Source organism: Nostoc sp. NMS8, from assembly GCF_017115045.1.
Classification (GTDB): Bacteria; Cyanobacteriota; Cyanobacteriia; order Cyanobacteriales; family Nostocaceae; genus Nostoc.
On record NZ_JABXKK010000082.1, the window covers coordinates 1 to 102781 of the forward strand.

Below are 102781 nucleotides of genomic sequence, written 5' to 3' on the forward strand. Positions count from 1 at the left end.
TGACCCCTCACCCCTAAAACATTGGTTTGGCGTTGCTTTCCCGCCCTGAAATAAATTTCGGGCTAATAGCTCAAGTCCGTTGAAACGGACAAAAATCAGAGTAATGAGAAATCATGGGTGTAAATCTCCTATTACAGCAGTTTTCGATCAAACCCGTCACAAAAATAAATCATAAAACAAAGCCCAGTATTGCTTTTATTTGTGGCACGTTTGATTGCAATTCGCTGTAATTCGTCAACAGTCTCATCGAATTCGCGGCTATACAAACACTCGTCTGCCTCAGCTGACTAAGGAAAATAAACCCACAGAGGTGGGTTTGCCCTTTTAACTGCGGTAAGCTATGACGGCATAAAACGGATCTCCTCCAGCAGCACCCAACCACTGTAAGAAATTTGGTAATGTTGATTTATGAGCTATCACTTCTGCCGTTGTGAAGCCGGGGATTGAGGCGAAGTACTCTTTGACTAATTCCACTCGAACGGTTTCTGAAGCCTCCCGCCAAGCCTGAATCGCCTTTTCAAAAAACATCCGGTTAGAAAAGCTGGTAATTGCGACACCACCGGGTTTCAAGATGCGGTAAATTTCGGAAAATACGGCTTCTGGATATTGCACATACTGCACAGATACGCAGTTGAGAACAGCATCAAAATCTTTATCTGGTAATGGTAGCTGCGGATTGTCGTTAAGATTTTGCACAAAGTAATGATTTAAGCGGGGATTACGTGCCAGTTCTTCGGCGTTGAGTCCATGTCCCTCTATATGGGAAAACGGCATCTCTTCTGGCAGATGAGATACCCAGCTGCTCATCATATCAAAAATGCGAGTGTTGGGTTTCAGGCGATCGCGATATAAATCCGTTAGCTGTTGAATAAATCCTTCATCGACATGGGTGACGAAGCGGGGATAGGCATAGAACAGCTTATCGTCTGTATCGTCTAATTTCAGGCGTTGATTCGGTTTTAACTGCATAAATCTCTGTTTTGGAGAACTTTTCGGAAAATTACAGCAATCTCAGGTATTTTTAAAAAATCACTATGTAAGATATTTTAATAACAGCAGGATATTTAATAATTCAAAATTCAAAATTTAAAATTCAAAACATTCAGACGTTCGCGTAGCGTCTCGTCGAGAATAGAAGCGCTTTGCGCGGGTTCCCCGCGTTGTGGCAACTGACGCTCCTCCGTCGCTAACGCTAACGGGGGATTTAAACTCCTACTAAGACTGATACTACATATAAATGTAGGGGTCTTAAACCCTTGATTTGACGATAACCGAGTCTAAATAGCAGCATTCAATTTTATCAATTCAATGTTCTATAAACTACACTTCTTGCAGTATCTTTGGCGACAAATCTGCCTAGTCAGATTATTACCCTATTTGAGTTTGTCCGCTTGGATACTGCCCTTATTATTATTTACTTCTGGTAACAATAGTCTTATGGCACATGATGAAGCACTTTACGCATCGCGTGCCCGTCTGATGTTTGACTCTGGTAATTGGATGACTCCTTGGGAAAATGCACATCATAAAACCCCTGGCCCTTATTGGTTAATTGCCAGTTTCTACAAGCTGTTTGGGATGAGTGATACTAGTGCGCGTATTCCTAGTATGATCGCTGGCATTTTTAGCTTATGGCTGGTGTATGAAATTAGCAGAATTATGCTAGGCAAAAAAATAGCTTGGTTAGCTGCTGCAATTTTAAGTGTGGAATTTCTCTGGTTACAATACTGTCGTTTAAGCACACCTGATGTACCAATGATTTTCTTGGTACTTTTAGCTATTTATTCTTTAATAAAAACGGAATTATACCCTAAATATCGATATCTTTGGAGTTTTATCGCTGGCTTTAGTTTAGGTTTAGGCTTCTTAGTCAGAAGCTTTATGATTTTTTTACCAATTATAGCTTTATTCCCTTATTTAATTTGGGAACATCACCGTCATCGTCATCTTGCTAACCCAATTTTATATCTAGGCTTTTTAGTAGGTTTAATCCCTACCTTTGTTTGGCTGTGGTTAAGCTGGCTACACTACGGCAATAATAGTTTTGAGGAGTTACTTAAATTTGTTGTACAGCTAGGTTCTGATGACTCTTATAATCACGGGCCACTGTTTTATGTATGGAATATTCTTTTCAAAGCATTTCCCTGGGCTTTTTTTGGAATTTTAGGTTTCTTTTTGACTCTCCATCGTCCGATTAATCGTTACCAGTTAATATTAGTTGGTTTTCCACTTACGCTATTTGTAGAACTTAGTCTTTTTAACACTCGTTACCCTCACTATGGTCTTTGTCTTTATCCTTTTATAGCTTTGTTTGCATCTGTAGGATTAAGCTGGTTAGGCAACATTTACCAGACAGAGATTTATTCAGAATTTCCTCTTCAAAAAAGCAAAAATAAGATATTAAAGCTTTTTGCAAAGAATAATCTTCCTCGAAATCTCAGCTATGGCTTTGGTGGATTCGGTGTTTTACTTGTAATAGCAAGTACTATTATTCTAACTTGGGGTAGTTCTGATATCCACAAGTATGCAGCTATTGGCTTGGCTATGGGGTTGGGTTGGTTAATTTTACCTGTAGTCTGGATTAGTCGTTACCACTTTGGTAAAAAGTTTCTCACCGCACGTTATTGGATTGCAGGATGGTTAATTCCCTGTTGGTTGGCTTTGGCGACGATGGGTAGCATTGGGATGTTAAGTGACTATAACCCTGTTTTGAAAACTTTTTTACAACAAAGTGCGATCGCCTCTATTGTCCAATCTCATCCTACCTACTATGTGCAAATAGACCAGAAAACCCAAGTACTGTTTGAGTTCTATCTTCCTATTCCTGCCAAACAAGTAGCCTCTATTTCCCAAATACCAGCTTTGAGCTATGCTTGGATATATACTGAGCAGTCCCCTAAATTGTCTCGGCCTCACCGCATTATCAGTACAGTTAAAGAGTATCAGTTAATTCAATTTCTTTCCTAAGATAGATGCAATGCATCTATTGCTAAAAAAGACTAATTTAGTTATAATAGTACGTACACTAAGTATTTTACTAAATGGTTTCTACATCTAATCACTCCCCAACTTTAGAGTCGTGGCAGCATAATCTGGCACCATACAACTTGGGCTATAGAATCAAATTAGTCTCACAACTGCTCAGTCGCAAGTTTACTGAGAGGTTAGAACCGTTTGGATTGACGCCATTTCATTGGCTGGTATTGTGCTGTCTTTGGCAAGAAGATGGTTTACCTACTTCTAGTATTGGGGATAAACTCAAACAAGTGGGAGGCACTTTAACAGGCGTACTAGATCGGATGGAAGAACGCGGTTTGGTGCGTCGAGAACGCGACACCCACGATCGCCGCATCTGGCGAATCTGGCTCACGGATGCAGGTAAGGAACTAGAAGCTGTGTTACCGCCAATCGCCGCAGCTGTGCGTGATGAAGCGATGGAAGGTATTTCTTTTGCTGACCGGGAACTGTTTTCTCAAATGTTGAATCGGGCGATCGCTAACCTCTCCTAAAGATGATCCCACAATCACCCGGTCGGGTGAGGCAGTGTAAACATTTATTTTGAGATAATATTACGCATACTAAGGAAATAAGTTTTTTTCAGGAAATAGTACGCATTCTAAATAAACGATTATCAATCAAATTATCGAACGAGAAGGGAGTTAAGAATCATGGGTACTAATACTTTGAACGGACGCAACGGACACAAAACCCCAATTTTAGAAAAAGAAGTGATTCCTGATTCAGAGATTTTAGAAACTGTTACCGCAGAGACATCTGCAACAGCAGAAGCACCTGTTGTAACTCCTGAGATCGAAAAAGAAGTTCCAGCGAAGCGCAAAAGACCGACTGGTTTAATTTTGGCAGGATTAGGCGTGGGTGCGATCGCCGCAGGTGCTTTTGGTTATCACTACTGGCAATATGCCTCCACCCATCAAGAAACAGATAACGCCACCGTTGCGGGAAACATTCACCAAATTAGTAGCCGCATTCCTGGAACTGTAAGTCAGGTGCTAGTGAATGATAACCAACTCGTGCAACCGGGACAATTGTTAGTGGAGTTAGATCCACGGGACTATCAAAGTCAGGTACAACAAGCACAAGCCGCCCTAGAAAATGCTCGTGGTCAGGCAGAAGCGGCTCAAGCAAATATTGCTTTAACTTCACAAACCACTACTGGTAAGACAACTCAAGCGCAAGGTGATGTCAGTGGTGCAGTAGCAGCAATTTCCACAGCCCAAGCAGCAGTACAAGAAGCCCAAGCAGGAATACCAGCAGCACAAGCTGAAGTCAGACTAGCCCAAGCGGGGATTCCTGCCGCCCAAGCGCAGGTAGCGCAAGCAAATGCGAATTTGGAAAATGCCCAAGCAGATTACAATCGTTACAACCAGTTGTATCAATCAGGTGCGATCGCTCGTCAGCAATTGGATACAGCCAAGGCCGCTTATAATGTAGCGACGGCACAGAAAAACGCTGCAATTCAAGGAGTAGAACAAGCCCAAGCTAAATTAGCCTCCGCGAAAGTTGGTGTTGCCAAAGCCCAGTCTCAATTAGCGCAGGCGCAAGAGAATGTTACTAACGCCCAAGCTAAATTGGCAGCATCCAAGGGAGGATTGCAACAAGCTACCGCAGGCGGACAAGATACAACAGTGAAACGTAGTCAATACGAAGCGGCAAAAGCGGCGATCGCGCAATCAGAGGCATCGCTTAAAGATGCACAGTTGCAACTATCCTACGCCAATGTTACCGCCCCCAGTGCCGGACGCATCGGTAGGAAAAACGTGGAAGTTGGCAACCGAATTGCGGCGGGAACACCATTAATGGCGATCGTGGATAACAACTATTGGGTAGTTGCGAACTTCAAAGAAACTCAATTAGAAAAGATGCGTCCAGGAGAGGCAGTAGAAATTAAGCTCGATAGTTTCCCTCATCACACCTTTATTGGTCGTGTTGACAGTATTTCGCCAGCTTCCGGCGCTCAGTTTGCTTTATTACCACCGGATAATGCTACGGGTAACTTTACTAAAGTTGTCCAACGTATTCCAGTAAAAGTAGTTTTCGACCAAAAGAGTATTCAAGGGTATGAATCACGGATTACTCCGGGGATGTCTGCGGAAGTTGCTGTAGAAGTCAAGTAATACCAAATTATACAGAGATGAGCTAGACTGTGGTACAAAGTTAGGCGATCGCCTCGGATGAAAGATAAGACGCGATGAATCGCCGTCAAGACAAAAGACTGATTATTGTAGATACGGCGATTTATCGCGTCTTTGAGATTTATGATTTTCATCAAAAAATCTTAACCGAACGGTAATGAGCGATCGCTCATTACAGCAGTTTTCATCTATCTAAGCTCCGAGGGTCAGTTTCCAACCCTCGGAATTTTTGTAAGTATACAAAAAATGAATGTATCAAAAATATCAATCTTTGACAAACAACTCTGATAGTATGATAAGTTTTAATAAATTCTTGCTGATATTGATAATTTTCAACCTGGCTTTGGGCAAAAGACCTTGTAAGTATCTAAATACTCAGGGAATTTGCACAGTGGTTAGGGTGACATGAACAACAGAGCAAACCAAAGGCATGAAGAACATCATGTAATACAATATTTCTCTATATTCAAGCGAGTGTTGATTTTCGTTGCAGAGATGTTTATGTCAAGTAGCCTTGCTGCTAGAGGGGTAATACTGCGGTTGTTGCAAAATTTCCAGCCTTCCAGATTTTACTGGTTAAGACTCAGACACTCATTTGTGAAAACTCAAGCTGTTCCTCTACCTGATAATGAAGCAGAAAGACTCAAAGCCCTGGCGGACTACAACATCCTAGATACTCTACCCGAACAAGCATTTGATGATATAACTGCTCTTGCTGCCTACATTTGTAAGACTCCAATTGCTCTAATTAGCTTAGTTGATGCCGATCGCCAATGGTTTAAATCTAAGGTTGGACTACAAGGTAGTGAAACACCCAGAGATTGGGCTTTTTGCTCCCATGCCATTCTTGAACCAAAGGATATATTGGTGATTCCCAACGCCATTAAGGATGATCGCTTTAATAACAATCCCTTAGTCAAAGGTAATCCCAAAATTCGTTTCTATGCTGGCGCCCCTCTAATTACACCCGATGGTCTTCCCATTGGGACTTTGTGTGTTTTGGATACCACTCCTCATCATCTAAGTTACCAGCAGTTAGATGCACTGCGCCGCCTAAGTCGTCAAGCGATCGCTCAAATGGAACTCATTCAGGAAGTTCGCAACCGCAAACAAGCGTCCCTGACTGATGAATTAACCGGTCTGCATAACCGACGTGGTTTCTTCCTGATGGCTGAACAAGAGTTAAAAATTGCTCACCGGATGAAAGCATTGTGCTGGGTTATCTTCATTGATTTAGATGGACTCAAACAGATTAACGACAACCTTGGTCACGATATGGGAGATACCTTAATTATTGATGCGGGTCGATTACTCAAGCAAAGTTTTCGCAGTTCTGATATTGTTGCTCGCTTGGGTGGAGATGAGTTCATTGTTTTCATCTCCAGCTACTTTAAGGACGCTGATAGTATCCAAGAGTATCTGCAAGCAAATATCGCCAACTTTAATCAACAACAAAACCGTAATTATGAACTTTCGATGAGTATGGGGATAGAGTGTTACTTACCAGAAAGTGATATGTCACTAGAAGAAGTGATTGCCAGGTCTGACAAATTAATGTACGCTCAGAAGCGTCTGAAGCGGCAATCTTTTACATAATTTATTTCTTGGAAGTCCCTTAGAACTAGACACTAAAGTAAAAAATTAATTTTTAAGCAGATTCTTTCCCCAATCCACAGTCCCCCATCCCCAATCCCCAGATTAAGATGGAATTTTAAGGCTTAATGACAAAAGGCGATCGCTCATGACTACTGAAAATAATCCAGCAGCGATATTGCAACCTACAGCCGTTGTGGATTGGGAACCCCCCATGCCACCTACAGATTTAATATTTGATGATGGTGAACCCTTGGAATCTAATCGCCACCGGATTGCTATGAATGTCCTCATTCGGTCATTGCAGCAGGCTTGGACTGATCGCAATGATTATTTTACTGGGGGAAATATGTTTATTTACTATAGCAGTACCCAAGTTCGTAACCGTGACTTTCGGGGGCCAGATTTTTTTGCCGTGTTGAATGTTGAGGGTAATAACTCCAGACAAGGTTGGGTAGTGTGGGAAGAAAATGGGCGTTATCCTGACGTAATTGTGGAATTAATGTCATCATCAACCGCAGCAATAGACAAAAGTATTAAGAAAAATCTTTACGAACAAACTTTTCATACCTCAGATTATTTTGTCTATGACCCCTTTGATCTTAATTCTTTGCAGGGATGGCATTTAGACGATAATCAACAATACCAGCCTTTGACTTCAAATGAGCGCAATTGGCTATGGTGTAGACGTTTAAATTTCTGGTTGGGAACTTGGGAAGGAACCATAGACAGAGAAACGGCGATCTGGTTGCGATTTTATGATGTCGCAGGCAATTTAGTTTTGTTACCAGAAGAAGCTGCAAAAGCACGAGAGGAAGAAGCGAAAGCACGGGAGGAAGAAACAAAAGCAAGAGCCGAACGTTTAGCGGCTAAATTAAGAGAATTAGGTGAGAATCCAGATTTGTTGTGAGTAATTTTGTAATTCCGATGAAAAGTACTGTAAATCCTTAGCTGGAAGCGACCTAACTAATCTTCATGTCCGGTTTTTTCTTGGCAACTCGATCTGAAATCAAAGCCTTGACATTCTGTAGCTTTCAGGAATTGCCTAACTGCACCACCAGGCTGACAACTCACTAAAGTTGAACCCACCACAGCCAGTGTAACTACAGTGGCTAGTCCCAGCACAGTCGTTTGTTTTCTCGGTTTGATTGTACTGACTAAAGTATCTATCTTGGTGGCAGTACCAACAACTTCAATTGCTTCTTGAAGTGTTTTTAAAGCAACAGATGCCTTGGCATAGCGACGTTTTCGGTTGCGTTCTACCATTCTCATTAACCACGACCGAAAATGCGGACTGATTTGAGGAACTAATTTTTGGACATTAAAGCGATAGTTATCATCAATTAAATTCCCAATGTCAACAGAACGGGTATTGGTAAGTAAGCAAATCAGGGTTGCTCCTAAACTATATAAATCTGATGCCTCAGTCAGGGCATGACCAAACTGTTCCTCTGGTGGCATAAAACCTGGCGTTCCAGCTACAAAACTGCTCAGGGCTATTTTTGCATCCTGCATTCTCGCTAAACCAAAATCAACTAGGTAAGCATTGAGTTGTTCATCAACCAAAATATTCTCTGGCTTAATATCCCGATGAATAATTGGAGGAACTTGCTTTTGTAAATCAACCAAAATTTCTAAGATTGACAGAGCAATTTGCTTGATTTCTTCAGGATGAAAGCTGCGTTTTAAACCCAGAGATGGCGCATTTTTATATTCCTGTACCAGATAAAAAAAACCTGGAATTTCAAAGGAATCTATATAACGAGGGATGCGGGAATGATTCAGTTTTTGCAGAATTTCAATTTCGCGCTGATATACTTTCACTCCTGACAAATCAGCACTCGCACGAGTAAAACAAAACTCTTTAATCACCACCTGTTGATTAGAGTTGAGGACATTAGCTAGGTAAGTAATACGTCCCGCTTCACTATTGCGTCCTAGCTCGGTGATGACTTGATAGCCTTGTTTAGAAAAATCTGGATGGTGATTTAAGGGAATTACCCTTTTTTGTCCATTCTGCACACCAAGCTCCATTATACACACCACATGAGTTTGATTTTTTCAAGGTGTAATTAAAAAACTTAGATCCGTTCACCCAGATTGTTAGCCCCATTTTTCTCCTGTTTGGGCTAAGGCACATTGGCAGAAAGGCAAAATTATCATCACCTTTGCGCTAGCCAATCAACAATCTGGGCATTGACAACATCTGGAACCTCATCGTGGGGACAATGACCGGCATTGGGAATGGGAACAATTTTAATTTCTTTGCCATTCTCACGCGCCTTTTCGTAAATCTTTGCCCCAGTAATTGGTGTCCAGGGATCGTCAGCACCCCAAATTACTAGTAAAGGACGTTCTACTTTGGGCAAAAGTTCCTCTGGATTGGGGCCAGGCGGGGCTGTGAGAATGGAGGCAAAGACTTGTTGCGCTCCTGGATCACAAGAGGGAGTATAAAGTAAATCAACTAATTCATCAGTGACGGCTTGGCGATCGCGGTAAACTTGGTAGAGGGTACGACGAATTTGGGCTTTTTGGCGGATACGGTTATAGACAAATTTACCTGTAATTGGCGATCGCACAAACCGATTAAAAGCTGCCATCACCATCCGTAGCGGCGGGTTCAATTCGTGGGGACGATGACTCAACCCACCCGCAGAGTTAATTAAAATACCACCAGCAGCAATTTCTGGATATTCTACCAATACAATCAAGCTCAAAAGTGCGCCGATAGAGTTGCCAATAAACACAGCAGGTTCGTGTATGTGTGCTGTGCAAAAATCTTTCAGCAGTTCCACCCAAACTTCTACACTGTAATCAATAAGTGCTTTATCAGAACCACCAAAACCTAAAAGGTCTATAGCAAACACCTGGTAGCCAGCATTAGCTAAAACTGGGATATTTTTACGCCAGTGTCCAATAGAAGCGCCAAAGCCGTGAACCAGTACCAAAGGGCGTCCTGTACCCATGACAGTATACTGAATTTTGTAACCTTGCCAAGTCCAAATGAATTTTTCAAAGGCGTCTTGAGTTGCAAGCTGCTGTGTCGTTACAGTCATTATGAAGATTAATAAAGTGTTTCTTTAATATAGTAATGTTCTCTGACCGAAATCTGAGTGGTGAGTTGTGAGTACTGAGTGCTGAGTAAAAAAAAGCAATAATCACACTCATAACTCAACACTCCTAACTCCTAACTCAGCACTCATTAGATGTTAGTTCCATCTAGCCCAAGGGATTAATAAGTCGAGGGATACCAAATAGCCCTGTGACTTTTTAGACGAATGGTAGTGTGGGATGAAATACATAATTCAAAGTAACTTTGCTCATTTGAGCAAATTTGTTCTTACTGCAACCTCTGTAGCAATATTTTCGCCAATATCTTCTGCCTATGCAGCTTTAGGGTTCTCTACCACCGTCGCCCAAATAACAGATAATTCCACAGAACAACAACTTTTAGCCCATAAAGAAGTAGAAACAAGGAATCGCCCCACTATCCAACGGCAAACTGTGACGACAGTAAGCCGTAACGTTTCGGTAAAAGCGAAAAAAACAGGTTTTAGCCTTGCCATTTGGCAACCATCTGGTAACTTTTCAGAAGTGATTGCTCGCATTTCTGTCAAGAGTAAAAGTAGTAAGGGCTATTTAAAAGAGCAGTTTTTGGGTGATTACAAATACAAGATTAAGCAAAAAGCAAAATTTGTTAAGGGGTTAAAAGCTAGCGATCGCATCGTCGTGCGATTGTATGATGTTCAAAACCGCTTTATTGGCTACAGCGAATTTGAATCTTTGTCGGCAAATACCACAGTTAACTTGATTTTGTCAGCCAAACCTACAGAATACCCAGTAGTTCGTACTGTTTATGGTGTTGATGCTGACCAAAACGGCACTATTGACGCTGGTACTACCACTTACGACTACTTCACCCAAGTCAGAAATCAACGTGTTATTTTCCTGAGTAGTTCCCAAACCTTCCAAGGTAGTCAGTTCCAAATAGAAGATTTATCAAAAATTGCAGCCGCTAGTGTTTATCCCGTCTCTTTCACGGAGGGCGAGTATGCTTTAGTGCGTCAGTCGTTTGTGAATATTTTTAGTTCCGACTTGGCAAAGGTTTTGCAAGCTACTCCTGGCAGCTTGGTGCAGGTGATTGAAGTCAGGGATAACTCTAGCTACGACATCAGCCAAATGCTGATAAATTATCGCCAAGTCAGACTGTCTCGCCCTGTGAAGGTTGCGTTTTCTGATGTTTCCATAGACTACTGGGCTAAAGATTTTATTGCCGAATTGGCCTCAATGGAAATTATCGAAGGTTTTCCTAATGGAACTTTCCGCCCTGATGCACCAGTAACTCGTGCCCAATTTGCGGCAATGCTGCGAAAAGCTTTTGCCAAGGGGAAAATTCGCCAAGCAGTAGCATTTAAAGATGTCTCAACTAAATCTTGGGCTTACAATGCCATCAACGAAGTTTATCAGATGGGCTTTTTAAACACTGTTATTGGCAAAGATTTTAACCCCAGCCAAAGCCTTTCTCGCCTTGACGTTTTGGTAGCATTAGCGCGGGGATTAAATTATCAAACTAGTGCTTCCACAGATACAATCTTATCTGTTTACAGCGATGCAACTACTATTCCTCATGAATATCGCAGTCTGATTGCAGCTTTGACACAACGCGGTATAGTCGTCAATTATCCCAATGTGAAGATGCTAAATGCTGAACGGGTAGCAACCAGGTCTGAAGTGTCTGCTTTACTATATCAAGCCCTGTCTAGTACTGGACAGGTAACAAATATTTCTTCGCAATACGTCGTTGGACAACAAATTGCAGACTGAAACTTCGACAGATAAATTAATCCAATATTGTGGGGTGGGCATCCTGCCATTGGTGTCAACTTAACGCGAAACCGCTTGTCCGCCGGGAATTGAAATTCCCGTACAATAGCTAAAGTCATCTGAAGATGACTAAATATCGCCAAAAATCTCCAGTCTACTTCAGTAGACTTTAGCTATTAGCGCGAAAATTTATTTCCGGGCGGGCATGGAAGCCAACATTTAAGCTATTTCCAGCTTAAGCTGACACGATTGATAATGAAGAGAGGCGTTATCTTCACAAAACTTATGTTTTTAACTTGGTTAGACAGTAACTCTTGGCTGCTGGAAATTGGTGGTAAACGAATATTAATTGACCCTTGGCTGGTTGGTTCGTTAATTTTCAGTAATTTGGATTGGTTATTTAAAGGTTCGCGATCGCAAAATCGCCCAATTCCAGATAATATTGATTTGATCTTGCTGTCTCAGGGTTTAGAAGACCATGCACACCCACCAACCCTTAAGCTACTCGACCACAGCATCAAAGTTGTAGCTTCTCCCAATGCTGCCAAGGTAGTACAGCAGTTAGGTTACACCCAAGTTACAGTATTGGCTCATGGTGAAACTTTCACTTTAGATAATCAAGTTGAAATCAAGGCTTTCCCCGGCTCTCCCATTGGCCCGACTCTGGTAGAAAATAGTTATCTCCTTAAAGATTTTGAGAGTGGTTTAACTGTATACTACGAACCTCACGGGTATCATTCTCCGCAACTTCAGCAAGTTGCACCTATCGATGTAGTGATTACACCGTTTGTTGACATGACGCTTCCTTTGCTTGGGCCGATTATTAAAGGACAAAATAGTGCTTTAGAAGTAGTAAAATCATTACGGCCTCAAGTAATAATACCCACAGCAGCAGGTGGGGATGTGTCCTTTGAAGGATTGCTGATGAAATTGATTCAAACTAAAGGAAATGCTGAGGAATTTCGCTCGTCACTTGAGAAAAATAATCTGGCGACGCAAGTACTTGAACCGAAACCAGGCGATCGCTTTGAACTACCATTAGAAAAACGAGCATTAGCAATCTAAGTTAGCTCAATTCTACCAGGCGATTAGAAATCGCGGTTATACAAACTTAGTCCACCTCCGTGGACTAAGAGAAAATCAAGGTTTTTTAACCCACGGAGGTGAGTTTTGCCTGTGTAGCCGCGACTTCTAGTTGCCAGGCTCTTTATGAATTATCTTGCATATATACTTTTCTAATCGGAAAAGGAATTTGAATTCCTACTTGCTGATAGCGTTTATGTAATTTTTTCACAAATAGATGCTTACCCATACGCTGATCAAAGTATTCACTGACACGCATATAAAGCGTAAAATCTATACTAAAATCGTTAAAAGTATGAAATCTGATATATGGTTCATTTTCTTTTAATTCTGGTGCAATTTCTTGCATGACTTCAATGGCTACTTCTACAGTCACTTTTTCAACTTGTTCCAAATCGCTATCATAACTGACACCCACATCCATTGTTAAAGTAATTTCTTTTGCGGGTAAATGATAATTTGTGAAAATTGCGGAAGATAATTTCGAGTTGGGAACAATGACTATATTATTGGAAATTTCTTTAATTGTCGTATTACGCCAAGAAATATCTATGACATATCCCTCATGCCCAGCATCTAATTTTACATAGTCACCAGTTCTAACTTGCTTAGAAATAATTAAGTAAAAACCAGAAAACAAATTGGCGAGTGTGTCTTGAAGTGCCAAACCAACTGCTAAACCACCAATACCTAAAGTCGTAATTATCGGTGTAATTTCAATACCCACCGTTTGTAATATGATTAATGTCCCCAAAACTAAAATAGTAGCCTTAGCCAGGTTAGAAATTAGTGAAGTGGGAACCCCTTCTGCTCTCTGAATAAATAAATTAAGAAAACCAGCAGTCAATTTGGCTAAGACTAGGGTTACTGAATACAGCAATGCGATCGTCAAAACTTTTTGCAGTACGATCGCAATATCCGGTTTCAGAGGTGCGCTCATAACTGCCCAAAAAAAGCCGCCAATGACAAACCAAAGAAAAGTCATGCGGTGCAGAGACTAAAATATGATATTACCCCCGGCAATTCGTTTATTATTAACGAATGATTCTAGTTTTTTGAAGATAACTTTTTCACCAATTATTCCAGCTAGTAAGCCAGCTAGAATAAACACTATCGGCGGAATCCATTCCATCATATCAATTTTAAATTTGTAATTTTAGATTTAGTAAAAGAGTATTTTCGCTGTGATTATGACTAAATTTTACCTGGTTGTCAGACTAGCTGCTTGAGATTTTCTTTCCTTATGGATTTGCCAATTATTTACCACCCAGATTACGTTGCTCCCCTACCTGAAGGACATCGTTTTCCGATGCCTAAGTTCCGACAACTCTACGAATTGCTGTTAGCTGATGGTGTCGCGAATCAAGAACAATTTCACACCCCTGAACGTCCACCGTCAGAATTGATAGAGTTAGTCCATACCTCAAGCTACGTTCAAGCTTATTGTGAAGGAACCATAGATGCCAAAGCACAGCGACGCATTGGTTTGCCTTGGAGTCTAGCATTAGCGAATCGTACCTGTGTAGCGGTAGGTGGTACAATACTGACTGCGAAACTAGCACTAAGTCAAGGTTTAGCTTGTAATACGGCTGGTGGAACTCATCATGCCTTTCCTAGTTATGGATCTGGTTTTTGTATTTTCAACGATTTAGCGATCGCCTGTCGCGTTTTACAAAAATTTGGACTCGTCCAAAAAATTCTGATTGTAGATTTGGATGTCCATCAAGGGGACGGCACAGCTTTTATCTTCCAAGACGACGACAGCGTTTTTACTTTTTCCATGCACTGCGAAGTCAATTTCCCCGGTACAAAACAAAATAGCGATTTGGATGTTCCTTTGCCGATAGGAATGGAGGATGACGCCTATTTACAAACTTTGGCAAATTACTTATCAGATTTATTGTCTAAAGTCAAGCCAGACTTAGTATTTTATGATGCTGGTGTTGACCCTCATATAGGCGATCGCTTGGGAAAATTAGCCTTAACCGATGCTGGCATTTTTCGGCGGGAAATGCAGGTTTTGAGTACCTGTATGAATAGCGGTTATCCCGTCGCCTGCGTCATTGGGGGCGGTTATGCTGATGATATGAAATCTTTAGTTTGGCGGCATTCCTTACTACATCGCGCCGCTAGTGAAGTTTATCAGCAGTATAAACTTTGATACAGCCTCTATTCTTTGGAAGCCCCTTAGATGAGAAAATTGGGAAAAGCAATAACAGTAATAATATTAAGTACATTGTTAGGAATTCCGTTAACTATTTTATCGCTGTGGTATCAGAATCCTCCAGGTTGTGAACAACTCTGTTCAAGTGAACCATGTCCTCCAAATGCGTGTATGGGTGGTGATTCTTTAACAGCTAGGTTCCCATTCCCAATAGTGCATGACGGCGAGGTTGGTAGCTCACCTACAGGTGGCTGGGGGAGAATCGGGGTTGAAGATTTTTTCAGCATAAATTTTGGGGCATTTTTATTAGATGCCTTGTTTTACGGTGTCATAATAATCATGCTTTTTGCGATTACAAAAAGTATTTTTAAATCCGTAAAACGTTCAATAAGGTTGGGCTAATACGGACAAGGTAAATAGTGGATGAACGGCAAACTCAGAGTCTACCAACTAGCAAAAGAATTAAATTTAGATAGTAAGAAGCTATTATTAATTTGTGAAAAGCTCAAAATTGTAGTCAAAAGTCATACCAGTACAATCTCAGAAACCGAAGTTGAACGTATTCGTCTAGCGGTAAATAAACTAACAGCAAAATCCTCGAAAACTACTAAAATAACCTCTGAAGATTGGGGCTATACGTTTATAGCTTCAGCAATTGATAGCTTTATCCGCCATCTTGAAGGTGAAACCGCTCTGAAATCATATCCCGAATTTCGGGAGCGGCGCGATCGCGCCAATGAGTTAATGTATGAGTGTGTCGGTAAAAAGCCTTCTCTATTTTATGTGCGTCGCAAAGGCGCGGGGAAAGAGGCAAGAGAAGAAATTTGGGATTTGACAATAGCAACAGACTCCGATGATTTTCCGTTACCCGCAAGACTTGAAAAGCTCAGAAAAACATTAGGATTTAGAGCGGCTGTACCAAAAGATGGACGCGGCGGTTTAAAAATACTTTCGGCTCAATTATTACAACCCTCACGGGGACACGCCGACAGCTATGCTATACCTTGTCGCTTGCGTTTGCTGCCTAATCATCAGCATCATCTTGACATTCCGCCAGCGACATTGAAACGCATTGCAACTGCACCCGTTTGTGGCGAAAATGTACCCACAGAAGATCAGCTTAAAGCTTGGAAAGCGTTTTTGCAAATTGAAGAAAAAATTGCGAAAGCGCGTCAGTTTTGTGTGCGTTACGTAAGTCATAACTATAACTTCAAAAGACGAATCAGTTTTGAAATTGATGTACCTTCAGCCACCCTTGACGGCTTTTATCAGAATTCCCTCGACGTGGACAATTTTTGGGAACGAGCAAGACGCACCAAAAACGAAGATTTGAAGCTTTTTGAAACTGCTCCCGTCGGCAAAAACTGGATTAGCGGTCGTCAATTAGGGACTGTTGAGGAAGTTGACCCCAACCGTTGTATTATCAGCCTCAGATTAGAACGCGATTTAGCTGAATTTATGGCAACAGAGCGTTATAAATTACCAGATACAGGATTTTTATGTTTCGAGGCAGTGGGTGATATTCAGCAGATTCAGCGTAAGAAAAAAGCTTTAGATGATTTGAATAATGGTTACACTCAAAATCCATACTTAGGTAACTTTTTATTCGATGCTTCTCAGGCTAGACAAATTAAAACAACCGTTGAACTTCAACCACAAGATTTATTATTATCTTCTGCTAATCCTGGTCAGAAAGCAGCAGTAGAAAAGGTACTTGCTGCCAAGGATCTTGTTCTCATTCAAGGGCCACCGGGTACTGGTAAAACTACCGTAATTGCTGAGATTTGCTATCAAATTGCCCTTCGCGGTGGACGCACTTTAATTGCTTCTCAAGCCAATTTAGCAGTAGATAATGCCCTAAGCCGATTAGTTCATAACCCTGTAATTCGCGCTGTACGTAAAGGAAGAGCCGAGAAAGTTGGGGAAGAAGGACAGCCATTTTTAGAAGACCAAGTGATCGGTAGATGGCTAGAAAATACAGCTTATGACTGTGAAAATAATATTACACAACGACTTGAAAATATCCAAACTTTCAGTCAATTACTGGCATCATCAGAAAGATTCACGGCTTACTTACAAGCGGAAGAAGAATTTAATCAGCAACAGAATAAATTTTATAAAAATAAGATCAAATTAGAGACTAACTTTAAAAATCAAGAAAAATCTTATAACGAAACTGTAGAAAAGCATAACGAGGTTGAATTACTAATCTTAAGACTAGAAAATATATTAAGTACTGCACCAAATATCAATTGGGAAGCTTCAAAAGTTACAGATTTTTTGCCACTTCTTAAGCCCTATATAGAAGGTAACAATTTAGTAGAAGAATTTTTAGTAAATGTTCGTCAAACCATTAAGTATACTGATGAACTTGGCTTTGTGCGTCCGACGCTTGGTGCTTTTGGTTTAGCGGCTTGGTTACGTGAAACAGTAGCCACAGAAATTTCTAAATTTAAAACTGCTTTGACTTATGCTCAAAATGCATGTAAAGCTATATCAGAAGTTGCAGTTTCAGTTCAGGTTGTCAAACAAAATTTCGCATCATTAAATCAACTTCAACCAGATTATCAGCAATATCTTAATAAGCTACAAAACCTACAGCAAACAATCCAGATATGGGAAAATCGCAAACGGGAAATCGATTATATTATCTCAGCCGTTAAGGAATGGAAATCTACAGCACCTTCTCATCTGTATCAAACTTTAAAAGATTGTCACCAATCAGGTTTACCACTAACAGAGAATTTAGTGGATTTGCCTTTAGGTTTGTTGATGTTTGCTAATACATTAAAATTGCCAATAGTACCGAAGATATACAAAATTAGCCTTCCAGAATGGGAAGTATTAGCAAAGGCGATCGCTTATGAAATAGACGGAGGTTTTGCTGACAGGAAAGGTAAACAGCATAATTTTAGTTATTTTTTACAACAAAATTTTAGTCAGATTCCAATGGTGCTATCGAAGAGCGATCGCACCCAATGGCAAGAAACCTATCAGCAGTTTAATAATTATCAGCTACTCAACCCTAAACAGCGAAAATTATTAGTTGAAAATACTCAAGCTTTTTTAAATAGAATTCAAAAAACTTATGGTACATCGTGGGAATGGAATAAGATTGACTCTACTCTCACCCGAATTACCCAAGAATTGCTAGATGTCATCCTTGCAAATGCGCGTCAATGCGTTTTAAAAGTCAAAACTGAAACAGATCAACAGCTTCAGCATCTACAACGACTATTAAATGAACTTCAGAAAAATGAAGTTAGCCAACAGCAAATATCTATTACTCAATCTGAGGTAGAAAAATCACAGCAGGATGCTAATTTGCAACTTGGACAAGTAATAAATATCTTGCAAGAACTTAGTCAACAAAATATACCTGCTCAATTACGCATTATCGTTGAAAAATATCTTGCAACACAATCAAATATTTGGGAGCAACCACAAGAATTTTCAAATCAAGTAAATTATTGGCAAACTTCCATCAGTCACCTTGAAACCTTAATTTCATTGTTAGAACCTTTTGCTGTACTGGAGATAATTAAACATTCTCTAAATGAGCATTTATCAAAGTTACAACAAGAAAATGAATGCTCCTTACAGCAGCTTCAAAAATTAAAAATTAGCCTACGTGAAATAGAACAAACATTACAACCACAGCCATCAGAATATTTAATAATAGAAAGAAATTGGTGGTTAACTGAATGGCAACGAATACCGGATAAATTTAAGCCTGAAAATTATTTTGATGACTTGTTTAATATAGAGTTATTACACAGCATCAATATTAAGTTTGAATCTTGGCAACAACAAATCCAAAAAGATGAAACTTATCTCAATAAATATCAGAATTTTGTACAAGATTGGATCGGGAAATTAAGACAGCCAAATGAACGCGATCGCGACGATTTAAGACGTATATATTTAGATAATGCCAACGTCGTCGGTATCACCTGTGTGCAAGCTGCAAATAGAGGCTTTTCTGAAGAATTCAAATCCTTTGATGTCGTCATCATTGATGAAGTTAGCAAATGTACTCCACCAGAGTTACTAATCCCCGCATTGAAAGGTAAAAAATTAGTCATGGTAGGCGATCATCGGCAATTACCACCCATGCTTGATACTAGCACTTTAGAAGAAGTTGCCCAAACAATTGGCAATACAAGAGACGAACTCCAATTCTTAGAAGAATCACTGTTTAAAAGTCAGTTTGAATCTGCTGATGAAAGCATTAAACAAATGCTAACTACCCAGTATCGAATGCACCCATCTATTATGGGAGCAATCAATCAGTTTTATGACGGTAAATTAGAATCTGGTATTTTGGAGCCAGATACAAAACGCGCACATCATCTAGCAGGCGAAATTGTCCAAAACTCTCAGCATCTTATCTGGGTAAAAACGCCTATCGAAAATCAGTTTTTAGAGCAACGAAACGGAACTTCTTACTTTAATACTCCAGAAATCGATGCGATTGAATGTCTGTGTCAACAGTTCGAGAATACTTGGGCTTCTAAAGTTGCTAATGGTGAACCAAAAAAAGAAATTGCCGTAATTACATTTTATGGCGCTCAATTAAGAAAAATTGATGAACGTCTGCAATCTGAACTTTTCCCTTCATTAGAAATTCGTACAGGGACAGTAGACAGATTTCAAGGGATGGAAAGACCTGTTGTAATTGTGAGTATGGTTCGTAATAATAGCAAAGGAGATGTAGGATTTGCGAAGAAACCAGAACGGGTAAATGTTGCATTTTCTCGCGCCCAAGAACTCTTGATAATTGTAGGTTGTCATAATTTATTTACCCATCAATCAGGTAAAGTTGGAAGTATGTATTCTGAAGTTTCAAATATTGTCAGTCTTCATGGAGGTTTGGTTGATGTTTTTCGCCTCTTCAGTTAAACCTACGTGAATTCGATTGCTCATATAATATCTACCCAATTTGCTTAATCAAAAAACCTCTCCCTGGTTTTACTACGCAAAACCAGGGAGAGGTTCGTCGAACTCACGTTAAACCTATTGATGACAACCTCTAGAATTTTCTAGAATAAATTGAGGTGAACTACTAGCTAAGTTGCCTGTATAAATAGATAGTTACTATTTTATGTACTATCTATTACATTGGTATTAATGAGATGCAGTCCCTCATCTAGCGTTACTTCTTGCTAAGATTCAATTTTCTGTTACCCTTACCAGCAATTCCATTTCCCCTTTAACCAAGAAATATTTAGATCCGATCTTTTCTGGAAAAGAGATTGTGGCATGTGTAGTAACAAAGCACATATCACTTGATGCTTAATTTAGCTCAAGGGGGTCTAATGATTGATCGCTTTGTAAATCTAATTTTTATCGATTCTTTCGCCCTAGCAATTAACTTAACGTTTGGTAAGTTGCTTCACACTAAAATCTGCAACTATTCATGGGATGGAATGGTAAGTGATGAGCTTTCAACACCAGAAAGCGGAGTTAGTTCTTCGCCATCCTTAGAGGAAGATATCACCACTCATATTTCATAAAGCCTACTTAGAGACTATTTATAAAGTAAATCCTAAGTAAGGTGTGTTAGGGCTTTGCTATTACGCACGGTGTTACATGACGGTGCGTTAGCACTTTGATGAAATTTTTGTAACAAATTATCTAAGAACATACGCCTAATAGACCGTACAATAATTTTGTTTTTACTTTATAAATAACCTCTTGAGCTAATGTACTTTTAATTTGCATAACTAGGGCGGGCAAGATGCCCAGTTTTAATTCCAGGTAATATGCAAGTTAAACGTCCAACAGCTTACTATTGGTGTCGAATTACTTGAGTTAACGTTTTGCATGATTTGTAAAGATATTAAAACTTAATCTTACTACATCAAAAAAGTCTGAGAATTGAATTATCTTAAGAATTCTCAGTAAATTTGGAAGAATTTCACGAATTATCTGTGCATGTTCGCTCGTTTCTTTTTCTCTCTATACCTAGTTAAAAATTTTTATTATGGCAGAACCTAACAATACTTTTGCTACCGCGACAGATATCGATCCAAGCTCAAACTTTTACCTTGAGCAGAATGTCATCCTCACCGATTCAGTCAGTGCAAGTGACACTGATGATTACTACAGGTTCTATACTCTCTACGGGCCATCGACCCTGTACGCCCCTCTTAACGGTTTATCAGCCGATGCCGACCTTTACCTCTACGACCAAAACCAGAACCTAGTTGCCAGTAGTACCCTCGGCGGCAACCTGAGCGAAACTATTAACGCGTCGCTACAGGGCAATCAGTACTACTACGTGAAGGTACACTCCTATTCAGGAGTCCCCACAAACTATAACCTCTATTTATACAACGATTATTCTGGCCCAACCTTAGCAACAGCAAGAGATATCGGCACTAGTTGGGGTCAAAGCAGCAGTAAATATTTGGCTTATAACAAGATTAACTGGCAAGACTATCTCGACTATCGTGATAACGTTGATGTCGTGAAGTTTACAATGGAAGCTCCTGGCACTATCAGTCTGCGGATGAAAGACTTCACGTATACTGGTGGGCTACAGGCCAAGATGCAGCTCCTTGACTCCAACGGCAACGTACTACAGACTGTTTCTGGTACAGTGGGCGATGGTCTCAATGTCGATCGCTACTCTGCCCCTGCTGGTGTCTACTACGTAAAGTACACCCAGATTTCTGGCTCCGACCCCTACACCATCCGCATCGTCACTGATTACGCAGGTGATGTTACTGGCACAGCACGAGACTTAGGCAATGTCAGTGGCAGCAGTCGTCGTTTATACGACATGGTAGGAGGCCCATTTGGATTGCCAACCTATGAAGATGGTAACGATCTCTACAAATTCACCCTGGATAAAACCTCACCAATCGATTTACGGTTAGACATCGATACCTCTGCTTTCCCAACTCCAACCTTTGATGCCAATTTACGCCTCGCCCGTGACACAAACAACGACGGGTTTATTTCTGCAGGAGAAGTCTTCCTTTCATCGTCGAATCCAGGAGACGATCAGCTCTCAACCACCTTAGGGGCTGGTACTTATTACATCCAAGTAGTGCCAAACGGAGCTTATACCAGCTATCAGCTTGATCTCGATTCCGACTTCGATGCTGTTAAGAGCGATCCACAGGCGTACAATAATATGTCACAGGCGCGATCACTCGGTGCTTTAATTGGAGAAACGCCCTTTAATTTGGGTGATGGGTTTGGCATCAGTGCGGGTGATTTCTCTGATTACTTCAAGTTCACCATGACCACTGCGGGAAAACTCTCGGCTTCAGCATTTAATAACCCCTACTACTCTAGAACTACCCAGAATCCCACCCTGTCAATTGTCCAAGACTTGAACAATAACCAGCGGCTCGACCCTGGTGAAACGATTACGTCCTTTAGTGTTGGTTCGCTGACCGCTAACCTGGCAGCAGGAACCTACTTTCTGCATACAAATGGTACCGGTGAACAGGCTGCCTACGACCTCCGATTAGTCTCAGACTACGCCGGAAATACCTTAAGCACAGCTCGCCCCCTAGCAGCGATCGCGGGAGCAACGCCAGCCAATCAAATTTTCCAGGATTACATCGAACAATTCTTCGATGCCTCCAGCGATGTTAATGACTTTTATCGCTTTGATTTGTCAAATACTTACGAAGTCACGTTGAACACCACGGGCGTTGCTGGTGAAGACTTATCGCTTTCACTGATCAAGGATGTCAATAATAATAATGCGATCGATGCAGGTGATATTTTAGCCACATCAAACGTCTTGAACTCGCCTACAGAAAGTCTCTCGCGGGTACTGGGGGCTGGACGATATTTTGTCCGCGTCCAGGGGGTTAATGGTTCCACAAACTATACCCTGACCTCAAAGTTCGTCAGTCCGAGTGAAGATCCTGATGACACGATCGCTAAAGTTCAAAATAGGGCAGGGAATATCAAGACACTAGGTCAGTTCGCTGACTTTTCCTTGAGTCCACAAACTGATGTCGATCTGGTCAAATTTACCGTCTCTGCTGGGCAGCAAGTTGGGTTCGATGTGGATTCTCGCAATGGATCAAACCTCAACACCTACCTAAGGGTCTTCAATTCCAGCGGCACACAACTTGCGGCCAACAATGATGGAGCCGCGCCAGGTGAAACCTCTAGCCAGTTTTCTTACTTGGCTTATACATTTACTCAGGCGGGCACATACTACGTCGGCGTGTCGTCAAACCCAAATTCTAATTACAACGCGGTGACAGGTCTTGGTGATGTAGCTGGCTCAGGGGCTACGGGAGACTATCGTTTGACGCTGAACGATCTCGGACTAGTATTGACCGGCGATGGTGGGAATAATGCGATCGCTGGCGGTAACGGCAACGATAACCTCAATGGGGCTGGGGGCAATGACACGCTCACTGGCGGTGCTGGCAATGACATACTAATTGGTGGCACTGGCAATGACCTACTGGTTGGTGGTGCTGGTAATGATGTGTTAACCGGAGGTGATGGGGCAGATACCTATCGATTTACAGCTGCTAGCGATCGCCTAGATACAATTAATGGCTTCAGTGGCTCTGGTGGCGACAAAATTCAGATATCTGCCGTAGGCTTTGCTGGCGGATTGGTTGCAGGCACTTTAAGCACAAACCGTTTTCGTTCCGGTGCAGGCATTACGACAGCAAACACGACAACTCAGAGGTTCATTTACAATACGACAAATGGAGCTTTGTTCTTTGATGCCGATGGCAGCTTAGGGGGATCTGCACCATTACAGATTGCCACCTTGTCCGGCAATCCTACCCTGAACAATACCAATATCGTGGTTATCTAAATGCCAACTCTGTTTGTAATCTTCAAGTAGCCATTACCAAATGAAATTTAAGTTTTGAGTCACTGTGTACTATTGACAGTACAAACCTATTTGATTAGTGAAAATTAAAAAGCTTAGATTCCCGACATTTTAAAGATGTCGGGAAATTTATTATTGCTAGGCAATATTAATCTAGAATTGCTGATGGCGATCCAAAAAAAGAAATCGCCGCAGTATGTACTCCGAAGTTTCAAACATCGTGCGTCTACATGGAGGTTTCGTTAATGTTTCTCGCCTCTTCCGCTAAACCTATTGATGACAATCTCAAAAATTTTGTAGACGAAATAGAAGCCCAAAGTCCTAGTTTATCAGTTTTAGCAGCGCGTGAATTACGTTATAGTTTGCGTCAAACTCCTATAGAAGTAAATATCAAGGAACCCCGCCAGTTTAACGTACTTGAAGAATTTATTATCCGCGCTGCCATTGAATTTCAGCCTCCACCAACCGAAGATGAATTAGCCTCTGTACTGGGACTGGATTCTGTATTTATCAAAACTACTACTGCAACTCTTCGCTCATTGCAAACTTTATCAGCAACATCGCCACTAACAGTTACTCCTGAAGGGCGTTCATTTTATGAAAAAGGTTCTGTACCACAGCCGCCCTATCCTATACAAATTAATGCTATTACAGACCCTTTAAGCGACAAAATAACTTTTCAATCTGAATCCTTAAATGAGACAGTGATAAAATTGCCTGACTTAGCAGACTTTATCACTATTGATCGTACAATTGCTGATATTGCTTCCTTACCGCTTGAGGAAATCCAAAAAAGTATTCAAGCTTCAGGTTTAGCCTTTCATATACCAGAAGAGGGAAAAATCGTCACTTCCTGTAAGGTACTAGCTTCAACTCAAAAAATTTGGAGAAAGATATCGCTTTTCGTTATATTTGATGCTCTGGAAGATAAATTGAGGATTCAAATAAGAAATGGAAAGCAAATTTTAGAGTCAGCATCAAATTGGTTAGAAGTTCTACATGATGAAGGCAAAATATCCTTGCAAACATTATGCAAATTGTCAATAGAAACCATCATTTTGGAACGTGAAGCCATCCTCAAACAGAAAAATACTGAAATAGAAACTAGACTCGAAAATATTCGCCAAAAGTCCTTAAAAGCTGGCGAGGGAGTAGATAATTCTAAAGTGTTGGGTGAAGCCGTGCAGGTACGCGATGGAAAAATTTCTCAAGTTTTTCTAGAAGTTTTAAATTCAGCTAAAAGTCAGGTTTTAATTTATTCGCCGTGGGTGAATCAGGCAGTTATCAATGAAAAGTTTTTAACTCTATTGCAGAAATTAGCTAATCGTGGAGTTTGGATTTTAATTGGACATGGAATTGCGCGACAAATAGAAAATGAAGATAAACCAATTACACCAGAAATAGAGAAAAAACTTCGAGCAATCAAAACACCTGATGGTTTACCATCTGTGCAGATTTTCTGGTTGGGAGATTCCCATGTTAAAGAAGTAATAGTCGATCGCAAAATACATCTTTGTGGCTCTCATAACTGGCTATCTTATCGCGGCGATTACCTACCAAGAGGTGAGTCAGTTTATAAGGTTACAATTCCCCACCAAGTCCAGGAAGCTTATGAATTTCTGGCTAATCGCTTCCAAAATCATGCTCAAATTTTATGGCAAAATGCTCTAGAAAATCATGATTTTAAACTAGCTATAGAGTCTTTGTGCATTTGGGGTGCGCTAGGTATGGAAGATATTGCACTCAAAAAGATACAGCAAAACAATTGGCTAGAACTTCTGTCTGTGTGGTTAAATATAGCACTTCAGGGGCTAAAGTCTAAGAATATACAATCTGATTCGGAAATTTTTAAAACGGCACTTTCGTTGTTAAATCAGGTTTCAATTGAAGAGGCTTTTATTGAGTTATTACAGCAAGGATGGCGTAAAGTTATCAGCGCGATCGCAACTCACAATCCTCAAACTGCTTTAAACTTACTTAATGATGAAGTCTGGGTGCAGTTTTTACGTCTCAATATTGTTCAAAAGAGTGATTCACCTGCTAATTTTATATCCAAAAATACATAACTCAAATACGTGTTAAGTAGTCAAGTTGTGCAAGTATTTGTCAAAAAAGCATCTATGCTATCTTTACGAACATTTCTCAAACTCTAATAATTTCGTAAATTTAAGATAGCATAAACATACTATTATCAGCATTATATCTGCTGTATTATGTAATACTAGCACCCTAATGGTACGCAGGCAAAATGAATATATATTGAGATCATAGATATTTTTTTAAATAAGTAGCATGAGGTGTCTAATAAAAACTTATAGAAGGATGTGTGTTTGCTTGACCCCAACTGTCTGAAAAACTGAACTTTTTAAAATCATATATATGTCTATTTGTACAGCGTACAAATCATGATTAAGATAGTTTTCATACTTAAGTAATAATAATTTTACTGAAAATAGACCAGAAATCTATAATTCCGATTTCCCATGAGTTCGCAATTAAATGATTCTTAACCTTTGATTATCTAAAAGATAGATCCAGATGTGCGTCTAATTCGATACAATTTATAGGCAGAGAGAGCCGAGGAGAACAAAGTGGTCTTATTAAAAGGCTTTGAGATTGAGATGTACACTGGCACGCCTCAAGGTGAAATCGTCGGTCTCTCCGACAAAATTGTTGCCGCTTTGGGTGAATTTATGCGGGAGCCAGATAGCCGCAACGTCGAATACATAACCCAACCATCCCAGAATTACGAGAATTTATTGTGTGCCTTGCTACGTCCCCGGCGAGTGTTGCGAAACTACCTCAATCGCTTGGGCGATTACACCCTGATACCGGGGAGTACTTTATCTTTGGGTGGGAGCGATCGCTTTCTCCGCTCCGATCCAGCAAACCCCTATCATGACTACATTGAGAACACCTATGGCACGAAAGTAGTCACCGCTAGCGTCCACATAAATATAGGCATCAGCGATCCAGAAGTCTTAATGCGGGCGTGTCGAGCGATCCGCATGGAAGCACCTCTATTTCTCGCCCTCAGCGCCTCATCTCCCTTCTTAGATGGCAAAACTACAGGCTATCACTCCACCCGTTGGGGCCTCTTTCCCCAAACGCCTAGCCATGTGCCTTTATTTGCCAGCCATGCCGATCATATCCAGTGGGTGGAGGATCAACTCGTTGCCGGAACGATGCAAAACGTGCGGCATTTGTGGGCATCAGTTCGACCAAATGGCGATCGCCGTCCTTATGACTTGAATCGCCTAGAACTGCGAATTTGCGATTTAGTCACAGATCCCATTGCCTTGCTAGCCATTACTGCCTTATTAGAAGCGCGTTTATTGCAAATAATCGAAAATCCCAGCATCGATCCTTTAACTCAAAGTACCTTCTCTCCTGAAGAACTCGTCACCCTGACTGCTGAGAACGAAGCGGCGGCGGCGGCTGGTAGTCTTGATGCTCATTTGAGGCATTGGCAAGATGGCAGAAGCATTGTAGCAAGAGATTGGATTGCTCAAATGTACCAAGAGGTTTGGGCGATCGCTAAACAACAAGGCTTTAGCTGTTTCCTTTCCCCTCTGCAAAAAATCCTCCGCGAAGGCAATGAAGCTCAACAGTGGTTGCAATTACACACAGTCGGTTTTGACAGCCAACGCGTTATCACTCAGGCGATTATTGCCACCCAACACCGTGAAATCGAACTCGAAAACAAATTGTGTTCGTCCTTGCTTGCTTAACTCAAAAGGTATTGGGAATGGGGCATTGGGCATTGGGCATTGGTCAATAATCAATAAATAGCTCTTCTTCCCCTGCTCCCTTCCTACTCCCCTTTTCAAACAAAAAGACACAAATACTTAGTGTTTCTACACAAAACTTAATATTCACCGATTTTAGGCAAATATCCTCTCAGGCATTGCTCTGGGAGAGTTTACGATTCGTTTTAAAAAACTAATCGATGCGGGATACTTGATTATTATTAACAAAACCTATGAATCACCTCTGCCTTTTGGTAGATTTAACATTGACAGTAGATTGTTTTATACAATACGCAAATTATACGGACAATGCCCCAGGTAGTTTTAGTGAACCCACAAATCCCTCCTAATACAGGTAATATTGCCCGTACTTGTGCAGCCACAGGTACAGAGTTACATTTGGTGGGGCCTTTGGGGTTTGAAATTAGCGATCGCTACCTCAAAAGAGCAGGCTTAGACTACTGGCCTTATGTCAAACTGCACTATCACGAATCGCTAGAAGCCTTTAAAAAGGTACATCAGGAGCGTGGAGGCAGATGGTTAGGTTATACGGTTGGTGGAAATTGTAATTATGTAAGCTTTCAATTTCAACCTGATGATTGGCTGCTGTTTGGTAGTGAAACCACGGGCTTACCACCAGCAATTCTGTCAGATTGCGATGCTACTCTCTATATTCCCATGAGCCAACCGGGGGTTCGCAGTTTGAATCTGTCAGTAAGTGTGGCAATTGGATTATTTGAAACCCGTCGTCAGTTAGGCTATTTACAATAGTTGTTTACCTTTATGTTCATAAGTATATTTACTTAGAGAGTCTACAAGAATCTATTAACAGATTTATTTGTGGCGGCAAAAATTTTCGTGGTGACAGCAACAACATGTAAAACAATATACCGAAAATTGGATTTATCCCCGAAATGTAGTGGAAGATACTTACAAGCATAGGAAGGTTATTATAAGAAATTTGTATATAAAACTTGGGATATTGCCAAATTTGAATGATAGATTTTGATGAATTTGAAACATTTTAAACAAGGAACAAGATCCCTAGAACCTATTCATGTACTAGATTTGAGCTATTATTGCTCAGTAAGGTACAGAAAACAGTCCAAAACTAGCCGATAGTTAATACGGTTGTTTTTTAGGGAATAATCAACGTAAAGTCTCGTGTTGAGAAGACGGATGACGTAGAAATATCTTGAAGATATCTACAGCAGGGGGCATGACTTTTCCAGAAGTCGACCGCAACTGAATTCTCCGCAGCGACTATGGACTTGGCAAATGGTTTGTCCAGTCCCCGCGATTGACGCAAGACAAGCGCGGACAATGGTAAAAAGTAAAATGTCCTAAGTGGTGTTAGGAGTGGTTCGGACAAGTAAACACAGCAAATCTTAAGTTTTGCTAATACATGTAAACTTGTCTAAATCAGAGAAGCAGGTTAATCTTGCGTAAGCATCTCTGGTGAATGCGATCTCGATCTATCGTTCGTTGTGATCTAAATCATTGACTAGTATCCAACTGAAAAATCGAGGTCAGTAAAGCGCTAGTAGATCATAGGAGGTCGTCTTTGAAACGAGCATTAAAAAAGAGAGTAAAAGCTGTGTTGAACAATAACCCCAACAGCGATGATGCCCCGGTAGAACTGCTAAATGTGATGAATCCAAAAGTTAACCGCCGGGTGCGGACAAAAGCCGCCATGATTGGCTTGGCAATCTCTATGGGAGCAACCAGCCTTTTGGTGACTCGACAAAGCGATCAAGCCCAAGCAGCGGTTCCAGTAGGCAGCCAAAAGGCAACCTCAGCGATTCCTGCTGTTCCTGACACTGAGGTGAAATTCGCCTCCACAAAGCTGGAGTCCCAAGCAGTCTCATCAGCGAGCGTGCCGGAAAATCCTGTGATCGTGGAACCAACGGCAGTTTCACAAGTGCCTGGGCTTGAAGCTAAATGGCAAGTCGCGGCAAGTGGAATGTCTTTGCAAGTTCCGGCATCAAACACGTTTTCTCAAGCAACAGCAGTTTATAAAAATTCTACCTACCTGAAGCCCCAAGTGGCCCAGGGATTGAACAATACCTTAGCCGAGACTAGTTTCCCAACAGTCAATAATCTGTCTGACTATAGTGCTGATGATGTTGGTGGTACAAACGCATCACTAACTGCCCAGCCCCAAACAGTGGCAACGTCAACCGCGGCCAACAGTGAAATAAATGCACAACTTAAGGCGCAACAAGAGTTCGCACTAAATCGCTTACAAGAAAAATCAAACCGTTTAAGAAAGAGTCTGGCACAGTTGCAGTCTGGGGAAACCAAAAATTTATCACAAACTGATATAGAATTGGCACAGCCGACAACTGTAGTTGAGAATAGTGTATTAGCCCAGCCGAACACTTCTGATGATGCCAGCCAAGCGAACCTGATATCGAAGTTAAAACAGAAGACACAGGCAAGCGCATTTGTACCAGTACCAGCTACACCAACAGTTATTGCCTCCGCGACCCATACAGCCTACGAAGTAAAGCCTGGAGATACACTAGCAGCGATCGCCAGCAGACACAATACTTCAGTATCAGAACTAGTTAAGGCAAATAACCTAAATAATCCAAATGAACTGCAAATTAGTCAAAAACTAGTTATTCCTGCTGTTCAAGTTGAAACGACTGTAGCGAATAAGCCAACTTTTGTAGAGTCCAGTAAAACTCCACAAGTAGCCAGCTACCCTTTGAATATTGGTAGTGCTAACTCATATTTACCTAGTTCACCATCACCAGCTATTGCCGACAACACTCGCATTGCCGTCCCTACACCGGTAACTGTCCAGGTTCAGGCAAATAGTGCGACCGACTTAGAAACAACTTCCCCCACAGCTAGGTCTTATGGCGTCGGTGGTGACACTCCAGTGCCAACAGCTTTTGCCGAAATGCAACAGCCGAAAACACCAGCAAATAGGGTAGCAAGGGCAAGCAATAACAATAATGACCGCTTGCGGGGCTTACAAGCGGAAATTCAGAGGTTACAGCAGAAATATCGCGCTCAACAGTCTGGGAACTTAGTTGTGCCAGAAGTAGCAACTGAAGCTAATAATGCTGCGTTGCTCACTCCTGTTGCTACGCCTAATAATTTCACTGTACCCAACCCTGTATCTAGACCAAATAGTGTAGCGATACCAATTCCAGTTCCTACGCCTATTAGTAGATCCAACTATAGCGTTCAGCCAATTAACCCCCAATTCCGTACTAGTGTACGCCCTAGCGAACCAGTAAACCCAGAGTTCGTGCCTAATCTAGGGTCTGCTAGTCAATGGACTCCCTCTCGCACTCAGTCTGCCACAAGGGTTATAACGCCTTCGGGAAGAGTCAATGCCTCTGACTCCTTAGGAAAGATGCGGGGAACAACAGTTTCTCCACAAACAATGCCGCCTTTGGCAGCAGTGGATCAATATCTGCCCAGACCCATTGACGAACTTACACCTCCTCCATCTACTTCGACCTTGGCTTATATTTGGCCAACGAAGGGTACTCTCACTTCTGGCTTTGGTATGCGCTGGGGAAGACCCCACAAGGGAATTGATATTGCTAACTCCACTGGCACGCCAGTTGTTGCCTCTGCTGACGGTACGATAGAGAAGGCTGGCTGGAACAATGGTGGCTATGGCAACCTCGTCGAAATCCACCATCCTGATGGCAGTTCGACCCGCTATGCCCATAACAGCAAGATTCTGGTGCAACCGGGTCAGCAGGTACATCAAGGAGAAATAATTGCTTTAATGGGTACTACTGGTCACAGCACTGGTACACACTGCCATTTTGAAGTTCATCCAGCAGGCAAAGGCGCTGTTAACCCAATAGCTTTCCTACCGCAACGCCTGTAATTATTGGCTGTCTGTAACTAAATTATTGCCTTGTTCGTTGAGGGAGTTTACCTCCCTCTTTTGCTTTTTATGTCCTCAACAGGGATGAATATTCTAATAAAATTGTAAAAGGGTCTAGTCTTAAGCAAATTTGTATGCTATATTAATAGGTAATTTGGAAAAACATGGCTCAGTAGCTCAGTTGGTTAGAGCACGGGACTCATAAGCCTGGGGTCGTTGGTTCAACTCCGACCTGAGCCACTTTAAAAGTAAGACTGCATAAATGCACATTCATGTCAATCCATCTGGGCTTTGTCTGGAGAGCGATGTCTACGACGGGCTGCACCTACGCATTCTAAATACAAAGCTGAATCAACAGCTTGAGTTTGCGCGGAATGCGATCGCCAGCAGACTAGCGCAGTTAATTTTTCAACACTGATGCAGTCCATACCACTATTACTCAGGTTTTACCCCTTATATAAATAAACACATTGCCGCTATCAAGAATGCGACATCTAATTTATGAAATACTTTAATAGTAGACTTTTTTAGAGAAGAAAATAAACGACCATTAAAATATGAATTTTTTGGTTTTGTGACCTCAATTTGTGAAAACATTGAAAATCTCTATTCGCTTTTGAATAATCATATAAATTAATAAAAACCTTGTGTAGCAAGCTTTTTGCAGGATAAAATTAACGACATTAATTTGTTAAACTACGACATCTAATTTATGAATGTACAACAACCCTATTGAGCATCGGCTGTTTCCACATCTGACCCGTGTTTGTCAGGGCGTGATTTTCGATTCGGTCGAAATGGTTAAAAACTTGATGGCAAATGCCAAGACCCAAACTGGTCTGAAGGTGTTTACAACTATCTTGACTCAGGTATATAAAACAGGTCGCAAAGTCACAGGGGATTTCAAGCAAACGATGAAAATTGTGTTTGATGATTATTTGCCCCAATGGAATTATACTGCCAAGCCACAGGTGTGATAATTCTAAATCTTATTTAATCCATATTCCTTAGTATTGCTACATTATTAAATGAGGCTTTTTAACTGGTGTACTTCAATCCTACTATCTCCCCAAATGACAGAGACGCGAAATTTCGCGTCTCTACGTACCTAGTCCATTACTTGTTTACCTTCCCCAGGCAAATCCAAAATTGGCGCGATCGCCTCCGGTAAAGTCGCAGCAATCGCACCTTAAAGCTAAAAACCTATACTTCTAGTTCAACACCGAGCGATCGCTAAATCGATAATCTCAAAGTACACGTAGTAAGCTAGGAATGCTTTCAATTGCTGACAAATCCCGAATTTCTGCCAAAGCTTGCCGAAAATTACCTTCTCGCACATCATGGGTAACAACTACAATCTCTGCAAGTTCCCCTTGAAAGCCAGTTTGGACAATTGACTCTAAGCTAACGCCATAGTTACCAAAGCAAGTCCCCAATTTCCCGATAACTCCAGGTTGGTCATTGGTGAGGAAACGGGCGTAAAACCGAGTTATCAATTCTGCCATCGGTGCAATTTGACAGTATTCTTGATGTCCACAAGTTAATAAGGGATTTGCAACTGCTGTATTGGTTTTTAGGACAGCAACTAAATTTAAAATATCTGATGTTACAGCACTTGCGGTTGCACCAGCACCAGCACCAGGTCCAAAAAACATTACTTGCCCGATTGGTTCTCCTTCGACAAGAATGGCATTGTAAACGCCGTTGATGCTAGCCAAAGGATGGGTTTTGGGCACTAACGTCGGATGAACTCTGACGGACAGAGGAGATGAGACAGTATCACGTTTAGCGATCGCTAACAATTTAATCACAAATCCCAATTTTTCGGCGTAGGCAATATCTGTCTTACTGACTTGCCGAATTCCTTCAGTATAAACATCTTGTAAGTTTATCCGTCCACCAAAGCCTAATGATGCAAGGATAGCAATTTTATCGCCTGCGTCTAAACCATCGACATCGGCTGTGGGGTCAGCCTCAGCATAACCCAATCGCTGGGCATCAGCTAAGACATCGTTAAAGTTACTGCCTTCTGTTTGCATCCGTGTCAGGATGTAGTTCGTTGTACCGTTAACGATACCGGTTATTGTGTGAATGCGGTTAACGCTTAAAGACTGCTTCAGGGGTTGAATCACCGGAATTCCACCACCCACAGCAGCTTCTAGCATGACGTAGACGCCGGCTTGATTGGCAGTTGTGAAAATTTCTGCCCCAAAACGGGCGATCGCTGCTTTATTGGCGGTGACTACATGCTTACCATTACTTAAAGCTTTGAGAATTAGCGATCGCGCTGGCTCTAGTCCGCCCATCACCTCGACAACTATATCTACCGCTGGATCGTTGACAATAGAATCTAAATCTGTAGTTAATACTTCCGTAGACAATTCTACTGCACGGGGTCTATCTAGCGATCGCACTCCCACCCGATAAATTTCTATCTCTTGCAACAATGGGTGACGCCCAGCGCTATCTTGCAACAGCTGCACTGTTCCCGTTCCCACGGTGCCTAATCCCAGTATTCCTAGTTTCACACCCACAAATTTTGCACCCAATTTATTTTTTAGTGCTGTTAGCGGATAGCTAAGGTTTAGCCCGTGCTGAGTGCTGAGTAGTAACAAGTATTATTTATTACTGTACTCTTCAGAACTGAGAACTCTTGCCTCAGCTATTTACAATATTCATAACAAAACAATTGTAGGTAGAGCGTTTGCCCTACCTACTGATTATCCTGCTTCCTTTGTCATTTGTCCTTTGTTCTTCGTCCTTTGTCTAAAACTAATGACTAATGACTAATGACTAAATTAGTAAGTTTCTACGTGCCAGCGATGGGCTTTTTTGAGTTGCTTCTGGTAATCACTCCAGGTTACGCCTTCTTTAGCAGCAGCAGTTGTTAAGGCTGCATCAATACCTTCTTCCATACCCCGCAAACCGCAGATGTAGGTGTGGGTTTTTTCATTTTTAATCAATTGCCACAATTCATCAGCATGTTCTGCTACGCGGTCTTGGATGTACATTCTACCGCCTTGGGGATTTTTTTGTTCGCGGCTGATGGCAGCAGTCAGACGGAAGTTATCAGGATATTTTTGTTGAATTTCTTCCAGTTCTTCCTTATATAAAAGGTTTGGAGTTGTTGGAACGCCAAATATTAGCCAAGAGAATCCTTTAAATTGGTATTCTGGGTTAGCTGCTCTTTCCGCATCTTTAAACTGACGCCACAGATAAGCCCGCATCGGCGCAATACCCGTTCCAGTTGCCAACATGATGACATTAGCTTCGGGATCTTCGGGTAATAACATTTCCTTACCCACAGGCCCGGTAATTTTTACCTCTTCCCCTGGCTTGAGGAAACACAGGTGCGTAGAGCAAACCCCATAGACTGTTTCGCTGGTTTCTGGGTGCTTGTACTCCAATTGGCGGACGCATAGTGATACTGTCTTATCATCCACATCATCGCCATGACGAGTTGAGGCAATGGAATAGAGTCTAAGTTTTTCTGGTTTGCCGTTCTTGTCTAATCCTGGTGGGATAATCCCAATACTTTGACCTTCTATATACTTCAAATCCCCGGCGGAAATGTCAAATTTAAGGTGTTGAACAATACCAATACCATCTTCTTTGACTAGCGGTTCATTAGATACTACCTTGCCAATAAACGGAGCATTGGGACGGTAAGTGTTAACAGGAACGTCACCGTGGTCTTTTTTGGCTTTCGCTTGAGTCATGGTGTTGCCTTTCTTGTCCTTGTTCTTGAGCTGTTCTTCAGCTGATGGTTTAGCGAAACCTTTGGCTTCACTATAAGTATTTACAGGTGTGGCTTTACCATTCCCTTCACTGTTAGCAGTTTCCCCAGATGTCGCTAACTCGCTGACTTCGCTTGTAGCATTCCCAAATGAGGCTTTACCATTAACTGGTTCTAAAGCAGTTACAGGCTGGATGCTAACAATTGTGCCGCCTAGACGAGTGATACGTCGCATTTCTTGATTCATCCGGTTGTAAGGCACTCTGATGAACACACTGCCACTTTTCCGAATTGGGTAGTTAGTTTGATCGGTTTCTTCACTCTGACGCAAACCCACTACTTCATAAAGGAAGATGCGGCTACCTAATTCTGTGTTGGCAGCACCCTCAACAGCACCTTGATTGTACATTCGCTCTACCACTCCGATAATTTACTTAACCGTTTTTCAAAAAAAAAACTATTCCCCTACCTTGCCAGCTTTAGTTTACCGGATTTTCGTTTCACAAAACTGGAGAAAGAGGGAAAAACGGCATCATTAAATTAATGCCTTGCTAAGTACACTCACCAAAGACATGCAGGCATAGCAAAAAACACACCTGTTCACCTTCTAAAGTAAAGGATAAGTCTTGGGGAGAATGTTAATAATGAGTCAATTTAATCTTTTTTTCGTTAACTACCACCCCCATTAGGGAGATAGCTTTTTACCTTACTACTCAAGAAGTAACTTACAATAGTAGATATTGTTGGAGGGGTGCTTTAATTAGAAAAAGCTACCGCTCTGTTTACTTACCTCCAAAAGTTGCCGTTGTGCTTGCCTATTTCAAGAGTTGAAATCGAAAAACCCAAATCCCGGAAGGTTTTCTCCCGATTTATTTTACTTCTCTAAATCTACTATTCTACCAGGATATTATTTAGCTATAATTCATAACCCTTCTATGGATAATTACATGGATAGGACAAATCTCACTACAGATATAACTATGATTTAAGCAACTATAATTAGTTTCACTTGATGTGAAAAATATGTCAACCTCTATCAGTACTTTGCCATAACACTGACACTTATATTTGAGCATAGCCATAAATTTACAGGCAATAAATTGACTAATGCAAGTTGTTGACTCATTCGTTAGATAGATTTTGGCTGTGAATAGCTCAAGCATTGTCAAGCCGGAATTACAATTTAGGAAGATCAAAAAACTCGCTGCGAGAGTAAATTCTACCTTATCTACTTGATTAGATAGAGTAACAAGTAGCAGAATGACAGCGCTGCAACACTTACGGCGATGGCGATCCCCATTTTTAAATTAACAACTAAATCAACAAAATCATTGATAAATCACGTTAATTCTTCTTGAAGGCAAATCTTGTATGGGATACCCCCTTCTGTTAAAATCAAATGTACCACTAGGATTAAATACTTACCGGCACCAACATTCAGGCTAGTCCGGCGAGTAGCAACTTATTATGTTGTCTACGCGTTTGGTGTCTTATAGATGTGCTAGGTAGCAAGAACGCAGGATAAACCAAAAGAGGTAAACTCCTGGCTTCGGAATCTGCTGTGTGAAAAATTATTGACACAACTTTAGTATTTTAGAGGAGATTTATGACAAGTAAGCCGGAACGCGTGGTACTGATTGGAGTAGCCGGAGACTCTGGATGCGGTAAGTCTACGTTTTTGCGTCGTTTGATTGATTTGTTTGGTGAAGATTTAATGACAGTCATCTGCTTGGATGATTATCACTCCCTGGATCGTAAACAGCGCAAAGAAACAGGGATAACGGCACTAGACCCCAGGGCGAACAATTTTGACTTGATGTATGAGCAAATTAAAGCGCTCAAAAGTGGTCAAGCTATTGATAAGCCGATTTACAACCACGAAACCGGCTTGATTGACCCGGCAGAGCGGGTAGAGCCGAATCACATTATAGTTGTTGAAGGACTGCATCCTTTATATGATGAGCGGGTGCGATCGCTAATCGACTTCAGTGTTTATTTTGACATTAGTGATGAAGTCAAAATTGCCTGGAAAATCCAGCGAGATATGGCTGAACGCGGTCATCGCTACGAAGATGTTTTAGCGCAAATCAATTCCCGCAAACCTGACTTTGAAAAGTTTATTGAGCCACAAAGAGAATTTGCCGATGTAGTTCTCCAAGTATTACCCACAAACTTGATCAAAAACGACACCGAGCGTAGAGTCTTAAGGGTACGTATGCTCCAGCGGGAAGGTAAGGAAGGCTTCGATCCAACCTATCTATTTGATGAAGGGTCAACAATTAATTGGACTCCTTGTGGACGCAAGCTGACCTGTTCTTACCCTGGTATGCAGTTGTACTACGGTTCAGATGTTTACTACGGCCGCTATGTCTCAGTACTAGAGGTTGATGGTCAATTTGACAACTTAGAAGAAGTAATTTACATCGAAACCCATCTCAGCAATACATCCACCAAATATCAGGGTGAATTGACTCACTTGTTACTCCAGCACCGTGAGTATCCAGGTTCCAATAATGGTACTGGTTTCTTCCAAGTGCTTACAGGTTTGAAGATGCGTGCTGCCTATGAGCGTTTGACAGCTACAGAAGCAAAGTTAGCGGTTCAGGTTTAAAGCAGCAGTGTTTGTGTCAAAGTTTGTGGGGACGCTTCCGGGTGTCCCCCTTTTTTTTGTGTTATTAAATACATTTTTCCTAAAAAATAATCATCATATATTTATATTATTTACGGATATTTACCTTATGGTTAGCGGTTTTTATCAATATCAAAAAGATACTAACGACTGAAGTATAAATATTGTTATGATTTCATAAATTAGTAGTTGAACTAAATACTCATAATTTAGTCAACGAAAAAACTCTCGATGGAGGAATTTCCTTTGTCTCGTCGATATTTATTTACCTCCGAGTCAGTCACCGAAGGTCATCCAGATAAAATTTGCGATCAGATTTCTGATACTATTCTGGATGCTCTATTGACACAAGACCCCAGCAGCCGTGTTGCTGCTGAAGTAGTAGTTAACACTGGTTTGGTGCTAATCACTGGTGAAATAACCACCAAAGCCAATGTGAATTTCGTCAATCTCGCCCGCAAAAAAATTGCCGAAATTGGCTATACCAATGCCGATAATGGCTTTTCTGCCAATAGCACCAGTATTCTGGTAGCTTTAGACGAACAATCACCTGATATTGCTCAAGGCGTTAACACCGCCCACGAAACCCGCGAGCAAGATAGTGATGAACAATTTGACAAAATTGGTGCGGGCGATCAAGGTATAATGTTCGGTTTCGCTAGCAACGAAACACCAGAACTGACACCATTGCCCATCAGTCTCGCACACCGCATTGCCCGTCGATTGGCAGCAGTCCGCAAAACGGGTGAATTGCCATACCTGCGTCCTGACGGCAAAACCCAAGTAACTGTAGCTTACGAAGATGGACGCCCAGTAGGTATTGATACTATTCTGATTTCTACCCAACATGCAGCTACTATTGGGGAAATCACAGATGAGGCGGCTGTACAAGCCAAAATTAAACAAGACCTCTGGTCAGCAGTGGTCGAACCTGTTTTTGGCGATATTGACATTAAGCCTAACGATCAGACACGTTTTTTAGTCAACCCCACTGGCAAATTTGTCGTTGGTGGCCCTCAGGGAGATTCTGGTCTGACAGGACGGAAAATAATCGTTGATACCTACGGTGGTTATTCACGACATGGTGGTGGCGCTTTTTCTGGTAAAGACCCCACGAAGGTAGACCGTTCTGCTGCTTATGCGGCTCGCTATGTGGCAAAAAATATTGTCGCCGCCGGATTGGCAGACAAAGTTGAAATCCAGCTATCCTATGCGATTGGCGTAGCACGACCAACAAGTATCCTAGTGGATACCTTTGGTACTGGCAAAGTGGATGAAGAAACCTTACTGGAATTAATCGACAAGCACTTTGAACTCCGTCCAGCGGGGATTATCCATACTTTCAACTTACGCAACTTACCAAGTGAACGAGGCGGACGTTTTTATCAGGACGTCGCGGCTTACGGTCATTTTGGGCGGGCTGATTTAGACTTGCCTTGGGAACAGACCGATAAGGCCGAATTGTTGAAGCAAGCAGTAAAGGATTCACTTTCGGCAGTAGTTGCTCAAGCTGTGACTTAGACTTATACGCTACTGCAAAAACTTAGTTTATCTACGTGAGGGTATTGGCAACTTGACAAGTTACCGATGCCCTCATTTTTTTACTAGCCGACTGCATTAGCGTAGGCACAGTGCGTCGTAGACAACTACATGGCGCTTTAAAGCTCTAATTTTTCTTTAACTACTGTCTCATCTCTAAAGCCAACCAGTACGGCTGTTCCATCTTTCACAAAAAGCGGACGCTTAAGCAGCATTGCATCAAGAGCGAATGCATCAATCCACTGTCGATCAGTCCAAGTCTTTTTTTGTTCTCCTAAAGCGCGGTAGGATTGACCGGAGGTATTTCGCATGGCAGCAGAACCCAGAGACTTTACCCAGTTTTGGATCTGGTCACGGGTAGGTGAAGTATCTTTGGTGTTGATGAACTCATAGTCAATACTGTTAGCTTGGAGCCACGTCAAAGCTTTTTTGCAGGTGCCACAGTTGGGGATGCCGTAGACTTCAAGAGACATAAACAGTTAAGCAACGATTTCTATATATTACATAACTGGTGTAACTTCTGTGACTAATGCTCTATCTTTGGATTTCTATTATAAATATTTATTACCGATGGCGATCGCATACTAAGTTTTCATACTTTCGTCGCCACTACACGCACTAACTTAATCACAAAAAGAAACCCTCTCTGCTTTTGTCATAGTAAAGTGATTACAAGACAGAGGGGTTTCATTTATCTTAATATTTCTGTAGAGGCAGGTTTTAAGGATAATTCTGGCAAAAACTAGTTTATTTGATTTAAGACCCGCCAAGACTGAATGTTGTGTTGATTTTAACCTGTCAACTTAGTTGAGCCTATTTCCAATCGGGAATCTCGGCATCTTCACCACCAATCCCGATTCCAGTATTAAATACTTCTGCGTCGGTCAGGTTGAGATCGTTCATTGATGCTTGATACACATTAGAATCGTGAATTGTAGCGCGAGTAAAATTTACTCCGTTGAGATTGACTTGCTTCAAATTCACATTAGTTACATAAGCAGATGTTAGGTTAGCACCTGCCAAGTTTGCACCAGTTAAGTCAGCACCTTCGAGGTTAGCTCCTACAAGGTTTGCTCCTTGCAGTTTCGAGCCTCTCAAGTCAGCACCAATTAAATGAGCGCCACTGAGGTTAGCTCCTGATAGATCGCACTTAACACATTCCCCAGTTGAAAGCAGCTTTTGTAAATCCTGTGGATTCTCGGCTCTAACCGAGCTAGCGAAAAATAGGGGTGTTGCTAAGGCCATGGCCGCTAATAGCTGGAGTTTCATAATTTTTCCCCCTTAATAATCAAGTTGCGTCCGTTCTGTCCCTCACAACTCTATTATCTCACTAAACTTCGTGAGGTCAATCTATCTTGTGACAATCTATCTCCTGACAGGTTTGTTGCGATCTGAAACAGGAATATAAAGTAATGTCACAAACACCATTAATTCTGATTTATGGCGATTTTACCTGATAATTCCTCAAAAAAAGCCAGTATTAAATCACTATTAAATCTTTTGAAAAGCTGGATTTACTCACCATAGCTGGTTTTATAAGTATTTATACTTTATCAATTGATGGTTGAGCTTAATTCCTCAGAAATTCTCGCATATACTGATTAACCAATTCAGGCTGTTCTTGCTGCACCCAATGGCCACAATTAGGAATGTACTTGATTTGAAAATCCCTGACATAAGCTGCGGTGTTGTAAGTTAGTTCCTTGCCGAGTGCAGTGTCATTTTCTCCCCAAATCATCAGCGTTGGCACTTCCAGAATGCCCCAATTTGGATTTAGCATTCTCTGCTGAAAAATATTGCGGTAATAGTTCAGCATTGCTGTCAGGGCACCGCGTTTTGCCGCAGCATTTTTATATGCGTCAATATCGGCTTGCGTGAAAGCACTCTTGTTAACTGCTGTACCTTTAAAAGCTGTTTCAATAGCTTGGTAGTCGGAAGATTGTAAAAGTAATTCTGGTATCCACGGTAGTTGAAAGAGGAAGATGTAATTGCTACGTAGCAACTGTTGGGGAGTGCGTAACCCTTGAGCAAATTTCGCAGGATGAGGCAGGTTAAGGATAATTAATCGCTCTACCATTTCGGGGTGAGTGTATGCAAAATTCCAAGCGATCGCACCTCCCCAATCATGTCCAGCTAAAACACATTTTTGGTATCCTAAGCCTTTAATTACTCCTGCTACATCTTTGATAAATTCATCCATTACATAAGCTGATTGCTCATTTGGTTTATCACTATCGTTGTAGCCACGCAAATCAATGGCAACTACTTTAAAATCTTGAGCAAATTCAAGTATTTGATGCCGCCAAGAGTACCAAAATTCAGGAAACCCATGCAGCATCAACATCAAGGGGCCTTCACCTTGGGTAACGTAGTGTAGCTTCACCCCATTAGTAGTTATATATTCGTGTTTCCAAGAAGTTTCTATTAGAAACATAATCAATCCCAATTCAGCATTATAAAACACTAAATAATATATTACTTAATAAGTTTAATATGATTTTTAGGAACCTCACATCTATTAAAAGACAGTATTACAATAGTGATTTATTACAAAATAATTAAACAATTTGCCCTGGGATAGATGTGAATCGCGGGTAAATTTTGGTAAAAGTAGATATAATTATTCTCCAACTACCATGACACAACAGTTGACAAACCATGCTTCATTGTGGGTTGAGCGACTGGGACGATTTGGCTATGTTTCCAAGGGAGTAGTTTACGGTATAGTTGGACTACTGGCAGCACAGGCGGCTTTTGGCAGGGGTGGTAAAACAACTGATACCCAAGGCGCTCTGCAAACAATTGTCAACCAGCCATTTGGAAAATTTTTGCTGGCTTTAGTTGCAACTGGCTTGATTGGATACGTAATCTGGCGTTTTGTGCAGGCAATTAAAGACCCAGAAAATAAAGGTAACGATGCCAAAGGTTTAGCAGTGCGAATTGGTTACGCAGTTAATGGCTTGATTTATGCAAGTTTAGCCTTAAGTGCTGTGCAAATCGTTATGGGTACAGGCAGTGGTAAAAATAGTAGTGATTCTACTGAAGATTCGACAGCACGGTTGCTTTCTCAACCCTTTGGTGAGTGGTTAGTTGGAACTGTGGGGGTGTTTGTAATTGCTCTAGGTTTCTATCAGTTTTATCAAGCTTTTAGTGGGAAATTTCGTAAAGAACTCAATTTAACAGAATTAAGCAACACACAAGCCCAATGGGTAATGAGGATTTCCAGATTTGGTTTAGCGGCACGGGGTATAGTATTTTGTATTATCGGTTGGTTTTTAATTGAAGCTGCAAAACAATCGAATGCCGCTACCGCCGAAGGTTTGGATGAAGTATTACAGACGCTAGCGCAACAGCCTAACGGAGCATGGCTTTTGGGTATTGTGGCACTAGGTTTGGTTGCCTATGCCATTTACACAATAATACAGGCGCGGTATCGTCGGGTAGTGAATGTTTAGATGGTGCAGTGCCGAGAATTTTAATTTATAGAAATGGCAATAATAGAAACCCGTGGTATCTGGCTGACCACTACTGATAGTAAAGTTCTCAGGTCAAAGGAACGCATTGCTGAGGCGATGGATTTCTTGGCCGAGACAGGATTTAATGTGGTGTTTCCCGTTGTTTGGAACAAGGCAGTAACTTTGTATCCCAGTCAGACAATGCAGCAGACTTTTGGAGTTGAAATTGACCCGATGTTTGTAGGCCGAGACCCTTTAGAAGAAGTGATAATTGAGGCGCGGCGAGTTGGGTTGAAAGTTATTCCTTGGTTTGAATACGGTTTTGCCAGTTCCTACAATTTAAATGGTGGTGTACTTTTACAGAAAAAACCGGAATGGGCGGCGCGTGATTATAACGGCAATTTATTGAAGAAAAACGGCTTTGAGTGGTTGAATGCACTCGACCCACAGGTGCAGGAATTTTTATTGAACTTGGTGCTGGAAGTTGCGAATAATTATGATGTGGATGGTGTTCAAGGTGACGATCGCTTCCCGGCATTACCTTCTGAAGGTGGGTATGATGAGGGAACTATCAGTCGTTATCGCCAGAAATTTAATTGCAATCCACCACAGAACCCCAAGGATAGGCAATGGTTACAGTGGCGTGCAGATATTCTGACTGAATTTTTGGCGCGTCTCTATCGGGAGGTGAAAGCGGTGAATTCTAATTTGCTGGTAGCGATCGCACCTAATATCTATGATTGGGCATTCCAGGAATATCTGCAAGACTCACCCACCTGGCTGAATCGAGGAATAGTTGATATGATTCAGCCGCAGATTTATCGCCGTGACTTTGGGAGTTACCGTGCGATCGCTGATAAACTGGTAAACCAGCAGTTCACAGATGCGACACTGCCCAGGTTAGCACCGGGAATACTGATGAAACTTGGTAGTTATTGTATTAGTCCAGAATATCTGGTGCAAGCAATTGAATACAATCGCCAACTTGGTATTCAAGGAGAGGTATTCTTTTTTTACGAAGGTTTGCGCGAAAATAACAATACCCTAGCTAAAGTTTTGCGAAATGGCCCCTATGCTAAGTCTGCATCATTTCCTACTCTGTCAGATTTGAGTGCGGGTGGTGTGATTAACAAGAGGACATCTTCAATTTGGCAAAGGTTATTAAAAAAGATTTTTTAAGGGAAAATGCGCGTGGAATCTCAATTCTCGGTGGAACAGGTAATTAAAACTTTAAAAGAGGATTTACCAACACTTTTTGAAAAAGATATTTCATATCAGATTTATACAGATGATATCTACTTTAAAGACCCGGTAAATACATTTAAATATAAATTTAACTATCGTATTATCTTTTGGACTTTGCGATTTCACGCTCGGCTATTTTTTACCGAAATTTGCTTTGATGTGCATGAAGTATCTCAGTCATCCGAAGACACGATTTTAGCTAAGTGGACAGTGCGGGGAGTGTTGCGCGTTCCTTGGAAAGCAAGGTTGCTTTTTAATGGCTATTCAACATATAAACTCAACCAAGATAATTTGATATACGAGCATATTGACACATGGGATCGCAAACCAGGGGAGATTTTACGGCAGTTTTGGCAAAGAGGAGGGGAGAGATAATTAGCTGTTAGATATTCATTCTTGAGACTAAGAATAATTAAGATTGAAATAGGTTGTTAAATTTAGTTTAAATAAGCTCTTACTCTTAACTGAAAGAATGATAAGCGAGGCAAACTTATTTATTTGTTGATTTTGTTAAACCAATAATGTTTTCCCACCAATTGATTGATGATATAAAGTCATTAGCTGGCTAGCATTTAAAGTTTCTACGGCATAAGCTTTTCCTGTTAAGTCGCTGAATTCTACTTCAAAAACTTCAGGTTCATATTCTTCTACAATCGTTCCTACTTGACCGCGATGCAATCCCAATTCTGGTAAGTCTTCGGTTAGGGCAACTACATCTAATAATTTCATTAGTATTACCTCATTGCTTAGATTATATAACAGCTAACTAGGCGGGGGAAGCCTTCATTATTACGCACTATCCAAACACTTTGAATAATTGCTTGTTTATCTGAGCGATTCAGGGGAAAATCAATGATATATTTTTGACCGTATTGATTACTTTTACCAGGGATAGCATCATAATTTACTACTGCTTGTAAAAGTATGGCTTGTAATTCTTCTGCATCATCTAAATTTAAGTCTAGTGCAGATTTAAATACACGGGCTTTGTGTTTTCCCTCTGGATGTTCTGGGTTGAGACAGTAACCCGCAATTTTATCTATTTCAACGATAGCGCATTCAGGGTTAGGAAGTTTCATAATACGTTTGCTATAACCTTTGACTTATCCATACTGCAATTCAACAGTTAAATAAAAATCAAATAGTCTCAAACTAGGGATAAAATTTAGAGATAAGATGGTTTAGTTTTATATAATCCACCCTACTTTGAAAAGACTAAGATTTCACCGCTGGATACTGTTTCAAAACCTGCTTTAAATATTGCCCAGTATAAGACCTGGGATTTTTTGCAACTTCCTCTGGTGTACCCACAGCAATCAATTCTCCGCCTTTGTCGCCACCTTCTGGCCCCAAATCTATCACCCAGTCAGAACAACGAATTACATCTAAATTGTGTTCAATTACTAAAATTGAATTTCCTTTATCCACCAATCTTTGCAACACATCTAACAATTTGTGGACATCGTAAAAAGATAACCCTGTTGTCGGTTCATCTATTAAATAAAGTGTCTTCCCTGTGGCGCGTCGAGATAGTTCGGTTGCTAATTTTACCCGTTGCGCTTCACCACCTGATAAGGTAGTCGCAGGTTGTCCTAGTTGGACATAACCCAAGCCGACATCAAATAAAGTTTGCAAACGCGCGATAGCTTTGGGAATATTCTGGAAAAAGTCTAAGCTTTCCTCAACTGTCATTCTCAGAACATCAGAGATTGACTTATCTTTATACTTCACCTGCAAAGTCTCGCGGTTATACCTTGCACCTTTACAAATTTCGCATTGTACGTAAACATCCGGGAGAAAGTTCATTTCAATCACATTCACACCCTGTCCGCTACAAGCTTCGCAACGTCCACCTTTAACGTTAAAAGAAAATTGTCCAGGTTTATAACCCCTAGCTTTGGCTTCGACTGTTTGAGAAAATACATCTCGAATGGCATCGAAAATTCCTGTGTAAGTTGCAGGGTTAGAACGTGGTGTGCGTCCAATGGGTGATTGATCGATCACGATCGCTTTATCAATCGCGTTTAATCCCTGAATTTTATCCAAATGTCTGGGTAAGGGAACTTTCTTAGTTAAATGGTGTTGCAGAGATGGATATAGTAATTCGTTAATTAGGGTAGATTTGCCAGAACCAGACACACCAGTAATGGAGACGAGTTTACCTAATGGAATGTCTACATCTATATTTTGTAAATTGTTACGATGAGCATTTTGAATTCCCAAACTGCGCCCATTTCCTTCTCGGCGTGCTGCTGGCGTGGTAATTACTCGTCTTCCTGATAAATATGCACCCGTCAAGGAATCCTCTGCTGCTAATAATGCCTGAAAATCACCTTGGGCGATTATATTTCCGCCGTGAATTCCAGCACCGGGGCCAATATCAACTATGTAGTTAGCTGCGCGAATTGTTTCTTCATCGTGTTCAACGACAATTAACGTATTACCCAAATCTCGCAATTTAGTTAAAGTTTTCAGCAACCTACCATTATCTCGTTGATGCAAACCAATACTCGGTTCATCTAAAACGTAGAGAACTCCTGTTAAACCAGAACCAATTTGCGTGGCTAGACGAATTCGTTGGGCTTCGCCACCAGAAAGCGTCATGGCGGGACGGTCAAGGGTGAGATAATCTAAACCTACATCCAACAAAAATTGTAATCTTGCTTTGATTTCTCGCAGAACTAAATCAGCAATTTGTAACTGGCGATCGCTCAACTTAAATTGCTCAATTCTCTCCCGACAATCCCGAATTGATACGGTAGTCAATTCTAAAATTCCATATTGTCCCAACTTCACCGCCAAGGCTTCCGGTTTTAACCGTTTTCCCAGACAAACTTCACACGGTTGATCGATTAAATACTGCTCTAATTTTTGCTTAACTAATTCCGAACCACCCTCATATTGCCGTTGCAAAATTGGAATAGCACCTTTAAAACTCTGCTTTCTTTGTGCAACTGCTGCTCGTTCATCTTTCTCTCCAAACAAAATAATTTGCTGCTGTTCTTCTGTCAGCTTGCTCCAATTTGTCTGTAACTCAAATCCATAAATTTGTCCTACACTATAGAGTAATTCCAAATAATAAGAATTATCTTTTTCTGACCAAGGTGCGATCGCAGCATAAACTGGCGCTTCCCAGTCGGGTACGATCAAGTCTGGCGCAAATCTCCTTAAAGTCCCAATTCCATGACAGTGTGGACAAGCACCATAAGGCGAGTTAAAGGAGAACAATCGCGGTGATAATTCCTCCATTACCGCGCCATGTTCTGGACAGGCAAAATTTTCCGAAAATACTAATTCTTCTTCTTTTTCTTGTCCGTCGTCACCAAGCAGACTCACCAGAATGGCCGCAATCCCACCCGATTGCTTGAGACACGTAGACAGGGAATCAACCAAACGCTCCTGGATATCAGCCTTTTTCACCAAGCGGTCAATTACCACTTCGATGGTGTGGGTAAAGTTTTTATCCAATTCAATGGAATCTGACAGTTCGCGGATCTCGCCATTGATCCGCACGCGGACAAAACCTTGGGATGCCAGACTTGACAAAAGCTTACGGTGTGTGCCTTTCTTCCCTCGAACAACGGGTGCAAGGATTTGGAAGCGGGTGCGATCTGGTAATTCCATGATGCGATCGCACATCTCATCGATTGTCTGGGGTGCAATACAGCGATCGCATATTGGACAATGGGGTTCGCCAGCCCGACCAAACAACAGCCGCAAATAGTCGTAAATCTCTGTCACCGTACCGACAGTGGAACGGGGGTTATGAGACGTTGATTTTTGGTCAATGGAAATTGCTGGACTTAAGCCTTCAATGGCTTCCACATCCGGCTTATCCAGTTGTCCTAAAAATTGCCGGGCGTAGGCGCTGAGGGATTCGACATAGCGACGTTGCCCTTCAGCGAAAATCGTATCAAAGGCTAGGGAAGACTTACCAGAACCAGAAACGCCAGTGAATACGATTAGGCGATCGCGTGGCAATTCCAAGTCAATATTTTTCAGATTATGCTGCCTAGCACCCCGAATCCGAATGGTATTCTGGCTGTTGTGGCTGGGGTTGGGGAGATGTCCATTCAAGGATGCTGCTAGCTGTTGGTCTGACATATTGGGCGGCGAAGAAGGAGTTTCTTATGAAACAGTCCTTAATAATACTATCTTTAATTGGTTTATTGTAGAACAATAGTACTGTTTTAGTTAGTTATCGTTCCAGATTCATGCCGCAGACATACTTAAGAGTCTGCTAATTTGGAAACATCTCGATTCAATATCCTTCTGAGGGTGAATCTATGGTATCGGAAATCCAACCGCAGACGGAACGCGATCGCTTTAACCATTACCGAGATGAACTTTTTGATGTCCATTTAACGCGTCACGGAAGTTCCTACTCTCAAGGTAAACAAGCTAGTTCACTTAAGAACCGCTATGTTATATGCTTGAATAAATCACGTTAACTCTATAATAATAGATATCTTAAGTAACTTTGACAACGGAACTAGAAGGCTTTGTAATAAATAAATATGCCTTAGCACTACACACTACCACACCTGAATTAGGTTTGGCAATTAGTGATTTTGCTGGTGAAACTCGCTCCCAAATTTGGAATTTGGGGCGTGATTTATCCAGCTTAGTACATCAATATTTGATTGAATTTGTCAAACCGCAAACTTGGGCAGATTTGTCTTTTATTGCAGTTGCAAAAGGCCCTGGTGGTTTTACAGGCACTCGGATTGGTGTTGTTACTGCTCGGACTTTAGGGCAACAGTTAAATATTCCTGTATTTGCAATTTCAACTTTGGCTGCGGTAGCTTGGTCAGAAGCAGGCAAAAGTCCAAATTCAAAAACTATTGCTGTGGAGATGCCAGCACAACGAGGTCAAATTTTTGCTGGTATTTATGAGTTTGAGCCAGATGTTTCTAAGCTAAAAGTGTGTTTACCAGATAAAGTGTTTACGCCAGAAGCATGGCAGGAAACTTTAGCGAATTGGCACACTAATTATCAGTTGATTCAAGCTCAATCTGGATTAGCAGAGACGGTGACAAGTATTTTGCAATTAGCTAATCTCGATTGGCAAGAGGGTAAATTTCCTAATTGGTCAGAGGCTTTGCCATATTATGGGCAGCATCCAGTACAAGATGCCTAATGAATGCTTCAAACTAGTTATCTAATGACTAATTTATTCACTAAACTACAAGAAGCGATCACCTCACAGTGCATAAATCCCAAATTAAAATAGCCACAACCAAACTGGGAGAGTAACCAGCAATCCTATAGCCCCAGCAGCTAAGGCTGTAACTGCCAGATCGCGATCGAGATTGAATGTCTCAGCAATTACCAGTGTGGCGAAAGCTGGAGGCATAGCCATTTGTAGCACGATGATCTTTGCGATCGGCCCAGTTAATCCAAATAGTGGTAAAAAACTGCCCAATATCAAGGGAACTAGCAGCATTTTGATTCCCAAGCTCATCCCTGCTTGTGGTAGGCTACGCCAAGATTTGAGCAGCGCCAGTCGCATTCCAATTAACATCAAAGATAAAGCTACACTACTCCAAGCAAATTTCTCTAACCAGAATTCCGCGACAGTGGGAATTGTCACCTGTCGAAACAGCAAGCCAAATCCGAAACCCCACAGGGCAGGATTAATTAAGATAGCCCTAACAATCTGCCAATGATTCTGGGCACCACCGCCAAAACGCGCTGCTAGCAACACACCAAAGGCATAAGTTCCAGGGAAGGAACCTAACAAATCGTAAAATAGCGCCCAAGCAAAGTATTCCTTGCCTACTATTGCTAAGGTAATGGGAAAACCAAGATAACCTGTATTACCCAACATTGCCGCTAATATCAAGCTAGCCTGAGTTGGTGCTTGGTAGACAGTATTTTTAAAATATGCTTGTCCTTTAATCCCCAACCAAGCTAAAGATGCTCCGAGTAAAATGGCTAGGTAAGCGAAGGCAGGTGCAATCCAAACTTGCCCTGACAAGCTAGATTGACGCAAAAACGATACTATGCTTATAGGTACTCCCACCCAAAATAGGAACTGTCCCAAATGTGTAGGAACTGTCACAGGTAGTTTGCGTCCCAGAATAAAACCTACCAGGACTAATCCTCCCAGCTTGACGTATAGTTCTAAAAGGTTTGTCAAGATTGCGCCTAAAAACCACAGATGTAAAATGCTACCTGTTACGTCTACTTTTGTCCAGTGCAAAATCTGTTATGGCTATCCCACAAAAACAGGAGTTTACCTTTGAATAAGGCAGGGTTTTCTGGAGAACCGCAAAACTCATCAAATGACCTTGGTGATGATATTCCAGTGGCAGTACGCGATACCCCTGATGCAACACCGAAAATTTGGTTGCAACCCCGAATTGTGCTGATTGGGGGAGTAACAGGATTTATCCTGCTGGTTTTAATTAGCAGTTTTTTGTTTTTTGTCACTGCACCCAAAAAAACCGCCGATTCTCAAGCTTTACCAGCTACTTTTGCTCCTACAATTCCAACTCCCGCACCATCTAATAATTCCAGCGATACTGTGTTAGGGCACTTTCCCTACCCAGAAGCGCCTGAGTCAGAACTAGTAACCATCTCCGCAAATAGGGGCATTAAAATGCGAAAAGGTGCTGCCCAAAAATTTGAGGAGATGGTAGCAGCAGCGCGGAGTGCAGGAGTAATTTTAGTACCAATTTCTGGTTTTCGCTCAGTCAAAGATCAGGAGCAGTTGTTTTTTGGTGTCGGTGCCCAACGAAATCAAACGCCAGCAGAACGAGCTGCCCTCAGCGCTCCTCCTGGTCATAGCGAACATCACACAGGTTATGCTGTGGATATTGGAGATGGAGCAGTGCCAGCAACTAATCTCCAAACCAACTTTGACAATACCAAGGCTTATCGGTGGATGCAAGCAAATGCCGCGCGTTTCAGCTTTGAAATGTCTTTTCCCAAAGATAATATTCAAGGTGTGAGTTATGAGCCTTGGCACTGGCGTTTTGTAGGCGATCGCAATAGCTTAGAAATGTTCTACAAAGCCAGAAATTTGAAACCCGCTAAGATATCCCCATAGAAGTTATGCGATTTTAGATTTTAGATTTTAGATTTTTCCTTCAATCCAAAATTCAAAATCTAAAATTGGCTGAGTCAGAAGTAATTGGTTTTACTTACTTCCTCTGCTCTAATGGAGGCTGAAGCACTACTTCCCTAAGCGCTGGACAGTAATATTCAGGAATTTTTTTAGCGATCGCAATCCCCTGCCTCCTAATCTCCAGTACCATGTCCTGAACTCTGAGTTTTCGCTTCTGATGGAGCAGACTGAGTTTTTTGATACTTACCTGGATACTTATGTTGAAAATAAGCTTCCAGCACTTGTAAAACCATCGGCCCACAAATAGTACCGCCATGCTCGCCGGAGTTTTCCCCAAAAGCCACAACCACAATTTCCGGCTTATTAGTGGGGGCATAAGCGCCAAACCAAGTATGATTTGGGCGACCAACACCGGCTTCAGCAGTGCCACTCTTTCCAGATGCCGGGGGAATTGTGGGCACATTCAAGCTCTTACCAGTACCCTCACTTACCACCCTCCGCAGTCCGTCGCGCAGAACTTTGATGGTTTCCGATTTCATATCTAAGGATTCTCGCCAGCTTTTTGCTTCTTCATTATCTTTAAGCAAATGCGGCTTAACTCGATACCCACCATTCGCAGGGACAGCAAACATAATCGCCGATTGTAGGGGTGTCACTTGCAAAGCGCCTTGACCAATTGACATATTAATCGTGTCGCCAACAGTCCAAGGTGTCTTCAAAACTTTCTGCTTCCATATTTCATCTGGAACCAAACCTTTTGATTCTTCGCCCTGAAATTCAATGCCAGTTTTTTGACCAAACCCGTATTTGCGGCTCCATTCGATTAAAGTTGGGCCACCGACTTTTCTACCAACTTGATAGAAGAAAGTATCACTACTCATAGCGATCGCTCTGGGAAATCCCAATGGACCGAATCCGGCGTGGTTCCACTCACCAAATGTCACTCCACCAACAGTCAGGGAACCAAAGGTCTGTAATATTGAGTCTGGAGAAAATTCACCTGATTCCAATCCAGCTGTCGTAGTCACAATTTTGAACGTACTGGCGGGAGGAAAGGCACTCAGGGCACGATTTACCAAAGGATGATCTTTACCTTGCACGCTTTCCCAATCTTTCTGGGAGAGTTTTTGTTTGGAGAAGATATTTGGGTCAAAGGTGGGGTAAGATACCATTGCTAAAATCGCACCATTCTTCGGATCAATTGCTGCGATCGCACCTCGTTGATTTCCCAAAGCTTTTTCGGCTGCCTTTTGCACATCTAAATCTATAGTTAGGTGCAAATCGTTACCAGCTTTTGCCTGTTTCTCGCCAATAACCCGGATTGGTCTACCAGCACCATCTACTTCCACCTGCTGACCGCCCCATTCGCCCCGTAGAACTTTCTCATAAGCTTTTTCTACGCCCATCTGACCAATTACATCTCCCAGTCGATAGCCTTGCTCCTTTTTGTCCTTTAACTGGTCGGCGGTTAACTCTCGCGTATAACCTAGTACATGCGCCAATTGCTTGCCGTGGGGATAATAACGCACCGAGTCTGTATTAATTTCCACTTCTGGGAGTTCATTCTTGTACTCCTTTAATGCCGTGATTTCTGCTTCATTTAGATCGCGGGCAACCCGAATGAGTGAAGAAGAATTAGCACCTGCTTGTTCTAATTTTTTTTCCATCTCATCTTGCGGAATGTTGAGAATTTGCGCTAAACGCGGGCCGACTACAGACCAGGAAGGTTTAGTATGTGCCATCGGCCACAAATATACAGAGCTAGGATAGCGAGTACTGGCTAAAAGTTTGCCATTCCGGTCAAAAATATTGCCCCGTTCTGGTTGTTTAAGAATCATCCGAATTCGGTTCGCTTCGGCTCTTTCTCGGAGTTTTGACCCTTCAACAATTTGCAAATATGCCAAACGCGTCCCAATCCCAGCCGTCATTAATAGGGTAAATACGATTAAAAATATTGATTGCAAACCACGTCCAACTGTACGGGTATCTTTTTTGCTGCCAAGTGATGGGAATAAAGACATAAGTATCAATTACAAAATTCAAAATTTAAAATGAATAAACGCAATTTTAGCGAGGCTTTTAGAAATTGTTAATACACAGTTTTAATGCTTATTAGCTTCATCAAAGACTATCTAAGTATTAGCACGAGTATATACAATTAAGCTGATACTGTGATACCAAGGATGAAATAATCCGGCCAGTATATTCTTAAACAATAGTTTTTGGCGGATACAATGAACCAAGGTGTCAAATCTAGTCTGCCCAATAGACTAGATAAAGTGACAAAATAACGTAAATCACGGCATTCTACTGAAGATTATGGCTCAAATTGTCATGCAGAATCAGAGGGGGATAACAAGTTTTCAGCCACTTGATGTTGAACTGCGTAACGTCTTCAAGTTTTTTAACCAAGAACCAGCAGTAAATGGAATCGACTTGGATGTTAGACAAGGAGAATTTTTTAGTATTTTAGGCCCCTCCGGTTGTGGTAAAACAACAACACTGCGCTTAATTGCTGGGTTTGAAATCGCTGACGCTGGTAAGGTGCTGATTCAGGGTCAGTCTATGACTAATGTGCCGCCTTACCGCCGACCCGTCAATACTGTATTTCAAAGTTACGCTTTATTTAACCACCTGAATGTCTGGAATAACATCGCCTTTGGACTGCGGTTAAAAAAAATACCCAAATCGAAAATTGAATCTAGAGTCCAAGAAGCTTTAAAACTCGTGAAAATGGAAAGTTTGCGATCGCGCTTTCCCAATCAACTTTCTGGTGGTCAACAGCAGCGAGTTGCTTTAGCCAGGGCTTTAGTCAACCGCCCCACCGTTGTATTGTTAGATGAACCTTTAGGGGCGTTAGATTTAAAGCTACGTAAGGAAATGCAGGTTGAGTTATCAAATTTACATAAAGACTTGGGATTGACCTTTGTGATGGTGACACACGACCAAGAAGAAGCATTATCTTTGAGCGATCGCATTGCTGTGATGAATCAGGGCAAAATTGAACAAGTTGGTACTCCCAGCCAAATTTACGAACGTCCCTGCACGTCTTTTGTTGCTGATTTTATTGGCGATACTAATTTATTCAGTGGTGAAATTGTCGCGGTAGACTCTAGCAATGTGCAAATTTCGACTAAAACAGGACTATCAATTGTCATTAGCCGCACTGAAGATACACCAACCGAATTATCACAAGCTGTAGTCGTGAGTGTGCGTCCAGAAAAAATACAGCTTTCGCTTTATCCACCAAACTTGCCAGCTAACTGCTTTGAAGGACGGCTAATCAACGTTATGTATTTGGGTACACACGTTAATTATGTTGTGGAATTAACAAATAGCATTAGGATTCATGTGTTACAACCGAATACTTTGGGCGTTTTACCAGACCGTGATACACCTATTTATATTTGGTGGGCAGAAACCGATTGTTTAGCAATTAGTCAATAGTCAAACAATTTTGAATTTTAGATTTTAGATTTACCGGAGATTTATTTCACGTAGATTCTACGGGTGTACTTCCAATACGGTTTGGTTAAGGTTTTTTGATGAAAATTCTAAATCGCAAAGATGCGATGAATCGCCGTCTCTACCAAAGACTGATTATTGTAGAGACGGCGATTTATCGCGTCTCTTACCTTAACCGAAGCATATTGGGTGTACTTCTTCAGCAATCTGCCGCACTGGAATAGTAATTACAAACTCTGTACCTTGTCCTGGGGATGAATTGCATTGTATCGAACCGCTGTGTTTTTCTACGATAATTTGCCGAGCGATCGCCAGCCCCAATCCTGTCCCTTTACCCACAGATTTCGTAGTAAATAAGTGGTCAAATATTTTGTCTTTGACTTCTTCATTCATGCCATTAGCGTTATCAGCAATTTTTATTTCAACCTGATGATCTTTCAATGAAGTTTTGATTGTGATCTGGTGAGGGTTTTCTTTAATTTCTGCAAAACTCCGCCCAGTGTTCGACTCATCTAAAGCATCAATAGCATTAGCAAAAATATTCATGAATACTTGATTTAGTTGCCCAGGAAAACATTCAACTTTAGGTAAATTACCATATTCAGTTATCACTTCAATTGCTGGGCGTTGTTCATTTGGTTTGAGGCGATGCTTGAGAATTAAAATCGTACTATCAATACCTTCATGAATGTTGAATGGCACTTTGTAATCTTTATCTGCACGCGAGAAAGTTCTTAAACTAGTGCTGATATTTTTGAGGCGATCGCACGCCATCACCATTGAATCAATTGACTTTGGTAAATCTTCTAAACTATAATTTAAGTCAATTTCTTCTGCATGATCAATAATTTCAGCACTCGGATTGGGTAAACTTTGTTGATAAAGTTTCAAGTGTTGAACAACATCAGCAATAGTTGGTTTAGCTTGTTTGAGACTCGCAGCAATAAAACCCAAAGGATTATTCATTTCATGGGCGACACCAGCAACTAAATTACCCAGTGCAGACATTTTCTCACTTTGAACAATTTGTAATTGCGCTTGCTGTAAATCTTTTAAGACTATTCCGAGTGCTTGAGATTTTTCGGTTACTATTTTTTCAGCTTGTTTGCGAGCCGTAATATTAATAGTTGTCCCGACTACGCGATAAACTTTTCCCGTCTCATCTTTTAAGGGACTGAGTGTGGTTAATAACCAAATTTTCTGGTCATTAAATGTTAAACATTCTTCATAGGTAATGGGTATTCCAGTTTGGAAACAATGCAGATATTTTTGCTCGATTGCTGCACTTTCATCAGGAGCCATTACTTCTTGCGGACTTTTACCCAGCACTTGCGAAGCAGGTATACCAACCGTTAGTTCGCACGATTTACTCCATCCGGTGTACTCATACCTACCATTATCCCGGATATCAGTCACAAAGATGAGACAGCCCACACCTTCGTAAATACTACTGAGGAACTTGTCTCGCTCTTGGAGATGATTATATAATTGGGCATTTTCCAAAGCGATCGCCGCTTGAGTGCAAAGGAAATTGATCGCAGAAAGGCGATCGCTAGTAAATACCCCTTGAGTCAGTTGATTTTCTAGATAAATAATCCCTACCAAACGCCCTTGATTCATAATCGGGGTACATAATACACTCTGAGGTTGTGTTCGATACATGTATTCCCCAATCAACCCAATAATATCTGTTTTGCAATTGTCTATAACAACTGTTTTTTGAGTATTTTTGACGTAATTGATCGCTTTTACGGGAATATCTTGACAATCATCGAGTAATTGAGATTCCAGAATGGTTTGTATTTTCTCATGATTGATAAAGGTAATTGCCCTAACTTGCCAAATATCATCTTGGGGAAGAATTAACACAGCTTTTTTCGCACCGGAATTTTCTAAGATAATGCTAGTCAAGCTGGCAATGAGTTGATCTAATTCTAGAGAACTGGAGATAGTTTGAGCCGCTTTGAGGATTGAGGTAAAATCTAGGGCATTAGAAATACTGGTGTTGGTAGTAGTAGAAGCGCGATGAGATGAAGAAGTGCCAGAAGAAAAAGCGATAGTTTCTAAAGGATTGAAATTAATTTGTCGCTGTTGCAGAATTGGTTGCAGTAGTTGAGGATAGCGCTTTTCTAAGTCTTCTATTTTGGCTTTTGCACCCCAACGGGCATAACAGTAGTATGCTTCCTGCATATATGTTTGGGCGACTTTTTCTCTACCCCAGTCGAGATAGAATTTGGCAGCGAGTTCATTAGCGAGGGCTTCTTCTTGGAGATATTGGTTTTTTTGAGCGAGTTGAATAGCAAGATCGTAAAGTTCCATTGCATCTGTCTTCTGTCCGTAAACGCGATATTTTTCGGCTTCGACTAAATAATATTTATGCTGGAAGTTCATGGGAGCATGAGATGTCCATTGTTTCAGTTTTTGCTGATTTACAAGGACTCGCTGCTGCAATATTTCTTGTTTCTCTTCACAAGTATCAGGTAAGATAGCTAGCTGGGTTAATGAATCATAAAAATGGAAAATTGCTACCATGATACAGCCAGCTACCCCATCTAAATATTGTTGAGCATAGTCTGCCACTACAATAGCTTCATCCCATTCTTGGAATAGATAGCAAAGGATCAATTTATTGACGTACAGCGTACCAATGGCGTAAAGATCGTTAGCAGTTTGGTGCAAGGGCAGCATTTTGGCTTCATTATAAACTACGCCTTGAAATTGCCAAGGTAGATAACTTTGACTAACTGAAGTTGACCCTAAATTCAAAGTAGATTGATAGAAAATATTCAGATAGTTGTAAGCAACTTCCTGCTTAAGTTGAGCTAATGCTTGACTATAAGCTGCCATTTCTTTTTCTAAAACAGTTAGTTCTTTGCCTAAGAAAAAGGATAGAGAACAGTAATTATAAGCACAGTAAGCGGCATATTCTAAAGCACCCATTTCCAAACCACTCTGATATCCTTCCAAAAGAGGAACAAGAGATGTTTGAATGTGATATTTCCACGGCTTCACAAATGGATACACCATGTTAATCGTGCTAGCTTTAAATTCCTGACTCCGAGATTTTGCGAGGAGATCCAATGCCAATTCACCTGCCTGATTTCCTAACTCAATTTCCCCTGTGATACAAAGAATCACGCCATACCAAGCGTAAGCCAGTGTGGATACAGTCGCATTGCCTTGTTGAATCGATAAGCAAACCTGTTTACACACTATCATTGGCAACAGAGGCGGAACCGCTTGATAGATTGCTGCTGTCACTGCTGCCAGAATTCGGATGACTGCTAGGGCTTCAGGATCAGTCATTTCAGGCAATTTCAGCAATTCTTCTAACTGCTTTTCGTTCAAGAGTAACTGAGTTTCTTGTAAACTTTGATTAATCTCTGCTGGGCTAGGCTGGGTTGGAAATACAATTCCAAATAATTCCAGAACTGTGAGGGCGATTTTGATAGCTTCGGATTGTTTGCTCTGCGCCACATAGGCCAGAATTTTTACTTCGTAGACTTTAATAGTGTTTAGTAAGTTCTGAGCATTGTGCAACACATCATCCACAAGTTGCTCCATTAACTCAAAATCACCGCTCAAACAAGCAACTTCGGCAGCTAACTCATGTAAAGCTAAAGTTATTTCATAACAATGCTGCCAACTTTCTATAGTTAGCAGTTCAATACCTTGATTTAAATACTGCATTGCAGCTACATAAGCAGTTGAAGATTTTGCCTTTTGTCCAGCCGCAAAATTGAGCATTGCTAGTTCGGAACGCTCAGTTTGATTACTAATTAATGCGACTCCCTGATTCAACTGGTTAACAATTTCAAACAGTTTCTCGTCTCGCTCCTGTTCGGGTGTGGCATTAAGTAACCTTTGTCCAATTTTGAGATGCGTCAGTTGTTTTTGGTTTTCGGAAATAAGAGAATAGGCAGCTTGTTGTACTCGATCGTGCGAAAATCTATATTTAGCTAAATGTTTATTGTTATTTTTATTTTGACTTGCTAATTTTTCATTATTTTCCCCTTGATAAAGTTTATAAATATCGCTAATTGGTACAACCAACCCTTCTTGTAAAGCTTGCCATAAATCAGCAGATGTCTCGGTTTCAAGTTGTTCTGCAACAATAGCTAAAGTTACCAAATCAAACTGATTGCCAATACAAGCTGCTAACTGCAATATATTTTGAGTGGATGACGATAATTTTCGTAATTGCAAACCCATAAAGGCAACAATATCATCTGTAATCGATTGTTCATTGATTTGGGCAATATCACACTGCCAACACCCAGACTCAAAGTTAAATTGAATGAGATTCTCGTGATGCAATGCCTTGAGAAACTGGATAGCGAAAAATGGATTACCTTGAGTTTTCTGCAATACCAATTGAGAAAGAGGTAATGCCAAGTTTTCTGTACACTTAAGTGTCTCAGCAACTAATTGATTTACTTGCCCTTGACTAAGTGGTACTAAAGTAATCGTATTAATCGTAGCTGTTGTTTTTTGGATATCACTCAAAGTCAACATTAATGGGTGTGCTGGATTAACTTCGTTATTACGATAAGCACCAATTAAGAACAGATGCTTGGTATCAGTCATTAATAACTGCATTAACATTAACGATGCTGAATCAGCCCATTGCAAATCGTCTAAAAAAATTACTAATGGATGTTTGTCAATAGTAAAGACTTGAGTAAATTTCTGGAATAATAAATTAAATCGATTTTGTGCCGCGCTTCCTGATAATTCTGTAACGGGTGGTTGTTGACCAATGATTTTTTCTAATTCGGGGATGACTTCAATAATTACTTGTCCATTATCACCTAGAGCCGCTAAAATCTTATTTTTAAATTGTTGAATTTTAACATTGCTTTCTGTTAATAATTGCTCCATTAAATCTCGGAATGCTTGCACAAATGCACTGAAGGGAATATTCCGTTGATATTGGTCATATTTACCTTTAATAAAATAACCGCGTTGTTTGACAATTGGTTTATGAATTTCGTTAACGACAACGGTTTTACCAATACCTGAAAAACCAGCTACCAGCATCATTTCTGTTGCACCAAGGCTAACTCTTTCAAATGCTTGCAGTAGGGTTGATACTTCGGTTTCTCGTCCATAAAGTTTATCAGGAATGATGAAGCGATCGCACACATCCCGTTGTCCAATTTCAAAGCCTTGAATCTTACCATCAACTTGTAGCTGATGCAAACATTTTTCTAAATCAAACTTTAGTCCCGATGCACTTTGATATCTATCTTCGGCATTTTTTGCCATCAATTTCATCACGATATCTGACAAGATTTGCGGAATCTCTTCACCTTTGACTTCCCAAAGGGATGGTGGTATCTTTGCTAAATGACAATGTACTAATTCCATCGGGTCGTTTGATTGAAACGGTAAAACTCCAGTCAATAACTCGTAAAAAGTCACACCTAATGAATAGAAGTCAGTACGGTAGTCAATCCCCCGATTCATTCTGCCTGTTTGTTCAGGAGAAATATAACGAAGTGTCCCTTCTAACACATTGGGATTCATCAATGTTTGAGTTTCCCGTGGTAGTAGGGATGCAATACTAAAGTCAATTAATTTAACTTGTTTGGTTTTGGGATTAATTAAAATATTGGCGGGTTTGATATCTTTATGAATAATCCGCTCTCGATATAATATATCTAAGGTATTGCACAGTGCGATCGCAATCCGTAAAAACTCTTCACCAGACGCGCTATACCGCCCCTGCTCAGAGGTGAAATAATTTTTGAGAGAAATCCCGCCAAAATCTTCCATCACCAAGGCATAGCCATTCTGATAGGCTTGGAGGCTATAGGTTTGGACGATTAGCGGTGAGTTGAGATTTTTAGCAATGGTGTACTGATTGCGAAACGACAAGAGTTCACTGAAACTCGGATAAGGATTTTTCAGTAGTTTAATGACTACAGGTAATGAGTCGGTTTCTCGATACCCTCGATAAACTAGAGTTCTAGAACCATTGTAGAGTTCTTCACTTACCTTGTATCCGGGAATATTCACAGGATTACTAACCATACTGCTAAATCTTTAAGACTTCCAGATTTAGTGTTCCCAGAATATATAAGGTTATTGATAGATAAGGGACAGCGAGATGCTATGCGATCGCAACATGGCAGGTTATTCCGTTGAGAGAATGCCTCAATTCCCCAGCGATCGCCTCTGGATATTTCTTCGCTAGTCCCTACAAACAGGTGCAGGTACGAAATATATAGGGTTTCGAGGTTCAGAACAAAAAAACAAGCGATCGCTTCGGTAACGATTTTCCTTGCTTGTAGGCTCGCTTTGCCGGAGGATTGGCTATATTTCTGATTACCTGCACTGTTATGTAGAGACTACCATCGCATTGTTCTTGTTGGGAACTGATATATTACTTATTATTTTTTTATATATTTTAATTATTCACTTAACTGTCTACTTAATTATTTTCTTAACTGTCTTAACTGTCTTAACTGTCTACTTAATTATTTTCTTAACTGTCTTAACTGTCTTAACTGTCTACTTAATTATTTTTTTAACTGTCTTAACTATCCAATTAATCATAACTAAACGTCTTAACTGTTATTGCATTTTATTGATAAAGCTGAGATTATCTTAAAGACAGATGTTTATAACTATTTTTGGAGATAAAGCAAAGATAATACTTAGCTGAAAGTGTATGACAAACTAACTTTCTTGGCGGGTTCAAGTTACTGCGGGGTGTGAACCTAGTCCTTCAAAAGTAGCAATTGATAGTCAATCAGTATATATTCATTCAGACTCCTGCATAATGAGATTTTACTAAAAAAACACTTAATTTATTTAAGTAGGCACAGCAAAAAGGAGATTATCTTAAAGAATTTCACGAAATTCTGCTAAGAGTAATTTGTGATTTTTTCGATTAATAAGGAGTATCTTCATGCTATCAAAGATTAACCAAAAATATCAAAAAATTAACAAGAATTAAATCAATACAATGAGCTTAAACTGATAGGTTTAAATGGACAATGACTTCAAGTAAGCAACCTTTTGAGTTGCCGAGTTTTTATGTACCTTGGCCGGCACGGCTGAACCCAAACCTGGAAGCAGCACGGGTACATTCTAAAGCTTGGGCTTATGAAATGGGAATTTTGGGTGGGGCAGAGGAATCAGAAGATTATGGGATTTGGGATGAGCGCAAGTTTGATGCCCATGACTATGCATTATTGTGTTCCTATACCCATCCAGATGCCGATGAACAGATGCTCAATCTGGTAACTGACTGGTATGTTTGGGTATTTTTCTTCGACGATCACTTCCTTGAGCTTTACAAGCGTACCCAAGATATGTCCGGGGCTAAGAAGTACCTCAATGGACTACCAGCGTTTATGCCTGTGCAGCCCCAAAAAACGCCACCAGAACCCACTAATGCCGTAGAACTGGGTTTAGTAGACCTCTGGAATCGCACCATCCCCAATGCCTCCGAAGACTGGGTAATCCGATTTTCAGAAAGTACCATCAATCTTCTCAAAGAATCTCAGTGGGAACTCGCCAATATCAGCCAAAATCGAGTTGCTAACCCTATTGAGTACATTGAGATGCGCCGTAAGGTGGGGGGAGCGCCCTGGTCAGCTAACCTAGTGGAACACGCGGTTGGGGCAGAAATTCCGGGTGCGATCGCGCCATCTCGACCAATGCGTGTCCTCAAAGACACCTTTTCTGATGGGGTACATCTGCGAAATGACATCTTCTCTTACCAAAGAGAAGTCGAAGAAGAAGGGGAAAATGCTAACTGTATCCTGGTTTTAGAACGATTCCTCGATGTGAGTACCCAAGAGGCGGCTAATCGAACTAACGACTTACTAACATCTAGGGTGCAACAGTTCGAGAACACCTTTGTCACTGAGCTTCCTTCCTTGTTCGAGGAATATAGTCTGACTCCTGATGAGCGTCTGAAAGTCGTCCTATATGCCAAAGGACTTCAGGACTGGCAGTCGGGGGGTCATGAGTGGCACATGAGATCGAGCCGCTACATGAACCAGACATCAGACAAATCTTCGACAGCAAGTTGGTTTTTAGGTGGCCCCACTGGACTAGGCACATCGGCCGCCCGTCTGAGAGGCTTATACGATAGTTTGGGACTAAAACGGTTCAAAAGCTTTACCCATGTTCCCTATCAGCCTGTAGGGCCAGTAAGCTTGCCACAGTTTTATATGCCCTTTTCCACCAGTTTGAATCCCCATCTAGAAGAGGCTCGGCGGCATTCTAAGGAATGGGCGCGTCAAATGGGGATGCTGGACAGACTACCAGGGATGCCCAGCATTTACATCTGGGATGACCATAAATTCGATGTGGCAGACGTAGCTTTATGCGGTGCTTATATTCATCCCAATGGGTCTAGTGCTGAGTTGAATATCACAGCCTGCTGGCTAGTTTGGGGAACCTATGCTGATGACTACTTCCCTGCACTGTATGGTTATAGCCGCAACATGGCTGGAGCGAAAATCTTTAACGCTCGGTTATCAACCTTTATGCCCCTTGATGAGAGTCCTGTTCCCGAAGCCACCAACCCAGTCGAACGGGGTTTGGCGGATATTTGGGCGCGGACGGCTGGCCCCATGAACCCTAATGCTCGCCGTCAGTTCCGTCGGGCGATTGAAGATATGACGGAAAGCTGGTTATGGGAACTGGCTAACCAAATCCAAAATCGCATTCCAGACCCGATAGACTATGTGGAAATGCGTCGTAAGACCTTTGGCTCCGATCTAACCATGAGCCTGTCTCGACTTTCCCAAGGAGACGAGATCCCACCAGAGATATTCCGCACCCGAACCATGCAGAATATCGATAATTCGGCTGCTGATTTCGCCTGTTTAACAAACGATATTTTCTCTTACCAGAAAGAAATCGAATTTGAGGGCGAGATTAATAACGGTGTGCTGGCGATTCAGAATTTCCTGAACTGCGATATCCCCCACGCGATCGCAATTGTTAACGACCTGATGACCTCTCGTGCCCTTCAGTTTGAACATATTGTTGCGACTGAACTCCCTGCCTTGTGTGATGATTTCGGACTGGATACCAGTGCCCGTAAGAAACTGTACGGTTACGTCAAGAAACTGGAGCAGTGGATGTGTGGGGTACTCAAATGGCATAGAGCAGTAGACCGCTATAAGGAATTTGAATTGCGGAATAACTCGTCAGAAAAACGCTTACTCCAAGGCCCAACAGGATTAGGGACTGCTGCGACTCAAATTAGACCAAGCGTTGGTCAGAAAACAACTCAAACCAATGTTCAGCCAATAGTGCAGAACGTACTGAGTAATCCGACAGGGTTAGGGACTTCAGGGATCAAAATCGGAACGCTGTTAGGAAGAAAAGATTAGCTCAATCTGAGTCCCTATTCCGGTCAATCAAATAACTTGTCAACAAACATTACCAATGGAGATTCATCATGACTAATACAGCAAACACTCCCCTAGAAAATCTAATTGAGCAACTGCCAATGGCTTTGCAGACCGAAGCGGCGCGGAAATTGGCAGGCACCACCAAAACCCAACCCCAGATGCAGGGAATTACCTCACGGTGGCTCTTAAAACTACTGCCTTGGGTAGAAACCGTGGGGGGTAGCTATCAGGTCAACCGCCGCTTAACATATACGGTTGGGGATGGACGGGTCAGCTTTACTAATACAGGGGCGCAGGTACAGGTCATTCCGCAAGAACTCGCTGAGTTACCTTTATTGCGGGAATTTGAAGATTTTGAAGTGTTAAACGCCTTAGCTAGTCAATTTGTACAACAAGAATTTGCTGCGGGTGATGTGATCATCCAAGAAGGTCAACCAGCCGATAGAGTATTGCTGATTGCTCATGGTAAAGTCAACAAAATTGGCGCAGGCAAGTATGACGATCGCGTTGTTTTGAGTATATTAGCCGATGGCGATCATTTTGGCGATTACGCTTTAGTCGAATCCCAAGATACTTGGGATGTCACCCTCACTGCCATTACCCGTTGCACCATCTTGTTTCTACCTCAAGCAGCTTTTCAAAACCTGGTTAACCAGTCTGAAGCTTTACAAGTGCAAGTGGATCAATTCAGGGCAAAATTGCGCCAACCCAAAAACCAATACGGGGAAGCCTCGATTGATGTTACCTCCGGCCACCTCGCAGAGGCATTATTACCTGGGACTTTTGCAGATTATGAACTCAATCCACGAGAATATGAGTTAAGTGTCGCTCAAACCATTTTGCAAATCAATACACGGGTTGCTGACCTCTACAACGAACCCATGAATCAGACTGAGGAACAATTGCGCCTCACCATCGAAGCATTACGGGAACGCCAAGAACACGAAATAGTGAACAATCGTGACTTCGGACTGTTACACAATGCCGATCTCAAACAACGCATCTTTACCCGCAGTGGCCCCCCAACTCCTGACGATCTCGATGAATTGATCTCTATTGTTTGGAAAGAACCGAGCTTTTTCTTAGCTCATCCCCGCGCTATTGCTGCTTTTGGTCGAGAATGTAACCGTCTAGGACTCTATCCCGATCCTATCCCCACAGGTAACAGTGCAATTCCGTCTTGGCGTGGTATTCCCATCTATCCTTGCAATAAGATTCCCGTTACGAAAGAGCGTACTAGCTCCATTCTCTTAATGCGTGTGGGAGCAACCAACCAGGGTGTTGTTGGTCTGCATAAAACTGGCATTCCTGATGAATATCAGCCTAGTTTGTCTGTCCGCTTTATGGGTATTAACGAAAAGGCCATTATTTCCTACCTGGTTAGTGCTTACTACTCTACAGCTGTTCTCGTTCCTGATGCACTAGGCATCCTTGAAGATGTAGAACTTGGTCTTTAAGTGAATGGCACGAAGAAAAGCTATAAGCTTTGCCCTAACTGGTTAAGAGCCTGGAGGCTCTTAACCCATTCTCGGAGGCTCCGCCTTCAGTGGGCTGACCAGAGGCAGAGCCTCTTGGAATATATTCCCAGTCTGAAGACTGGGAACGAGGTAACACAAGCCTTTCGCCTTTTCTTAGTGCCATTCGTCTTTAAGTAGTCGGACATCCTCTCCAAAGTAGGGGCGAACGGTCGTTCGCTCTTACTCTTTGATGCTCTCTCTTAGGAATGTAAATTTAGTTGCATGAAACGTTAACTTTATGACAGATGCTTTGATTAGGCCTGATTTAGACCAAGAAAACAGGCAACTCCAGATGAGCTTAAGCACGAAAGGGGCGCGGAATTTAGCCAAAACCACGAAAACTTCGCCCCAGATGCAAGGCATTACCCCCAGGTGGTTGTTACAGATGTTGCCTTGGGTACAAATCACGGGTGGGGCCTATCGGGTTAACCGTCGCTTGACTTATGATCTTGGTAACGGACGGGTCAGCTTTACCAATACAGGGGCCCAGGTGCGGGTCATTCCCCAAGCACTTTGTGAACTATCTTTACTGCGTGGTTTTGAGGATATTGAGGTACTCAACGCTTTAGCAAACCGCTTTGTACAACAAGAATTTGCCCCTGGTGAGGTAATTGTACAGGAAGGTCAACCAGCCGACCAGGTGTTATTAATTGCTCATGGTAAAGTTAATAAGCTGAAGGCAGGCAAATATGAGGCGGAATCTTTACGGGATATCTTAGCTCATGGCGATTGTTTTGGTGGCGAAGCTATAGTTCTATCTCAGGACACTTGGGAGGTTAGCCTGAGAGCTGTTACGCGCTGCATAATTTTGTCTTTGCCAGTACAGGCGTTTCGGGAGTTGATGAACCAGTCTGCAACGCTTCAGGCTCAGGTCGATCGCTTTAGAGCTATATTGAGCAAACCCCAGGATAGGCATAATCAAGCGGCGATCGCCATGTCTGCCGGTCACAGTCAGGAAACTGAGTTACCCAGGACATTTGTTGATTACGACTTGAGTCCACGGGAGTATGAGTTAAGCGTCGCTCAAACCATTTTACGGGTGAATACGCGAGTTGCTGACCTCTACAACGAACCCATGAACCAGACGGAGCAACAATTACGGCTGACTATCGAAGCGTTGCGGGAACGACAAGAATACGAAATGCTGAATAATCCTGATTTTGGATTGTTGCACAATGCCGATCTCAAGCAACGCATCTTTACCCGCACCGGGTCACCAACTCCAGATGATTTTGATGAATTGCTCTCTCGGCGGCGCAAATCCCATTTTTTCCTAGCTCACCCTCGCGCGATCGCTGCTTTTAACCGGGAGTGTAACCGTCGTGGAATCTATTCCCCAAACACGCAGGTCAATGGAAAGATTGTACCTGCATGGCGCAACTATCCGATTTTTCCTTGTAACAAAATTCCGATCACCAAGGAGGGTACTAGCTCTATTTTGATATTCCGTGTCGGAGAAGAAAACCAAGGGGTGATAGGTTTACACAAAACGGGTATCCCTGATGAATACCAACCCAGTTTGTCTGTGCGGTTTTCGGGCATCAGCGAAAAAGCGGTCATTTCTTATCTTGTCAGCGCCTACTACTCCGCAGCAATTCTCATCCCCGATGCACTTGGCATCCTGGAAGATGTCGAAATTGGGCGCTGAGGGAAGGGTGTTTCCCCACTCCCAACTCCTTGTCATACCAGAATTTCAATGATAAATTTTGTACCTTCACCGAGAACAGAGTTAAAACCCAATTTACCGCCGTGGGTTTCTTCAACAATTTGACGAGCGATGTCTGACGACAAGCCGCTTTGCGTCTACGCCAACCCCAATCCTGTACCTTTCCCCACAGCTTTTGCAGTAAATAAATGGTCAAATATTTTTGATTTGATTTGTTTACTCATCCCTTTACCATTATCAGCAATAGCAATTTTAACGCTATTGTTTTCGACCGAGGTTGTAATGGTAATGTAGTTAAGACTGGCTTAAATTTCCTGAAAACTGTGTCCCTAATTAGATTCATCTAAGGCATCAATAGCATTTGCGATCAGATTCATAAATACCTGATTTAATTGCCCTGGGAAGGATTCAATTTGAGGTAAATTACCGTAGTTAGTGACAACTTCAATAGCGGGACGTTGTTCATTAGCTTTGAGACGATGTTTCAAAATTAAAATCGTGCTATCAATGCCTTCGTGAATGTTAAATGGCACTTTGTAGTCTTGATTGGTACGGGAGAAAGTACGTAAACTGGTGCTGATATTTTTCAACCTGTCGCACGCCATAGACATAGAATGAATCATCTTAGGCAAGTCTGATAAGCTATAATCCAAATCGATTTGTTCGGTGTGTTCAATAATTTACTCGGCTGGATTTGCTAGATTTTGTTGATAGAGTTTCAAGTGTTCAACAATATCAGCTAAAGTGGGTTTAGCTTGTGTGAGACTAGCAGCAATAAAATCGAGGAGATTATTCATTTAGCCTTGGAAAATAAATCAAGCCAGAAATACTGGTTTTTCGTTGGTGAAAAGTTTCCTATGGTGGGAAACCCACCTACAGAATTTTTCGCTAAATTTATTTATGGCAATTATCTTTTTACCTTTTATTTCCTAACCTGGTTAATGAACACCTAATTTAATTCATTATTATTGGCTGCAACAATCAGATTGTCATGGCAATAAATTCTGAAGTCTGACAGAAAGTTTTCATCAACAGTTAGAGTTGATTGTATTTAATGCTTAACCCTTATTTCCTGCTCTAAAAACAGATTGCCAATATCAAATAAAAGCTGGATAGTACCTCGATAGCCAACTTTGCAGAACTGACCACTATCTAAGCGGTCAAAAATGGGAATACCTTGACGGTAGAGAGGAATTTTTAAGCGTTGGCTGATCGCTACTCCATGAGAATTGGTAATTAGTAAATCAGACCCAACCGCCAATTGCTCAAAGTCTTCCAAATCGCCAATAGTGACGCTCTTGATCGGCAGTTTTTCTAGCATAGGAAAGCGTGTCGTTGTCACTGCTGAGTGAATCTCAACTCCTAGCGATCGCAAAAAAGAAACTGTTGACCAGAGTAAATCTGGTTCCAGCGCCAAAGAAACTCGCTTGCAACCAAAGTAAAAGTGATTTTCCAACATCACGTGTTGTAACTGACGGCGTTGACTGCGGTATTTATCCGGTACCCTAACACCACTGATATCCGCCAATGCTTGCAGAAATTTATCTACTGCTGCTAGTCCCGTCAGTTCACCAAATACCTCATAAGGTATATTGAACCTTTGCTCCAAAATTTGCGCCGCACCCCGCATACTATCACCCAGCGCCAAAGTGAATACAGAACTACCAATTGAGCGCAACTGTGCTGCATTTGTGCCATTAGCTGTTATTGCACTAGAAGAATCTTCTATATGACTATCTAAAGAGCCAGAAAGGTCAGGTACAACAATAGGTACAAGTCCAAAAGAGGTGACAATCTCTTTGATTTCCTGGACATCTCCTGGTGTAAAGGCAGAACTCGCCAAAATAGTGATTTGTGTGGCACAAGCGTCTTGCTTAGAGCTTTTTTGGGGAATTTCCCTGACTATACTCTCAACTGCACCAGCAAAGCCATCCTGTAATGTACCTTTGAAATCCGGTGTAGAGACAAGCACAATTGGTAAATAATCCAGTTCTGGGTGACGGTGGCGAATCTCCTTGACAAAGCGTCCCATGTCATCACCTCTGGTTTCCACCAGTCCGGTGCTACAAAGACCGATAATTTCTGGTTTGGATCTCTGCACCAAAGTCAAGATTGCTTGTTCAACTCTTTCCTCTCCCCCCAAAATGGTTGCAACTTCTGTCATCGCTGTACTGGAAAGAGGAATCGTCTGACGAAAATGTTGTACTAATACTGCCTTAGTCAAAGCAGTGCAGCCTTGAGAACCGTGTAACAAAGGCATGATTCCCTTCAACCCCAAAAAGGCTAAAACTGCACCCACAGTTTGGCTTTGCTTTAGGGGATTAACTGCAACAGATGTACTCGTAACACTAATAATCGCCATTAGATTTCCTCCTCTGAAGAATTTCCTGCTGACCACGGGGCTGGCTGGTATACTTGCTCCCACACAGGGTTGTAAAAAGCGGCATACACTTCTTGTGCTACTTCTAAAATTCCTATATACCCTGCATAAGGATGGTTGCGTTCTTGATTAATATCTAGGAATGGAATTCTAGCTGTGAGAGAGGTGTCTTGATGGCGTTTATCAGCAATTAACATATCAGCTTGATTTTCGTTAATTACCTGTAAAATTTCTTCAGGACTATTTTGCTCTAGAATTATGCCATGTTGACCCAGCAAACTTTTGACTCTAATTCTATCCTCCTCAATATTATTCTTAGTCAGAATAGCAATAACTTCCATACCCAATTTCTTAGCAGCAAAGATAATCAACCAACTCTTGAAACTTCCAATAGAAAGGATAATACGCTTACCTTGCAATCGGGTAATATACAGAGCGAGTTTTTCATCTATTGCAGCAGTTTCTTCTACAATTAACTTTTCTGTACCTTCCTGCAAATCAGAATTACCTAACTTTGCAGCAATATTCCTTAAACATTGATTGATTGACTCTATACCATAGATGGACTCTTCAATATAGGGAATGCCATATTTTTTTTCCATCCCTTTTGCCACGTTGATTAATGCTTTGGAGGAGAGCAGCACGTTAAGTTTGGCACGATGGGCATAGCAAACTTCTTTGTAGATAGCATCGCCTGTAATTTTTGCCAAAACTCTGATACCTAATTTTTCCAGTAACGGTAGAACATTCCATATTGCACCTGCGATATTATGTTCACCAATTAGGTTGATGTCATAAGGTGTACTAGTGTCTGGTTCGGTTGTTCCAATAACGTGTTCTAGCAATGCTTCACCAGCAACACGGTTGCCCAAATTTTGGTTCCCAATAAAGCCAGGACAATGTACAGGAATAGTAGGTATTCCTGTTTTTTCGGTAGCATCTTTGCAAACTCCCTCGATATCATCTCCAATCAGGGCGGTGATGCAAGTGGAGTAAACAAATACCGCCATCGGTTTGTAGCGTCTTGCTAATTCTAAAATGCCTTTGTACAGCTTTTTGGCTCCACCGAAGATGATATCGTTCTCATCGATGTCACTAGTAAAACGTATTTTATACAGCATCGAACCAGAAGAGAGACTGCTGTAACTTCCCCAAATACTGGCAGCACAGCCACTTGGCCCGTGAACTACATGAGCAGCATCAGTGATTGGTACTAGGGTAATCATTGCACTATCAAAAGCACAACTCCCTTGAGTAGTTCCAGGTTGGGGTAATTGCGTGGAGGACTTTTTTTTCTTTTGTTTCTGCTGCTGACGAGCATCTTCGGAATTGGAGTCACTGAGTGAATCGTTGGTTTTTCCTGGAGTGGGATTCATTTGTTTGGTGACAATAGGTAGAATTTGTTAGATGTTAACTGAATTCCCAAAGGCTTTTATAGGACTTTCATTTATTAATGTATCTAAAACATGGAATAAAAGGGAATGATCAAGAGAATTGATCATTCCCTAAAATATAAACATCAACTAGGTTAGAGAAGGAGAAAACAAAAACATGAACTAAACTATTAAAGTATTAATTTTGCTGTGTATGCTTTAGTAGATTAGTTTTAACACGGTGAGGATAAAATACTTAGAGGTTAAGATTAGCTATTCGATTACCTCCATTTTAAAAGATTGGTGAGAAAGTGGGCGAGAATAGCCCACCAAATATTTACTTTGTATTTAGCACTTGAGTCTTAGCTACCAGAAACTATTTCTACGTTTCCTTTTTTCACTGCTTCTAGTGCTTCGCCTTGAGCGTCTTCTAGCTTTTTAGCAGCGTCTGCTTGGCTAATCATTTTTGCAGCATTTTCTTCACTTTCAAGAATGCCGAACTCAATCAACAAATCTTCTAGTTCATCCATCTCAATGGGTGTGGGAACGGTAAGAGTTGTATTGTTGATAATTTTGTCCGCTAATGTGCGGTATTCATTAGCTTGTTTACTGTCAGGTGCATACTCATTTACCGTCATCCGGCGCAATTCGGCGTGTTGCACGATATTATCACGCGGGACGAAGTGAATCATGTGGGTATTCAATCTGGCTGCCAGGGTGCTAATCAGTTCGTCTTCCCGGTCAGTTTGACGGCTGTTACAAATCAGCCCACCCAAACGTACACCACCAGTATGAGCATATTTGAGAACGCCACGAGCAATGTTGTTAGCTGCAAACATTGCCATCATTTCACCAGAAGTAACGATGTAGATTTCTTGGGCTTTACCTTCACGAATTGGCATGGCGAAACCACCGCACACAACGTCGCCCAATACGTCGTAGGATACGAAATCTACGTCTGAGTAAGCACCGTTTTCTTCGAGGAAGTTAATGGCAGTGATGATACCCCGACCGGCGCAACCTACACCCGGTTCTGGCCCACCAGATTCTACGCATCTGATATCCCGGAAGCCAGTGATTACCACTTCTTCGAGTTCGATATCTTCCACAGCACCCCGTTCAGCAGCTAGGTGCAATACGGTGGTTTGGGCTTTACAGTGCAGAATCAATCGGGTAGAGTCAGCTTTGGGGTCGCAACCCACAATCAAGATGCGTTGACCCTTTTCCGCCATAGAAGCGAGAGTATTTTGGGAGGTAGTAGATTTCCCGATACCACCTTTACCGTAAAAAGCAATTTGTCTAATTTTTCCGTCGGACATGATGATTAATCCTGTAATTGTTTGTTTGGTGAGTCTGTCGCTTGATGAGGCGATCGCACTGTAAAATTACAGCAGCAATCTGATATAGAACGTTGTTGGAGGTGCGCGTTCTACAGCAAAAAGAGTCCGAAGAAAGAACATATTCAAGTTTTGGTCAGTTTTCGTTGACCATTAGTCATTACTCAAGGAATATTGCAAGTATTACCATCCGCTCACTTAAATGATTTCTCTAGCGGTAGCAATACCAATTGGAAAAAAGAAAGCGACAAATAGACCATTTGTAGAGACGCGATTCATGAGCCAGCGCGTTGCGGGGGTTCCCCCCGTTGTAGCGACTGGCGTCGCGTCTTTACCCAAGGATGTGTTACAGTCATGAATTGAATTGGTATAATACCAATTGGAAAAAAGAAAGCTACAGATTCCAAGCCGGAAACTCAAATTGAAATCCGAATTACGAATTCAGCATTATCAGTTGTTGTAATCTCCTGAAGGTTGCTCATACCTTAAGAGTGGTTGCAGCAGGAATTTCAATTTACGCCAAGTTTTCCCTAAACCACACAACCAACCATTGCAATCCACTCTAAACAGTCGCTACAACTTCCCCGATTTTGCTGATATCGTAACCGCCGAGAATTTCAAATTGGGAGTGAACCATCCGATGTCCCAAAGTACTGAGCAACTGCTGTACTGGTGCTTCTTCTAAATATTCCTTGAGAATCACCAAATCATATCGTGACTGATGTAAAGGGATAAATCCCAGTCCAAAGGCGGTAGCTACAGATGCCGTACTCATACCAGCATCGGCAATTCCTCTGACTACAGCTTGGGCAACATCTTGGTGACTTTTGAGTACATTATCAAAGCCCTGAATGGTATCGAACGGTATCTGCTCCTTTTGGAGTGTTTGTTCCAAAAGCATCCGACTACCAGAACCGATTTCGCGGTTAACAATAGTCGCTCCCCCAGCAACTAAGTCACTAACTGTTCTAATTCCCATTGGATTGCCAGACTTCAACAAAAGTCCTTCTTCCCAAACACCAAGGGTAATCAGAACTGCTTCCCTCCCAGCCAAAACATCTCGAACAAAGGGAGTATTATACTCACCAGTTTCAGGATCGTACAGATGCATCCCAGCGATGTGCGCCTCACCTCTGCATAGACTGTGCAATGCAGCCATGCTGTTGGCGAAGTTATATTGGACTCGCAGTTGGGGATGCCAGCGTTCGGTGGCTCTTGCCCATAGTGAAATTACAGGGGCACAACCAGCAATCACAACGGTGTTGTGAAGTGTGTCGAGATTATCGTCTAAAAGACGGACTCGAACTTTATTTGTACCTGCAAGGCTTGTACTTTCACCATCAGCCGGAATCATATCTTGGCGAAAAGCATCCTTACCAATCAAGGGGTAAGCTATCCATTGTCCTCCGACACGAGCCATGCTGACTCGTAGTTGCTGACCATTCGGAACGGGTTTGGCAAGAACTGCTTCAATTTCAGGTAAATCTCGCTCTAACCAGAATAGATCCTCTACTTGACAGCCAAGCGCTTTGGCCAAGCGAAGTGTTATGGCTACTGAGGGAGCATATAGTCCCGACTCTACACCACTAATAGTCTGACGAGTCACATTAGCGATGTTAGCCAAATCTTGTTGGCTCATGCCTAAGCGAGTTCTAATTGACTTCAAGTTATTACGGAGGTCACTATCCTGCTTCATTGGCTTTGTCTCTTGGTTTCAAAAAGCCGTAGCGGATTTAAACATTGCATCTGCCAAGGCGAAAGTGGGGTCTTTGAGTTTATATCATTTCTCTTTGACAACTTTTTGTACTTTCGCTGTTTTGATTCCCCATACAAAAAGACTATCACAGAAATTGCCAATTTGCTTGCGAAGCGCAAATTATTTTTGCACGTGGTTACTTTTTAGCCACTTTTTTGGCTCAAAAGCCCCAAATTCCGATAAACAGAGCATTTATCTAGCAGAAATTTCTACCAATTAAATTGGTATAAAGTGGCGTTTAATACAGTTTTAGAGATTAGTTTCAGCTTTGATGCTTGATAGGCGAGTAATACAAGCCTTAGAAAACATACCAACCAATTTCGTGTTTTGGGGTAAATTTTGCCCTGACGAAAAATTACCTATTTGACTAAAGTGAATATACAAATAGCATCAGCCAAGAATTGCTATTTTAAGTTTTTGCACAATCAATTAGGGATTTACCAAAGTATGCAACAGATGGCAACAAAGCAATGGAGAGAAAAATGATTACCGAAGAAGACTTAGCCCAGCAGTTTAACGTAATTATTGAACACACTCACCCACGGGTATGGAAACTATTAAGTCAATGTTATGTAAAGGTGATAGATCCTCATCCTCACTTAACAAGAGTGAATATAAAAACATGCATCCGCCATGCAAAATACATTGGTATTTATTGCCCTGACAGAGTAATGAGCGCTGTAATAGAACAAAAAAACCTACTCAAAGAAGTAGCAGAATACTTGGGTTTAGTAGAGATTGTTTGCTTGAATGCCAATCACTTAATGCGCGATCCACTCTCAAATCTCAAGCAAGCTTATCCTCAGTTGTGGTTAGACTTGTTGTGGATTGTCACCCAAGAACAATAATCTAGTAAGCCTGATTTTTCTACAAAATTCAATCTGCAAAAAATCAAAAGTACCAATCTTCACCGCAGCTTCGTTATTTTTGAAGCTTGCTAAAATATTATGAATCAACCATGCCTGCATCCAGATGATTTGCCTTCACCTCAAACAATCAAGCTGAGTGAAATACTATTTAGACAGCTTGAAGAAACAACTAAAAAAAGCTTTTTCTTAGCGTGCGATCGCATGACACGGATTTTATTATCGAGTTGTCATTGGTATTTCCAAATCAATAGTGGTGTTTTGACGTTAATCGTGATTTGTAATAATATGAAAAGCTATCGTCAGATCATGAAAACTGTTCCCCAATTTGCTGGTCACTTAAAACAGTTTGCCAACAGAGCTAAAATCACTGTTAGTTCTCCAGTTGACAAAGGTATACCTTGGGTACTCAATATAGATAATGCCTTACCTGAAGGAGATTTGCCTAATACCTGATAGAGCAACCAGAATTTGTTCTAGGAAAATCATCACTTCATCTGCATTAATCATTAAATAGACTTCTTGTTCTTCACTGTATATAAGTTTTCTGCTAAATCTTTCGGTATGATGGAAGTAATGCCTACTCCTAGAAAAATTTCCCAGATTACATCAGGCTTCTCTACATTTTTATGAATGGTTTTTAGAGGAGATTTCAGACACTATCCTATACATACTTTGCTGTGTCTGACTAAATAGTAGGGAACCCTGATGTTATGTTAGGTAAATTTGCACTAAGTAAGCTTTTAATTCACTGCTTTTGTTAACTAACTAATTGTAATTAATTATACTATTTGTTTGCCAGACATTTAAGTTAGCTGTCCAGGCAATAAAAAGCAATATATGCTAAGATTGTATCAAAATATAGCAATTATTCAAGAGCAATTTAGAATAATTTTGCGCTTTGTTGAGTAAAAAAGCTAAAATCTACGATTTTTGGAGATTTTTAGGTTATGACAACCTCACAGGAGAGGATTATCCCGATTGACTTGCGAACCGAAATGTCGCAGTCTTATCTGGAATACGCCATGAGCGTGATAGTGGGTCGGGCGTTGCCAGATGCCAGGGATGGTCTAAAACCTGTGCATCGTCGCATTCTCTACGCAATGCACGAGCTAGGTCTGCTCCACGATCGCCCCTTTAAGAAATGCGCCCGTGTGGTAGGGGAAGTATTAGGTAAATATCATCCTCACGGCGACACGGCAGTATATGATGCCTTGGTGCGGATGGCGCAGGATTTTTCCATGCGATCGCCCCTAGTTAACGGGCATGGTAACTTTGGTTCGGTAGATAACGATCCGCCAGCGGCGATGCGGTACACAGAATGCCGCTTGCAAGCTTTAACTAGTGCTGGTTTACTCCACGACATCGAATTAGAAACTGTAGACTTTGCCGATAACTTCGACGGTTCTCAACAAGAACCGACAGTTTTACCCGCACGGATTCCCCAGTTATTGCTCAACGGTTCGTCTGGGATTGCCGTGGGTATGGCCACCAACATTCCCCCCCACAACTTGGGCGAATTGATTGATGCTTTGGTGGCTGTAATCCACAATCCAGAAATCACCGATCTCGAATTAATGCAGTATGTCCACGGGCCAGATTTTCCAACTGGGGCGCAGATTTTGGGGACATCTGCCATTCGCGAAGCTTACACTACCGGGCGTGGTTCCATTACCATGCGTGGTGTCGCTAACATTGAAACCGTTGAACAACGGGGACGCCCAGATAGAGAAGCAATTATCATCACCGAATTGCCCTATCAAACCAACAAAGCGGCGCTGATTGAAAAAATCGCCGAAATGGTGAACGAAAAGCGGCTAGAGGGCATCGCAGATATCCGGGATGAAAGCGATCGCGACGGGATGCGAGTTGTCATCGAACTCAAGCGTGATGCTTATCCCCGCGTCGTTCTAAACAACCTCTATAAGCAAACGCCACTGCAAGCAAACTTCGGCGCAAATATGCTGGCGTTGGTGAATAGCGAACCCCAAGTACTCACCCTCAAGCAGTTCTTAACCGTCTTCTTGGATTTCCGCATCGAATCCATTGCCAGACGCACTCGTTACGAATTGCGGAAAGCCGAGGAACGCGATCATCTCCTGCAAGGATTATTAATTGCCCTATCTCAGTTAGATCCGATTATTGTCTTGATTCGCCATGCGCCCGATGCACCCACAGCCAAAGGCGAATTAATCACAACTTACGGACTCTCAGAAGTGCAAGCAGATGCGATTTTGCAGATGCAATTGCGCCGCTTGACTGCCTTAGAAGCAGATAAAATTCGTCTGGAACACGATGAATTGCAAGCGAAGATTACCGATTTGCAAGATATTTTGGCACGTCGGGAGAGAGTGCTAGAAATCATTGAAACCGAAGTCGCACAACTCAAAACTAACTTCGCCACACCCCGCCGCACGGTGATTTTACCAGGGGAAGGGGAATTAGACGATCGCGACCTCATTGCCAATGAAAAAGCGATAATTCTGGTGACAGAGCAAGGCTACATCAAACGGATGCCAGTGAACACCTTTGAAGCGCAAAGCCGTGCTACCAGAGGTAAAGCCGCAGCCAAGGTGAAGGATGATGATACCATTGAGCATTTCTTAACTTGCTGCGATCACGACAGTATTTTATTCTTTAGCGAGCGTGGTGTTGTTTATTGCCTGAGAGCTTATCAAATTCCAGCGAGTTCGCGCACCAGTCGCGGGACACCAATCGTCCAAATGTTACCGATTCCCAAAGAGGAAAAAATCACCTCCATTGTACCGGTTGACGAGTTTAGCAGCGAAGAATATCTGGTCATGCTCACTAAGGGCGGCAATATCAAGAAAACCGAATTGGCAGCCTTTAGTCATATTCGCGCCAATGGTTTGATTGCTATTTCCTTAGAAGAAGGCGACCAACTGCGCTGGGTACGACGTGCCAGAGTCGAGGACAGTGTAATCATTGGTTCTCGTAACGGGATGGCAATTAACTTCCGGTGCAACCACGAACAACTGCGTCCTTTAAGTAGGGCGACTCGTGGAGTGAAAGCCATGAAACTCAAAAATAAAGATGAACTCGTGGGTATGGATATTCTGCCCGCAGCAATTCTTGAAACTTTGGATATAGTTACAGAAGCCGAAATAGCCGAAACAGAAGATATCGAAACAATCGAAACAGAAGATATCGAAATTACCGAAATTACTGAAGAGTCCGCAGAAGTGCCTAGTAGTGGCGTAGTTGGCCCTTGGGTGTTGGTAATTACAATGGGTGGATATGGTAAGCGCGTACCCGTTGCTCAGTTCCGGCTGCAAAATCGTGCTGGTCAGGGTTTAATGGCAACCAAGTTCAAAAACCGCAAAACCAAAGACAAGTTGGCAACCCTACGCATTGTCAACAATGATGATGATGAAATCATGATGGTGACAAATCGCGGTATTATCATCCGTCAAGCAGTGAATGCGATTTCTATCCAATCGCGATCGGCGACTGGGGTAAGAGTGCAGCGTTTAGATGAAGATGACGCTATTACCGGAGTAGCAATAGTTCCACCTGATGCTGTCGATGCAGAAGAAGCAGAGTAGAAAGCAGGGGGAGCAAGGGAAGCAGGGGAGGCAGGGGGAGAGGTTAACCGCCTTACTCCCTTACTTGATTGCCTTAGCCAGTGGGATTTTAATGGGATTAACCGTCGCTCCAGTGGGTGCATGGTTCTTGGCTTGGATTGCCCTAGTCCCTTTATGGGTACTAGTTGTTACTTACTCCAAACGCCAAAACCAATCCCCCCCTGCTTTCTTCTGGGGTATCGGTTATCACGGTGTTGCCCTATTCTGGATTACCGGAATTCACCCAATGACATGGTTGGGTGTACCTTGGTTGCCGAGTTTGGTAATTACCCTTTTTTGTTGGGGATTTATCAGTGTATTGGGAGGGGTATTCGTTAGTATTTGGGCGGCTGTAATGGTTCGTCTGAAGGGACAAAAACCGTGGCTACGTATACTTATTGGTACAGCCGTCTGGTGTGGCTTAGAGAGTCTATGGAGTGCTGGCCCTTTGTGGTGGAGTTCCCTTGCTTACACCCAAAGTCCGCACAATCTCGTAATTGTACATTTGGGGCAACTCTCTGGGCCTAATACTGTGACAGCTGCGATCGCTGCTGTTAATGGCTTGATTGCTGAAGGATGGATAAACCGCAGAGGCACAGAGGGCACAGAGAAAATTTCCTCCGTGTTCTCTGCGCCTCTGCGGTTCGTTAATAAATACTGGGTTATCGCCACAGGATTATTAATTACCTTACACCTCATCGGTTTTTTCTTATACAGCCGTCCCATCGCCCAACCCCCAGAAGCAGCGTTAAAAGTGGGGATTGTTCAGGGTAACATCCCGAACCGACTTTTACGAAGTTCCGAAGGGTTTCGTCGTGCCCAAGAAAATTACACTAATGGCTATCTAACTTTAGCAGAGCAAGGTGTAGATGCAGTTCTCACCCCAGAAGGAGCCTTACCTATTTTCCAGCGTGACTTATTGGGAACTGCCTTAGTCGCAGTAGTGAAGGAAAAAGGCGTAGTTGCTTGGATTGGGGCTTTTGGCGAACGGGGAGACAGTTATACAATTAGTTTGTTTACCTTCAATAGTAAAGGTGAAATTGTCAGCCGCTACGATAAAGCCAAACTAGTACCTTTGGGAGAATATATTCCCTTTGAAGGAATTTTAGGCGGGATAGTTCAACGCTTGTCGCCTTTGGAGGCACACCAAGTTCCCGGTTCAGCAAATCAGATATTTGACACTCCATTTGGTCGTGCGATCGCTAGTATATGCTACGAATCTGCTTTTCCTGAACAATTTCGCCGTCAAGCGGCGGCGGGTGGGCAATTTATTCTCAGTTCTTCTAACGATGCCCATTACACTCCATCGATGCCATTCCAGCATCATGCACAGGATATCATGCGGGCCATTGAAACCGATCGCTGGTCAGCACGGGCAACTAATACTGGATATTCAGCCTTTGTAAATCCTCATGGTGGAACCTTGTGGATGTCTGGATATAATACCTATGAAACTCATGCTGAAATAATTTATCGGCGACAGACACAGACTTTATATGTGCGTTGGGGTGATTGGTTAACACCATTGTTATTTATCTCCTCTGGAGGAGCTTGGTTGCTAATTCGCAGTATAAATAAATATCAATAATTTTGGAAAACATTAGTATATTGAGTCTTTGGTGTAATTTTGTCCAGAGTTGAACAATTAGCGATCGCTTAATTACTTAATTTTACCCTTGCCAGTAACTCAAAAGTTGAGCAAGGTAGAAGTACGGAATTTCCCTTTGAAAGCTAAATTATGGACATTCATAGCCACTCATTTCAACTATTTTTGAGGCTTTTTCCAAATGAATAAATTACTTATCGGAATTGGTATGTTTTTAGGAACTACTATTGGCAGTTATATCCCGATATTATGGGGTGGAAGTTTGCTATCGATTACCTCGATCCTATGGAGTGTTATCGGGGGAATTGTAGGTATTTTAATTGCATATCGTGTCTCAAAATATTTAGGGTTTATTTGAGTCGGTTTGGTTGGATCTAAAAATCTGGTAACAGCTTATTATTTACAGTTTCTACTAAGAATATTTAGTAGTTATCATTTACATATAGTTTTGATACATTTGATGGGGTAGAGAAAAGTCCGAGCTAAGGATATTTTAAATAACAATAGATGGTCTTAATTCTTACTGGATAAGGCTTTTAGTCCCATTTTCCCATAAAACAAATGTAGTCTCTTCACTTAATAATCTATTTACTATAGATGTAGAAAAAATTACATCTTGCTAAATATTGAATGTTTGTATACACAATTTTAAAAAACTTGCAACTATTCATAGGGATGAAATTCTATATTAGAATATCATACCAAATTCAGTTTAAAAAAAGCGTGTAAGTGATAACTTTCAGACTTGAAAGTGTTTTAATAAAGTTATTACCGAAGTTTAGAGAAGCAAAAACATGAAAGGTTTCAGGAAGCTATCCTCAATAGCAATGTTGCTATTTGCCTTTGTGTCTCCGCCCTCATTAGCTGAAGCAAAAGATATTTCTAAAAGTAATGCTTTGAATGAACAGAGCATTGCACCAGATGCTAACCTGGTTGGAAATAAAACCGGAGAGTTTTTGATTGCTCAACGGCGAGAAGGACGATACCAAAGAATCCGACGACGGCAAATAATTCAACGCCGGCAACCTTCTGGCAGACGGCAGATAATCCGACGAAGGCAGACCTTTGGCGGACGGCAGATAATCCGACGCCAGCAGTTGAGACAACGGCAAATAATCCAACGTCGGCAGCCCTTTGGCGGACGGCAGATAATCCGACGACGGTATTAATGGCTTGTGACACAACTAAGTTAATGGTTAGGAACTTCCAAGAAATAAATTATTTGGAAGTCCCTTAGTGGTTGTCTTATCAACCATTAACCATTAGCTATTGTTATGTTCTCAAAAATACCAAAAAATAAATTATCCATAAAATAACGGTGCGTTACGGCTAAAGCCGTAACGCACCCTATTACTTAGATGTTGTTTTAATTGGAAGTCCCTAATGACTTGCTACTACCTCTCCTTCAAGGCGAACCAGTCGGTCTGCCAAAAGTTTCTCAAGGTCTTCTAGTGCCTTAGTGAAACCTTTGATGCCCTCGTCTAGTTTGTCGGTTGCCATGCGGTCAGCGGCGTGCAATTTGTCATAAGTAGCTTTGTCAATGGATATCTTTTCAATTTCCAAGTTTGCTACCTTAGCAGGGTCAAGTTTACGTGGTAGTTCTCCAGTATTTGACTGCAATTCAGACAAAAGTGATGGAGAAATGGTCAGCAAATCACTACCTGCAAGTTCAGTAATTTCACCAAGGTTACGGAAGCTTGCTCCCATAACTTCGGTTTTATAGCCGAATTTCTTGTAGTAGTTGTAGATTTTGGTGACAGACAAAACTCCTGGATCTTCGGTTGCTGGGTAGCTATCGCGTCCGCTATCTTTTTTGTACCAGTCGAGAATCCGGCCAACGAAGGGAGAAATTAAAGTAACGCCAGCTTCGGCACAGGCGATCGCTTGGTGAAGACCAAATAACAAGGTAAGGTTACAGTGAATACCTTCTTTTTCCAGGATTTCCGCAGCGCGGATGCCTTCCCAGGTAGTGGCAATTTTAATTAAGACGCGATCGCGGCCAATTCCAGCAGCTTTATACTGGGCAATTAATTCCCGTGCCTTTGTCAAGGTAGCTTCGGTATCGTAAGACAAGCGAGCATCCACTTCTGTAGACACGCGACCGGGAATAATTTGTAAAATCTTTAATCCAAAGGCAACTGCCAAACGGTCAAAAGCTAAAGAAACGATCTGTGCTTGGGTGGCTCCAGATCCAGCATCTTTCTTTGCCTGAAGTAAAGTTTGATCGACAATTCCCTGGTATTCCGGCATCTGTGCCGCAGCAGTAATCAAAGAAGGATTGGTGGTGGCATCTTGGGGTTTGAACTTTTCAATTGCCTGGATATCCCCCGTATCTGCGACCACAACAGTCACTTCTCGTAATTGTTCCAGTAAATTCTTAGACATAAAATACTCCGTGATGTTTGTTTAGGATTTACTTAATTCCCCAGGTCTTTAGTGAGTGCTGAGTGAAAAGTGCTGAGTTAGGAGTTAGAAGTGCTGAGTTAGGAGTTATTATTCTCTTTCCCAGCGTCCAGCCCCCAATCCCTAGTCCCCAGTCCCTTCAATTCTGTTTTGGAATCATTGCCCAAGTTTGTTTACTATTCAGAGCCACAGCCTTATTCTAAGTGCCTTATGCCGAAATTGGCTGTCCAATGGAATGCACTTTGATTAAACTAGTTGTTCCTGATTTACCAATTGGAACGCCAGAGGTAATTACCACTTTATCGCCCTTATTTGCTAAACCCATATCTACAACTGTGTTCACCACATTGGTAAACATTTCTTCGGCATTGTGAACTGGTGGAATCAGTAAAGGTTCTACACCCCAAGAAAGGGCTAGCTGGCGATAAGCGGTGATATCAGAGGTTAAGGCAATAATTGGAGAAGTTGGGCGGTATTTAGACACCATTCTTGCTGTACTCCCTGAAGAAGTGTTACAGAGAATTGCTCGTGAGCCTGTTTCATAAGCGATGCGACATACCGATTCTGCCACAGATTCGGTGACGCTGAGACTGCCTGCCTCATGACACCAGGAATGTCTGCTACCTTCATCTAGAGCCTGTTCTGTCCGCACAGCAATATTGTGCATCATCTGGACAGCGGCGACGGGATATTGTCCGACAGCTGTTTCACCAGAAAGCATTACTGCATCCGTACCATCGAGGATAGAGTTGGCAACATCCGTTGCCTCGGCGCGGGTGGGGTCGGGAGAACTAATCATTGACTCTAGCATTTGCGTGGCTGTAATCACCGGTTTACCAGCATGATTACAACGGCGAGTTATATCTTTTTGAATCAGAGGGACTTCATGAATGGGCATTTCTACGCCTAAATCGCCACGGGCAATCATGATGCCGTCGGCGACCTTCAAAATGGAGTCAAACTCCTCTACTGCCTCTGCTCTTTCGATTTTGGCAATTAAACGAATCGAAGCACCAGCGGCTTCAATCATTCGTCTGGCGGGTTCTAAGTCTTGTGGCGATCGCACGAAGGACACCGCTACCCAGTCTACACCCAACTGAATGCCAAAGCGGAGATCCAGCAAGTCTTTTTCGGTGATGGAACTGACAGGTAAAGGAGTTTGAGGAAGGTTCACTCCCTTGTGGGTAGAAATTAAACCGCCAATTTTTACTTGTGCCCGAATGCGATCTGCATCACGATTGGTGACAATTAACTTGACGCGACCATCATTAATTAAAATTGGTTCGCCTGGTCGCATCATTGCGAACAAAGTCGGCAATGGTAGAGGTATTTCGTCAATACTCTCACCCTTTTCTTGCAAAACAAAAGTGACTTCAGTACCAGCTTCCAGATTTAACCCTTCCGGTGGTAAAGTTCCCAAGCGAATTTTGGGGCCACACAAGTCTTGCATAATTGCGATCGGCTTTTGTTGCTCAGTGCTAATCTGTCTGAGATAGTGAGCCGTTTGGGCGTGGAATTCATAAGCTCCGTGGGAAAAATTTAGCCGCGCCACATTCATTCCAGCTTCTACTAAGGCTTGCAGCTTTTCAGGTGCAGATGTAGCCGGCCCAACAGTACAAATGATTTTGGTTCGACGCATAGGGATTGGGGGTTGAGGAGTAACCTGCAAATTTGGATGCCTTGAGCGTAGGCGTAGCCCGTCGTAGACATCGCCCAAAACATCCAAATTTACACGTGCTTCATATCACTGGTTTGCTAAATCAAAATACTAGATTACGTTTTGTTTTCGGAGTATTTACCATCTGACCCAAATCCCAAATTGGGTACTGGGGACTAGGGACTGGGGAAGAAACTTCATAAAGAATGCCCTATGCCCCATGTCCTATGCCCAATTCCCAATGACTAATCAAACCACAGCCGCGATCGGGGCGAGTTTTTCTTTTTGTGACATAGACAACATCAGGTCAATCACGCGATTTGAGTAACCCCACTCGTTGTCATACCAGGCAATTACCTTGAAGAAGTTAGAATTCAACTCAATCCCAGCACCTGCGTCGAAGATACTGGAATGGGTATCGCCTTGAAAATCTGTGGAAACTACTTCTTCATCTGTATAGCCCAAAATACCTGATAGTGAACCTGCGGCAGCCTCCTTCATAGCAGCACAGATTTCCTTGTAACTGGTGGCTTTGGCAGTTTTAAAAGTTAAATCAACTACAGAGACATCAGGAGTCGGAACTCGTAATGCCATACCAGTTAACCTACCCTTTAATTCTGGTAAAACCAGTGCTACGGCTTTGGCTGCACCTGTGGAAGAAGGAATAATATTTTGAGATGCACCTCGACCACCCCGCCAGTCTTTTTTGCTGGGGCCGTCTACAGTCGGCTGAGTGGCAGTCATAGCATGAACTGTGGTCATCAACCCTTCAGTCAACCCAAAGTTGTCATTAATGACCTTAGCAATGGGAGCTAGACAGTTTGTAGTGCAGCTAGCATTGGAGACAATGATATCTTTGCCAGGGTCAAACAGGTGATGATTTACACCCATCAACAGGGTAGCAACTCTATCTGGATCTTTGGTGGGAGCGGAAATTATCACTCGCTTCGCACCTGCCTTTAGGTGGTTTGCAGCTCCTTCATGGTCAGTGAAGAGTCCCGTAGATTCCACTACATAATCTGCACCTAATTTACCCCAAGGTAACTCGGCGGGATTCCTAACTGACACACAAGGAATGAAATGTCCGTCAATGAGGATGCCGTCTTCCTTGGCTTCAACCTTGTGCTTTAATTTACCGTGGGTTGAGTCGTACTTTAATAGATAAGCTAGGTTATCTGGTGGTACTAGGTCGTTAATGCCCACAAACTCAATGTTGGGATTATCGAGACCAGCCCGAAGCACAAGTCGCCCGATTCGACCGAAGCCATTGATACCGACTTTTAATTTAGTCAAGATTAAACCTCCCGTTGTGGAAAGTTGAACAAAAGGAGAAAGTTAAAAGTCAAAATAGATTGCCTTTTACTCTTTACTCTTTGATCCTGACAGTCTCAGTCGGCTAAGGCATATTTACTTGGCATCTTTTAAGGATTGGGGCATTGGGGCTGGGGACTGGGGACTGGGAAAGAAGTTCTTTTAAAGCTAGGACTTACGCACGGACTAGGATTTTACTTCATTACGAGCGATCGCGTCTTGAAGAGAAGCAAAGTAATTGCAAAGGCTTAGTTTTTCGTCACGAGTGCGTAAGTCTTAAAAGATGCTATAGCAATCCGAATAATTCGTAATAAAAGACCTCTCCCTGGTTTTACTACGCAAAACCGTCCCTCTCCGAGTCGGAGAGGGAGAGACTTGAACTAAAGTTCAAGGCTAGGAAGAGGTTTATCGAACTCGAAGTATTAAGATTTGGTTAGGGTATGAACTCATATACTTATTTTCCTAGTCCCCAATCCCCAATTCAAGTTGGTTGAACAAATCGCTTAATTTCACCACAGGCAATATAAGACTTGCCATCGGGTGCGGTTTTGACTTCATCAACGACGTAAAGCATTCCTTCTTCTCGAACCGATCGCGGAAAGCGCATGTTCCAATCCGGTTCATATCCGTCGGAAACTACCCTAGCACGTAGCTTACTGCCATCTTTAACACATTGAACTAAAATGCTGTCCTCAACACTATCAGTTGTGGGAAGATCGGCGGCACTGGCGGGGCCTTTGGAAGCTTTACCTGTGTTAGTGAAATTCGATTGTCTAGGGGCAACGAAAATATCCGTTTCGCCGGGTTGAGCAAAACGAGTGATATCACCACGTACACGGTAGAAAGTGGCATCGCTTGAAAGTTCCAATCCTTCAACAACATAGCGTGCCCCCTCGGCACGAATGGCCCGGGGAAACTGGATGTTCTTGGTGGAATCGTAACCTTCAGATACGACTTTCACCCGCAGTTTACCCCCTTCACGAACGCAGTGCAATTCAACACCTGAACCAACTTCATTGACAATCGGCATTGCATACACTTCATCGCCAGCAGTCACACCGCGACCTACTAAATCGCTGCGATTGCGCGTCATCGTTTGGTAAGTTTGATCGCGCATCTCTTTGCGTCCGGCATTGCCTAGAGCTTTTTGGGCGATCCGACCTGCGAAATACTCAAGCTGATCGATCTCTTCAGCTATTTCAAAATTTTCGTTCAACCCTTTATCTCGCAAATCTTTCACAAGGGCACGGAGGGTTTCTTCCGCTTCCTGATGCTTGCCATGTTCAGCGAGACTAAGGGCAGTCTCTTTGGCTTTAGCAATGGTGAGGCGACTCAGTTCAAGAATGATCTGGCTGGTAGAGGCAAAAGCGGCTTCCTCAACGGTGCCAATTTTGGCGATGATATCTGCTGTACCTGAGATATTTTGAATAACATCATCTTGGACAACATCGGCGCTGTAATGCAGTTTCATCACAGGTAAATCACCAACTTGAGCGCTGGCGATCGCTAAACTTAAACCAAGAAGTTTGTCTTCACCTTCGTACAGTTCTCCCAAGGTGAGTACAGCTTGACCAGCATCATTTTGGTTAACTTTAGCAAGACTTAAGGTATCAACCAGGGTGACACCATCAGCCAATTCCAGTGTCACCTTGAGGTTCTGTCCCACTACTGCTCTGAGACTGTCTAACTCAATACTAAACACTTCAGTTGCTTCATCGATGCTCTGAATGAAGTAGAAGTTGCCTGTGGCGGCCCTTGCCATCCCGATCAGCAGGTCTTCATTGAAACCCTGAGCAAAACCTAAGGTAGTCGTGATAATACCTTCCTCAGCTTTTTGCCCCGATGTCGCCGTCAGTATTTTGGGGTCTTGAATGCCCATATTAGCGTGACCATCGGTCAGCAACAGAACCCGATTGATTTTTTGCGGATCGAGTTGCGTCTTTACGTGTTCACAGCCTTTGAGCCATCCTCCCGATAAATTGGTAATACCGCCTGCTCTCACCTTTTGGATAGAATTTTTGAGTGCAGCTTTGTTAGTCACAGCCTGGGGTGGCACAACACTGTCCACTTCATCGTCGTAAACAACTACTGAGAGAATGTCATAAGGCTCAAGTTGATCTACTACAGACTCAGCAGCTTTTAGGGCGTGATGCAAGGGCGCGCCTGCCATAGAGCCGGAACGGTCAATTACAAGAGAAAGGTTAAGGTTACGTCGGGGAGATTCAGCTATGTCAACACGAAAACGTAGCAGAATATTAGTCTTTAATGAAGATCCTGCGGGGAGGATGGACTGGTCAAATTCGTAACTTGTCTTAATCATTTTTTATATCCTTTCAAATTGTCTTTGAGAACCCACAAGTCTTATGATGCCGGGACAGCCAGTGCTTTATTTAGTTTACCCAGAAATAAGTTTGTTCAGTGTAAAAAAAGAATTTGATGTAAGATTTTATAGTTTTTGGATTTCACCAACGTAGGCAAAGCCCGTCGTAGACATCGCTTTTTCGAGAAAAGTTGGCGATCTGTTGACTTTATCCTTCTCCACTCTCTGGTACTGAAAGGCGATCGCATTGGTAACAATTGCGGGAAACTGAAAGCAGAGATATTAGGAGAGGAGAACCGAATGAGTTGGACTAAAGTTTTGGCAGTCGAAGCACTTTCCCCGGGTGCGCGAGAAGTGGTGAAAGTTGGCGATCGGAAAATTCTGCTTTTGAATCACGAAAATCAGCTTTATGCTGTAGATAATACCTGCCCTCACTTAAAATTACCGCTGAAAAGTGGGAAAATAAGTGAAAGTGGGGCAATTGTTTGTTCTTTCCATCGCAGTGCTTTTGACCTGCGGACTGGTGAAGTCAAAGATTGGTGTTCTTGGCCCCCTGGTGTAGGTAAGGTACTCTCGTTAGTTTCACAACCAAAGACATTACCAGTGTTTCCAATTCGTGTAGAAGAAGGTAGCATCTGGGTTGATGTACAAGAGAAATAGTACCCTCTCACTGAATTTGCTGAAACAATTCTGAGTCAAAAAAAGAAAAACCCAGCTAATAAATTTAGCTGGGGTTTCTATTAAAATTTACACAATTTAAACGTTTTGTTATGATGTAATTTTGGGTTGTGTGTTAGCATTGTCGGCTTCTATAGAAGCTGTAGCACTTTGAGATTGACCTAAATTGACTTTGAATACCTTGCTTTGCTCTTGCTCAAGTTTGGGTAAAGTCAAAATTAAAATCCCATCTTTCAAGTCTGCCTTAACTTGTTGATTCTGAACTTTGGCTGGCAGAGGTATTACTCTAGTGAACTTACCATACCGGAATTCAGAATGAAGTTTAGCGTTAGATTGGGACTGCTTTTCATAACGATGTTCGCCAACAATCGAAACTGCATCTTGAGTGACTTGAACATCAAGGTCTTTAGCTTCAACGCCTGGAATCTCAACTTTTAATAGCAACTCGGAACCATTATCATGTAATTCAACAGCAGGAACCCATGCTGTTTTCGATGATCGAGAAATCTCAGAGTTGCCGCGCTCGGCTACTGTCAGATCAGAGAAGAGTTGATCCATTTGACGACGCAGAATCTCAATTTCACGGAATGGTTCCCAACGAAGGAGTGCCATATTTCAATCTCTCCTTAACTTTCTAATTCAATTTTGGGTAATCAAACAAAGTTTTAGAGGTATCTAGAAGTTTCAGATATTTAAGTAATTATCGAACCTCTAGTTTTTTTGAGAGGAGCTTTATTTCTTCTCTCTAGTAAGTAATTTAATAAAATCAAAATCTCAAAACAGTTGGGTAAACCGTACAAGCATCGGTTGGATTTACCGTATCAAACAAAAAAAGGATGAAAAACTTGAGATAGCTGATATCAAAGTAAGTATGCAATAATAAATTAAACTGCGTTACGTAATGTAAATTTAATTACATTCGCTTGTAGTCAGAAGCTCTAGCCCAATACTAAGGGCTAAAACCGCTAATTATTGTATCAAAAGATATGCTGGACATAGCTTGCTGTAAAGGAAAAAGACCAAGCAGTGAATGCCAAACCATTAAATAAACAAGGTGTATGGGCAAATGGCACTAAGAAAAGCCCAAAGACTTATGTAGCATCTTTCCCAGCCTGGAGGCTGGGGGCGTATTCTGAATGGGCTGCTGTCTCTCGTCAACAAAGAGGAGGCAGAGCCTCAGGGAATGGTTTCCCAGCCTCTAGGCTGGGAACCAGTTGGGGCAAGGGCTGTATCTTAACTTAGTGCCATTCGTGTATGAGCAATGTCCGCGTTGTATCTTTGTCTTTCGATCTTCTTGCGTCACAGAGATTTGGCAGTATTAACAAGTTATCCTGCTTAATCTGAAATTTTTCCATACACCCGATGCTGAAGTATGGTGGTAAGGAACGATGATTTTATTTACAATCTGGTGATATAGTTTTGCTTTCTGATTTCATGTTCAGTTTGATTCAACAAATTATTATTGATTGAAAATTAACTTAGGAACTGATATGGATGCTCAAAAAATCAAAATTTTATTAGTTGATGACAACTTAGAGAATTTACATTTTTTATCAGACATCCTTCAACACCAAGGTTATCAGGTGCAAAGTGTTATTTCTGGGCAATTGGCAATTAATACGGCGCTCACTTCTCCTCCTGACTTGCTTTTGCTAAATGTTCTCATGCAGGAGATGGATGGTTATGAAGTTTGTCAAAGGTTGAAAGCTAACGATAAAACTCAAGAGATGCCGATAATATTTTTCGGTGCTTTAGATGAATTTTTTGAAAGAACCGATGTTTTCGATTTAGGCAATATTGACTATATTTATCAACCATTCCAAACTAAAGAAGTTTTATTACGCGTACAAAATCAACTCACTATCCAAAGGCTGAAACAACAATTAAAAGAGCAAAATGCTCAACTGCAACAGGAGATTAAAGAGCGTCAACTGGTTACAGTTAAGTTAAATATTTGTAACAGACAAATAGAAGATATTTTTAAAGAAATTCCCGTTAGCCTTAGCAAATCCATTTGTAGAGAAGTTTACCAAAGCGAACGCCTTTTAGTCGAAGCTGCCCTGAAGAAGAGTGAAATTCAGTATCGTCACTTGGTAGAAACATCCCAGGATATGATCTGGTCGGTGGACATTAATGGACTAATTACCTTTGTCAACCCGGCAGTCAAACAGATTTATGGCTATGAACCCCAAGAAATGATCGGGCGTGTCTTGACTGATTTCATCTCGCCTACACAAGTTGCTGAAGATAGAGTAGCGTTTGAGCGGGTTCTTCAAGGAAAGTCGATCTTTCAACATGAAACTACCTGTGTTGCTAAAGATGGTACTTTACTTTATCTAATGTTTAATGCGATCGCATTACGCAACGAAGAAGGTCAGGTTATAGGCATAACTGGCACTGCTAGTAATATTACACAGCGTCGGGGAGTGGAAAAATTACTCCAAGAAAGTGCAATTAAGCTCCGCAACCATAACCTAGTCCTCACGCAATTGGCACAAAATCAGACACTTTATCAGGGTGATTTGAAAACAGCTTTGAGTAAAATCACAGAAGCAGCTGTCAAGAATATTGGGATGGAACGAGCTAGTGTCTGGCTATATAACGAAACAGGCATGAAAATCCAATGTTTCGATCTATTTGAAGGTAGTCGCAATCAACACAGTCAAGGACTTTCCTTATTAGTAGCAAACTATCCAGCTTATTTTGCAGCTTTGCAGCAAGAACAACCAATTGCTACAGATAATGCCCATACCGATCCCAGAACTAAAGAATTTTCTGCGTCTTACTCAAGATTAAACATTACCTCTGTACTTGATACACCCATTCGGCTGGAGGGAAAGACTGTAGGAGTTTTATGTTTAGAAGCAGTGAAAGTTACTCATTATTGGACGCTAGAAGACCAAAATTTTGCTCGCTCTTTGGGCAATTTAGTCTCCTTAGTGTTGGAGGCAAAAGAACGTCAACGGGCAGAAGCAGCGCAACGAGCTTCTGAAGAAAAGTTAGCATCAGCTTTTCGGTCATCTCCCGATCCAATTGCCTTAATTACGGTTCGCAACAAACGCTATATTGAAGTTAACGACAGCTTTTGTCGCTTTTTTGGTTATTCTCGTTTTCAGGTAATCGATCGCACCGATGAAGAATTAAATTTTTGGGTGAATCCAGAAGAATATAATTTTCTCACCCACATTTTGCAACAAACAAAAGCCATCCGCAACTTTGAGATTGATGTCTGCACTACAACAGGAGAAATCAGGACAACACTGTTGAGTGCAGAAATGATTAAGATTGATGGGCACTGGTACGTACTGGGCACAGCGAAAGATATTACTGAACGCAAGCAGGCAGAAAATGAAAGCCGTTTACTGCTGTTGACAACCCAAGCTATCACTCGCGCCAGTAATGTCAAAAGCGCCTTAGCAGTAGTTTTACGCTTAATTTGTCACACCATTGGCTGGGATTTTGGTGAAGCATGGATACCTAATGAAGATGGGACTGTTTTAAAACACAGTCTAGGCTGGTACGGTGACGAGTGTAGTTTAGCAGAATTTTCCCGCCAAAGCCAAGGTATCAAATTTGCTCTGGGAGTGGGACTACCAGGAAGAGTTTGGCAAAACCAGGAACCAGAATGGATAGAAGATGTTTCTAAAGTTACAGAGCCAATTTTTTTGCGATCGCAACAAGCAGCCAAGGTAGGATTAAAAGCTGGTTTTGGTGTTCCCATAGTGGCCGGAAGGCAAGTATTAGCTGTTTTAGTATTTTTTAAACGTAGCTTAGTATTGGTCGATCGGCGTTTACTCTTACTAGTTAGTGCTGTTGCAGCTCAGTTGGGTGGGTTGATTGAGCGCAAAACCCTAGAACAAGAATTAGCACTCAGAGAAGCTCGTCTCAATGCCTTTTTTAGCAGTGCCCCCGTCGGCATGAACATTTTAGATAAACAACTGCGGTTTGTGCAAATCAATCAACTGCTGGCGGAAATTAATGGAGTACCTCAGCAAGATCATATTGGTCAAACTATCTATGACATTTTACCTCATATCGCCCCTCAAGTGGAACCAATTTATCAACAGGTTTTGTTGACTGGTCAACCCATTATCAATCAAGAATTAAGCGGCGCATCAATTAAAGAACCAGATGTTATTCGCCACTTTTTAGCTTCTTATTTTCCGATTCTTGGTGAAGACGATCGCCCCTCTGGTGTCGGCACAGTTTTAGTAGAAATTAGCTATCGCAAACATGTCGAACAAGAACTGCGTTTAGCCAACGAACGCCTACAATATCTGCTTACCTCTAGCCCTGTAGTCATTTATAGCAGCAAAACATCAGAAGATTTTGGCATTACCTTTATTAGTGAGAACGTTAAAGAAATGGTGGGCTACGAAGCACAGGAATTTATCAATAACTCCAGTTTTTGGCTTCATCATGTCCATCCCCAAGATATTGAACTGATCTCGGAAAAATTTTCCCATTTTGTTGAGCAGGAGTACATTTCTTACGAATACCGTTGGTTACACGTTGACGGAACTTATCACTGGTTCTACGAAAAGATGAGGTTAATTCGTGACGAAGCTAACTTCCCCATCGAATGGGTTGGTTATTGGGCAGATATTAACGATCGCAAATTAGCAGAATTAGCTTTGCAATCAGGTCAGCAACGATATCAACTTCTAGCAGAAGCCTCACCAGTTTGTATATTTCACACTGATATGAATTGCAATGTCTTATATTTTAATCAACGCTGGAGTGAAATTACTGGATACAGTATAGAAAAGTCTCTGGTAAAAGGTTGGACAAATGCTGTACATCCAGAAGACCTCGAACAACTATTCTTGGTATGGAATCAAGCCAGAGCCACTAAGTCAACGTATAAGTATGAACATCGTTTCTTGCGTGATGATAGTACAGTAGTCTGGGTAATTTGTCAGGCTTTGCCCGAATTTGGAGATGATGGAGAAATCAAAGGCTATATTGGTACAATTACAGATATTACTGAGAGAAAATTAGCAGAAGAAGCCTTGTGTGAGAGTGCAGAAAGGGAAAGAGCGATCGCCCAAGTAATTCAAAGAATGCGCCAAACACTCGATCTAGAGACGATATTTGCAGCTACAACCGAAGAATTACGGCAAGTACTCGACTGCGATCGGGTTGTTGTCTATCGTTTCAATCCTCACTGGAATGGCGAATTTGTCTCCGAGTCGGTGGGTAATGGTTGGATTTCTCTTATAGAAGAACACAATAATCATCCCGATCTCACAGAGGGTGTTTTACAAGATGGCCGTTGCCTGGCAAAAATTTTGGATATTGCAGATAATCCAGTGGAAGATGCCGATCTGCAAGCAACTCCAGGCACAAATTTTCGCTGTGTCCCAGACATTTACAAGGCTGAATTTCATCCTACTTATATCAACCTTTTAGAGCGCTTTCAGGCCAAAGCCTACATTATTGTCCCCATTTTGTATGGTAGTCAGCTTTGGGGATTACTGGCGAGTTATCAAAATTCTGATTCCCGCCAATGGAAACCAGAAGAAATCAACATCGTAGTTCAAATTGGCAATCAATTGGGTGTTGCGCTACAGCAGGCACAATTGCTGGCGCAAACTCAAAGACAGTCACAAGCATTGCAAGAAGCAGTAATCATTGCTGATGCCGCTAACCGTGCCAAAAGCGAATTCCTCGCTAACATGAGCCACGAACTGCGTACCCCACTTAACGCCATCCTTGGTTTTACCCAAGTCATGAGCCACGATTGTACTTTATCCACTGAACATCAACAAAATCTAGCAATCATCAATCGTGCTGGCGAACATCTCCTCAACTTAATCAACGACATTTTAGAAATGTCTAAAATCGAAGCCGGCAGAATAACATTAAATCTCAACAGTTTTGACTTAATTCGCCTCTTGGAAAACCTCGAAGAAATGTTGCGCTTTCGTGCCACCTCCAAAGGATTAGAATTGGTCTTTGAATATACATCTCGTCTTCCTCAATACATCCAAGCTGATGAAAGTAAACTGCGTCAAGTCTTACTTAACCTCCTGGGAAATGCCATCAAATTTACCGATACTGGAAGGGTGACGTTGCGGGTGGGGATGGGGACTGGGGACTGGGGGCTAGAGACTGGGGACTGGGGCAGTAGAGCAGGGGGAGCATGGGGAGCAGGGGAGCGGAGGAGAATAATTAATCCCCAATGCCCAATGCCCAATACCCAATCCCCAATACCCAATCCCCAATCCCTAATCATCGAGGTACAAGATACCGGTCGCGGTATTGCGCCACAAGAAATTGACCTACTGTTTGAAGCTTTCGGGCAAACTGAAACCGGAAGAAAATCGCAACAGGGAACAGGACTAGGTTTAGCAATTAGCCACAAATACGTGGAACTAATGGGGGGAAATATTAGCGTCGCCAGCACTATTGACGAGGGAAGTAAATTTGCTTTTGATATTCAAATTAATCTAGCTACAGCTAGCGAAATCCAGGTCAAAAAAACTAGATGTCAAGTTATTAGTTTAGCTCCTGCTCAAAGCGAATACCGCATTTTAGTAGTTGATGACGCCACAGAGAGCCGTTTAGTACTAGTGAAAATTCTGACATCTATTGGTTTTGCAGTCCAGGAAGCAGTAAACGGTACTGAAGCGATCGCACTTTGGCAGAAATGGCAACCACACTTAATCTTAATGGATATGCGGATGCCAATTATGGACGGCTATGAAGCCACAAGAATTATTAAAGCGAGAGTTGAAACCTCAATCCCAAAGCGCACAACTATTATTATTGCTTTAACTGCCAATGCCTTTGAAGAACAACGAGAAGCAATGATCAAAGCAGGTTGTGATGATTATATTAATAAGCCTTTCCGTGAAGAACAATTACTAGAAAAATTAAGCGAATATTTAGGAGTTCAATATATTTATCAAGAAGAAAGCTATCAGCTAATAGACCCAAAAGAAGAAGGATTAAAATTAATGTTGACGCTCACCGATTTAGTGACTCTATTATCTGCAATGTCACCAGAATGGGTGAAACAGTTGTACACCGCCGCAGCGCAATGTAGTGATGATTTGATTTTAGAATTGATTGAGCAAATCCCTTCTGAAAATGCTGTATTAAGAAATTTCATCAAGAATTTGGCTCATGATTTTCAGTTTGAGAAAATTATGGAATTGACGAGTATTGCCGGAATATCATAGCGGTTATCATTCACATGAGGTACACCCGTAAGGGCAATACCCTGCGGGAAGCCGCTTCACGCAATCAAATACGATTCCTATATTAAGTCCCAATACCGCTTGGTTAAGAATTTTCAACTAGGAATTGAGTTCGGGGTAAAGGTTAAAGGTTTTTTCTTTTCCTTTCCCTTTACTCTATTCCCCTTAACCGACAAGTATTGGATTGGAGTTAAGTACTTAATATTCGGGTTGAAAGAACTGGAACACGAGCAGGTAAATCATATCATCAGATCGTCTGTTACATTTAAGACATCTTCTGAGTTAAACAGAATTGTAGGGTTAAGAAAGCCAACAAACTTAATTTCCTTAAAGAAAGTGGGTTTAGAGTACCTGTAATATGGGAGACTTGGCAATATTCCCTAATTCCCTATAAATCAGATTCACGATGAGTAACACAATTTCGGATATTGCAGTCAAGACCATTAACGGTGAGGATAAACAATTAAACGAGTACACCGGCAAGGTACTCTTAATTGTGAATGTGGCTTCCTATTGCGGTTATACTTCTCAATACGAGGGGTTAGAAAAACTAAACCAGAAGTATAGAGAAGCAGGGTTACGTATTTTGGGGTTCCCTTGTAATGATTTTGGAGCGCAGGAACCAGGAAGCAATGAAGAAATTGTGCAATTCTGCACTAGTAAATATAGTGTTACATTTGAACTATTCGATAAAGTTCATGCTAAAGGCTCACAGCAGCATCCACTTTATGAGCAACTTACCAAAGCCGTTGAGCCAACGGGGACTGTTGCTTGGAACTTTGAAAAATTTTTAGTTAATAAGCAAGGTGAAGTAGTCGCTCGATTTAATAGTAGCGTGCAGCCAAATTCACCAGAAATAATTGCCATAATTGAGAAGGAATTAGCAAAATAGTCATTGGTCATTGGTTATTAGGTAAAATTTTCTATCCTATTAACTATTGACTGTTAGCTCTGGACTATTAAATTTATTTGCGTCTAGTGCTTTAATTGAGAATATTGTCTCAATGAGTAGTTTAATTTATTTGTGTCTAATTTGTCATGAACGTTGCAATCATTGGTTGTGGTTATGTTGGTTATAAAGTTGCTCAATATTGGCAGCAAAATATGAATTTTGTTGTCAGCGTAACCACAACTTCCCCTGAGCGTATACCTGCACTACAATCAGTATCTCAAAGAGTTATAGTTACCTGCGGTAATGACATAGATAGTCTAAAATCAGTTTTGCACAATCAAGATGTTGTACTTTTGAGTATTGGTGCAAAAAGTGGAGAAGTTTATGAAGAAACTTATCTACAAACTGCCCAAGCTTTAGTTTCATGTTTGCAGCAAATTAAGAGTGTGAAACAATTAATATACACAGGAAGCTATGCTGTCTATGGTGACAGAAATGGTGTATGGGTAGATGAAGAAACACCCCTTGCACCCGCTAATTTAAATGCACAAATTCTTAGAAAAACAGAGGAGATATTGCTATCAGCATCTAGCGAATATCTCCGTGTTTGTATCTTCCGCTTAGGAGGAATTTATGGAACCGGCAGAGAATTAGTAAAGATATTTAGCAGATACTCTAATACAACCCGTCCCGGCAGTGGTGAAGATATCACAAATTGGATTCATTTAGATGATATTGTTGGTGCGATAGAATTTGCCCGTCACCGTCGTTTACAAGGGATTTACAATTTAGTTGATGATGCACATCTTACTAGCCGAGACTTGTTAGATAGCTTATTTGAAAAATATAATTTACCCAAGGTTAAATGGGATACTTCTGTCAAGAGTATCCGGCCATATAATGCTTGGGTATCCAATGAAAAACTCAAAGAAGCTGGATACGAGTTGATTCATCCACAGATGATTTTTTAGTAAGTATTAACAACTAGGAATTATGCAACCATCTGCTGTAGCAAAAACAACCAATTTAACAGCATCTCCTAGCCAGTTTTATCGTTGGCAGAATTATCGTTGTGCCTACGAAGTTCATCAACCAATTAATACAACATCTGAGGGCATTCCCTTACTGCTAATCCATCCGATTGGCGTTGGATTATCGCGACAATTTTGGCAGCGATTTTGTCGCGAGTGGTATAATCAAGGTCAACGAAATTCAATTTATAACCCTGATTTACTAGGATGTGGTGAAAGTGATATGCCTCATCTGGCTTACACTCCTAGTGATTGGGCAGAACAGTTGCAGTACTTTTTACAAGAAGTAGTGCAAAAACCTGTAATTGTAGTAGTGCAAGGTGCTTTATTGCCAGTTGCGATCCAATTAGTCCAAAAAGAATCAAATTTAATTGCCGGACTAGTACTTTCTGGGCCGCCACCGTGGGCTTTAATGACAAATAAATCACCAAAATGGCAAGAAAAATTCCTTTGGAATGTGTTAGATTCGCCTTTTGGAAATCCTTTTTATCGCTATGCACGCACCCCAAAATTTTTACGTTCTTTCTCGACTCGTCAACTCTTTGCTTCTGAGAATGCTGTGGATGCAGAGTGGTTAAATACATTGGTTGCAGGTGCAGAAAATCTTGCTAGTCGCCATGCAGTATTTTCTTTTTTAGCAGGGTTTTGGCGAGATGATTATACTAATTTTATTGCCTCTATTGGGCAACCAACATTAACAGTTGTGGGGGAAACTGCATCGAGTATTAGCCAAGACAATAAAAAAGAAAGGCCGGATGAACGTTTGGCTCACTACCTTGCTTGTTTGCCTCAAAGTCGAGGTATAAAAATAAATGGGCGTAATGTTTTACCTTATGAATCAACTACTGAATTTGTAGCAGCGATCGCTCCATTCATTAATGAAGTTTTTTAGCTGATTAACAGTTACATTGTGCCAGTTCTCCCATGATAGGTTATGACTGGAGTTGATTACTAAAGGCAAGCAAAATTATGTTACCCAATCGCCGAGGACAAAGAGTACCTAATGTCACGTTTCATACTCGCAAGGATAACCAGTGGGTGGATGTGACAACTGATGAATTGTTTGCTAATAAGACAGTGGTTGTCTTCTCTTTACCAGGTGCTTATACCCCAACTTGTTCATCAACTCATCTCCCTGGGTACAACGAATTGGCTCCGGTTTTCAAAGAAAATGGTGTCGATGACATTATCTGTATTTCTGTGAATGATGCCTTTGTGATGAACGAATGGGCCAAGGAGCAAGAAGCGGAAAATATCACACTAATTCCTGATGGTAATGGTGAATTTACTGAAGGCATGGGTCTGCTGGTAGATAAATCAGACTTGGGGTTTGGGAAGCGATCGTGGCGCTATTCTATGCTGGTGAGAGATGGCGTAATTAGCCAGATGTTTATTGAACCAGAAGAGCCAGGAGATCCCTTTAAAGTGTCCGATGCTGAGACAATCCTCAGATACATCAACCCCCAAGCAGTGAAGCCCGAACTAGTTTCACTGTTTGCGAAAGTCGGTTGTCCCTTCTGTGCGCGTGCTAAGACGATGCTCAAGGAACATGGCATTAACTATGAAGAAATTACCTTGGGCAAGGATATCACCACACGCTCGTTACAAGCGGTTACAGGTGCGACAACAGTTCCCCAAGTGTTTATCGATGGTAAATTGATTGGTGGTTCTGAGGCATTAGAAGCCTACTTCGCTGCTAAATAGGTTTCATTAGGGGCGCACAGCTAGCTGTGCGCCCCCATAACGTATTCAAAGATCGCCATTTATTCTGTTTTGAATTTTAGTAACGGCGATCGCGTTCCAAGTCATAAATCACTTTCTCTAAGTACCATGTATCTGATTGACCCTGGTGCTTCTGGCGCTGCTGTTTGAGTAATCGTTCGGCTGTTGTCAAATCACCGTTAAGTAAAACAAGTAAACGTTTTTGCAGTTTTCTGTTTTTCGGATCGCTGAAGTATGGCTTAGAAACATTGCTCCGTGGTTGAGATGACCACACTTTGATTAAGATAAGCGATAAGCTAACGAGCAAAAGCACCACAATCAATCCCATACTGATTGAGATTAAGTATTTATTACCTTGTATTGTGTAAAAATTTTAATTTTATAGCATCAGTGATTTCTTGGATGTTTTCGTGATGAAATTGAAAAACATCTAAATTGCACTAATCAAATTCTTGTGGGGTGGGCAACATGAACCCCCTGATTATACAAAGTAATTAACAAATCTTCAGATGAATCGATGTATTTTTGTTTAGTTACTGACTACGGATCAGATAAAATTGATTCGGATTGAATTTCCATTTATTGAAAAGACAATATGTTTGCCAGAATTCGCCGAATTTTGAGTCAATTTTTTAGTAAATCAAGGACAATCAATAACGAACCACTGAATAAAGTGAGTTTGGTTGTGATTATTATAATTGATATTTTTATCTTGATTAATGTCTTTACAGGAATTGATGATATTAGCAGATGGCATATCAGTCCGACCGCAGCTTATCCATGTTATTCAGAGTGGCAAAATTATCAGACAAAAACCACTAAAGATAAAGACTATGACATTGTTAGACTTTCATTGCCATATAACCCAAACAATCAACTCAGTTTTCAGCGAAACTATCAGCAAGCTGAAGTAGGACATTTAGGTAAGGTTTCTAAAACTTGCCTGCAATATGCAGACTACAAAGATAAACTTAATAATCCTGAAAAGCAGGAAATTATCAAAACTATTGATCGGGAACAAGCAAGAATTAGTAGGCTTGAACAAACCAATAGCACTATTAAATCTCAATATGACTCAACGTTATTAGAAAAAATTGCAGGTCAGGGTCGTGAACAATCAATTAATCAAGTCAGTGCTGAAAAAGCTAAACAGACATTAGAGCAAAATAATCGCCAAATCTCTACCCTAAAACAAGAAATTTCTACTCTTAAAAATGAACTACTTACCAAACCAGAAAATATTAGTTTTCTAGCCTTTATTAAAGATACTAATCAATTCCGGGAAGTTGAAAAAGGTTATCAGCAGGCATCATTTTGGTATCCAAGTATCCAGCTTGCTTTCCAGTCTCTTTTTCTTTTACCACTGATTCTGATTGCCTTATCAGTTCACAATTTTGCCCAAAGAAGAGGATATGGACTTGTCTCGCTAATTAGCTGGCATTTGCTAGTTATCTTTTTTATCCCACTAATTGTTAAAATATTTGAATTTCTCCAAATAGGTGTAATATTTAGATTCTTCTTTGATATAATTAGCGCCCTTTTTGGTGGTTTACTTTTCCTAATCAATTATATTTATATTTTACTGATTCCAATTATTGGCTTTGGAATTATCCAGTTTTTTCAAAAATTTGTCTTCAATGTCAAAGTCCAAGCAGCTAGCAGAGTTCAAAAATCCCGCTGTGTCAATTGCGCTAAGAAAATTCGACATCTTGATACTTACTGTCCGCACTGCGGTTATTATCAGGACGTTGAATGCCAAAACTGTCATAATCTTACTTATAAGCATTTGTCGTACTGTAAACATTGTGGAACTGCTCAAAATTCCAGTAATTTGTAATTAGTGAAGTCGTTGATTAGTCTTTTTAAGTTAGATATGGAAAAAGTGGAAAAAGCTAACAAAGAGAGTCAGTCGCCACTTGATTTTCTCAAAAACTTGTTAATTGCTCGTTGGCGATCGCTCTTGCTACTATTGATAGGAGTCTATTTACCTTTGCAGGTATTTGAAATCCTGACAGTGAAAATATGGGAGAATCAAGCAGGCTTACCGTGGGATGTGCCTATTTTGTTAACAGTCCATTCTACAGCCAACCCACAGTTAGATGTTTTAGCTGTCACTCTCGCTCTAGTTGGGTTGCCTTGGACGGCGGTACCGATTTTAGGTGCGATCGCACTCATCTTACTACTTCAAAAACGCTGGCGATCGCTAGCTTATTTACTCACCACCTCATTGGGAAGTGTGATTATTAACCGCACAGCAAAGCAATTAATGCATCGAGTGCGTCCACAATTGTGGGAGTCTATTGCACCTGAGTATAGTTTTGCATTTCCCAGTGGTCATGCCATGACGAGTATAACTCTGGTAGCAATTTTACTATTTTTAACTTGGGCTACCTCCTGGCGCTGGTTGGTTTTCATCTTTGGTAGCTTATATATCATCGCTATTGCCTGGTGTCGTCTTTATGTGGGAGTTCATTTTCCTAGTGACATTCTCGCAGGTTGGATGGTTGCATTAGGTTGGACAATTGGCGTCAGCCTAATTATCAAACCCCATAGTACTAAAGCCCAATCTGTAGATCAGGAAAGCGCTGAGGATGAAACTACCTTACTCCCGGAAGAAAGAAAGTTGATCGCTGAGGAGTAACATTTAAGGTTTAGTTGGGGACTGAATCCCTATCTAAATCTTCCCTATTTTAATCTTGTTGATGGGCAAATTTATAACCACCCCACAGCGAAAGAGCGATCGCAACCACCAGCAAAATCGGTATACTGTACCAAGGAAATTGAGACAAGGGTAAATGAGCAACTGCACGCAATCCCATGCTGGCGTAGGTTAGTGGCAATAGGTAAACTAAGACTTTGAAAGCCGTTGGTAATGTCGCCGGGTCAAAGAAGGTCGCTCCTAAGAATGACATGGGGATAATGATAAAATTGTTGTAGAGTCCGACTGATTCGAGCGATCGCACACTCAACCCCACAATCACTCCTAACCCGGCAAATACCGAACAATTCAGCGCCACCAACAGCAGAAATAGTGGATTGATAAAATTCCAGTTTCCAGTCAACAGCAGCGCTACCAAAATTACCGAACCGGAAGTCATCAACCCCCGCACGACTCCCGCCAGCATTTTACCGATATACAACGCTAAGGGATGTATGGGAGTTAGCAATAATTCCTCAAAGGTTTTAGTAAATAATCTGTCTCCACAAATGGAAAATGTCGTTCCAGCAAAGCTAACCGTCATCGACGACAGCGCCACCATTCCCGGTAATATAAATTCCAAATAGTTATTATAGTTACCACTAATTCCTGAACCTGGTTTGATGGAACTACCCAAACCCAAGCCAAAAGCTAAAATATATATCAGTGGAGATATTAAGCCTGATGCCGCAATTGGTAAGATTCTCACACGTAAATCTAACCAATCTCCCCAAAAAATAGTCAGACTATCAGCTAGGAAGATTTGCAGTTGCGAAGTTTTGAACCTCTTGCCCGAAGGTAGCGCTCTTTGAGATATCACGTGCTTCCAATTACTTATCAAAATTTTATTAAGTATTAATTTACATTGTTTTACACATCAATTACTAGGGGTAACAAAAATATCTATCCTAAAAATTTAAAATTAACAACAAAATATATAGGACCAGCCCTTTCAAGGTGTCTGTTTTTAGGTACTATTTTTGGGATAGAATTTTAG

General features: G+C 41.7%; 68 protein-coding genes, 1 tRNA gene and 2 pseudogenes. 43 read left to right on the forward strand and 28 right to left on the reverse strand.

Features of this window, described 5'->3' with window-relative positions; genetic code table 11:
* Window positions 1-324 precede the first annotated feature (324 nt).
* Window positions 325-969: a class I SAM-dependent methyltransferase gene (locus HWQ39_RS15055; RefSeq protein WP_292846230.1), complete on the reverse strand. Its 645-nt coding sequence runs from the start codon at window positions 967-969 to the stop codon at window positions 325-327.
* Between the two features lie 339 nt (window positions 970-1308).
* Between HWQ39_RS15055 and HWQ39_RS15060 the strand changes: the two genes are divergently transcribed.
* The 5 genes from HWQ39_RS15060 to HWQ39_RS15080 all read left to right on the forward strand — a co-directional run bounded on the left by HWQ39_RS15060 (window position 1309) and on the right by HWQ39_RS15080 (window position 7656).
* Window positions 1309-2967: a glycosyltransferase family 39 protein gene (locus HWQ39_RS15060; protein WP_292846233.1), complete on the forward strand. Its 1659-nt coding sequence runs from the start codon at window positions 1309-1311 to the stop codon at window positions 2965-2967.
* A 74-nt stretch (window positions 2968-3041) separates the two neighbouring features.
* Complete coding sequence (locus HWQ39_RS15065) at window positions 3042-3509, forward strand: MarR family transcriptional regulator (protein WP_292846236.1); 468 nt, start codon at window positions 3042-3044, stop codon at window positions 3507-3509.
* Window positions 3510-3668: 159 nt separating this feature from the next.
* On the forward strand, window positions 3669-5135 hold the full coding sequence (locus HWQ39_RS15070; RefSeq protein WP_292846239.1) for an HlyD family secretion protein: 1467 nt from the start codon (window positions 3669-3671) through the stop codon (window positions 5133-5135).
* A gap of 423 nt (window positions 5136-5558) precedes the next feature.
* Entirely contained in the window at window positions 5559-6749 is a 1191-nt protein-coding gene (locus HWQ39_RS15075; RefSeq protein ID WP_292846242.1) for a sensor domain-containing diguanylate cyclase, read from the forward strand.
* 145 nt (window positions 6750-6894) lie between these two features.
* A complete protein-coding gene (locus tag HWQ39_RS15080) occupies window positions 6895-7656 on the forward strand; it encodes a Uma2 family endonuclease (protein ID WP_292846245.1) in 762 nt (253 codons plus the stop codon).
* A 56-nt stretch (window positions 7657-7712) separates the two neighbouring features.
* Here HWQ39_RS15080 and HWQ39_RS15085 read toward each other — a convergent pair whose 3' ends face one another.
* Together HWQ39_RS15085 and HWQ39_RS15090 are read right to left on the reverse strand one after the other, a co-directional pair.
* On the reverse strand, window positions 7713-8780 hold the full coding sequence (locus HWQ39_RS15085) for a serine/threonine-protein kinase (RefSeq protein ID WP_292846248.1): 1068 nt from the start codon (window positions 8778-8780) through the stop codon (window positions 7713-7715).
* Window positions 8781-8908: 128 nt separating this feature from the next.
* Window positions 8909-9802, reverse strand: a complete 894-nt coding sequence (locus tag HWQ39_RS15090; RefSeq protein ID WP_292846251.1) for an alpha/beta fold hydrolase — start codon at window positions 9800-9802, stop codon at window positions 8909-8911.
* A gap of 235 nt (window positions 9803-10037) precedes the next feature.
* Here HWQ39_RS15090 and HWQ39_RS15095 point away from each other — a divergent pair, with 235 nt between their 5' ends.
* Window positions 10038-11570: an S-layer homology domain-containing protein gene (locus HWQ39_RS15095; protein WP_292846254.1), complete on the forward strand. Its 1533-nt coding sequence runs from the start codon at window positions 10038-10040 to the stop codon at window positions 11568-11570.
* 285 nt (window positions 11571-11855) lie between these two features.
* Entirely contained in the window at window positions 11856-12635 is a 780-nt protein-coding gene (locus tag HWQ39_RS15100; RefSeq protein ID WP_292846257.1) for an MBL fold metallo-hydrolase, read from the forward strand.
* Between the two features lie 142 nt (window positions 12636-12777).
* Here HWQ39_RS15100 and HWQ39_RS15105 read toward each other — a convergent pair.
* Window positions 12778-13788: pseudogene (locus HWQ39_RS15105) on the reverse strand (mechanosensitive ion channel family protein).
* A 108-nt stretch (window positions 13789-13896) separates the two neighbouring features.
* Here HWQ39_RS15105 and HWQ39_RS15110 point away from each other — a divergent pair.
* From HWQ39_RS15110 to HWQ39_RS15155, 10 genes are all read left to right on the forward strand, one after another.
* Entirely contained in the window at window positions 13897-14814 is a 918-nt protein-coding gene (locus HWQ39_RS15110; RefSeq protein WP_292846260.1) for a histone deacetylase, read from the forward strand.
* A gap of 174 nt (window positions 14815-14988) precedes the next feature.
* Window positions 14989-15219, forward strand: coding sequence for a hypothetical protein (locus HWQ39_RS15115; RefSeq protein WP_292846263.1), 231 nt, complete (start codon window positions 14989-14991; stop codon window positions 15217-15219).
* Between the two features lie 21 nt (window positions 15220-15240).
* On the forward strand, window positions 15241-19719 hold the full coding sequence (locus HWQ39_RS15120) for a translation initiation factor IF-2 N-terminal domain-containing protein (protein ID WP_292846265.1): 4479 nt from the start codon (window positions 15241-15243) through the stop codon (window positions 19717-19719).
* Between the two features lie 416 nt (window positions 19720-20135).
* Window positions 20136-20333: a hypothetical protein gene (locus HWQ39_RS15125; RefSeq protein WP_292846268.1), complete on the forward strand. Its 198-nt coding sequence runs from the start codon at window positions 20136-20138 to the stop codon at window positions 20331-20333.
* 470 nt (window positions 20334-20803) lie between these two features.
* Window positions 20804-23629, forward strand: a complete 2826-nt coding sequence (locus HWQ39_RS15130; RefSeq protein ID WP_292846271.1) for a calcium-binding protein — start codon at window positions 20804-20806, stop codon at window positions 23627-23629.
* Window positions 23630-23892: 263 nt separating this feature from the next.
* Window positions 23893-25713, forward strand: coding sequence for a hypothetical protein (locus tag HWQ39_RS15135; protein WP_292846274.1), 1821 nt, complete (start codon window positions 23893-23895; stop codon window positions 25711-25713).
* Window positions 25714-26238: 525 nt separating this feature from the next.
* Window positions 26239-27378, forward strand: a complete 1140-nt coding sequence (gene gshA, locus HWQ39_RS15140; protein ID WP_292846277.1) for a glutamate--cysteine ligase — start codon at window positions 26239-26241, stop codon at window positions 27376-27378.
* Between the two features lie 327 nt (window positions 27379-27705).
* A complete protein-coding gene (locus HWQ39_RS15145) occupies window positions 27706-28167 on the forward strand; it encodes a tRNA (cytidine(34)-2'-O)-methyltransferase (RefSeq protein WP_292846280.1) in 462 nt (153 codons plus the stop codon).
* Window positions 28168-28960: 793 nt separating this feature from the next.
* The gene (locus tag HWQ39_RS15150; RefSeq protein ID WP_292846283.1) at window positions 28961-31258 is read left to right on the forward strand and encodes a peptidoglycan DD-metalloendopeptidase family protein; all 2298 of its coding nucleotides are present in this window, start codon (window positions 28961-28963) and stop codon (window positions 31256-31258) included.
* 166 nt (window positions 31259-31424) lie between these two features.
* A tRNA-Met gene (locus tag HWQ39_RS15155) sits at window positions 31425-31498 on the forward strand.
* Window positions 31499-31533: 35 nt separating this feature from the next.
* Here HWQ39_RS15155 and HWQ39_RS15160 read toward each other — a convergent pair.
* Window positions 31534-31686 carry a hypothetical protein gene (locus HWQ39_RS15160; protein ID WP_292846286.1) on the reverse strand — a complete coding sequence of 51 codons (153 nt, stop codon included), beginning with the start codon at window positions 31684-31686 and terminating at the stop codon, window positions 31534-31536.
* Between the two features lie 288 nt (window positions 31687-31974).
* On the opposite strand from HWQ39_RS15160, the gene HWQ39_RS15165 reads away from it, so the two are divergent.
* Window positions 31975-32235, forward strand: a complete 261-nt coding sequence (locus HWQ39_RS15165) for a hypothetical protein (RefSeq protein WP_292846289.1) — start codon at window positions 31975-31977, stop codon at window positions 32233-32235.
* A gap of 270 nt (window positions 32236-32505) precedes the next feature.
* Here HWQ39_RS15165 and HWQ39_RS15170 read toward each other — a convergent pair whose 3' ends face one another.
* Both HWQ39_RS15170 and petH read right to left on the reverse strand, forming a co-directional pair.
* On the reverse strand, window positions 32506-33792 hold the full coding sequence (locus tag HWQ39_RS15170; protein ID WP_292846292.1) for a homoserine dehydrogenase: 1287 nt from the start codon (window positions 33790-33792) through the stop codon (window positions 32506-32508).
* 264 nt (window positions 33793-34056) lie between these two features.
* On the reverse strand, window positions 34057-35403 hold the full coding sequence (petH, locus tag HWQ39_RS15175; RefSeq protein ID WP_292846295.1) for a ferredoxin--NADP reductase: 1347 nt from the start codon (window positions 35401-35403) through the stop codon (window positions 34057-34059).
* Between the two features lie 1197 nt (window positions 35404-36600).
* On the opposite strand from petH, the gene HWQ39_RS15180 reads away from it, so the two are divergent.
* The gene (locus HWQ39_RS15180) at window positions 36601-37605 is read left to right on the forward strand and encodes a phosphoribulokinase (RefSeq protein WP_292846298.1); all 1005 of its coding nucleotides are present in this window, start codon (window positions 36601-36603) and stop codon (window positions 37603-37605) included.
* A 264-nt stretch (window positions 37606-37869) separates the two neighbouring features.
* Complete coding sequence (gene metK, locus HWQ39_RS15185) at window positions 37870-39144, forward strand: methionine adenosyltransferase (protein ID WP_292846408.1); 1275 nt, start codon at window positions 37870-37872, stop codon at window positions 39142-39144.
* A gap of 137 nt (window positions 39145-39281) precedes the next feature.
* Here metK and HWQ39_RS15190 read toward each other — a convergent pair whose 3' ends face one another.
* The 3 genes from HWQ39_RS15190 to HWQ39_RS15200 form a co-directional block, all read right to left on the reverse strand.
* On the reverse strand, window positions 39282-39635 hold the full coding sequence (locus HWQ39_RS15190; RefSeq protein WP_292846301.1) for a Spx/MgsR family RNA polymerase-binding regulatory protein: 354 nt from the start codon (window positions 39633-39635) through the stop codon (window positions 39282-39284).
* Window positions 39636-39975: 340 nt separating this feature from the next.
* On the reverse strand, window positions 39976-40431 hold the full coding sequence (locus HWQ39_RS15195; protein WP_292846304.1) for a pentapeptide repeat-containing protein: 456 nt from the start codon (window positions 40429-40431) through the stop codon (window positions 39976-39978).
* Window positions 40432-40732: 301 nt separating this feature from the next.
* Window positions 40733-41596 (reverse strand): alpha/beta hydrolase, encoded by an 864-nt coding sequence (locus tag HWQ39_RS15200; RefSeq protein WP_292846307.1) that lies wholly within the window; start codon window positions 41594-41596, stop codon window positions 40733-40735.
* Window positions 41597-41798: 202 nt separating this feature from the next.
* Here HWQ39_RS15200 and HWQ39_RS15205 point away from each other — a divergent pair, with 202 nt between their 5' ends.
* From HWQ39_RS15205 to HWQ39_RS15215, 3 genes are read left to right on the forward strand one after another with little or no spacing between them, the layout of a single operon-like run.
* Window positions 41799-42617: a DUF1206 domain-containing protein gene (locus HWQ39_RS15205; RefSeq protein ID WP_292846310.1), complete on the forward strand. Its 819-nt coding sequence runs from the start codon at window positions 41799-41801 to the stop codon at window positions 42615-42617.
* Window positions 42618-42650: 33 nt separating this feature from the next.
* A complete protein-coding gene (locus tag HWQ39_RS15210; RefSeq protein WP_292846313.1) occupies window positions 42651-43796 on the forward strand; it encodes a family 10 glycosylhydrolase in 1146 nt (381 codons plus the stop codon).
* A gap of 12 nt (window positions 43797-43808) precedes the next feature.
* The gene (locus HWQ39_RS15215; RefSeq protein ID WP_292846316.1) at window positions 43809-44237 is read left to right on the forward strand and encodes a DUF2358 domain-containing protein; all 429 of its coding nucleotides are present in this window, start codon (window positions 43809-43811) and stop codon (window positions 44235-44237) included.
* Window positions 44238-44372: 135 nt separating this feature from the next.
* Here HWQ39_RS15215 and HWQ39_RS15220 read toward each other — a convergent pair whose 3' ends face one another.
* From HWQ39_RS15220 to uvrA, 3 genes are all read right to left on the reverse strand, one after another.
* Window positions 44373-44591, reverse strand: coding sequence for a DUF4926 domain-containing protein (locus tag HWQ39_RS15220; protein ID WP_292846318.1), 219 nt, complete (start codon window positions 44589-44591; stop codon window positions 44373-44375).
* A 17-nt stretch (window positions 44592-44608) separates the two neighbouring features.
* The gene (locus tag HWQ39_RS15225) at window positions 44609-44941 is read right to left on the reverse strand and encodes a DUF6883 domain-containing protein (protein WP_292846320.1); all 333 of its coding nucleotides are present in this window, start codon (window positions 44939-44941) and stop codon (window positions 44609-44611) included.
* Between the two features lie 136 nt (window positions 44942-45077).
* The gene (gene uvrA / locus HWQ39_RS15230) at window positions 45078-47966 is read right to left on the reverse strand and encodes an excinuclease ABC subunit UvrA (protein ID WP_292846321.1); all 2889 of its coding nucleotides are present in this window, start codon (window positions 47964-47966) and stop codon (window positions 45078-45080) included.
* Between the two features lie 182 nt (window positions 47967-48148).
* Here uvrA and HWQ39_RS15235 point away from each other — a divergent pair, with 182 nt between their 5' ends.
* Together HWQ39_RS15235 and tsaB are read left to right on the forward strand one after the other, a co-directional pair.
* Window positions 48149-48313 (forward strand): hypothetical protein, encoded by a 165-nt coding sequence (locus HWQ39_RS15235; protein WP_292846322.1) that lies wholly within the window; start codon window positions 48149-48151, stop codon window positions 48311-48313.
* A 29-nt stretch (window positions 48314-48342) separates the two neighbouring features.
* Window positions 48343-49002, forward strand: a complete 660-nt coding sequence (gene tsaB, locus HWQ39_RS15240; RefSeq protein ID WP_292846332.1) for a tRNA (adenosine(37)-N6)-threonylcarbamoyltransferase complex dimerization subunit type 1 TsaB — start codon at window positions 48343-48345, stop codon at window positions 49000-49002.
* A gap of 84 nt (window positions 49003-49086) precedes the next feature.
* Here tsaB and HWQ39_RS15245 read toward each other — a convergent pair whose 3' ends face one another.
* Window positions 49087-50004 (reverse strand): AEC family transporter, encoded by a 918-nt coding sequence (locus HWQ39_RS15245; protein WP_292846411.1) that lies wholly within the window; start codon window positions 50002-50004, stop codon window positions 49087-49089.
* 102 nt (window positions 50005-50106) lie between these two features.
* Here HWQ39_RS15245 and HWQ39_RS15250 point away from each other — a divergent pair, with 102 nt between their 5' ends.
* Window positions 50107-50916 carry a M15 family metallopeptidase gene (locus tag HWQ39_RS15250; protein ID WP_292846334.1) on the forward strand — a complete coding sequence of 270 codons (810 nt, stop codon included), beginning with the start codon at window positions 50107-50109 and terminating at the stop codon, window positions 50914-50916.
* Between the two features lie 191 nt (window positions 50917-51107).
* Here the strand turns inward: HWQ39_RS15250 and mrdA are convergent, their stop codons facing one another.
* On the reverse strand, window positions 51108-52955 hold the full coding sequence (mrdA, locus tag HWQ39_RS15255; RefSeq protein WP_292846336.1) for a penicillin-binding protein 2: 1848 nt from the start codon (window positions 52953-52955) through the stop codon (window positions 51108-51110).
* Window positions 52956-53253: 298 nt separating this feature from the next.
* Between mrdA and HWQ39_RS15260 the strand changes: the two genes are divergently transcribed.
* The gene (locus HWQ39_RS15260) at window positions 53254-54381 is read left to right on the forward strand and encodes an ABC transporter ATP-binding protein (protein WP_292846338.1); all 1128 of its coding nucleotides are present in this window, start codon (window positions 53254-53256) and stop codon (window positions 54379-54381) included.
* Window positions 54382-54570: 189 nt separating this feature from the next.
* Here HWQ39_RS15260 and HWQ39_RS15265 read toward each other — a convergent pair whose 3' ends face one another.
* Window positions 54571-60435: an AAA family ATPase gene (locus HWQ39_RS15265; RefSeq protein WP_292846340.1), complete on the reverse strand. Its 5865-nt coding sequence runs from the start codon at window positions 60433-60435 to the stop codon at window positions 54571-54573.
* Window positions 60436-61403: 968 nt separating this feature from the next.
* Between HWQ39_RS15265 and HWQ39_RS15270 the strand changes: the two genes are divergently transcribed.
* The 3 genes from HWQ39_RS15270 to HWQ39_RS15280 all read left to right on the forward strand — a co-directional run bounded on the left by HWQ39_RS15270 (window position 61404) and on the right by HWQ39_RS15280 (window position 66947).
* On the forward strand, window positions 61404-63761 hold the full coding sequence (locus HWQ39_RS15270) for a family 2 encapsulin nanocompartment cargo protein terpene cyclase (RefSeq protein ID WP_292846342.1): 2358 nt from the start codon (window positions 61404-61406) through the stop codon (window positions 63759-63761).
* Between the two features lie 68 nt (window positions 63762-63829).
* Window positions 63830-65239, forward strand: coding sequence for a family 2B encapsulin nanocompartment shell protein (locus HWQ39_RS15275; RefSeq protein WP_292846344.1), 1410 nt, complete (start codon window positions 63830-63832; stop codon window positions 65237-65239).
* Window positions 65240-65537: 298 nt separating this feature from the next.
* Complete coding sequence (locus HWQ39_RS15280; protein ID WP_292846346.1) at window positions 65538-66947, forward strand: family 2B encapsulin nanocompartment shell protein; 1410 nt, start codon at window positions 65538-65540, stop codon at window positions 66945-66947.
* Window positions 66948-66979: 32 nt separating this feature from the next.
* On the opposite strand, the pseudogene HWQ39_RS15285 reads toward HWQ39_RS15280, so the two are convergent.
* The 5 genes and pseudogenes from HWQ39_RS15285 to HWQ39_RS15305 form a co-directional block, all read right to left on the reverse strand.
* Window positions 66980-67762 (reverse strand): annotated as a pseudogene (locus HWQ39_RS15285) (HAMP domain-containing sensor histidine kinase); the annotation flags it as partial.
* A 254-nt stretch (window positions 67763-68016) separates the two neighbouring features.
* Window positions 68017-69327 carry a nitrogenase iron-molybdenum cofactor biosynthesis protein NifN gene (nifN, locus tag HWQ39_RS15290; RefSeq protein ID WP_292846348.1) on the reverse strand — a complete coding sequence of 437 codons (1311 nt, stop codon included), beginning with the start codon at window positions 69325-69327 and terminating at the stop codon, window positions 68017-68019.
* A complete protein-coding gene (gene nifE / locus HWQ39_RS15295) occupies window positions 69327-70721 on the reverse strand; it encodes a nitrogenase iron-molybdenum cofactor biosynthesis protein NifE (protein ID WP_292846350.1) in 1395 nt (464 codons plus the stop codon). The genes nifN and nifE overlap by 1 nt, the downstream gene beginning before the upstream one ends.
* A 359-nt stretch (window positions 70722-71080) precedes the next feature.
* Entirely contained in the window at window positions 71081-72037 is a 957-nt protein-coding gene (gene nifH, locus HWQ39_RS15300) for a nitrogenase iron protein (protein WP_292846352.1), read from the reverse strand.
* Window positions 72038-72617: 580 nt separating this feature from the next.
* Window positions 72618-73751: a substrate-binding domain-containing protein gene (locus tag HWQ39_RS15305; protein WP_292846353.1), complete on the reverse strand. Its 1134-nt coding sequence runs from the start codon at window positions 73749-73751 to the stop codon at window positions 72618-72620.
* 542 nt (window positions 73752-74293) lie between these two features.
* Between HWQ39_RS15305 and HWQ39_RS15310 the strand changes: the two genes are divergently transcribed.
* The 5 genes from HWQ39_RS15310 to HWQ39_RS15330 all read left to right on the forward strand — a co-directional run bounded on the left by HWQ39_RS15310 (window position 74294) and on the right by HWQ39_RS15330 (window position 81036).
* On the forward strand, window positions 74294-74659 hold the full coding sequence (locus HWQ39_RS15310; protein WP_292846354.1) for a hypothetical protein: 366 nt from the start codon (window positions 74294-74296) through the stop codon (window positions 74657-74659).
* A gap of 99 nt (window positions 74660-74758) precedes the next feature.
* Complete coding sequence (locus HWQ39_RS15315; RefSeq protein ID WP_292846356.1) at window positions 74759-75133, forward strand: hypothetical protein; 375 nt, start codon at window positions 74759-74761, stop codon at window positions 75131-75133.
* Window positions 75134-75627: 494 nt separating this feature from the next.
* Window positions 75628-78243, forward strand: a complete 2616-nt coding sequence (gene gyrA, locus HWQ39_RS15320; RefSeq protein WP_292846358.1) for a DNA topoisomerase (ATP-hydrolyzing) subunit A — start codon at window positions 75628-75630, stop codon at window positions 78241-78243.
* Window positions 78224-79849: an apolipoprotein N-acyltransferase gene (gene lnt, locus HWQ39_RS15325; protein ID WP_292846361.1), complete on the forward strand. Its 1626-nt coding sequence runs from the start codon at window positions 78224-78226 to the stop codon at window positions 79847-79849. The genes gyrA and lnt overlap by 20 nt, the downstream gene beginning before the upstream one ends.
* Before the next feature lie 812 nt (window positions 79850-80661).
* Window positions 80662-81036, forward strand: a complete 375-nt coding sequence (locus HWQ39_RS15330; RefSeq protein WP_292846364.1) for a hypothetical protein — start codon at window positions 80662-80664, stop codon at window positions 81034-81036.
* 211 nt (window positions 81037-81247) lie between these two features.
* On the opposite strand, the gene HWQ39_RS15335 is transcribed toward HWQ39_RS15330, so the two are convergent.
* The 4 genes from HWQ39_RS15335 to HWQ39_RS15350 all read right to left on the reverse strand — a co-directional run bounded on the left by HWQ39_RS15335 (window position 81248) and on the right by HWQ39_RS15350 (window position 87558).
* The gene (locus HWQ39_RS15335; protein ID WP_292846367.1) at window positions 81248-82252 is read right to left on the reverse strand and encodes a transaldolase; all 1005 of its coding nucleotides are present in this window, start codon (window positions 82250-82252) and stop codon (window positions 81248-81250) included.
* Window positions 82253-82478: 226 nt separating this feature from the next.
* Window positions 82479-83909 carry a pyruvate kinase gene (gene pyk, locus HWQ39_RS15340; protein ID WP_366932276.1) on the reverse strand — a complete coding sequence of 477 codons (1431 nt, stop codon included), beginning with the start codon at window positions 83907-83909 and terminating at the stop codon, window positions 82479-82481.
* 267 nt (window positions 83910-84176) lie between these two features.
* A complete protein-coding gene (gene gap / locus HWQ39_RS15345; protein WP_292846373.1) occupies window positions 84177-85220 on the reverse strand; it encodes a type I glyceraldehyde-3-phosphate dehydrogenase in 1044 nt (347 codons plus the stop codon).
* A gap of 499 nt (window positions 85221-85719) precedes the next feature.
* Complete coding sequence (locus tag HWQ39_RS15350) at window positions 85720-87558, reverse strand: VWA domain-containing protein (protein WP_292846376.1); 1839 nt, start codon at window positions 87556-87558, stop codon at window positions 85720-85722.
* A gap of 300 nt (window positions 87559-87858) precedes the next feature.
* Between HWQ39_RS15350 and HWQ39_RS15355 the strand changes: the two genes are divergently transcribed.
* Window positions 87859-88218 carry a Rieske (2Fe-2S) protein gene (locus HWQ39_RS15355; RefSeq protein WP_292846414.1) on the forward strand — a complete coding sequence of 120 codons (360 nt, stop codon included), beginning with the start codon at window positions 87859-87861 and terminating at the stop codon, window positions 88216-88218.
* A gap of 108 nt (window positions 88219-88326) precedes the next feature.
* Here the strand turns inward: HWQ39_RS15355 and HWQ39_RS15360 are convergent, their stop codons facing one another.
* Complete coding sequence (locus HWQ39_RS15360) at window positions 88327-88848, reverse strand: Hsp20/alpha crystallin family protein (RefSeq protein ID WP_292846379.1); 522 nt, start codon at window positions 88846-88848, stop codon at window positions 88327-88329.
* 878 nt (window positions 88849-89726) lie between these two features.
* Between HWQ39_RS15360 and HWQ39_RS15365 the strand changes: the two genes are divergently transcribed.
* From HWQ39_RS15365 to HWQ39_RS15385, 5 genes are all read left to right on the forward strand, one after another.
* Entirely contained in the window at window positions 89727-95423 is a 5697-nt protein-coding gene (locus HWQ39_RS15365; RefSeq protein ID WP_292846382.1) for a PAS domain S-box protein, read from the forward strand.
* A 424-nt stretch (window positions 95424-95847) separates the two neighbouring features.
* Window positions 95848-96333 carry a glutathione peroxidase gene (locus HWQ39_RS15370; protein ID WP_292846385.1) on the forward strand — a complete coding sequence of 162 codons (486 nt, stop codon included), beginning with the start codon at window positions 95848-95850 and terminating at the stop codon, window positions 96331-96333.
* A 146-nt stretch (window positions 96334-96479) separates the two neighbouring features.
* Window positions 96480-97304: an SDR family oxidoreductase gene (locus HWQ39_RS15375; RefSeq protein WP_292846388.1), complete on the forward strand. Its 825-nt coding sequence runs from the start codon at window positions 96480-96482 to the stop codon at window positions 97302-97304.
* 22 nt (window positions 97305-97326) lie between these two features.
* Entirely contained in the window at window positions 97327-98256 is a 930-nt protein-coding gene (locus tag HWQ39_RS15380; RefSeq protein WP_292846391.1) for an alpha/beta hydrolase, read from the forward strand.
* A 77-nt stretch (window positions 98257-98333) separates the two neighbouring features.
* On the forward strand, window positions 98334-99068 hold the full coding sequence (locus HWQ39_RS15385; RefSeq protein ID WP_292846393.1) for a glutathione peroxidase: 735 nt from the start codon (window positions 98334-98336) through the stop codon (window positions 99066-99068).
* 76 nt (window positions 99069-99144) lie between these two features.
* Here HWQ39_RS15385 and HWQ39_RS15390 read toward each other — a convergent pair whose 3' ends face one another.
* Entirely contained in the window at window positions 99145-99402 is a 258-nt protein-coding gene (locus tag HWQ39_RS15390) for a hypothetical protein (RefSeq protein ID WP_292846396.1), read from the reverse strand.
* Window positions 99403-99681: 279 nt separating this feature from the next.
* Here HWQ39_RS15390 and HWQ39_RS15395 point away from each other — a divergent pair, with 279 nt between their 5' ends.
* Window positions 99682-100923: a hypothetical protein gene (locus tag HWQ39_RS15395; protein WP_292846399.1), complete on the forward strand. Its 1242-nt coding sequence runs from the start codon at window positions 99682-99684 to the stop codon at window positions 100921-100923.
* A 36-nt stretch (window positions 100924-100959) separates the two neighbouring features.
* Window positions 100960-101727 (forward strand): phosphatase PAP2 family protein, encoded by a 768-nt coding sequence (locus HWQ39_RS15400; RefSeq protein WP_292846402.1) that lies wholly within the window; start codon window positions 100960-100962, stop codon window positions 101725-101727.
* 49 nt (window positions 101728-101776) lie between these two features.
* On the opposite strand, the gene HWQ39_RS15405 is transcribed toward HWQ39_RS15400, so the two are convergent.
* Window positions 101777-102604, reverse strand: coding sequence for an ABC transporter permease (locus tag HWQ39_RS15405; protein WP_292846405.1), 828 nt, complete (start codon window positions 102602-102604; stop codon window positions 101777-101779).
* Window positions 102605-102781: the final 177 nt, after the last annotated feature.

What these genes read in the sequence shown, in the direction of transcription:
- HWQ39_RS15055 (WP_292846230.1), bottom strand. Translation starts at nt 969, where the DNA reads ATGCAGTTAAAACCGAATCAACGCCTGAAATTAGACGATACAGACGAT.
- HWQ39_RS15060 (WP_292846233.1), top strand. Translation starts at nt 1,309, where the DNA reads ATGTTCTATAAACTACACTTCTTGCAGTATCTTTGGCGACAAATCTGC.
- HWQ39_RS15065 (WP_292846236.1), top strand. Translation starts at nt 3,042, where the DNA reads ATGGTTTCTACATCTAATCACTCCCCAACTTTAGAGTCGTGGCAGCAT.
- HWQ39_RS15070 (WP_292846239.1), top strand. Translation starts at nt 3,669, where the DNA reads ATGGGTACTAATACTTTGAACGGACGCAACGGACACAAAACCCCAATT.
- HWQ39_RS15075 (WP_292846242.1), top strand. Translation starts at nt 5,559, where the DNA reads ATGAACAACAGAGCAAACCAAAGGCATGAAGAACATCATGTAATACAA.
- HWQ39_RS15080 (WP_292846245.1), top strand. Translation starts at nt 6,895, where the DNA reads ATGACTACTGAAAATAATCCAGCAGCGATATTGCAACCTACAGCCGTT.
- HWQ39_RS15085 (WP_292846248.1), bottom strand. Translation starts at nt 8,780, where the DNA reads ATGGAGCTTGGTGTGCAGAATGGACAAAAAAGGGTAATTCCCTTAAAT.
- HWQ39_RS15090 (WP_292846251.1), bottom strand. Translation starts at nt 9,802, where the DNA reads ATGACTGTAACGACACAGCAGCTTGCAACTCAAGACGCCTTTGAAAAA.
- HWQ39_RS15095 (WP_292846254.1), top strand. Translation starts at nt 10,038, where the DNA reads ATGAAATACATAATTCAAAGTAACTTTGCTCATTTGAGCAAATTTGTT.
- HWQ39_RS15100 (WP_292846257.1), top strand. Translation starts at nt 11,856, where the DNA reads ATGTTTTTAACTTGGTTAGACAGTAACTCTTGGCTGCTGGAAATTGGT.
- HWQ39_RS15110 (WP_292846260.1), top strand. Translation starts at nt 13,897, where the DNA reads ATGGATTTGCCAATTATTTACCACCCAGATTACGTTGCTCCCCTACCT.
- HWQ39_RS15115 (WP_292846263.1), top strand. Translation starts at nt 14,989, where the DNA reads ATGGGTGGTGATTCTTTAACAGCTAGGTTCCCATTCCCAATAGTGCAT.
- HWQ39_RS15120 (WP_292846265.1), top strand. Translation starts at nt 15,241, where the DNA reads ATGAACGGCAAACTCAGAGTCTACCAACTAGCAAAAGAATTAAATTTA.
- HWQ39_RS15125 (WP_292846268.1), top strand. Translation starts at nt 20,136, where the DNA reads ATGATTGATCGCTTTGTAAATCTAATTTTTATCGATTCTTTCGCCCTA.
- HWQ39_RS15130 (WP_292846271.1), top strand. Translation starts at nt 20,804, where the DNA reads ATGGCAGAACCTAACAATACTTTTGCTACCGCGACAGATATCGATCCA.
- HWQ39_RS15135 (WP_292846274.1), top strand. Translation starts at nt 23,893, where the DNA reads ATGTTTCTCGCCTCTTCCGCTAAACCTATTGATGACAATCTCAAAAAT.
- HWQ39_RS15145 (WP_292846280.1), top strand. Translation starts at nt 27,706, where the DNA reads ATGCCCCAGGTAGTTTTAGTGAACCCACAAATCCCTCCTAATACAGGT.
- HWQ39_RS15160 (WP_292846286.1), bottom strand. Translation starts at nt 31,686, where the DNA reads ATGGACTGCATCAGTGTTGAAAAATTAACTGCGCTAGTCTGCTGGCGA.
- HWQ39_RS15165 (WP_292846289.1), top strand. Translation starts at nt 31,975, where the DNA reads ATGTACAACAACCCTATTGAGCATCGGCTGTTTCCACATCTGACCCGT.
- petH (WP_292846295.1), bottom strand. Translation starts at nt 35,403, where the DNA reads ATGTACAATCAAGGTGCTGTTGAGGGTGCTGCCAACACAGAATTAGGT.
- HWQ39_RS15180 (WP_292846298.1), top strand. Translation starts at nt 36,601, where the DNA reads ATGACAAGTAAGCCGGAACGCGTGGTACTGATTGGAGTAGCCGGAGAC.
- HWQ39_RS15190 (WP_292846301.1), bottom strand. Translation starts at nt 39,635, where the DNA reads ATGTCTCTTGAAGTCTACGGCATCCCCAACTGTGGCACCTGCAAAAAA.
- HWQ39_RS15195 (WP_292846304.1), bottom strand. Translation starts at nt 40,431, where the DNA reads ATGAAACTCCAGCTATTAGCGGCCATGGCCTTAGCAACACCCCTATTT.
- HWQ39_RS15200 (WP_292846307.1), bottom strand. Translation starts at nt 41,596, where the DNA reads ATGTTTCTAATAGAAACTTCTTGGAAACACGAATATATAACTACTAAT.
- HWQ39_RS15205 (WP_292846310.1), top strand. Translation starts at nt 41,799, where the DNA reads ATGACACAACAGTTGACAAACCATGCTTCATTGTGGGTTGAGCGACTG.
- HWQ39_RS15210 (WP_292846313.1), top strand. Translation starts at nt 42,651, where the DNA reads ATGGCAATAATAGAAACCCGTGGTATCTGGCTGACCACTACTGATAGT.
- HWQ39_RS15220 (WP_292846318.1), bottom strand. Translation starts at nt 44,591, where the DNA reads ATGAAATTATTAGATGTAGTTGCCCTAACCGAAGACTTACCAGAATTG.
- HWQ39_RS15225 (WP_292846320.1), bottom strand. Translation starts at nt 44,941, where the DNA reads ATGAAACTTCCTAACCCTGAATGCGCTATCGTTGAAATAGATAAAATT.
- uvrA (WP_292846321.1), bottom strand. Translation starts at nt 47,966, where the DNA reads ATGTCAGACCAACAGCTAGCAGCATCCTTGAATGGACATCTCCCCAAC.
- HWQ39_RS15235 (WP_292846322.1), top strand. Translation starts at nt 48,149, where the DNA reads ATGGTATCGGAAATCCAACCGCAGACGGAACGCGATCGCTTTAACCAT.
- mrdA (WP_292846336.1), bottom strand. Translation starts at nt 52,955, where the DNA reads ATGTCTTTATTCCCATCACTTGGCAGCAAAAAAGATACCCGTACAGTT.
- HWQ39_RS15260 (WP_292846338.1), top strand. Translation starts at nt 53,254, where the DNA reads ATGGCTCAAATTGTCATGCAGAATCAGAGGGGGATAACAAGTTTTCAG.
- HWQ39_RS15265 (WP_292846340.1), bottom strand. Translation starts at nt 60,435, where the DNA reads ATGGTTAGTAATCCTGTGAATATTCCCGGATACAAGGTAAGTGAAGAA.
- HWQ39_RS15270 (WP_292846342.1), top strand. Translation starts at nt 61,404, where the DNA reads ATGACTTCAAGTAAGCAACCTTTTGAGTTGCCGAGTTTTTATGTACCT.
- HWQ39_RS15275 (WP_292846344.1), top strand. Translation starts at nt 63,830, where the DNA reads ATGACTAATACAGCAAACACTCCCCTAGAAAATCTAATTGAGCAACTG.
- HWQ39_RS15280 (WP_292846346.1), top strand. Translation starts at nt 65,538, where the DNA reads ATGACAGATGCTTTGATTAGGCCTGATTTAGACCAAGAAAACAGGCAA.
- nifN (WP_292846348.1), bottom strand. Translation starts at nt 69,327, where the DNA reads ATGGCGATTATTAGTGTTACGAGTACATCTGTTGCAGTTAATCCCCTA.
- nifE (WP_292846350.1), bottom strand. Translation starts at nt 70,721, where the DNA reads ATGAATCCCACTCCAGGAAAAACCAACGATTCACTCAGTGACTCCAAT.
- nifH (WP_292846352.1), bottom strand. Translation starts at nt 72,037, where the DNA reads ATGTCCGACGGAAAAATTAGACAAATTGCTTTTTACGGTAAAGGTGGT.
- HWQ39_RS15305 (WP_292846353.1), bottom strand. Translation starts at nt 73,751, where the DNA reads ATGAAGCAGGATAGTGACCTCCGTAATAACTTGAAGTCAATTAGAACT.
- HWQ39_RS15310 (WP_292846354.1), top strand. Translation starts at nt 74,294, where the DNA reads ATGATTACCGAAGAAGACTTAGCCCAGCAGTTTAACGTAATTATTGAA.
- HWQ39_RS15315 (WP_292846356.1), top strand. Translation starts at nt 74,759, where the DNA reads ATGAATCAACCATGCCTGCATCCAGATGATTTGCCTTCACCTCAAACA.
- gyrA (WP_292846358.1), top strand. Translation starts at nt 75,628, where the DNA reads ATGACAACCTCACAGGAGAGGATTATCCCGATTGACTTGCGAACCGAA.
- lnt (WP_292846361.1), top strand. Translation starts at nt 78,224, where the DNA reads ATGCAGAAGAAGCAGAGTAGAAAGCAGGGGGAGCAAGGGAAGCAGGGG.
- HWQ39_RS15330 (WP_292846364.1), top strand. Translation starts at nt 80,662, where the DNA reads ATGAAAGGTTTCAGGAAGCTATCCTCAATAGCAATGTTGCTATTTGCC.
- HWQ39_RS15335 (WP_292846367.1), bottom strand. Translation starts at nt 82,252, where the DNA reads ATGTCTAAGAATTTACTGGAACAATTACGAGAAGTGACTGTTGTGGTC.
- pyk (WP_366932276.1), bottom strand. Translation starts at nt 83,909, where the DNA reads ATGCGTCGAACCAAAATCATTTGTACTGTTGGGCCGGCTACATCTGCA.
- HWQ39_RS15350 (WP_292846376.1), bottom strand. Translation starts at nt 87,558, where the DNA reads ATGATTAAGACAAGTTACGAATTTGACCAGTCCATCCTCCCCGCAGGA.
- HWQ39_RS15355 (WP_292846414.1), top strand. Translation starts at nt 87,859, where the DNA reads ATGAGTTGGACTAAAGTTTTGGCAGTCGAAGCACTTTCCCCGGGTGCG.
- HWQ39_RS15360 (WP_292846379.1), bottom strand. Translation starts at nt 88,848, where the DNA reads ATGGCACTCCTTCGTTGGGAACCATTCCGTGAAATTGAGATTCTGCGT.
- HWQ39_RS15365 (WP_292846382.1), top strand. Translation starts at nt 89,727, where the DNA reads ATGGATGCTCAAAAAATCAAAATTTTATTAGTTGATGACAACTTAGAG.
- HWQ39_RS15370 (WP_292846385.1), top strand. Translation starts at nt 95,848, where the DNA reads ATGAGTAACACAATTTCGGATATTGCAGTCAAGACCATTAACGGTGAG.
- HWQ39_RS15375 (WP_292846388.1), top strand. Translation starts at nt 96,480, where the DNA reads ATGAACGTTGCAATCATTGGTTGTGGTTATGTTGGTTATAAAGTTGCT.
- HWQ39_RS15380 (WP_292846391.1), top strand. Translation starts at nt 97,327, where the DNA reads ATGCAACCATCTGCTGTAGCAAAAACAACCAATTTAACAGCATCTCCT.
- HWQ39_RS15385 (WP_292846393.1), top strand. Translation starts at nt 98,334, where the DNA reads ATGTTACCCAATCGCCGAGGACAAAGAGTACCTAATGTCACGTTTCAT.
- HWQ39_RS15395 (WP_292846399.1), top strand. Translation starts at nt 99,682, where the DNA reads ATGTTTGCCAGAATTCGCCGAATTTTGAGTCAATTTTTTAGTAAATCA.
- HWQ39_RS15400 (WP_292846402.1), top strand. Translation starts at nt 100,960, where the DNA reads ATGGAAAAAGTGGAAAAAGCTAACAAAGAGAGTCAGTCGCCACTTGAT.